Annotated in this window: 104 protein-coding genes, 1 other RNA gene and 2 pseudogenes (2 of these 107 cut by a window edge); 58 read left to right on the forward strand and 49 right to left on the reverse strand. The window is 72.6% G+C overall.

Going from position 1 to position 112049, the window contains the following annotated elements; all coding sequences use genetic code 11:
* The 3 genes from BR98_RS29930 to BR98_RS29940 form a co-directional block, all read right to left on the reverse strand.
* On the reverse strand, positions 1-280 hold the 5' portion of the coding sequence (locus BR98_RS29930; protein WP_035849596.1) for a serine/threonine-protein kinase. It extends 1352 nt beyond the left edge of the window; 280 of the gene's 1632 nt are visible here — the first part of the coding sequence; its start codon is at positions 278-280; the stop codon falls past the left edge of the window.
* 73 nt (positions 281-353) lie between these two features.
* Positions 354-1586 carry a kynureninase gene (kynU, locus tag BR98_RS29935; RefSeq protein WP_035849598.1) on the reverse strand — a complete coding sequence of 411 codons (1233 nt, stop codon included), beginning with the start codon at positions 1584-1586 and terminating at the stop codon, positions 354-356.
* Positions 1583-2413, reverse strand: a complete 831-nt coding sequence (locus tag BR98_RS29940) for a tryptophan 2,3-dioxygenase (RefSeq protein WP_035849600.1) — start codon at positions 2411-2413, stop codon at positions 1583-1585. The genes kynU and BR98_RS29940 overlap by 4 nt, the downstream gene beginning before the upstream one ends.
* Before the next feature lie 151 nt (positions 2414-2564).
* Between BR98_RS29940 and BR98_RS29945 the strand changes: the two genes are divergently transcribed.
* Positions 2565-3002: an Lrp/AsnC family transcriptional regulator gene (locus tag BR98_RS29945; protein ID WP_198042306.1), complete on the forward strand. Its 438-nt coding sequence runs from the start codon at positions 2565-2567 to the stop codon at positions 3000-3002.
* A 16-nt stretch (positions 3003-3018) separates the two neighbouring features.
* Here the strand turns inward: BR98_RS29945 and BR98_RS29950 are convergent, their stop codons facing one another.
* Positions 3019-3657 carry a MarC family protein gene (locus BR98_RS29950; protein ID WP_035849605.1) on the reverse strand — a complete coding sequence of 213 codons (639 nt, stop codon included), beginning with the start codon at positions 3655-3657 and terminating at the stop codon, positions 3019-3021.
* 31 nt (positions 3658-3688) lie between these two features.
* Positions 3689-3967 (reverse strand): barstar family protein, encoded by a 279-nt coding sequence (locus BR98_RS41650; RefSeq protein ID WP_035849608.1) that lies wholly within the window; start codon positions 3965-3967, stop codon positions 3689-3691.
* Positions 3968-4084: 117 nt separating this feature from the next.
* On the opposite strand from BR98_RS41650, the gene BR98_RS29960 reads away from it, so the two are divergent.
* The 4 genes from BR98_RS29960 to BR98_RS29975 all read left to right on the forward strand — a co-directional run bounded on the left by BR98_RS29960 (position 4085) and on the right by BR98_RS29975 (position 7198).
* Positions 4085-4717 carry a DoxX family protein gene (locus BR98_RS29960; protein ID WP_083977144.1) on the forward strand — a complete coding sequence of 211 codons (633 nt, stop codon included), beginning with the start codon at positions 4085-4087 and terminating at the stop codon, positions 4715-4717.
* Positions 4718-4942: 225 nt separating this feature from the next.
* Positions 4943-5854 carry an undecaprenyl-diphosphate phosphatase gene (locus tag BR98_RS29965; protein WP_035849610.1) on the forward strand — a complete coding sequence of 304 codons (912 nt, stop codon included), beginning with the start codon at positions 4943-4945 and terminating at the stop codon, positions 5852-5854.
* 89 nt (positions 5855-5943) lie between these two features.
* Positions 5944-6528, forward strand: coding sequence for a hypothetical protein (locus tag BR98_RS42150; RefSeq protein ID WP_051970415.1), 585 nt, complete (start codon positions 5944-5946; stop codon positions 6526-6528).
* A 91-nt stretch (positions 6529-6619) separates the two neighbouring features.
* Positions 6620-7198 carry a Uma2 family endonuclease gene (locus BR98_RS29975; protein ID WP_035854358.1) on the forward strand — a complete coding sequence of 193 codons (579 nt, stop codon included), beginning with the start codon at positions 6620-6622 and terminating at the stop codon, positions 7196-7198.
* Here BR98_RS29975 and BR98_RS29980 read toward each other — a convergent pair.
* Genes BR98_RS29980 through BR98_RS30000 form a run of 5 tightly spaced genes read right to left on the reverse strand, consistent with a single transcriptional unit; the run spans position 7192 to position 12098 of the window.
* Complete coding sequence (locus BR98_RS29980; RefSeq protein WP_035849612.1) at positions 7192-8325, reverse strand: threonine aldolase family protein; 1134 nt, start codon at positions 8323-8325, stop codon at positions 7192-7194. The two genes, BR98_RS29975 and BR98_RS29980, sit on opposite strands and share 7 nt — an antisense overlap.
* A gap of 18 nt (positions 8326-8343) precedes the next feature.
* Entirely contained in the window at positions 8344-9012 is a 669-nt protein-coding gene (locus BR98_RS29985) for a response regulator (protein ID WP_035849614.1), read from the reverse strand.
* Positions 9009-10295, reverse strand: coding sequence for a sensor histidine kinase (locus tag BR98_RS29990; RefSeq protein ID WP_035849616.1), 1287 nt, complete (start codon positions 10293-10295; stop codon positions 9009-9011). Before BR98_RS29990 ends, BR98_RS29985 begins: the two co-directional genes overlap by 4 nt.
* Positions 10296-10332: 37 nt before the next feature.
* On the reverse strand, positions 10333-11157 hold the full coding sequence (locus BR98_RS29995; protein WP_035849619.1) for an ABC transporter permease subunit: 825 nt from the start codon (positions 11155-11157) through the stop codon (positions 10333-10335).
* On the reverse strand, positions 11154-12098 hold the full coding sequence (locus BR98_RS30000; RefSeq protein WP_035849623.1) for an ATP-binding cassette domain-containing protein: 945 nt from the start codon (positions 12096-12098) through the stop codon (positions 11154-11156). The genes BR98_RS29995 and BR98_RS30000 overlap by 4 nt, the downstream gene beginning before the upstream one ends.
* Positions 12099-12551: 453 nt before the next feature.
* Here BR98_RS30000 and BR98_RS30005 point away from each other — a divergent pair, with 453 nt between their 5' ends.
* Entirely contained in the window at positions 12552-14378 is a 1827-nt protein-coding gene (locus BR98_RS30005; protein ID WP_035849626.1) for a glycosyl hydrolase family 18 protein, read from the forward strand.
* Between the two features lie 96 nt (positions 14379-14474).
* On the opposite strand, the gene BR98_RS30010 is transcribed toward BR98_RS30005, so the two are convergent.
* Positions 14475-15263 carry a VOC family protein gene (locus tag BR98_RS30010; protein ID WP_035849629.1) on the reverse strand — a complete coding sequence of 263 codons (789 nt, stop codon included), beginning with the start codon at positions 15261-15263 and terminating at the stop codon, positions 14475-14477.
* 134 nt (positions 15264-15397) lie between these two features.
* Positions 15398-15940 carry a MarR family winged helix-turn-helix transcriptional regulator gene (locus BR98_RS30015; RefSeq protein WP_035849632.1) on the reverse strand — a complete coding sequence of 181 codons (543 nt, stop codon included), beginning with the start codon at positions 15938-15940 and terminating at the stop codon, positions 15398-15400.
* 138 nt (positions 15941-16078) lie between these two features.
* On the opposite strand from BR98_RS30015, the gene BR98_RS30020 reads away from it, so the two are divergent.
* From BR98_RS30020 to BR98_RS30035, 4 genes are all read left to right on the forward strand, one after another.
* Positions 16079-17362, forward strand: a complete 1284-nt coding sequence (locus BR98_RS30020) for an MFS transporter (protein WP_035849635.1) — start codon at positions 16079-16081, stop codon at positions 17360-17362.
* A 68-nt stretch (positions 17363-17430) separates the two neighbouring features.
* On the forward strand, positions 17431-19002 hold the full coding sequence (locus BR98_RS30025; protein ID WP_083977146.1) for a dolichyl-phosphate-mannose--protein mannosyltransferase: 1572 nt from the start codon (positions 17431-17433) through the stop codon (positions 19000-19002).
* A 50-nt stretch (positions 19003-19052) separates the two neighbouring features.
* Positions 19053-19772 carry an ABC transporter permease gene (locus BR98_RS30030; protein WP_051971220.1) on the forward strand — a complete coding sequence of 240 codons (720 nt, stop codon included), beginning with the start codon at positions 19053-19055 and terminating at the stop codon, positions 19770-19772.
* A gap of 195 nt (positions 19773-19967) precedes the next feature.
* Complete coding sequence (locus BR98_RS30035; protein WP_035849638.1) at positions 19968-20549, forward strand: TMEM165/GDT1 family protein; 582 nt, start codon at positions 19968-19970, stop codon at positions 20547-20549.
* Between the two features lie 13 nt (positions 20550-20562).
* Here BR98_RS30035 and BR98_RS30040 read toward each other — a convergent pair whose 3' ends face one another.
* The gene (locus BR98_RS30040) at positions 20563-21465 is read right to left on the reverse strand and encodes a peptidoglycan-binding domain-containing protein (RefSeq protein WP_035849642.1); all 903 of its coding nucleotides are present in this window, start codon (positions 21463-21465) and stop codon (positions 20563-20565) included.
* A 175-nt stretch (positions 21466-21640) separates the two neighbouring features.
* Between BR98_RS30040 and BR98_RS30045 the strand changes: the two genes are divergently transcribed.
* Positions 21641-23695 (forward strand): MFS transporter, encoded by a 2055-nt coding sequence (locus tag BR98_RS30045; protein ID WP_051970417.1) that lies wholly within the window; start codon positions 21641-21643, stop codon positions 23693-23695.
* On the opposite strand, the gene BR98_RS30050 is transcribed toward BR98_RS30045, so the two are convergent.
* From BR98_RS30050 to BR98_RS30065, 4 genes are all read right to left on the reverse strand, one after another.
* A complete protein-coding gene (locus BR98_RS30050) occupies positions 23692-25218 on the reverse strand; it encodes a DUF2207 family protein (protein WP_035849645.1) in 1527 nt (508 codons plus the stop codon). The genes BR98_RS30045 and BR98_RS30050 overlap by 4 nt on opposite strands.
* Positions 25218-25778 (reverse strand): LemA family protein, encoded by a 561-nt coding sequence (locus tag BR98_RS30055; RefSeq protein WP_035849648.1) that lies wholly within the window; start codon positions 25776-25778, stop codon positions 25218-25220. Before BR98_RS30055 ends, BR98_RS30050 begins: the two co-directional genes overlap by 1 nt.
* Positions 25779-25853: 75 nt before the next feature.
* Positions 25854-26465: an HAD family hydrolase gene (locus BR98_RS30060; RefSeq protein WP_035849652.1), complete on the reverse strand. Its 612-nt coding sequence runs from the start codon at positions 26463-26465 to the stop codon at positions 25854-25856.
* 173 nt (positions 26466-26638) lie between these two features.
* A complete protein-coding gene (locus BR98_RS30065; RefSeq protein WP_035849655.1) occupies positions 26639-26887 on the reverse strand; it encodes an SCO4226 family nickel-binding protein in 249 nt (82 codons plus the stop codon).
* Positions 26888-26997: 110 nt separating this feature from the next.
* On the opposite strand from BR98_RS30065, the gene BR98_RS30070 reads away from it, so the two are divergent.
* Positions 26998-27447, forward strand: a complete 450-nt coding sequence (locus BR98_RS30070) for a MarR family winged helix-turn-helix transcriptional regulator (protein ID WP_035849658.1) — start codon at positions 26998-27000, stop codon at positions 27445-27447.
* On the opposite strand, the gene BR98_RS30075 is transcribed toward BR98_RS30070, so the two are convergent.
* The 5 genes from BR98_RS30075 to BR98_RS30095 are packed head-to-tail and all read right to left on the reverse strand — an operon-like array spanning position 27422 to position 32736.
* The gene (locus tag BR98_RS30075; RefSeq protein ID WP_035849661.1) at positions 27422-28210 is read right to left on the reverse strand and encodes an ECF transporter S component; all 789 of its coding nucleotides are present in this window, start codon (positions 28208-28210) and stop codon (positions 27422-27424) included. The two genes, BR98_RS30070 and BR98_RS30075, sit on opposite strands and share 26 nt — an antisense overlap.
* Positions 28207-29826 (reverse strand): ABC transporter ATP-binding protein, encoded by a 1620-nt coding sequence (locus BR98_RS30080; RefSeq protein ID WP_035849664.1) that lies wholly within the window; start codon positions 29824-29826, stop codon positions 28207-28209. Before BR98_RS30080 ends, BR98_RS30075 begins: the two co-directional genes overlap by 4 nt.
* Positions 29823-30914 (reverse strand): CbiQ family ECF transporter T component, encoded by a 1092-nt coding sequence (locus tag BR98_RS30085; protein ID WP_035849667.1) that lies wholly within the window; start codon positions 30912-30914, stop codon positions 29823-29825. Before BR98_RS30085 ends, BR98_RS30080 begins: the two co-directional genes overlap by 4 nt.
* Positions 30911-31528: an SCO2322 family protein gene (locus BR98_RS41660; protein ID WP_035849671.1), complete on the reverse strand. Its 618-nt coding sequence runs from the start codon at positions 31526-31528 to the stop codon at positions 30911-30913. Before BR98_RS41660 ends, BR98_RS30085 begins: the two co-directional genes overlap by 4 nt.
* The gene (locus BR98_RS30095) at positions 31525-32736 is read right to left on the reverse strand and encodes a prenyltransferase/squalene oxidase repeat-containing protein (RefSeq protein ID WP_035849674.1); all 1212 of its coding nucleotides are present in this window, start codon (positions 32734-32736) and stop codon (positions 31525-31527) included. The genes BR98_RS41660 and BR98_RS30095 overlap by 4 nt, the downstream gene beginning before the upstream one ends.
* 185 nt (positions 32737-32921) lie before the next feature.
* Here BR98_RS30095 and BR98_RS30100 point away from each other — a divergent pair, with 185 nt between their 5' ends.
* The 5 genes from BR98_RS30100 (at position 32922) to BR98_RS30120 (ending at position 37808) form a co-directional block, all read left to right on the forward strand.
* The gene (locus tag BR98_RS30100; protein ID WP_035849676.1) at positions 32922-33608 is read left to right on the forward strand and encodes a Crp/Fnr family transcriptional regulator; all 687 of its coding nucleotides are present in this window, start codon (positions 32922-32924) and stop codon (positions 33606-33608) included.
* A gap of 118 nt (positions 33609-33726) precedes the next feature.
* The gene (locus tag BR98_RS30105) at positions 33727-34488 is read left to right on the forward strand and encodes a hypothetical protein (protein ID WP_051970419.1); all 762 of its coding nucleotides are present in this window, start codon (positions 33727-33729) and stop codon (positions 34486-34488) included.
* A 103-nt stretch (positions 34489-34591) separates the two neighbouring features.
* Complete coding sequence (locus tag BR98_RS30110; RefSeq protein ID WP_083977150.1) at positions 34592-35920, forward strand: glycosyltransferase family 4 protein; 1329 nt, start codon at positions 34592-34594, stop codon at positions 35918-35920.
* Positions 35921-35985: 65 nt separating this feature from the next.
* Positions 35986-36720, forward strand: a complete 735-nt coding sequence (locus BR98_RS30115; protein ID WP_035849680.1) for a class I SAM-dependent methyltransferase — start codon at positions 35986-35988, stop codon at positions 36718-36720.
* Positions 36717-37808, forward strand: a complete 1092-nt coding sequence (locus BR98_RS30120; RefSeq protein ID WP_035849682.1) for a prenyltransferase/squalene oxidase repeat-containing protein — start codon at positions 36717-36719, stop codon at positions 37806-37808. The genes BR98_RS30115 and BR98_RS30120 overlap by 4 nt, the downstream gene beginning before the upstream one ends.
* A gap of 61 nt (positions 37809-37869) precedes the next feature.
* Here BR98_RS30120 and BR98_RS42685 read toward each other — a convergent pair whose 3' ends face one another.
* Entirely contained in the window at positions 37870-38247 is a 378-nt protein-coding gene (locus BR98_RS42685; protein WP_051970421.1) for a hypothetical protein, read from the reverse strand.
* Between BR98_RS42685 and BR98_RS39730 the strand changes: the two genes are divergently transcribed.
* Positions 38224-38397: a hypothetical protein gene (locus BR98_RS39730; RefSeq protein WP_157537983.1), complete on the forward strand. Its 174-nt coding sequence runs from the start codon at positions 38224-38226 to the stop codon at positions 38395-38397. The two genes, BR98_RS42685 and BR98_RS39730, sit on opposite strands and share 24 nt — an antisense overlap.
* A gap of 654 nt (positions 38398-39051) precedes the next feature.
* On the opposite strand, the gene BR98_RS30135 is transcribed toward BR98_RS39730, so the two are convergent.
* The 6 genes from BR98_RS30135 to lanL form a co-directional block, all read right to left on the reverse strand.
* Positions 39052-39975 carry an N-acetylmuramoyl-L-alanine amidase gene (locus tag BR98_RS30135; RefSeq protein ID WP_051970423.1) on the reverse strand — a complete coding sequence of 308 codons (924 nt, stop codon included), beginning with the start codon at positions 39973-39975 and terminating at the stop codon, positions 39052-39054.
* Between the two features lie 7 nt (positions 39976-39982).
* Positions 39983-41314: a hypothetical protein gene (locus tag BR98_RS30140; protein ID WP_035849683.1), complete on the reverse strand. Its 1332-nt coding sequence runs from the start codon at positions 41312-41314 to the stop codon at positions 39983-39985.
* A 200-nt stretch (positions 41315-41514) separates the two neighbouring features.
* Complete coding sequence (locus tag BR98_RS30145) at positions 41515-42162, reverse strand: class I SAM-dependent methyltransferase (protein ID WP_035849685.1); 648 nt, start codon at positions 42160-42162, stop codon at positions 41515-41517.
* 156 nt (positions 42163-42318) lie between these two features.
* The gene (locus tag BR98_RS39735; protein ID WP_157537984.1) at positions 42319-42471 is read right to left on the reverse strand and encodes a hypothetical protein; all 153 of its coding nucleotides are present in this window, start codon (positions 42469-42471) and stop codon (positions 42319-42321) included.
* Between the two features lie 155 nt (positions 42472-42626).
* A complete protein-coding gene (locus BR98_RS36740) occupies positions 42627-44708 on the reverse strand; it encodes an alpha/beta hydrolase family protein (RefSeq protein ID WP_051970425.1) in 2082 nt (693 codons plus the stop codon).
* Positions 44705-47338 (reverse strand): class IV lanthionine synthetase LanL, encoded by a 2634-nt coding sequence (gene lanL, locus BR98_RS30155; RefSeq protein ID WP_035849687.1) that lies wholly within the window; start codon positions 47336-47338, stop codon positions 44705-44707. Before lanL ends, BR98_RS36740 begins: the two co-directional genes overlap by 4 nt.
* 264 nt (positions 47339-47602) lie before the next feature.
* Here lanL and BR98_RS30160 point away from each other — a divergent pair, with 264 nt between their 5' ends.
* From BR98_RS30160 to BR98_RS30170, 3 genes are read left to right on the forward strand one after another with little or no spacing between them, the layout of a single operon-like run.
* A complete protein-coding gene (locus BR98_RS30160) occupies positions 47603-48445 on the forward strand; it encodes a Nif3-like dinuclear metal center hexameric protein (RefSeq protein WP_035849689.1) in 843 nt (280 codons plus the stop codon).
* 49 nt (positions 48446-48494) lie between these two features.
* Complete coding sequence (locus tag BR98_RS30165) at positions 48495-49238, forward strand: zinc ribbon domain-containing protein (protein ID WP_035849691.1); 744 nt, start codon at positions 48495-48497, stop codon at positions 49236-49238.
* A 4-nt stretch (positions 49239-49242) separates the two neighbouring features.
* On the forward strand, positions 49243-50400 hold the full coding sequence (locus tag BR98_RS30170) for a bifunctional RNase H/acid phosphatase (RefSeq protein WP_035849693.1): 1158 nt from the start codon (positions 49243-49245) through the stop codon (positions 50398-50400).
* 65 nt (positions 50401-50465) lie between these two features.
* Here the strand turns inward: BR98_RS30170 and yaaA are convergent, their stop codons facing one another.
* Positions 50466-51257: a peroxide stress protein YaaA gene (yaaA, locus tag BR98_RS30175; RefSeq protein ID WP_035849695.1), complete on the reverse strand. Its 792-nt coding sequence runs from the start codon at positions 51255-51257 to the stop codon at positions 50466-50468.
* Between the two features lie 90 nt (positions 51258-51347).
* On the opposite strand from yaaA, the gene BR98_RS30180 reads away from it, so the two are divergent.
* The 5 genes from BR98_RS30180 to BR98_RS40575 all read left to right on the forward strand — a co-directional run bounded on the left by BR98_RS30180 (position 51348) and on the right by BR98_RS40575 (position 55110).
* Entirely contained in the window at positions 51348-51779 is a 432-nt protein-coding gene (locus tag BR98_RS30180) for an SRPBCC family protein (RefSeq protein WP_035849697.1), read from the forward strand.
* Positions 51780-51808: 29 nt separating this feature from the next.
* The gene (locus tag BR98_RS30185; RefSeq protein ID WP_035849699.1) at positions 51809-53263 is read left to right on the forward strand and encodes an RNB domain-containing ribonuclease; all 1455 of its coding nucleotides are present in this window, start codon (positions 51809-51811) and stop codon (positions 53261-53263) included.
* Between the two features lie 25 nt (positions 53264-53288).
* Positions 53289-53682: RNase P RNA component class A (rnpB, locus tag BR98_RS36965), an RNA gene on the forward strand.
* Positions 53683-54127: 445 nt separating this feature from the next.
* Positions 54128-54676, forward strand: a complete 549-nt coding sequence (locus tag BR98_RS40570; RefSeq protein WP_035849701.1) for a hypothetical protein — start codon at positions 54128-54130, stop codon at positions 54674-54676.
* A complete protein-coding gene (locus BR98_RS40575) occupies positions 54673-55110 on the forward strand; it encodes a PIN domain-containing protein (protein ID WP_035849703.1) in 438 nt (145 codons plus the stop codon). Before BR98_RS40570 ends, BR98_RS40575 begins: the two co-directional genes overlap by 4 nt.
* Before the next feature lie 107 nt (positions 55111-55217).
* Here the strand turns inward: BR98_RS40575 and BR98_RS30200 are convergent, their stop codons facing one another.
* Both BR98_RS30200 and BR98_RS30205 read right to left on the reverse strand, forming a co-directional pair.
* Positions 55218-56900, reverse strand: a complete 1683-nt coding sequence (locus BR98_RS30200; RefSeq protein WP_035849705.1) for a hypothetical protein — start codon at positions 56898-56900, stop codon at positions 55218-55220.
* A 100-nt stretch (positions 56901-57000) separates the two neighbouring features.
* Positions 57001-59166, reverse strand: coding sequence for a WD40 repeat domain-containing protein (locus BR98_RS30205; RefSeq protein WP_157537986.1), 2166 nt, complete (start codon positions 59164-59166; stop codon positions 57001-57003).
* 492 nt (positions 59167-59658) lie between these two features.
* Between BR98_RS30205 and BR98_RS39745 the strand changes: the two genes are divergently transcribed.
* The 5 genes from BR98_RS39745 (at position 59659) to BR98_RS30225 (ending at position 62722) form a co-directional block, all read left to right on the forward strand.
* Complete coding sequence (locus BR98_RS39745; RefSeq protein ID WP_157537987.1) at positions 59659-59808, forward strand: hypothetical protein; 150 nt, start codon at positions 59659-59661, stop codon at positions 59806-59808.
* 40 nt (positions 59809-59848) lie between these two features.
* Positions 59849-60532: an AzlC family ABC transporter permease gene (locus BR98_RS30215; RefSeq protein WP_035849712.1), complete on the forward strand. Its 684-nt coding sequence runs from the start codon at positions 59849-59851 to the stop codon at positions 60530-60532.
* Entirely contained in the window at positions 60529-60852 is a 324-nt protein-coding gene (locus tag BR98_RS30220; RefSeq protein ID WP_035849714.1) for an AzlD domain-containing protein, read from the forward strand. The genes BR98_RS30215 and BR98_RS30220 overlap by 4 nt, the downstream gene beginning before the upstream one ends.
* Before the next feature lie 76 nt (positions 60853-60928).
* The gene (locus BR98_RS39750; RefSeq protein ID WP_157537988.1) at positions 60929-61096 is read left to right on the forward strand and encodes a hypothetical protein; all 168 of its coding nucleotides are present in this window, start codon (positions 60929-60931) and stop codon (positions 61094-61096) included.
* 165 nt (positions 61097-61261) lie between these two features.
* Positions 61262-62722: a DUF2079 domain-containing protein gene (locus tag BR98_RS30225; RefSeq protein WP_198042307.1), complete on the forward strand. Its 1461-nt coding sequence runs from the start codon at positions 61262-61264 to the stop codon at positions 62720-62722.
* 9 nt (positions 62723-62731) lie between these two features.
* Here the strand turns inward: BR98_RS30225 and BR98_RS30230 are convergent, their stop codons facing one another.
* Both BR98_RS30230 and BR98_RS30235 read right to left on the reverse strand, forming a co-directional pair.
* Positions 62732-63736 (reverse strand): lytic transglycosylase domain-containing protein, encoded by a 1005-nt coding sequence (locus BR98_RS30230; RefSeq protein WP_083977152.1) that lies wholly within the window; start codon positions 63734-63736, stop codon positions 62732-62734.
* Positions 63737-63850: 114 nt separating this feature from the next.
* Positions 63851-64249, reverse strand: a complete 399-nt coding sequence (locus BR98_RS30235) for an ACT domain-containing protein (protein ID WP_035849718.1) — start codon at positions 64247-64249, stop codon at positions 63851-63853.
* 192 nt (positions 64250-64441) lie between these two features.
* On the opposite strand from BR98_RS30235, the gene BR98_RS38510 reads away from it, so the two are divergent.
* The gene (locus BR98_RS38510) at positions 64442-65098 is read left to right on the forward strand and encodes a PadR family transcriptional regulator (RefSeq protein ID WP_157537989.1); all 657 of its coding nucleotides are present in this window, start codon (positions 64442-64444) and stop codon (positions 65096-65098) included.
* Between the two features lie 10 nt (positions 65099-65108).
* Here BR98_RS38510 and BR98_RS30245 read toward each other — a convergent pair whose 3' ends face one another.
* Positions 65109-65330: a hypothetical protein gene (locus BR98_RS30245; RefSeq protein WP_035849721.1), complete on the reverse strand. Its 222-nt coding sequence runs from the start codon at positions 65328-65330 to the stop codon at positions 65109-65111.
* Between the two features lie 328 nt (positions 65331-65658).
* Here BR98_RS30245 and BR98_RS30250 point away from each other — a divergent pair, with 328 nt between their 5' ends.
* A complete protein-coding gene (locus BR98_RS30250; protein ID WP_035849729.1) occupies positions 65659-66363 on the forward strand; it encodes a bifunctional DNA primase/polymerase in 705 nt (234 codons plus the stop codon).
* Between the two features lie 16 nt (positions 66364-66379).
* Here BR98_RS30250 and map read toward each other — a convergent pair whose 3' ends face one another.
* Positions 66380-67228, reverse strand: coding sequence for a type I methionyl aminopeptidase (gene map / locus BR98_RS30255; protein ID WP_035849731.1), 849 nt, complete (start codon positions 67226-67228; stop codon positions 66380-66382).
* Between the two features lie 94 nt (positions 67229-67322).
* Between map and BR98_RS30260 the strand changes: the two genes are divergently transcribed.
* Positions 67323-67550 (forward strand): hypothetical protein, encoded by a 228-nt coding sequence (locus BR98_RS30260; protein WP_035854378.1) that lies wholly within the window; start codon positions 67323-67325, stop codon positions 67548-67550.
* 7 nt (positions 67551-67557) lie between these two features.
* Here BR98_RS30260 and BR98_RS30265 read toward each other — a convergent pair whose 3' ends face one another.
* Both BR98_RS30265 and BR98_RS30270 read right to left on the reverse strand, forming a co-directional pair.
* Positions 67558-68841 carry an MFS transporter gene (locus BR98_RS30265; protein ID WP_035849733.1) on the reverse strand — a complete coding sequence of 428 codons (1284 nt, stop codon included), beginning with the start codon at positions 68839-68841 and terminating at the stop codon, positions 67558-67560.
* Positions 68842-68889: 48 nt separating this feature from the next.
* A complete protein-coding gene (locus BR98_RS30270) occupies positions 68890-69468 on the reverse strand; it encodes a hypothetical protein (protein WP_035849735.1) in 579 nt (192 codons plus the stop codon).
* Between the two features lie 68 nt (positions 69469-69536).
* Between BR98_RS30270 and npdG the strand changes: the two genes are divergently transcribed.
* Together npdG and BR98_RS30280 are read left to right on the forward strand one after the other, a co-directional pair.
* The gene (npdG, locus tag BR98_RS30275) at positions 69537-70226 is read left to right on the forward strand and encodes an NADPH-dependent F420 reductase (protein ID WP_035849737.1); all 690 of its coding nucleotides are present in this window, start codon (positions 69537-69539) and stop codon (positions 70224-70226) included.
* A gap of 114 nt (positions 70227-70340) precedes the next feature.
* Positions 70341-70523: a hypothetical protein gene (locus BR98_RS30280; protein ID WP_035849746.1), complete on the forward strand. Its 183-nt coding sequence runs from the start codon at positions 70341-70343 to the stop codon at positions 70521-70523.
* Between the two features lie 17 nt (positions 70524-70540).
* On the opposite strand, the gene BR98_RS30285 is transcribed toward BR98_RS30280, so the two are convergent.
* Positions 70541-71350 carry a site-2 protease family protein gene (locus tag BR98_RS30285; protein WP_035849748.1) on the reverse strand — a complete coding sequence of 270 codons (810 nt, stop codon included), beginning with the start codon at positions 71348-71350 and terminating at the stop codon, positions 70541-70543.
* 83 nt (positions 71351-71433) lie between these two features.
* Between BR98_RS30285 and BR98_RS30290 the strand changes: the two genes are divergently transcribed.
* Positions 71434-74850, forward strand: a complete 3417-nt coding sequence (locus BR98_RS30290; RefSeq protein ID WP_035849752.1) for an AfsR/SARP family transcriptional regulator — start codon at positions 71434-71436, stop codon at positions 74848-74850.
* Positions 74851-74857: 7 nt separating this feature from the next.
* Here the strand turns inward: BR98_RS30290 and BR98_RS30295 are convergent, their stop codons facing one another.
* The 3 genes from BR98_RS30295 to panB form a co-directional block, all read right to left on the reverse strand.
* The gene (locus tag BR98_RS30295) at positions 74858-75694 is read right to left on the reverse strand and encodes an ABC transporter permease (protein ID WP_083977154.1); all 837 of its coding nucleotides are present in this window, start codon (positions 75692-75694) and stop codon (positions 74858-74860) included.
* The gene (locus BR98_RS30300; RefSeq protein WP_035849754.1) at positions 75691-76698 is read right to left on the reverse strand and encodes a daunorubicin resistance protein DrrA family ABC transporter ATP-binding protein; all 1008 of its coding nucleotides are present in this window, start codon (positions 76696-76698) and stop codon (positions 75691-75693) included. The genes BR98_RS30295 and BR98_RS30300 overlap by 4 nt, the downstream gene beginning before the upstream one ends.
* A gap of 138 nt (positions 76699-76836) precedes the next feature.
* Positions 76837-77715: a 3-methyl-2-oxobutanoate hydroxymethyltransferase gene (panB, locus tag BR98_RS30305; RefSeq protein WP_035849757.1), complete on the reverse strand. Its 879-nt coding sequence runs from the start codon at positions 77713-77715 to the stop codon at positions 76837-76839.
* Between the two features lie 243 nt (positions 77716-77958).
* On the opposite strand from panB, the gene BR98_RS30310 reads away from it, so the two are divergent.
* The 3 genes from BR98_RS30310 to BR98_RS30320 all read left to right on the forward strand — a co-directional run bounded on the left by BR98_RS30310 (position 77959) and on the right by BR98_RS30320 (position 81579).
* Positions 77959-79572: an MFS transporter gene (locus tag BR98_RS30310; protein ID WP_035849760.1), complete on the forward strand. Its 1614-nt coding sequence runs from the start codon at positions 77959-77961 to the stop codon at positions 79570-79572.
* A 23-nt stretch (positions 79573-79595) separates the two neighbouring features.
* Complete coding sequence (locus BR98_RS30315) at positions 79596-80321, forward strand: TetR/AcrR family transcriptional regulator (RefSeq protein ID WP_063774860.1); 726 nt, start codon at positions 79596-79598, stop codon at positions 80319-80321.
* 130 nt (positions 80322-80451) lie between these two features.
* Positions 80452-81579, forward strand: a complete 1128-nt coding sequence (locus BR98_RS30320) for an endonuclease/exonuclease/phosphatase family protein (RefSeq protein WP_083977156.1) — start codon at positions 80452-80454, stop codon at positions 81577-81579.
* Positions 81580-81629: 50 nt separating this feature from the next.
* Here the strand turns inward: BR98_RS30320 and BR98_RS30325 are convergent, their stop codons facing one another.
* Positions 81630-83360, reverse strand: a complete 1731-nt coding sequence (locus tag BR98_RS30325) for an NAD+ synthase (protein WP_035849763.1) — start codon at positions 83358-83360, stop codon at positions 81630-81632.
* 141 nt (positions 83361-83501) lie between these two features.
* On the opposite strand from BR98_RS30325, the gene glnA reads away from it, so the two are divergent.
* The 5 genes from glnA to BR98_RS41675 all read left to right on the forward strand — a co-directional run bounded on the left by glnA (position 83502) and on the right by BR98_RS41675 (position 86600).
* The gene (gene glnA, locus BR98_RS30330; protein WP_035849767.1) at positions 83502-84863 is read left to right on the forward strand and encodes a type I glutamate--ammonia ligase; all 1362 of its coding nucleotides are present in this window, start codon (positions 83502-83504) and stop codon (positions 84861-84863) included.
* 175 nt (positions 84864-85038) lie between these two features.
* The gene (locus tag BR98_RS30335) at positions 85039-85377 is read left to right on the forward strand and encodes a helix-turn-helix domain-containing protein (protein WP_035849771.1); all 339 of its coding nucleotides are present in this window, start codon (positions 85039-85041) and stop codon (positions 85375-85377) included.
* A gap of 190 nt (positions 85378-85567) precedes the next feature.
* Positions 85568-85894 (forward strand): hypothetical protein, encoded by a 327-nt coding sequence (locus tag BR98_RS30340; protein WP_051970437.1) that lies wholly within the window; start codon positions 85568-85570, stop codon positions 85892-85894.
* Between the two features lie 9 nt (positions 85895-85903).
* Positions 85904-86239 (forward strand): hypothetical protein, encoded by a 336-nt coding sequence (locus tag BR98_RS41670; RefSeq protein ID WP_232247675.1) that lies wholly within the window; start codon positions 85904-85906, stop codon positions 86237-86239.
* Positions 86232-86600, forward strand: coding sequence for an HAD family hydrolase (locus BR98_RS41675; protein WP_232247677.1), 369 nt, complete (start codon positions 86232-86234; stop codon positions 86598-86600). Before BR98_RS41670 ends, BR98_RS41675 begins: the two co-directional genes overlap by 8 nt.
* A 466-nt stretch (positions 86601-87066) precedes the next feature.
* Here the strand turns inward: BR98_RS41675 and BR98_RS40580 are convergent, their stop codons facing one another.
* Positions 87067-87465, reverse strand: coding sequence for a hypothetical protein (locus tag BR98_RS40580; protein WP_051970439.1), 399 nt, complete (start codon positions 87463-87465; stop codon positions 87067-87069).
* Positions 87466-87509: 44 nt separating this feature from the next.
* Positions 87510-87797, reverse strand: a pseudogene (locus tag BR98_RS41680) (UTRA domain-containing protein); the annotation flags it as partial.
* Positions 87798-87952: 155 nt separating this feature from the next.
* On the opposite strand from BR98_RS41680, the gene BR98_RS30355 reads away from it, so the two are divergent.
* The 6 genes from BR98_RS30355 (at position 87953) to BR98_RS30375 (ending at position 92680) form a co-directional block, all read left to right on the forward strand.
* Complete coding sequence (locus BR98_RS30355) at positions 87953-88312, forward strand: NUDIX hydrolase (RefSeq protein WP_324606717.1); 360 nt, start codon at positions 87953-87955, stop codon at positions 88310-88312.
* Positions 88313-88706: 394 nt separating this feature from the next.
* Positions 88707-89294, forward strand: coding sequence for an EGFR-like transmembrane domain-containing protein (locus BR98_RS36750; RefSeq protein ID WP_157537990.1), 588 nt, complete (start codon positions 88707-88709; stop codon positions 89292-89294).
* Positions 89295-89308: 14 nt separating this feature from the next.
* On the forward strand, positions 89309-90508 hold the full coding sequence (gene wecB, locus BR98_RS30365; RefSeq protein WP_083977159.1) for a non-hydrolyzing UDP-N-acetylglucosamine 2-epimerase: 1200 nt from the start codon (positions 89309-89311) through the stop codon (positions 90506-90508).
* A 54-nt stretch (positions 90509-90562) separates the two neighbouring features.
* The gene (locus BR98_RS39755; RefSeq protein WP_157537991.1) at positions 90563-90724 is read left to right on the forward strand and encodes an LPXTG cell wall anchor domain-containing protein; all 162 of its coding nucleotides are present in this window, start codon (positions 90563-90565) and stop codon (positions 90722-90724) included.
* 85 nt (positions 90725-90809) lie between these two features.
* Positions 90810-91322, forward strand: a complete 513-nt coding sequence (locus BR98_RS30370; protein WP_035849777.1) for an exosortase/archaeosortase family protein — start codon at positions 90810-90812, stop codon at positions 91320-91322.
* On the forward strand, positions 91319-92680 hold the full coding sequence (locus BR98_RS30375; RefSeq protein WP_232247683.1) for a glycosyltransferase family 2 protein: 1362 nt from the start codon (positions 91319-91321) through the stop codon (positions 92678-92680). The genes BR98_RS30370 and BR98_RS30375 overlap by 4 nt, the downstream gene beginning before the upstream one ends.
* 7 nt (positions 92681-92687) lie before the next feature.
* Here BR98_RS30375 and BR98_RS36755 read toward each other — a convergent pair whose 3' ends face one another.
* Positions 92688-93506, reverse strand: a complete 819-nt coding sequence (locus BR98_RS36755; protein ID WP_157537992.1) for a LamG domain-containing protein — start codon at positions 93504-93506, stop codon at positions 92688-92690.
* Between the two features lie 195 nt (positions 93507-93701).
* On the opposite strand from BR98_RS36755, the gene BR98_RS30385 reads away from it, so the two are divergent.
* On the forward strand, positions 93702-96746 hold the full coding sequence (locus BR98_RS30385) for a bifunctional [glutamine synthetase] adenylyltransferase/[glutamine synthetase]-adenylyl-L-tyrosine phosphorylase (RefSeq protein WP_051970448.1): 3045 nt from the start codon (positions 93702-93704) through the stop codon (positions 96744-96746).
* A 231-nt stretch (positions 96747-96977) separates the two neighbouring features.
* On the opposite strand, the pseudogene BR98_RS30390 reads toward BR98_RS30385, so the two are convergent.
* Positions 96978-97820: pseudogene (locus tag BR98_RS30390) on the reverse strand (phosphatase PAP2 family protein); the annotation flags it as partial.
* 363 nt (positions 97821-98183) lie between these two features.
* Here BR98_RS30390 and pulA point away from each other — a divergent pair.
* From pulA to BR98_RS30405, 3 genes are all read left to right on the forward strand, one after another.
* Positions 98184-103679: a pullulanase-type alpha-1,6-glucosidase gene (gene pulA, locus BR98_RS30395; protein WP_051970453.1), complete on the forward strand. Its 5496-nt coding sequence runs from the start codon at positions 98184-98186 to the stop codon at positions 103677-103679.
* A 168-nt stretch (positions 103680-103847) separates the two neighbouring features.
* Positions 103848-105221 carry a helix-turn-helix domain-containing protein gene (locus tag BR98_RS30400; protein WP_035849783.1) on the forward strand — a complete coding sequence of 458 codons (1374 nt, stop codon included), beginning with the start codon at positions 103848-103850 and terminating at the stop codon, positions 105219-105221.
* Positions 105222-105448: 227 nt separating this feature from the next.
* Positions 105449-106570 carry a tetratricopeptide repeat protein gene (locus BR98_RS30405; protein WP_051970454.1) on the forward strand — a complete coding sequence of 374 codons (1122 nt, stop codon included), beginning with the start codon at positions 105449-105451 and terminating at the stop codon, positions 106568-106570.
* A 35-nt stretch (positions 106571-106605) separates the two neighbouring features.
* Here BR98_RS30405 and BR98_RS30410 read toward each other — a convergent pair whose 3' ends face one another.
* Entirely contained in the window at positions 106606-107547 is a 942-nt protein-coding gene (locus BR98_RS30410; protein WP_035849786.1) for a LysR family transcriptional regulator, read from the reverse strand.
* Between the two features lie 238 nt (positions 107548-107785).
* On the opposite strand from BR98_RS30410, the gene BR98_RS30415 reads away from it, so the two are divergent.
* Positions 107786-109498, forward strand: a complete 1713-nt coding sequence (locus BR98_RS30415) for a carbohydrate-binding module family 20 domain-containing protein (RefSeq protein ID WP_035849789.1) — start codon at positions 107786-107788, stop codon at positions 109496-109498.
* Positions 109499-109576: 78 nt separating this feature from the next.
* On the opposite strand, the gene BR98_RS30420 is transcribed toward BR98_RS30415, so the two are convergent.
* On the reverse strand, positions 109577-110317 hold the full coding sequence (locus tag BR98_RS30420) for an SDR family oxidoreductase (protein WP_035849792.1): 741 nt from the start codon (positions 110315-110317) through the stop codon (positions 109577-109579).
* A gap of 211 nt (positions 110318-110528) precedes the next feature.
* Between BR98_RS30420 and BR98_RS30425 the strand changes: the two genes are divergently transcribed.
* Both BR98_RS30425 and BR98_RS30430 read left to right on the forward strand, forming a co-directional pair.
* Positions 110529-111794, forward strand: coding sequence for an ROK family transcriptional regulator (locus BR98_RS30425; protein WP_051970457.1), 1266 nt, complete (start codon positions 110529-110531; stop codon positions 111792-111794).
* On the forward strand, positions 111791-112049 hold the beginning of the coding sequence (locus BR98_RS30430) for an enolase C-terminal domain-like protein (RefSeq protein ID WP_035849797.1). Its footprint extends 788 nt past the window's final position; 259 of the gene's 1047 nt are visible here — the first part of the coding sequence; the start codon lies at positions 111791-111793; the stop codon falls past the right edge of the window. The genes BR98_RS30425 and BR98_RS30430 overlap by 4 nt, the downstream gene beginning before the upstream one ends.

The raw sequence follows: 112049 nt of genomic DNA on the forward strand, positions 1-112049 counted from the left end.
CCGCGACATCGCGGTCCACCGTCTCGTCGTGCGCCCGCCAGACGGTGCCCATGCCGCCGAAGCCGAGCCGCTCCAGCAGCCGGTAGCGGCCGCCGATCAGCCGCCCGGCACCGGGCTGCACCGACTCCGGCTGCACCGGCTCCGGCCGCACCGGCACCGGCCGCACCGGGTCGGCCTGCGCGGTCTCCGGCTGCGGCGCGGGCGGTTCGCTGCCGGTCGGCTCCGGTGCCTTCAGCGGCCAGCTCGTCGGCTCGGTAGCCGACCCCCCGTTGGTCGTCATGGCTGCATCATGGCAGGCCCGGCCGCAGGTCGGGAGCTCGCTCCCCAGGTGGTTACCTGACGGTGACGAGCGGTCAGGTAACCGCGCCCCGTCGCCCGAACCGCTCCGCCCGCCACTCGCCGCTCGCCAGCACCTCGCGCAGTGCCTGCGCCGCGTCCCAGGCGTCCGTGTACGAGCTGTACAGCGGGGTGAACCCGAAGCGCATCAGGTCGGGAGCGCGGAAGTCGCCGATCACGCCGCGCTCGATCAGCGCCTGCACCACCGCGAAGCCGTCCGGGAACCGGATCGCCACCTGGCTGCCGCGCCGCTCGGGCTGAACCGGCGTCACCACCTCCAGATCCGCGCACTGGTCCATGAAGAGCCCGGTCAGCGCCAGGCTCTTGGCCCGCACCTGGTTCAGGTCCACCTGCTCCCAGATCTCCAGGCTGGCCCGCAGCCCGGCCAGCGCCAGCAGTGAGGGGAAGCTGGTGAGGAACCGTCCGATCCCGTCGGCCGGCCGGTACTCGGGGGTGAAGGCGAACGGCTCGGCGTGCCCGAACCAGCCGGTCAGCGGCTGCTCGGCCACCGCGTGGTGGCGCGGCGCGGCGTACAGGAAGCCGGGCGCGCACGGTCCGGCGTTGAGGTACTTGTAGGTGCAGCCGACCGCGAAGTCGACGTCGCAGGCGGTCAGGTCGATCGGCAGGGCGCCCGCCGAGTGGCACAGGTCCCAGATCATCAGGGCGCCCGCGCGGTGCACCCGTTCGGTGATCTCGGCCATGTCCAGCAGCACGCCGGTGCGGTAGTCGACCTGGGAGAGCACCACGGCGGCCACGCTGTCGTCCAGGTGCGCGTCCAGGTCGTCCAGCGAGTCCAGCAGCACGCTGCGCCCGCCCTCGAACAGCCCGGTGACGCCCTCGGCGATGTACAGGTCGGTGGGGAAGGTGTCCCGCTCGCCGAGCACCGTGCGCCGTCCCGGGCGCAACCGCAGCGCGGCGGTCAGCAGCTTGAACAGGTTGACCGAGACCGAGTCGCAGACCAGCACCTCGCCCGCACCGGCGCCGACCAGCGGCGCGATCCGGTCACCGAGCACGAACGGCAGCTCGGTCCAACCGGCCGCGTTCCAACTGGTGATCAGGCCCTGTCCCCACTCCTCCTCGACGGTGCGGCGGACGATCTCCGGAGTCCGGACCGGCAGCACCCCGAGCGAGTTGCCGTCCAGGTAGATGCCGTTCGCGGGAAGGGTGAACTCCTTGCGCAGCGCGGCCAGCGGGTCGACGGCGTCCAGCGCGGCGCACTCCGCACGGCTGGCCGGGACGGATACGGTCACAGTTCTCCTCGCACGGTCCACAGTTCCGGGAAGACGTCCTGCTCGGCGGCGGCCTTGAGCCAGCTGAGCCCGCTGGATCCGCCGGTGCCGGGCTTGGCGCCCATCGTCCGCTTGACCGAAGCGTAGTGGCGCTGCCGCCAGCGGGTGACGCGTTCGGCCGTGTCCAACAGGGTCTCGGCCAGTGCGGCCAGCTCGGCCTGGGCCGGGTCGGTGTAGACGGTCAGCCAGGCGGCCGCCACCGCCTCGTCCGGGCGGTACCGCCCGCTGCTCGGCTCGACCTCGGCCAGCAGCCCGCGGCGGGCCAGCAGGGCCAGCACGTCGTCGTAGATGCTCGGCCCGCGCAGCACGGCGGCCAGCTCCTGGTGCACGGCGGGGGAGCCCTGGTACATGGCCAGCAGCCGCTCCGACTTGTTGCCGAGCAGGAACTCCAGGTGCAGGTAGGCCGAGGACTGGAAGCCGGAGGCCTCGCCGAGCACCGGGCGGAAGGCGCTGAACTCCACCGGCGTCATGGTGGCCAGCAGGTCCCAGGAGTTGTTCAGCACGTCCTGCACGTGGTTGCCGCGGCGCAGCGCGACGCGCGCAGCGGTCGTGTCGTCCTCGCGCAGCGCCCGCTGGGCGAGGGTCCACTCGTGCCGCAGCAGGTCGAAGAGCAGCTCCATCACCTGGGTGGTGATGATGAAGGAGAGCTCGGCGTCGACCTTGCTGCGCGGCTGCTGCAGGGTGTGCAGCACGTCGAGCCGGGCGTAGCGCTCGTACGGTGTGGCGCCGGTGCCCTCCGCCTCGGGTTCGAAGGCCAGGTTCGGCGTGTGGACGGTGGGCGTGCCCATGGTGACGTTCCCCCTATCGGCTTGGATGCGCACTATTGTCCGGCGGAGCGCCGAGGTCTTGAATGGGCGTCGGGCACCGGATCCGGGATCTCGGATTCCGTTCGCGAGGTCTTTGCCCCGCCGCCCCTTTCGACCGACAACCGGAGCCGTGATGGACGCCCTCGACCGCCGACTGCTCGCCGAGCTCCAGGCCGACGCGCGGCTCTCCTACAACGAGCTGTCCCGCCGGGTCAGCCTCTCCGCCCCGGCGGTCGCCGAACGGGTGCGCCGGCTGGAGGCGGACGGGGTGATCGGCGGCTACCACGCGCATGTCGACCTGACCCGGTCCGGACTGCCGGTCACCGCGCTGGTGCAGGTGCAGTGCTACGGCCCGCGCTGCGTGCTGCGCGATCCGGCGGTGGCCGAATGGCCGGAGGTGCTGCAGCTGCACCGGGTCACCGGCGGGGCCTGCTGCGTGCTGCTGGTGGCGGTACCGGCGATGGCCGAGTTCGAGGCGCTGATCGACCGGCTCGCCGCGTACGGGCAGCCGAGCAGCTCGATGATCCTCTCCAGCCCCGTGCCCTGGCGCCCGGTCACCCCGCCCTCCTAGGCCCCGGAAGCAGCTCCTAATGGCCTCCGGAGCTGGTCAGGTGCACCCCGAGGCCCACCAGGCCGTTCAGGAAGAGCTCCACGCCGACCGCCGCGAGCAGCAGGCCGAGCAGCCGGGAGAGCACCTCCAGCGAGGTCTGCTGGGTGCGCCGCAGCAGCGGGGCCAGCAGCAGCACGCAGGCCGCGTTGATCGCCACCACCGCCAGGTACGCGCCGGACACCGTGAACCGCCAGCCCCAGGTGTCCTTGGTGAGCGACTCGACCAGCACCGCGGTCATCGCCAGCGGGCTCGCCACATAGGGCAGCATCAGCTCGCGCAGGCCTTCGGCCAGCGGGTTGCGCAGCTCGTCGGAGTAGTCCTCGGTCGGCCCCACATGCATGCCCAGCACCAGCCCGACCGCGTACAGGAAGAAGATCACCCCGCCGGCCAGCTGCAGCGACTCGTCGCTGACGTGGAAGAACGACGTGAGGGTGTCCGCCAGGAAGGCCATCAGCACGCCGACCACCGCGGCCAGCAGCGAGCTGAGCGCCACCAGCCGGTTCATCTGCTGCCTGCTGCGGCTGCGGCTCAGGTGCGCATAGGACAGCAGCACCTTGGGCGGGCCGACCACGGCGAAGAAGGTGACGAAGGTGCTGTTCAGGTTGAGCTCCGACATCCCCACAGCATGATCGAGCCGGGCCGGGGGGTCAGGAGAGGCGCACCGTGACGCCCGCCTCGCGCAGCAGGTCCACCACCGACCGCGCATAGCCCGGCGGCAGCGCCGACGAGCCGTCCGCGACCGCGAAGTCGTGCCAGACCAGGGTGAACGGCGGGGTGGGCCCGAAACCGCCGCGCAGGCAGTCGGCGAGCGCGTCCAGGTTGCTGCCGTAGTAGCCGCCGGGGCCGTTCACGGCCGCGCCGAGGGCGGCGTACAGGTTCGTGCGGTCCCGCGCGGTGCTGCCGTCCAGCTCGAACTGCTCGCTCATGGCTCCCATCCTCGCCGCTGCGCCGCCCGACCCGCATCCCCCGGATGGCCGCGCCGGGTCGAGGAGCGACCGGCGGTCGGCTGGGATTGGGACGGGGACTGGAGAGATGAGGACACGATGGGCTGCGTCACCCGCACACATGCCAGCCGCGCACATGCCAGCCGTGCACATGGCAGCCGCACACACGCCCGCGCACATGCCTGCCGCGCGGATCAGGGCGGCCGGAAGGACCTGGGCCTGCTCGCGCTGCGCCTCGCCGTCGGCGGCGTGCTCTTCTCGCACGGTACGCAGAAGCTCTTCGGCTGGTTCGGCGGCGGTGGACTGGAGGGCACGGCGGAGGCGATGGAGTCGATGGGCTTCAAGCCGGGCGGGCAGAGCGCGCTGGCGGCCGGACTCGGCGAGGCGGGCGGCGGCGCGCTGCTGGCGGCCGGGCTGGCCACCCCGGTGGCCGGGCCGATCGTGGCGGGCACCATGGCCGGGGCGATCTCGGTGCACTTCCCGCACGGCTTCTTCGCCACCAAGGGCGGCTTCGAGTACCCGGCACTGCTCGGCGTCTGCGGGCTGGCCCTGGGCATCGCGGGCCCCGGCCGCTACTCGCTGGACCACCTGAGCGGTCACACCTTCAACCGCCCCTGGCTCGGCGCGCTCGCCTTCGCGGCCGCGGCGGCGGGGGCCTACGCGGTGGTCGGCAAGCGCGAGCGCGGGGTCCGCGAGGCGGCGGACGCGGCGATGGAGAGCGAACCGGAGTGAGCGGTCCTGGTGCGGGCTCCTGAGTGCGGGCTGCTGAGTCGACGGTCCTGAGCGACCAGTCCGAAATGATCATTGGATGACGAGCAGGTGAACTCGAGCCCCTGCCCGCTGGGCGTCTACAGATCTGTAGTACGTTCTCGCGGGGAGGGGCCCGAGGCTGTGTCGGCACACCTCGGTACGCTGTCGCCCTCCGACGACCCGTACCGCGACGCTTGAGGGTGTGCGATGTCCCTGACCTACCCGGAGTCCATCGGCGTGGGCCTGCTGCAAGGAGTCACCGAGCTCTTCCCGGTCTCCAGCCTGGGGCACAGCATCCTGATCCCGGCGCTGATCGGCGGCAACATCCAGAAGGACCTGGACATGACCGCCGACAAGTCGCCCTACCTCGCCGTGCTGGTCGGCCTGCACCTGGCCACCGCGCTCGCCCTGGTGGTCTTCTTCCGCAAGGACTGGGTCCGGGTGGTCGGCGGACTGGTCAGCTCGATACGCCAGCGCCGAATAGAGACCAGCGAGCAGAAGCTGGCCTGGCTGCTGATCGTCGGCACCATCCCGGTCGGCGTCGCGGGCCTGGTCGCCGAACACGCGCTGCGCGCCGCCCTCGGCAAGCCGGTCCCCGCAGCGGTCTTCCTGGCGCTCAACGGCTTCGTCCTGCTCGGCGCCGAGCGGCTCAAGCGCGGTGGCGGCGGCCGCCGCCGGGCCGGGGCCCAGGTCGAGCACACCCCGGGCGTCGACGCCGACATCGAGTCGGACCGGCGGATCGCCAAGCTGAGCTACCGTCAGGGCACCTGGATCGGTGCCGCCCAGATCCTCGCGCTGCTGCCCGGCATCAGCCGCTCCGGCGTCACCATGAGCACCGGCATCCTGCGCGGCCTCAACCACGAGGACGCGGCCCGGTTCTCCTTCCTCCTTGCCACCCCGGTCATCCTGGCCGCCTCGGTGCTCAAGCTCCCGGAGCTGCTCAAGCCGGAGAACGCCGGCGTCCGCGGCCCGCTGGTGGCCGGCTCGATCGCGGCCTTCGTCGCGGGCTACGTGTCGGTGAAGTTCCTGACCAAGTACTTCGAGAGCCGCAGCCTGACGCCGTTCGCGATCTACTGCATGCTCGCCGGCATCGGCAGCGCGGTCTACCTGAGCATCTGACGCCGGGTCACCCGGTTGCCTCCCCCGGCTGGCGGGCCGCCCCGACCGCGTCGAGGGTGGGCGGGGTAGCCCCGACGGAAGAGGCCCCCATGGACCGCCAGCTCCAGCCCCGCGCCACCAGCACCCCCCGCGACCGCCGCCGAGCCCCGCTCGCCCTCGCGATCGGGGTGGCGCTGGCCGCAGGCGCCACGCTGGCCGGCTGCTCCTCGACCACCAGCAGCAAGGCCTCCTCGGTCGCGAGCGCCGCCCAGTCGGTGCTCCAGTCGGCCGCCTCCGGAGCCGCCTCCGGCGCGGCCTCCGCCCTGCAGTCGGCGACGGGCGCGCTGGGCTCCGACGCCTCCTCGGCCGTCGCCTCCGCCCGGTCCGCCGCCTCCTCCGCCCTGGCCAGCGCCACCGGCGGCCTGGACGCCACCGCCGACATCACCCTCGGCAAGGTCAGCACCACCTCCGACGGCAAGGCCCAGGTCCCGGTCACCATCACCAACCACCAGTCCCAGGCCGAGCGCTACACCGTCCAGGTCGACTTCAAGGACGGGAGCGGCAACCTGCTGGACACCGTGGTGCTCAACGTCGACAGCGTGCCGGCGGGCCAGACCGGCTCGACCACCGCCGTGAGCCACCGAACGCTCTCGGGGACGGTGGCGGCCTCGGTGGCTCGGGCCCTGCGCTACTGAGAGGGCGGGGCTCACTCGGAAGGGTGGTCCGTGGGGAAAGTCCGCCCGATACGCTGGCTGTGTCGGCCAGGATCGCCCCATGGGAGGAACCATGACTGCCGTACCCGACTGGATGATCCCGCCGGTAGAAGGCTTCACCGCCGAGGATCTCGATCGCCTGCCCGACCTCCCGCCGCACACGGAGTTGCTCGACGGGAGCTTGGTGCTGGTGAGCCCGCAGAAGTACTACCACATGATCGCTATTGATCTGCTGAAGGATGGCCTGCGGGCTGCGGCGCCGCCGGACTTCCGTGTGGCACGCGAGATGACAGTGACACTGGGCAAGTTCGACCGCCCGGAGCCGGACATCATGGTGGTCCGGGCGTCAGCGGTGGCTGCACGAGGGCAGAACTCGACCTTCCTGCCCGAAGACGTGCTTCTCGCCATTGAGGTGGTCTCACCGGAGTCCGTCCGGCGAGACCGCGACATCAAGCCCGAGAAGTACGCCCGAGCGGGCATCCCGCACTTCTGGCGGGTTGAGGAAGACCAGCGAGGCCGACCTGTCGTCTACGTCTTCGAGCTGGAGCCGGCTAGCCAGACCTACATCGGGGTTGACGTCTGCCACAACCGACTCAAGGTCACCGAGCCCTACTCCATCGACATCGACCTCACCGCCATCGACACCTACTGAGCGGCCAGCCCCAGCACCCGCCGTCCCGCCTCCGCCACATCGCTCGCCGTCCACTCAAGTCCGCTCGCCCGGACCGAGATCTCGGTCATCGCCAGGCCCGGAGCGACATCCGTCCAGCCGGAGGCGAACCAGGTGTGCTCGGTCTGCGCGAGTTCGAGGTTGGCGGCGGTGAGGGCTTCGGCGGGGTGGGGGAGGTAGAGCTGGAACTCGTGGGTGTGCGGGGGGTCGGGGTTGATCCGGGCGCCGGGGAGGGTGCTGAGGGCCTCGGCGACCAGCTTGGCGTGGGTGACGTAGTCGGGGATCCGGGGGAGCAACTGGTCCAGGCCGGCCAGGGCGCCCAGGGCGGCGGGCCAGTTCTGCCAGAGGGTGCCGCCGTGCCGGTGGCGCCAGGTGCGGGCGTAGGCGGTGAGCTTGGCATCGCCGGCGAGGACGGCGCCGTGGCTGCTGCCGAGGGTCTTGTAGAGCGACAGGTAGACGCTGTCGGCGAGGGCCGCGATCTCGTCAAGCGGCTTGCCGAAGTGCGGGGTCGTGTCCCACAGCCGGGCTCCGTCGAAGTGCACCCGGGCGCCGGCGGCGCGGGCTGCGGCGGTGAGCTCGACCAGCTCGTCCCAGCTGGGCAGTAGGAAGCCCGGGTCACGCAGCGGCAGTTCGATCGTCATGGTGCCGAACGGCTGTCCCAGGTCGGCGAGTTCGGTGGCGGTGAAGTGGCCCGGCTGGTCGGTCGGCCAGAGTCCGCGCAGGCCGCTGAGTTGGCTGTAGGCGTGTCGCTCCCAGCGTTCGAGGTGGCTCATCGGGTGCAGCGCGACGGCGTCGTGGCCGGTCAGCTCGGCGCCGTGGCGCAGCGCGATCTGCTGGGCCATGGTGCCGCTCGGGACGTAGACCGCGTCCTCCTTGCCGAGCAGGGCGGCGACGCGTTCCTCCAACCGGGCCACCGCGCCGCCCTCGGCGTAGAAGTCGGGCAGCTCGTCCGCGGCGTCCAGCTCGGCCAGGGCGGTCAGGCGCTCACGGATGGTGAGCGGGCGCTCGCCGCTGAGGATGCGGCGGCTGTTGCGCAGCGCGAGGCGGCGGCGGACGGCCGGGTCGAGGGTGGGGCCGGCGGTGGGGTCGACGGCTGGGGAGTCGGTCATCCCGCGATTCTGCGGTGGTCAGGTGGGCCGGACCAAACGGTTTTCGTAGGCGAAGACCACCGCCTGGACCCGGTCGCGCAGCCCCAGTTTGAGCAGGATCCGACTGACATGGGTCTTCACGGTGGCCTCGGCGAGGTAGAGCTCGGCTGCCACCTCGGCGTTGGACAGCCCGCGGGCGACCTGGACCAGCACGCTGCGCTCACGCGCGGTCAGCGCCTCGATCGCGGCTTCCGCGCGGTCCGGCGAGCCGCCGTCGGCGGGCAGCTGGGAGGCGAACTGGTCCAGCAGGCGGCGGGTGATCCGGGGCGCCACCACGGCGTCCCCGGCGGCCACGCTGCGGATCGCGCTGAGCAGTTCGGCGGGCTGGGCGTTCTTCAGCAGGAAGCCGGAGGCGCCGGCCCGCAGCCCGGCGAAGGCGTACTCGTCGAGGTCGAATGTGGTCATGATGAGCACCTTGGTGTCGGGGGACTCCTCGACGATCCGCCGGGTGGCCTCGATGCCGTCCATGCCGGGCATCCGGACGTCCATCAGCACCACGTCGGGCTGTTGTTCGGCGGCCAGCCGGACCGCCTCGGCGCCGTCCTCGGCCTCACCGGTGACCGTCAGGTCGGGCTGCGAGTCGAGCACCAGGGTGAAGGCGACCCGGAGCAGCGGCTGGTCGTCCACCAGCAGGACGCGGATGGTCATGGTGCGGGCTCCTGCTCGGGGTGGGGGAGGCTGTCGATGCCGACGTCCAGGGTGGCCGACACCCGCCAGCCGCCGCCGGTCAGCGGTCCGGCGGTCAGGCTGCCACCGTAGGCGGCGGCCCGCTCGCGCATTCCGGCCAGCCCGTGGCCGGCGCCGTTCACCGGCTCGGCGGGCGGGCGCAGCGCGCGGCCGTCGTCGCGGACCTCGACGCGGACCGTCCCGGGCGTGCACTCGACGGTGACCTCGGCCCGGGCACCCGGCGCGGTGTGCTTGAGGGTGTTGGTCAGCGACTCCTGCACCAGCCGGTAGACGGTCAGCTGCGCGCCGGGCGAGATGCCGGCGAAGTCGCCGCTCAGCCGCAGCTCGGTGGGCAGCCCGGCGGCCCGGACCTGGGCGGCCAGGGCGGCGAGCTGCCCGAGGCCCGGCTGCGGGTGGCGCAGCGCGTCCGGCTCGTCGGCGCGCAGCACGCCCAGGAAGCGCCGCATGTCGGTGAGCGCCTGCCGGCCGGTCTCGGCGGACTGGCGCATCGCGGCGGTGGCCTTCGCGGGGGCGTGCTCGTTGGCGTAGACCGCGCCGTCGGCGAGCGCCACCATCACCGAGAGGTTGTGGGTGACGATGTCGTGCATCTCGCGGGCGATCCGGCTGCGCTCCTCGGCGACCGCCAGCGCGGACTGCTGGTCGCGCTGGCGCTCCAGCTCGCGGGCCCGCTCGTGCAGGGCCAGCAGCTTGGCCCGCCGGGCCCGCACGTTCAGGCCGAGCACGAGGGCGGCGGTGGTGCCGCCGGAGAGGAAGAACACCACCCGAAGGAAGGCCTCGAACGGGTTGGGCACCGGGAACTCGGGCCGCCAGCCTTCGGCGGCCAGCAGCACACCCAGCTCGCAGACCGCGTAGGCGGGCAGGGTCCAGCGCATCGGGCACTTCACGGCGACCGTGTAGAGCGCGATCAGAACGGCGATGTCGGCGGGCATCCCCGGGTCGTGCATCCACAGGCTGACCAGCCACTGCGCGAAGGCGACGCTCGCTATCACCGAGAAGACGCCGAGTGGGTACCGCCGCCGGAAGGTGAGCGGCAGGATCAGCGCGACCTCCAGCGCGATGGTCAGCGGGTGCGCCCCGAGACCGTGCACCGCGGTGGTCAGGGTGAGCAGCACCAGCACCCCGCCGAAGTCCACGGCGGTGGGGTGGCGCTCGCTCGGCCGCCAGGCGCGCAGCGCGGCCAGCCCTCGGGCGGCGCCGGGGAAGCGCCGCCCGAGGGCTGCCGGGAGCAGCTCGGCCGAAGTCATCGCGCCATTGTGCAACGAAGCCGGCCGGCCGCGGTCATCACGCGTCTCGCCGCTTGAGCACCACGGCGGCGCCGATCAGCGCGGCCGCGACGTAGCCGCAGATCACGGCGAAGCCGGTCCAGGGCGCGAGGGTGCCCGGGTCGGCGTGCAGGGTGGCCACCGCCTGGCCGGCGGCGCCGGGCAGGTACGGGCTGATGTGGCTGTTCCAGTTGGCCGGCAGGGCCTCCATCAGGGCGGGCAGCACCAGCAGGGTGCCGAAGACGGCGGCGATGCCGCCGGCGGTGTTGCGGATCATCGCGCCGATGCCGATCGCGAGCAGGCCGACCGCGGTCAGGTAGAGCCCGACCCCGATCACGGTGCGGGTGACGCCGGCGGCGGACAGCGTGGTCTGCACGTTGTTGCTGGACAGCACCGCCTGGCCGCCGAAGAAGGCGACGAAGGCCGTCACGGTGGTCACCACCAGGGTCACCGCGCCGAACACCGCCGCCTTGGCCCACAGGACCGGGAGGCGGCGCGGGACGGCGGAGAGCGAGGCGCGGATCATGCCCGTGCTGTACTCGCCGCTGACCACCAGGACCCCGAGTACGCCGACGGCCAGCTGCGCCGCCAGGTAGCCGCGCAGGCTGCGGTCCGCCGCGTCGATGGTGAAGGCCCGGTCGTGTGCCTCCGGGTGGTTCAGGTGGTCGATCGCGCCGTAGCAGGCGAGCAGACCGAAGCCGACCATGAACACCACGGCGGCCAGCAGGGTGAAGTAACTCGACCGCAGCGTCCGGAACTTGATCCACTCGGAGTGGACGACCCGGGGCAGCGTGACGCCGCCGCCGGACTTGGACGGGGCGGGGATGGCGGTGACGGTGGTCATGCGACGGGCTCCTTGACCAGCTCGGCCGGCGCGATGGCCGCCTCGTACTCGACGGCGTCCCGGGTCAGCTCCATGAACGCCTCCTCCAGCGATGCCTGACGGGGCGTCAGCTCGAAGAGCACCACCCCGTGCGCGGCGGCCAGTCGGCCGACCTGCTCGCTGTCGGCGCCCGCCACGACGAGCCGCTGCGGGTCCTCGTCCGCGTCGACGGTCACCTGCGGCAGCGCGGTGAGCAGTTCGGTCAGCTGCGCGGCGTCGGGGGTGCGGACCAGCACCCCGCCCTGCGAGGCACTGGCGGTGAACTCGGCCACCGAGGTGTCCGCGATCAGCCGGCCGCGACCGATCACGATCAGGTGCTCGGCGGTCAGCGCCATCTCGCTCATCAGGTGTGAGGAGACCAGCACCGTACGGCCTTCGGCGGCCAGCGACTTGAGCAGGTTGCGGATCCACAGGATGCCCTCGGGGTCGAGCCCGTTGACCGGCTCGTCCAGGATCAGCGTGGCCGGGTCGCCGAGCAGCGCCGAGGCGATGCCCAGGCGCTGGCCCATGCCGAGTGAGAAGCCGCCGGCCCGCTTGCGGGCCACCTCGCGCAGGCCGACCAGGTCGATCACCTCGTCGACCCGGGCCCGCGGGATGCCGTGGGTGGCGGCCAGCGCCAGCAGGTGGTTGAAGGCGGAGCGGCCGGTGTGGATGGCGCGCGCCTCCAGCATCGCGCCCACCTCGCGCAGCGGCGCGGCGTGGTCGGCGTACCGACGGCCGTTCACGGTGGCGTGGCCGGCGCTGGGCGCGTCCAGGCCCAGCAGCATCCGCATGGTGGTGGACTTGCCGGCGCCGTTGGGGCCGAGGAATCCGGTCACGATGCCGGGGCGGACGCTGAAACTCAGCTCCTGGACGGCGGTCTTGGGGCCGTAGCGCTTGGTGAGGCCGACGGCTTCGATCATCTGTGGTCCTCGGGCGAGGGGGTGGACGGGCGGGACAGGTCCACGCTAGTCAGCAGGTCAGCCGGGTTCGAGCGGCGTGAGGAGGAGCCGGAAGGGGCGACTGTGCACCGCGAGATGCAGCCGGGGTACGTCTTAAGACGGACCTTGATTCGAGTGCGGAGGTTTAGCCGCAGGCCAGCAGCCGAGTGGCGACGACCCGAACCTTAACGCCGGCTCAAGGCTGCCGGGCGGCCCTTGACGGCCCACCTGGTCTAGTCCATTTTAATCCGCAGGTGCAGGGAGCCCCTGAGCCGGCGTCAGAGGTCTCGACCACTGACGCCGGTCCTGGGGCGCTCGGCGCCGATCGCACGCTGCACGATTCCCCACTGTCATGCCCATGGCCGCGCGAGTCCCACCTCGCCGGTCGCATCCCAACCGGGCATGCCGGCCCCCACAACCAGGAGTCACGCAACCATGCTTTCTCGTACTGTCGCGCGGGAGACCGCGAACACCGCGGGGCCGGCCGGCAAGCGCCGCCGCCCCAAGAGCGTCGCGGCCCTGGCCGTCGGCACCAGCGCCGCACTGCTGCTCGGCGCCTCGCTCGCCCTGACCTCCGGCGGCACCGCCAGCGCGGCCGCCACCAACACCACCGGCGCTGCCGCCACCAGCGGCGGCATCAAGGTGGCCTACTTCGACCAGTGGTCGGTCTACGGCAACGCCTACTACCCCAAGACGGTCCAGGACACCGGCATCGCCGGGAAGTTGGACTACATGATCTACGACTTCGCCAATATCGACCCGACCACCTTCAAGTGTTTCGAGGCGACCAAGGCGGCGTCCCAGGACGACAACAACCCCAACGCCGGTGACGGCGCCGCCGACGCGTTCGCCGACTACCAGAAGTCCTACGGCGCGGACACCAGCGTGGACGGCGTGGCCGACACCTGGAACCAGCCGATCACCGGCAACTTCAACCAGCTGAAGAAGCTGAAGGCGAAGAACCCCAACCTCAAGATCCTGATGTCGATCGGTGGTTGGACCTACTCCAAGTTCTTCTCCGACGCGGCCGCGACCGACAGCTCGCGCAAGAACCTGGTCTCCTCCTGCATCGACATGTTCATCAAGGGCAACCTCCCGGTGGACGCCGGCTTCGGCGGTCCCGGCTCGGCGGCCGGCATCTTCGACGGCTTCGACCTGGACTGGGAGTACCCGGGCGGCGGCGGCCACACCGGCAACCACTCATCCGCGGCCGACAAGCAGAACTTCACCGCGCTGCTCGCGGAGTTCCGCTCCGAGCTGGACGCCCAGGGCAAGGCCGACAACAAGACCTACGCGCTGAGCGCGGCGGTCGGAGCCGGCCAGGACAAGATCCAGAACTACGAGACCGACAAGATCGGCCAGTACCTGACGTTCCTGGACGTCATGACCTACGACATGCACGGCGCCTGGGACGCGACCGGCCCGACCAACCACCAGGCCGCGCTCTACTCGGACCCGAACGACCCGATGACCCCGGTCAAGCCGGGCAGCTCCAAGTACTCGATCGACGAGGCCGTCAAGGCCTGGACGGTCGGTGACAAGGAGTACGGGATCCCGGGTGGCTTCCCGGCCAAGAAGATCAACATGGGTGTGCCGTTCTACTACCGCGGCTGGACCGGTGTGCCGGCCGGCGCCGACCACGGCCTGTTCCAGAGCGCGACCGGCCCCGCCACCGGTGCGGCCATGTCGGGCAACGTGAACGGCATCCGGATGTACAAGGAGCTCAACGGCTTCGTGGACAACCCGGCGCAGACCTACTGGGACGACACCGCGAAGGCCGCCTACTTCTACGACGGCACCACCTTCTGGAGCGGTGAGAACGCCAAGTCGATCCAGGCCAAGGCCGACTACCTGCACTGCAACGGCCTCGGCGGCTCGTTCGCCTTCTCGCTCTACGACCTGGGCACCCAGACCGGCCTGTTCGACACCATGGTGACCGCGACCAACGGCTCGGCCGCCAACTGCCCGGCCCCGCCGACCTCCTCCTCGCCCACCACCCCGGTCCCGACCACCCCCGTGCCGACGACTCCGGCGCCGACCACCCCCGTGCCGACCACGCCGGTCCCGACCACCCCGGTCCCGACCACCCCGGCCCCCGGCAGCTGCACCGCGCCGAGCTGGTCCGCCAGTGCGGTGTACGCCACCGCCGGCACCAAGGTCTCCTGGAAGGGCCACTACTACACCAACAAGTGGTGGACCACGAACGAGGACCCGAGCCTGAGCGGCCAGTGGGGCGTCTGGGCTGACAACGGCCCCTGCTGACCCACCCCCCCCCGAGCAGCACCCCGCCCTCGAAGAACACCGTGGCCCCGGAGCGATCGCGCTCCGGGGCCACGGCCCATCCCGACCGACCTGCCGTCAGGAACCCTCGGGCATCTCCGGCTTGATCACCCAGAAGACCCCGCCCTGCGGGTCGCTGAGTGCGCCCATCCGCCCGACCGGGGTGTCCATCGCCGGGACGATCAGCGAGCCGCCGGCCCGCACGGCCGCGTCCACCGTGCTGTCCACGTCGTCCACCGCGAAGTAGGTGGCCCAGTGCGGCGGGGTGCCGGCCGGGTGGTTCTCCAGGCTCTGCGCGCCGCCGACCACCTTGCCCTCGACGTTCAGGCCGAGGTAGCCCTCCATGCCCTCCATCGGCACCAGGTCGATGCCCAGCGCCGGGCCGTAGAAGGCGGTGGCGGCCTTGGTGTCACTGGTGTTGAGCTCGTTCCAGATCACCGCACCGGGCTCGTTGACGATCTGCGCGCCGAAGAAGTCCACCGGCTGCCAGACGCCGAAGACCGCGCCGGTCGGGTCCTTGGCCACCAGCATCCTGCCGACCGTACCGACGTCCATCACCGGGAAGAGCAGATCACCGCCGTTGGCGGTGATCTTGGCGGCGGTGGCGTCCGCGTCGTTGCTGGCCAGGTAGGTGGTCCAGACGGTGGGCGGCGGCGGGTTGTCGCCCATCGCCATCGCCGGGCCGATGCCGGCCACCGGCTTGTCGTTCAGCATGAGCACCGCGTAGCCGCCGAACTCCTCGGGGCCCTTCTCGCCCTGCCAGCCGAACAGGTCGCGGTAGAAGTCGATGGCCGCCTGCAGGTCAGGGGCCATCAGGTCGACCCAGCACGGCGTGCCGGGCGTGTACGGGTTGCTGACCACGGGCATGGGTGTCGCCTCCAGGGCGGAAGTGGTCCGGACTGACTTCTGTCGCCCCCCAAGGAGCCACCCTGCCGCCGTCCGGCCCCCTGCGCCACTCAACACTCGGGGCCGCCCAAGACTCGCCACTCACGATCGGGAAGTCAGGGCGTCCCGTCCTCGATCCGGCGCAGCATCCGCACCAGCAGCTCGGAGAGCACCGCGCGCTCCTCGGGTGCCACGTCCTGCAGCAGTTCCTCCTCGAAGACCGCCGCCATCCGCATCGACTCCAGCCACTTGTCCCGGCCGTTCCCGGTGAGCTCGATGATCACCCGGACCCGGTTGGCCTCGTCGCGCTCCCGGGTGACCAGGTCCTCGGCCACCATTCGGTCGATCCGGTGGGTCATCGCGGCGGGGGTGAGGCCGAGCCGCTTGGCCAGTTCGCCGGGGCCGAGCCGGTACGGGCTGCCGGAGACGACCAGCGCCTTGAGCACCTCCCACTCGGCGCTGGTGATCCCCAGCACAGTCAGCTGCCGGCCGTAGGCCACCGACATCCGCCGGGCGACCCGGGAGAGGGAGGACACGATGGTCTCCACCTGGGGGTCCACGGTGGGGAATTCCCGCTGGTAGACGGCCACCTGCTCGGTGATGTCCAGCTCGGTGGCGGCCCCTGAAGCGGGCTGGCCAGCGGGCTTGCGTGCGCTCATGGGGCCAGTCTCCCACGCTCGGCTGCCCTGCTTAAGCCTTTGACGGAATACTGTTTCGCTCAGTAGAGTTTAGCTCTGAAATCTTGCGCTCTGAAGTACTGACGTACGGCAGGCCGAGCACGACGAAGGGGTGTCTCCATGAAGCAGCAGAAGTACGGCGCGGGCGGCACCCTGCGCCGGGTCCAGCTCGGCAACGCGCTCAGCGCCTTCGGCAGCGGGTTCACGATGCCGTACATGTTCATCTACGTGGACCAGGTGCGCGGGCTCGGCTCGCTCGCCGCCGGGCTGGTCTTCACCGTGTTCGCGCTGGCCGCACTGGTGGTGCTGCCGTTCGCCGGTCGCGGCATCGACCGGTACGGGCCGCGCCCGGTGCTGCTGGCCGGCTGCGCGCTGGCCGCCGTCGGCGCCTTCTCCTTCGGGCAGGCGAGCGGGACGGCCGGGCTGCTGGTCGCGTCCTTCCTGTTCGGCGGCGGGGTCACCACCTGCCAGCCGGCGCTGGCCACCATGATCGTCCGCTGCTCCACCGCCAAGACCCGCTCGCACGCCTTCGCGCTGCAGTTCACCCTGGTCAACCTGGGCATGGGGATCGGCGCGCTGGTCGGCGGCCAGATCGTGGACGTGGCCGACCCGGCCAGCCTGACCCGGCTGTTCACCATCGAGGCGGCGACCTTCCTGGGCCTGGCGCTGGTCACCGGCACTGCGCGGATCCCGCGTCCGGCGCCGGTCCTGGTGATCGACGGCAACGCGCCCACCGGGCCGCGCGCACTGCTCGCCGACAAGGCGATGCTGCGCCTGTGCCTGCTGGCCGGCCTGATCTTCTTCACCTGCTACGGCCAGTTCGAGTCCGGCGTCGCGGCCTTCGCCACCGACACGGTGAAGACCGCGCCGGCCACCCTGGGCCTGGCGATCGGTGCCAACGCGGTGACCATCGTGCTGCTGCAGATGTTCATGGTCAGGATCACCGCCAAGCGCCGCCGCACCACCGCGATGGCCGCCACCGGCGTGGTCTGGCTCGGCGCCTGGGGCATGGCCCTGCTGGCCGGGCTGATCCGCGGCGAGGCGGCGGCCGCCACCGTCGCGATCGTCTCGATCTACGTGCTCTTCGGCGTCGGCGAGTCGATGCTCGCCCCGACCCTGGGCCCGATCGTCGCCGACCTCGCCCCGACCCGGCTGCTCGGCACCTACAACTCCGCCTTCGCACTGGTCAAGCAGACCGCCATCGCGGTCGGCCCGGCCGTCGGCGTGCTGCTGGTCGGCTCCGGCACCTGGCCGCTCTACCTGGCCGCGATGACCGGCTGCACGCTGCTGATCATCACCCTGGCGTTGCGCCTGCGCCGGTACCTGACCCCGGCTCAGGACAACGTCGCCGAGCGTCCGACCCCGGTCCCCGTGCCGGTCCGCGAGCTCCAGACGGCGGCATGAGAGGGTGACAGGGCAGACCGCCCGTACCCAGCGTCGGCGGTGATCGACGAGTCGACAACGGTGGGGTCATGGCAGAGACGGCAGTGATCGAACGGCCGGCGGGTGGGGCGCATGCCCAGTCGGCGGCCGTTCGGTCGTCCGTACTGCTGGAACTGGACCGCCGGGTGCCCTGGCTGTTGCGCAACGGCGGGTGGCTGGGGCCGATCGCGGTGGCGCTCTTCGCCGGCGTGCTGCGGTTCTGGAACCTCGGCTACCCGAATGCCTTCGTCTTCGACGAGACGTACTACCCCAAGGACGCCTGGTCGCTGCTCCACCAGGGCTACGAGGGCACCTGGCCGACCAACGCCAACGAGCAGATCCTGGCCGTCCCGCAGGTCATCCCGCTCGGCGACTCGCCGGCCTTCATCGCCCATCCGCCGCTCGGCAAGTGGGTGATCGCTTTCGGCGAGTTCGTCTTCGGCCTGCACCCCTTCGGCTGGCGGGTGATGCTCGCGCTGCTCGGCACCCTCTCGGTGCTGATGCTGGCCCGGATCGGGACCCGGCTGTTCGGCTCGGCCTTGGTCGGCTGCACCGCCGCGCTGCTGATGTCGGTGGACGGCCTGCAGTTCGTGATGAGCCGCACCGGGCTGCTCGACGGTGTGCTGATGTTCTTCGTCCTCGGTGCCTTCGGCTGCCTGCTGATCGACCGCGACCACACCCGGGCCCGGCTCGCACCGGACGGCGTGGACGGGGACACCGTCCGGCTCGGCCTGCGCCCCTGGCGGCTGGCCGCCGGACTGCTGCTCGGCGCGGCCTGCTCGGTGAAGTGGACCGGCGCGCCGATCCTGGTCGCCTTCGGCCTGCTCACCGTGCTCTGGGACCAGGCCGGGCGGCGCGCCGCCGGCGCCCGCCACCCGCTGCGCAGCATGCTGCGGCGGGACGCGCTGCCCGCCTTCGGCTCGATGGTCGGCGTCGCGGCGCTCACCTACCTCGCCTCCTGGACCGGCTGGTTCGCCACCTCCGGCGGCTACGACCGGCAGTGGGCCGACCACCGCTCCGGCTTTGGCCCGGCCGCCTTCCGCAGCTGGTGGCACTACCAGTCCGAGATGTGGCACTTCAACACCACGCTCACCACCCCGCACACCTACCAGTCCAACCCGTGGAGCTGGCTGGTCCAGGGCCGCCCGGTCAGCATGTACTGGCAGCCCGTCGGCACCGGCCAGCAGGGCTGCACCGCCCCCGGCGGCTGCACCACCCAGATCCTGGCGCTCGGCACCCCGCTGCTCTGGTGGACGGCCTGCTTCGCGCTGCTCTACGTGCTCTGGGCCTGGTTCTTCCGCCGCGACTGGCGCTCCGGCGCGGTGCTCTGCGCGGTGGCCGCGATCTACCTGCCCTGGTTCGCCTACCAGCACCGCACCATCTTCTCCTTCTACATGGTGGTGCTGGTGCCGTTCCTCTGCCTGGCGGTGGCGCAGCTGCTGGGCGCACTGCTCGGCCCGCCCGGCTGCCCGCCCCGGCGACGGCTGTACGGCGGGCTGGCGGCCGGCGGGATCGTGCTGGCGATCATGGGCTGCTTCCTCTACTTCCTGCCGCTCTACACCGCCCAGGTGATCCCGATGACCGACTGGCAGGACCGCATGTGGTTCACCAGTTGGATCTGAGCGCGAGCTCCACCCAACTGCTGCCGGTCACCCCGCTGCTCGGGGTGGCGATGGCGGTGCTGCTGGCCGCTGCCGTCGCGGTGGCCGGCTGGGGCAGACTCGGGCACGGACGGGACGTGCTGCGGGCCGGGGTGCGGGCGGTGGCGCAGCTGGCGGCCGTCTCCTTCGTGATCACCTGGGTGGTGCACTCGCTCTGGCTCACCGCGCTGTTCGTGCTGCTGATGTTCTCGGTCGCGGTGCGCACGGCCGGGCGGCGGATGACCGAGGAGCCCGGCTGGTCGTGGGCCTGGGCGGCCGCGCCGATCGGAGCCGGCGTGCTTCCCGTGCTCGTCCTGCTGCTCGGCGCCCGACTGCTGCCCTGGCAGGGCCTGTCGATCGTGCCGGTGGCGGGCATCCTGATCGGCGGCGCACTGACCGCCACCTCGCTCGCCGGTCGGCGCGCGCTGGACGAGCTGACCCAGCGGCACGGCGAGGTGGAGGCGGCCCTGGCGCTGGGCTTCGAGGACCGGGACGCCCGGTTGGAGATCTGCCGCCCGGCGGCCGCCACCTCGCTGGTGCCGGCCCTGGACCAGACCCGCACGGTGGGGCTGGTGACGCTGCCCGGCGCCTTCGTCGGGATGCTGCTCGGCGGGGCCTCACCGGTGGCGGCGGGCGCCGTGCAGCTCTTCGTCCTGGTCGCGCTGCTCGCGGTGGAGGCGGTGGCGATCGTGGTGGTGCTGGAACTGGTCGGGCGGGGGTTGGTACGTCGTCCGGTACAGTGGAGGAGTTGAAGGGGAGTAGCCCTCCACCGGACCGTCGACATACTGGCTCGCTCGTGCAGGAGCCCGGCGCCCGGGACACCTTGTGTGTTGGCGAGACCTTCGGCCGCAGTGCTGTGAACTGAGACCAGCGCTGTCGGGCCGGGGTCTCTTTTTTTATCGGAGCCGGGCCGCCCGGCAGCCCGACCCGAGGGACCCTTGACCACGATGAGCCTGACCGTGTTCGCCGTCAGCTTCGGCATCATCTTCCTGGCCGAGCTGCCGGACAAGACCGCGCTGGCCGCGCTGATGCTCGGCACCCGCTACCGCGCCGCCTACGTGTTCGCCGGCGTGGCCGCCGCGATGGCCGTCCAGGTCGGCCTGGCGCTGGTCGCCGGCAGCCTGCTCGCCCTGCTGCCGCACCGCTGGGTGGAGGGCGTCACCGGCCTGCTCTTCCTGGCCGGCGCCCTGATGCTGCTGCTGCACAAGCACGACGAGGAGGCGCACGCGGCCAAGCCGCCGTCCTCCAACGGCTTCTGGAAGGTGGCCGGGGCCAGCTTCCTGGTGGTCGCCGTCGCGGAGTTCGGCGACCTGACCCAGATCATGACCGCCAACCTGGCCGCGAAGTACACCGACCCGCTGGCCGTGGGCCTGGGTGCCTGGCTCGCCCTGTGCGCGGTGGGCGGACTGGCGATCGTCGGCGGACAGAAGCTGCTGAAGCACGTGCCGATGAAGGTGATCATCCGGGTGGCGGCGGCAGCGATGCTGGTGCTGTCGGCGGTGAGCCTGGTCGGGGCGGTGACGGGCTAGGGCCGGACAGGCCCTAGCAGCTCTTGCCGGAGGTGAGGGCGGTGCGGGTGGCGGGGGTGTAGACGCCCCAGGGCTCCTGCCAGAGGGCGTTCCAGTTCTGGAAGTTCCCCACCGCCTGGCGGGTCGCCTTGTCGTACGTCCCTGAGGTGAAGTTGCTGTCGAAGCAGCCGACGGCGAAGAGCTGCTCCTGGAGGTTCGCCACGTCCGGCCCGGTGTCCTTGTACTGCAGGGTCCGAGGGGTCGCGCTGGGGGACGGGCTCGGGCTCGGCGGCGCGCTGGTCGGCGGTGCCTGCGTGGTCGGCGCCGGCGGGGTGGGGCTGGCGGACGGCGGCGGGGGAGCGGCGGCCGTGGTCGGCGACGGCTTCGGCTTCGGCGCCGCCGTGGTCGGTCTCGCCGAGGTGGCCGGTGCGCTGCTGGCCGGCCGGGCGCTGGCCGGCGAGGCGGAGGCCGCGGCACTGCTCGGCTGGCTGCTCGGGGTGGGCTCGGGCGCACCCGTCGGCAGCACCGGCAACGCCTGCCGGTTGCTGTCCGCGCCGGGCGAGACCGCGAAGGCCAGGCTCACCCCGAGCAGCACCACGCCGGCGCCCGCTGCGGCGATCAGGCCCTGGCGCCGGTGCTTGGTCTTGCGCGCGGCCGCTCGGCCGGTGGGCGCGGGGTCGGTGCTGATCGGGAAGAGGCCCAGCTCGCGCGGTGGGGCCGAGGGCGGGGCGGGCGGCAGCAGCGCGGTGGTCCGAGCGGCCGGTGGGGCGGCGGGCATCGGCGGCAGCACCGTGGTGCCGAACGGGTCCTGCTCGACCCCCGTCGCGGGCGCCGCGACGTACGGGCGGACCAGCGGCGGGCCCTCGACGTGCGGGAGGACGGCCGTCTCGGTCACATCGGGATCCGGGCCGTGGCCTGGCTGGTCGAATCCCGGCATGGACCGGTCCTCCTGCACATGTGGGGGCGGTGAACGCGCCCGATTATGCAGCAGAGAGATTCCGCCCAACAGTGCCGCCTGGCTTACGAATGGCCCAACCGCCCATCACATAATCGGACAAATCTGACACGATGAGGGACGAGACCCGGACGGCGCATCAGATGGAGGCCCCGCCATGGCGGAACCGGCGACCGAAACCGCACCGTTGGTCCCGCAGCAGCAGCCGGTCCACAACCTCTGGGTGCCGATCAGCGCGCTGCTGCTGGCGCTGCTGCTCGCCGCGCTCGACCAGACCATCGTCTCCACCGCACTGCCCACCATCGTCAGCGACCTCGGCGGCCTGGAGCACCTGTCCTGGGTGGTGACGGCCTATCTGCTCGCCTCCACCGCCGCCACCCCGCTCTGGGGCAAGCTCGGCGACATGTACGGCCGGAAGCGGTTCTTCCAGGCCTCCATCGTGATCTTCCTGATCGGCTCGGCGCTCTGCGGCATCGCGCAGAACATGGGCGAGCTGATCGCCTTCCGCGCGCTGCAGGGCCTGGGCGGCGGCGGCCTGATCGTGCTCACCCAGGCGATCGTCGGCGACCTGGTGCCACCGCGCGACCGGGGCAAGTACCAGGGCCTGTTCGGCGCCGTCTTCGGCGCCACCAGCGTGCTCGGCCCGCTGCTCGGCGGCTTCTTCGTCGACCAACTGTCCTGGCGCTGGGTGTTCTACATCAACCTGCCGATCGGCGCGGTGGCCCTGGTCGCGATCGCGCTGGTGCTGCACAGCGTCGAGGTGAAGAAGAAGCACCGGATCGACTACCCGGGCATCGTGCTGATCGCCTCGGTGGCCACCTGCTTCGTGCTGATGACCTCGCTCGGCGGCGTGACCTACGACTGGGGCTCCTGGCAGATCATCGGCCTGGGTGTGCTCGGCGTGCTGCTGCTGGTCCTGTTCGTACTGGTCGAGCGCCGGGCCGAGGAGGCCGTGCTGCCGCCACGGCTGTTCGCCTCACGCACCTTCAGCCTGGTCGCGGTGATCTCCTTCGTGGTCGGCTTCGCGATGTTCGGCGCGCTCACCTACCTGCCGACCTTCCTGCAGGTGGTGCAGGGCGTCTCGCCCACCATGTCCGGGGTGCACATGCTGCCGATGGTGCTGGGCATGCTGGTCACCTCGATCGGCTCGGGCCAGATCGTCGCCCGCACCGGCCGCTACCGGGTCTTCCCGATCGCCGGCACGGCCGTGGTGACGGTGGGTCTGCTGCTGCTCTCCCGGCTCACCGAGACCACCTCCACCACCGTGATGAGCCTGTACTTCCTGGTCTTCGGCCTGGGGCTGGGCCTGGTGCTGCAGGTGCTGGTGCTGATCGTGCAGAACTCGGTCGGCTACCAGGACCTCGGGGTGGCCACCGCCGCCGCCACCTTCTTCCGTTCGATCGGCGCCTCCTTCGGCGTCTCGATCTTCGGCACCATCTTCACCACCGGGCTCAACCACCGCCTCACCGACGCGCTGCGCGGAGTCCAGCTGCCGGCCGGCTTCAGCCCCGGCACCATCACCGCCGACCCGCGCGTCATCCACACCCTGCCGTCGGCCGTCGCGAACAGCGTGCTGCACGCGTACGCGACCTCGATCTCACGCGTCTTCCTGTACGCCGCGCCGATCGCCCTGGCGGCCTTCGTGCTCTCCCTCTTCATCAAGGAACAGCCGCTGCGGGCCTCGGTGACCGCGCCGGACCTCGGCGAGTCGATCGGCATGAACCCGGTGGAGCGCAGCTCGGTGGACGAGATCGGCCGGGCGCTGGCGGTGCTGAGCAGCCGGGAGGCGCGACGCGACCTGTACCGGCGGATCACCGCCGAGGCCGGCCTGGACCTGCAGCCGGCCTCCAGCTGGCTGCTGCTGCAGATGCACCGTCAGGGCGCGGTGGAACCGGCCGAACTGGCGGAGCGCAAGATCGTGCCGCCCGGCGTGATCGAGGCGGCGGCCCGCGAGGTGGAGGGCCGGGGGTTGGCGTTTCGCAACGGGCTGCCGATGCGGCTGACCGAGGCGGGCGAGCGGGTCGCCGTCCAGTTGGTCGAGGCCCGGCGCACCCAGCTGTCCCAACTGCTCGGCGACTGGGACGAGAAGCAGTTCGCCGACCTGGCCGACCTGCTCACCCGGCTCAGCAACAACCTGTGCGGCGACCCGCACGAGCGCCCCGACCCCACCCCCGCCGCGCACGTGCCGCACAACGAGGGGCGGTCCTTCTAGGACCCGTGGTTGGCGGGTTCGATGGAGCGGACGGTGCGGGTGGCCCGGCAGACCGACAGCCGTACCCTGCTGCCCGGCAGGTAGCCGGCCGTGCCGCGCGGCAGCGCCCAGGCCACGGTCCGATCACCACGGCCCTCGTCCAGTGCGAGGAAGCGGGGGGCCTTCTTGCCCAGCTTGGACTCCAGCCGCAGCACCTCGCCGATCACGGTGACCGGGCGGCGCCGGTCGAGCAGGAAGAGCGCGAGGTAGCCGAGGGTGGCGGCGCCGAAGACGGCGATCGCGACGCCCTCGCCGAGCAGCGGGCTGCCGGAGGCCAGCGGGTGGGCGAAACCGCCGTGGATGCTCCGGGCGTACAGGGCGACGAAGCCCAGCAGGCTGAGGAAGAAGGTCAGCCGGGTGAACCGCCCGGCCACCGCGAGCGCGAGCAGCAGCAGCGCGAGCCAGCCGCCGGCCAGCACCACACCCGGCCGGCGCCAGGCGTAGCCGGGGTCGTCGAGGCCGGTCGCGGCCCAGTCCGCCGAGCGCAGTGCGACGAATGCCAGCAGGCCCACCGCGATGACCGCGGTCGCGGCCGCCGTCCGCAACAGTCGCCGCCCGGTGGCACCGTAACCGGGCCACAGCAGCGGATAGCGGACTCGGACCTGGCGCCAGCGGCCACCGAAGTCCGACCAGACCCGGCGGCGGTCACCGTCGTCGAAGCCGAGCAGCCGACTGGTCCGGCTGGACACGCCGAGCGCCGTCCCGTAGGCCAGGTAGCGGTCCCACAGGGCGACCGAGGCGGGCGGCAGTTGGGCGAACTCCTCGTGGGCGCGCAGCCAGGAGTGCAGGCCCGCCCAGTGCCCGGCCCGGACCAGCCCCGCCTCGGTGGAGCGTTCCACCAGGCCGAAGCGGACCAGCAGCGCGCACAGGGCCACCACCGGCGCCCCGCCGACGAAGACCGCCGCCCGCACCCCGTGCCCGCCGACCACCACGGCCAGGCCGAACAGCGCGCCCGGCAGCAGGCTGGTCAGCAGCATCGTGTTGACCAGCGGTGTGCGCAGCCGCGGTCGGGAGAGCCCGCGCAGCCGGGCCTCGGCCACGATCTCCCGGCGCAGCGCGGAGTTCCAGGTGTTCGCGCTCTTCTCACCGCGGAACGCCATCGCGCCGATCGGCGCGCCGGCGCTGCCGGCCCGTTCCGCGACCCGCGCCAGCACCCGCTGCTCGTACGGTGTCAGCTGGGGGAGTTGACGGTTCGTCAGGTGAATGGTGCTCTGGGCGGGATCGTTGCCGGGCTGGCGCAGTTCGAGCGCCCCGCGCGCGGCGAGGTCGAGCAGGGTGGCCGCGGCGGCGTGCCGCACCGACCGCCAGCCGCTGCCGATCAGACTGACCACGGCCGGCGACTCGGGCTGCGGGCCGAGCTCCTGGGAGGCGGGCTGCGGACGTACGGTGCCGTTGCGGGTGAGCAGTAGCGCGGCGCCGAGGCCCAGCAGCCAGAGCACCGTGAACGCCGCGCCCGCCCAGTTGAGTTGGGCGACGAAGGACATCAGAACTCGACCCGCACCGGTTCCTGCGCGGCGGCCTCGGCCTCGAAGTACTCCTTGGGCGCGTGCGCGCCGAACCCGGCCACCAGATTGGCGGGGAAGGTCTCCAGCGCGGTGTTGTAGCTCTGCACGGCGCTGTTGAAGAACTGCCGGGCGTAGGCGATCTTGTCCTCGGCGGTGGCCAGTTCCGACTGCAGCTTCGCGAACCGCCCGTCCGCCTTCAGCGCCGGGTAGGCCTCACCGAGCGCCAGCAGCTGGGCCAGGCTGCTGCTGAGGAGTTGCTCCGCGGCCGCCCGGTCGGTAGCGCCTAGCCCCTCCACCGCGGCGCTCGACCGCGCGGCGGCGACCGCCTCGAAGGTGGACCGCTCGTGCTCCGCGTACCCCCGGGTGGTCTCCACCAGGTTGGGGATCAGGTCGAGCCGCCGCTTGAGCTGCACGTCGATCTGCGCCCACGAGGCCTGGGTCTGGTTGCGCAGCCGCACCAGCCGGTTGTGGATCCGGGCCACCCAGCCGACCAGGGCGAGCACCAGGACCGCTATGACCGCACCAACGATGACACCCATGGTGCCGACACCCCCGAGATACCTTCAGCTGACTGTTCGACGTGATCCTAGGGGCATCGTCAAACGGGAATCCGCTCAGGTCAGCAGCGTGCTCAGCTCGGCCGGCCCCCGGTAGTGCAGACCGCTCATGCCCAGGTCGCGGGCGGCCTCGACGTTCGACAGGCGGTCGTCCACGAAGAGACAGCGCTCGGCGGGGACGCCGGCGCGGTCGGCGGCGATCCGGTAGATCAGCGGGTCGGGTTTGGCGGCGCCGACGGCGGAGCTGTTGACCACCTCGTCGGCCAGGTCCGCGAGGCCGATGCGGGCGAGGTCCTGGTCCAGCCAGGGCGTGGCGTTGGTGACCAACAGCAGGCGGTAGCGGGTCCGGGCCCGGCGCAGCAGGTCCACCACCGTCCGGTCGGCGTGCGACGGTGCCTCGATGAAGGCGCCCGCGAGCGCCATGGCCTGACTGGGCGTCAGTTCCTTCGGCAGCTCGTTGACCATGGCGGCCGTCCACTCCTCCTTGGTCAACTGCCCGAGCACCAGCGCCCGCCCGTGTGGCGGCGCGAAGGCGGCTGCCATGGTGCGCCCGGCCGGCAGGCCCAGGGCGGCCTCCCGGCGGGCCAGTTCGGAGTGGTCGAAGAAGCGGATCACGTCGTCCAGGTCGCACAGGACGGCGTCGAAGGCGGTGGTCTTCTCAGTGGGCACCCCTGTTGCATACCACGCCGTGGCACAGCTCATCGCCGGCGAGGGGCGGGAACAGGGCGCACCCACCCGGAGCGACGGCAGGTGCTCGCCGTCGCCCGGGCGCACGACGTCCCGCCCGCCCAGGTCCGGCTGGCGGGCGCTGAGCCAGCGCCGGGTCAGCGCTCAGTCGGCGGTCAGACCGAGAGCGGCACCGGGTGGATCTCGTCGGCGCGGTGGCCGGCGCGCTCGTGGATGCGTTGCACGGCTTCCATCGAGGGGGCTTCGGAGAGGCAGTAGACGACGCCCGAGTCCGGGTCGGCCCAGGCCTGCTTGAAGTGGACGTTCTCCTCCTTCTCGATGGCCAGGTCGGCCCGGTGGGCGGCGGCGAGCTGCTCGGCCGTGATGCCGGTCATGCCGTGGTGGACGTCCATGAAGGTGGCCATGGCAGTGGCACCTCCGTCGTTTCGCCGGTCCGGATACGGTGCCGGACCGTGGTACCTCCAGCCTGCGCCCAATGGGCCGGGAGCGGCCACTGGATCAGTATCCTGAGCCCATGACTCAGATCCCGGGGGCGGAGCACCTGTGCACGCGGATCCGCCGGGCCGAGCAGGCGCTGATGGCCCATCACGAGGCAGTCCTGCGCGGCTACGGACTCACCATGACGCAGTACACGGTGCTGCTCACCCTGTCCCGCGAGGCCGGGCTCTCCGGCGCCCAGCTGGCCCGGTCCTGCGGGGTCAGCCAGCAGAGCATGGCCACGGTGCTCGGCACCCTGCAGAACAAGGACCTGATCCGCCGCGAGACCTCGCCCGCACATGCGAAGGTGCTGGTCACGGACCTGACGGAGGCCGGTCGCGCAGTGCTGAAGCGGGCCTACCAGGACGTGTTCACGCTGGAGAGCGAGCTCACCGAGTCGTTCCGACCGACCGAGTACACGATCCTGTGCGAGCTGCTGGACCGGGCCACCTCGGCCCTGGTCAGCCAGACCCGGTCGGTGCGGTGAAGGCCGCGCGGCGGGTGGCGCGCCGCAGGGTGCGCAGCACCGGGGCGCCGACGGTGAGGCAGAGCACGGCGGTCAGCGCCGCGCGGGGCAGGTCCCAGCCGAGCGAGGTGGTCAGGCAGTAGCCCGCGAACCGGGGGAGGTTGGCGGTCAGCGGGTCGCCGGGAACGAAGGCGACCGAGCTGCCCAGGCCGCCGATGTAGGGCCAGCCCTGCAGATTCATGATCGTCCCGTAGAGCACGGCGGAGCCGGCGCCGTAGCCGGCCAGCAGCACCAGTTCGCGGCGGCCGCGCAGCGTGCCGGGGGCCGGGAGCAGGCCGGCCCCCAGGCAGACCCACCCCATCGCGAGCATCTGGAACGGCAGCCAGGGCCCGACACCGCCGGTGAGCAGCGCGGAGGCCAGCATGGTGACCGCGCCGAGCACGAACCCGTTGGCGGCGCCGAGCACCCGCCCCGCCAGCACGATCAGGAAGAACATCGGCTCCAGACCCGCCGTCCCGGCGCCCAGCGGACGCAGCGCCGCGCCGGCGGCGGCGAGCACGCCGAGCAGGGCGACGGTCTTCGGGTCCAGCCCGGATTCGGCGATCTGGGCGACCAGCACGGCCAGCAGCAGTGGCAGCAGCAGGGTGAACAGCCAGGGCGCGTCGCCGGCGTGGCCGACCAGCGCGGAGTGCGGGGAGGCGAGCAGCGGCCAGCCGAAGGCGGCCAGGCCGAAGAGCGTGGTGAGCGCCAGGACGGCGGTCGAACGCGGGCCGAGTCGGGTCACTGCGCGGCCACCGTCCCGAGCGCGTCACTGACTTGACGGACCGTCAGCCATGGTTCGGGGGCCAGTACCTTGGCCACCTGTGGCGCGTAGACCGGAGAGGCCAGCACCACCTCGGCCGAGGGGCCGTCCGCGACGATCTCGCCGTCGGCCAACACCACCGTGCGGTGCGCGAGTTCGGCGGCCAGCTCGACGTCGTGGGTGGCCAGCAGGATCGCGTGGCCGGCGGCGGCCAGCGCGTCGAGGATCTCCACCAGGCGGGCCTTGGCCAGGTAGTCCAGGCCACGGGTGGGCTCGTCCAGCAGGAGCAGCGCCGGGCGGGCGGTCAGCACCACCGCCAGTGCCAGGGTGAGGCGTTGGCCCTCGGAGAGGTCACGCGGGTGGGTCTGCTCGGCCGGCCCGGGCAGCAGCCGGTCCAGCAGCGCCCGGCAGCTGCCCGGCGCGGCCCCGGCGTCCTGGTCTGCGGCGGCGCATTCGGCGGCGACGGTCTCGGCGTAGAGCAGGTCGCGCGGGTCCTGCGGGACCAGGCCGACCCGGCGCACCAAGTCGCGCGGACGGGCCCGGTGCGGGGTGAGCCCGCCGGCCCGGACGCTCCCCGACGTCGGGGCGTGCAGGCCGGCCAGGGCGCCGAGCAGGGTGGACTTGCCGGCGCCGTTGCGGCCCATCAGTGCGGTGATCTCGCCGGGGTGCAGGGTCAGCGAGACGTTGCGAAGGGCGGGGACCGGGCCGCGCCGGACGGTGAGTCCGGTGGTCTCGGCGACCGGGTCACCGGTGGGCCGTGCCGGGGCGACCGGCGGACCGGCCTCGGCCAGCCGGGCCCGCAGCGGGGCGGCCAGGCGCCGGGCGTCGCGGACCGAGAGCGGCAGCGGCGACCAGCCCGCGAGCCGGCCCAGGCCCACCACCGGCGGGACCACCGGGGACTGCGAGAGCACCGCGGCCGGCTCGCCGAGGACCGGGGGTCGGCCGTCGCCGGGCAGCAGCAGCACCTGGTCGGCGTACTGGACCACCCGCTCCAGCCGGTGTTCGGCCATCAGCACGGTGGTGCCGAGGTCGTGCACCAGGCGCTGCACCACCGCGAGCACCTCCTCGGCCGCGCCCGGGTCCAGCGCGGAGGTGGGCTCGTCCAGCACCAGGACCTTCGGGTGCACGGTGAGCACCGACCCGATCGCCACCCGTTGCCGCTGCCCGCCGGAGAGGGCGGCGAGCGGGCGGCTGCGCAGCTCGGCCAGGCCCAGCAGGTCGAGCGTCTCCTCCACCCGGCGCCGCATCACGGCCGGGGCCAGGCCCAGGGACTCCATGCCGTAGGCGAGTTCCTCCTCCACCGTGTCGGTGACGAAGTGCCCGCCCGGGTCCTGGCCGACGCTGCCGACCAGGTCGGCCAGATCGCGCGGCCGGTGCTCGCGGGTGTCGCGGCCGGCCACCGTGACCCGGCCGTGCAGGGTGCCGCCGGTGAAGTGCGGGACCAGGCCGCTGACCGCGCCGAGCAGGGTGGACTTGCCGGAGCCGGACGGGCCGACCAGCAGGCAGAGTTCACCCTCGGGGACGGTCAGGTCCAGGCCGCTCAGGGCGGGTTCGGCGGCGTCCGGGTAGTGCACCGAGACCTGGTCGAAGGTGATCACGGGCGGTCGGCCTTCCCAAGCAGAACGGGCGGTGGAGGTGCGGCCACTGCGGGCAGCAGGCCGAGCAGGACGGCGAGGGCGGCTAGCAGGGGGAGCCCCGGTGCGGTCGGCGGGACCACCGAGGGCGCGAAGGCGGCGGGGAAGCGGCCGGCCAGCAGGATCACGCCCGCACCGGCCGCCAGGCCCGAGCCCGCGACCAGCCACTCCGGCCAGGCCCAGGGGTCCGGGCGGTAGCGGGTGCGGACGGTGCGCCGACTGCCCAGCGCCAGCCCGCCCGCGCTCGCCGCGAGGCCGGCGGCCAGCACGGGGACCGCCCACGGCGCGCCGTCGGCGGTGAGCAGCCCGTAGGCCGCCGCGCACAGGCCGAGCAGGCCCGCCAGGGTGAGCGCGGTGGTGGCCCGGGCCACAGCACGGGGAACCGGCGCGGTGCGGCCGAAGCCACGGGTCTCCATCGCGGCGGCCAGCGAGATCGAGCGTTCCAGCGCGCTCTCCAGCACCGGCAGGCCGACGCTGAGCACCGAGCGCAGCCCCCGGTCCGGGCGCCCGCGCAACCGGCGGGCGGCGCGCAGCCGTTGGACGTCCGCGATCAGGTTCGGCGCGAAGGAGGTGGCGACCACCACCGCCACGCCGACCTCGTAGAGCGCGCCGGGCAGCAGCTTGAGCAGCCGGGCGGGGGAGGCCAGGGCGTTCGCGGCGCCCACGCAGATCAGCAGGGTGGCCAGTCGCAGTCCGTCGTAGAGCGTGAAGAGCAGCGCCTCCAGCGTCACCCGGCCGCCGATCCTGACCCCCTGGGCCCAACCGGGCAGCGGAAGTTGAGGGAGCGTCAGGACGGTGTGGGTGCCGGCGACCGGGGAGCCGAGCAGCAGCGTGAAGAGCAGTCGCAGGGCCAGTACGGCCAATCCGAGCCGCAGGAAGCCCGCATAGGAGCGGGACCAGGGCGCGTCGGTGCGGCGGGCGGTGACCACGTAGCCGGCGACCGCGACGATCAGCAGGAGCAGCAGCGGGTTGCTGGTGCGGGAGGCGGCCGCGGCCAGCCCGAGGGCCCACAGCCACCAGGCGGCGGGGTGCAGCTGGCGGGGGCCGGTCACGCCGACCGCCGACGGGCTCGGTACCCGGCGCCGAGGGCCAGCGCGCCGATCAGCGCGAGGGCCGCGGGCAGCGGGAGCATCGGGGTGCCGCGCGGCCGCGCCGGGGCGGCGCCGCTCAGCACCTCGCCGCAGCCGGCGGCCGGGTAGCCGGCGATGGCGCAGAGCATGCCGTTGCTGTCGTAGCGCAGCGGCGGGGCCGCGGCGGCCAGCACCTCGGCCGAGCTGGCCCCGCTGCGGACCTGGGCGCAGGCGGTGCGAGCGATGGGCGGTATCGCAGTTGACGGCGCGTCAGCCCGGGTGCCGAAGTCCAGCAGCACCCCGACCCGTTTGAACCCGTCCCGTGCCGGGGTGTTGGCGCACAGGACGGCGAACTCCCCACCGCCGTCCGGCCGGGCGGCGTCCCGCCCGCCGTCGGGGCTGAGTGCGAACCGCCAGCCGTCCACCGAGCCGTCGGGCGGCAGATAGGTCGCCGGCCCCTGCTGCTGGTAGGCCCAGCCGGCCCCGGTCCAGCGCCAGAACGACCAGTACCGGTAGGCCGCCGCCTGCGCGGGCGCCGCGGCAGCCAGCACGGCCGCCGCCAGCAGCACCGGTATCAGCAGGCGGGTGCGGGTCACAGGCCGCGCTTGCGGTTCACGCTGAGGGCCAGCCCGCCGCCGGCGCCGATCAGCAGGCCCACACCGATCATCCACAGCTTCGAGAAGCCGCCGCTCGCCTTCTTGGTCTCGGCGGCCTTCGGGGCGGGGCCGGCCTCGGTGAGCTGCTTGACCAGGTCGGTGCCGGCGAAGGAGTGCGGGTCGCGGCCGGCGGCCTGGGCGGCCAGGATCAGCGTCGCGGTGGCGGCGGCGTCCGGGCCGGCCGGGCCCTTCGCCCAGGAGCCGCCGTTGGCCGACAGCCAGTCCACCGCGCCGGCGGCCTGCGTCGGGTGTCCGGCCCGGACCAGGCTCAGCACCGCCCAGGAGGTGGCGGCGAAGTCGGGCGTCGGGGTGGCGCCGGGCATGGCCAGCATCAGGTGCTGCCCGTTGGCCGTCAACTGCCCGGCCAGGTACGCCGAGGCGCCCTCGGCGGGGGAGACCGAGCCGCCGCACTCCAGCGCCTTCGGAGCGGTCCCGTCCGGGCTGCTGGCCGGCACCGGCAGCGCGCCGCCGGCCAGCGCCAGCGTGGCCTGCGCGGTGGCCAGCGCGTTGGCGCTCAGCGGGCTGCCCGCCGTCGCCTGGTAGGCCAGCGCGCCCCGCTGGTCGGCCGCCGTCTCGCAGCCCAACTGCAGTGCGGCGAGCGCCTGCTGCCCGGTCCGGCCGGACTTCGCCACGGTGCCCGGGTCCAGCTTGGCGGCCCGCAGCGCGCTGACCGCAAGGCCGGTGGAGTCGGCGTCACCGGGGTTGCCGGGGTTGTACGCCCAGCTGCCGTCACTGTTCTGGTTCGCCTTGAGCCAGTCCACGCCCTTGTCCACGGCCGCCTGGTGTCCGCCGAGCGCGACCAGTGCCTGCACGGCCAGCGAGGTCGCGTTGCTGTCCTCGGTGGCGGCCGTGCAGGCGGCGCCGGTGTCGGCCCGGAACGAGGGCCAGCCGCCGTCCGCGCACTGCTGCCCGGTCAGCCAGTCCACCGCCGCCGCGGCCGGCGTCACCTTGGCGCTGCTCAGCGCGGTGAGCGCCAGCGACTGCCGCCAGACGCCGTCGTAGGTCGGGTCGCCCTTGCCGTAGAGCGCGGCCGGCGGCGCCACGGGGGACGCCGTCGCGGAGGCGTCGGCCAGCGCGGGGCCGGCGGCGAGGCCGCCCAGCAGCAGGGCGGCGAGAACGGCGGCGCCGGTACGGGCGGGCGTCAGCATGGCGGTACGCGGACCTTTCGGTGGACAACCGGACAACGGGCGATCGACTCTAACCGCCGGGTACGGCCGTGATCGAACCGATGCCCGCACCGAACTGTCCGGGGCCGGTCACCCGATCTACACTCTCCCTCGCAACCGCACTGTGACCCCTGCGAACTGACGGACCGCCAGTGAGGAGCCGGTCGATGGCGCTGTTCGGGGAGCGTCAGACCTTCCTGGGACGGCTCACTCCCGCCGACCGGACGGCGCTCGGCGCGCTCGGTGCGACCAGGCGGTTCGACCCCGGCGCCGTACTGCTGCGCGAGGGCGAGACCGGCAGCCACCTGGTGCTGCTGCTCAGCGGCTGGTGCACGGTCTGGCTGGCCACCGAGCGGGGCGGCAAGGTGATCCTGGGGCTGCGCAGCACCGGCGAGCTGGTCGGCGAGATGGCGGCGCTGGACCCGCACCCGCGCAGCGCCTCGGTGAACGCGCTCGGCCCGGTGGACGGCCTGCTGGTCCCCGGCGAACGGTTCCGCCAGTTCATCGCCGCCCGCCCGTACGCCACCGCGCTGGTGCTGGCCCAGCTCGCGGACCGGCTGCGCGGCGCCGACCACGAGCGGCGGGCGCTGGCCTCGCTGACCGTGCTGCGCCGACTGTCCGCGCGGCTGGTGGAGCTGGCCGACCGCACCGGCCGCCCGCCCGAGCCCGGCGCCGGTCCGGTGGAGATCCGCCTGCCGCTGCCGCAGAGCGAGCTGGCGGCAGCGGTCGGCGCCACCCGCGAGGCGGTGGCCAAGGCACTGCGGCTGCTGCGCGAGCAGGGGCTGGTCCGCACCGGGCCGGGCACGCTGGTGGTGCTGGAACTGGAGCCGCTGCGGCTGCTGGCGCAGGGCTGAGCGGGTCGGCCGAGCGGGTCGATTGAGCGCGGCGGGGTGAGTAAACGGTTACAGCGCGAGTGTCGCGCGGTTGTCACGCTGGTTGCCGGCCCGGTAATCGACTCAGGCAGGGGACGGCATGGCTGACCAGGCGAGGTTCGGCTTCGTGATCAACCTGGAGGTGCAGGACTCCGGGCGGCCGACCGACCAGCTCCCCCCGGCGGTCCGCGCGCAGCTGTACCGGGTCTGCGGTGAGGCACTCAACCGGGCCGGCATCGCCGAGTCCCAGGTGCACCGCGAGGACCGCGGCGACGGCATCCTCTTCGTCCTGGCCCCCACCGTGGCGCTGCGGCAGCTCCTCGACGACTGGCCGGCCTACCTCTACCAGAACCTGCGCGCCGCCAACCGCAACGCCCGCGAGGTACTGCGGCTGCGCGTGGGCCTGCACGCCGGACCGGTCACCGTCGACGCCTGCGGTCGCACCGGCCGGGCCGTCGACCTGGCCTGCCGGATCGGCAACGGCGAGGAGGCCAGGCGCCTGCTGCGGGCCTCCCCGGCGGCGCCGTTGCTGGTGGCGGTGAGCGGGGCGCTCTTCGCCGAATGGACGGCCGAGGGCGGCGACCGGACCGCGGCCCGACACTTCCAGGCGCGCCGGACACGACTACCCGAGGGGGACCGGACGGTCTGGTTCCACCTCCCGGGGGTCCCCGTGCCGACGCTGTTTTCGGCTCCTACGGGGGTGGAGCCGGAGGCAGCCTCGGCACGGGGGCGGGGGACGGCGCCGGACCGGGAGCCGGGCCCTGACCCGACTCCCGGCCGGCAGCCGGACGACCCTGCGCAAGACCCCACCGACCGGTCGGCGCACGGGCCGTGGGCCGCGGAGGAAACCGGCGTGGCGTGAATCACCTTCCCCGGCTCCGAATGGAAAGCTACGGGCCGGTATCTTCGAGGTCTCTCAGTGTTCACACGCTCGGCCCGGTGGGCGTGGGCAGAAGGGGCCGACCATGACGGGGCAGCCACCCTCCACAGCCGACCGGCGTCCGCTGCGGATCGCGCTGCTCTCCTACCGGGGCGACCCGTTCTGCGGCGGCCAGGGCGTCTACGTCCGGCACCTCTCGCGCGAGCTGGCCCGGCTCGGCCACCAGGTCGACGTGATCGGCGCACAGCCCTTCCCGGCGCTGGACGAGGTCGACGGACCCGGCTCGGTGCGCCTGGTGGAGCTGCCCAGCCTGGACCTCTACCGGTCCGACGACCCGTTCCGCACCCCGGCCCTGACGGAGTACCGCGGCCCGGTGGACCTGCTGGAGGTCGCCACCATGTGGACCGGCGGCTTCCCCGAGCCGCTCACCTTCTCGCTGCGGGCCCGCCAGTACCTGGCCCGGCACAAGGGCCGCTACGACGTGGTGCACGACAACCAGACCCTCGGCTACGGCCTGCTCGGCCTGGAGCGGCACGGCTTCCCGCTGGTCACCACGGTGCACCACCCGGTCACCGAGGACCGCCGGCTGGAGCTGGCGGCGGCCACCACCCGGCTGAAGCGGCTCTCGCTGCGCCGCTGGTACGCCTTCACCCGGATGCAGCGCCGGGTCGCGGCCCGCCTCGAGCACATCATCACCGTCTCCGGCAGCTCCAAGACCGGGATCGTCGAGCAGCTTGGCTCCGCCCCGGGCAACGTCTCGGTGGTGCCGATCGGCGCCGACACCCGGCTCTGGTCGCCCTCGGCCGAGGTGCCGGTGGTGCCCGGACGGATCGTCACCACCTCCAGTGCGGACGTGCCGCTCAAGGGCCTGGTCTACCTGATCGAGGCACTGGCCAAGGTCCGTACCGAGCGCGAGGCGCACCTCGTGGTGGTCTGCAAGAAGCAGGGCGAGGGACCGGTCGCGGACGCTGTGAAGCGGTTCGGCCTGGAGCCGTACGTCGAGTTCCGCACCGGCCTGACGGACCAGCAGATGGTCGACCTGTTCCGCTCCGCCGAGGTGGCCTGCGTGCCCTCTCTGTACGAGGGCTTCTCGCTGCCGGCCGCCGAGGCGATGGCCACCGGCACCCCGCTGGTCGCCACCACCGGTGGTGCGATCCCCGAGGTCGCGGGCCCGGACGGCGAGACCTGCCTGGCAGTGCCGCCGGGCGACGCGGGCGCGCTGGCGGGCGCGCTCGGCCGACTCCTCGACGACCCCGAACTGCGCGCCAGGCTCGGCGCCGCCGGCCGCGAGCGGGTGCTGGCCCACTTCACCTGGGAACGGGCCGCCGAGCAGACCGCGGACCGCTACCGGGCGGCGATCGCCACCGGAGCCGGGCGGCGGGCCCGCTCCGGGCCCGGCTGGCGCTACGTCTGAGCCCGACCCTCCGAGTCGCTTCCTTCCCAACCCTCTGCCTGACCACTTCGCATGGGAGCCCCGCAGTGTTGACCGTCGACTTCTCCCGCTTCCCGCTCGCCCCCGGCGACCGGGTGCTCGATCTGGGGTGCGGCGGGGGCCGGCACGCGTTCGAGTGCTACCGCCGTGGCGCCAACGTGGTGGCCCTGGACCAGAACGCCGAGGAGATCGCCGAGGTCAAGAAGTGGTTCGACGCGATGGCCGCGGCCGGTGAGGCACCCGAGGGAGCCTCGGCGGTGGCGATGGAGGGCAACGCGCTGGCCCTGCCGTTCGAGGACGAGTCCTTCGACAAGATCATCATCTCCGAGGTGATGGAGCACATCCCGGACGACAAGGGCGTGCTCAACGAGATGTTCCGGGTGCTCAAGCCCGGCGGCCTGCTCGCCGTCACGGTGCCGCGCTGGCTGCCGGAGAAGATCTGCTGGACGCTCTCCGACGAGTACCACGCCAACGAGGGCGGCCACATCCGGATCTACCGCGGCGACGAGCTGCTCGACAAGCTGCGCGAGGCCGGCCTCGACCCGTACGGCACCCACCACGCGCACGCGCTGCACTCGCCGTACTGGTGGATCAAGTGCGCGGTCGGCGTCAACAACGACAAGGCGCTGCCGGTCAAGGCCTACCACCAGCTGCTGGTCTGGGACATCGTCGGCACCCCGGTGATCAGCAAGCTCACCAGGGCCGCCGAGGCCGCGCTCAACCCGCTGATCGGCAAGAGCTTCGTCGCCTACGCCAGCAAGCCCAACCGGGCGGGCGCATGACCATTCCCGAGGGGGTGGCGGCTCCCCGGACCGCGCCGCAGACCCTGCTGCTGCCGGGCGTCCTGGACGCCGAGCAGGCCGTCGCCACGGTGCGCAGCATCCTGGCCGAACAGCGCCCCGACGGCGCGATCCCGTGGTTCACCGGCGGCCACCTCGACCCGTGGGACCACACCGAGGCCGCGATGGCGCTGGACGCGGCCGGCGAACACGCCGCCGCCGACCGCGCCTACCAGTGGCTGACGGACCATCAGAACCCGGACGGCTCCTGGTTCGCCGGCTACTACGGCGAGGGCGCGCCCGGGGTCAGCAACCGGGCCATCGAGACCAACTTCTGCGCCTACGTGGCCGTTGGCGTCTGGCACCACCATCTCGCCACCGGCGACGAGGAGTTCCTCGAGCGGATGTGGCCCGTGGTGCGCCGCGCGCTGGACTTCACCGTCGGCCTGCAACTGCCCGGCGGCCCGATCGCCTGGCGGCTGGACGAGGACGGGCAGGCTGTCGACGAGGCGCTGCTCACCGGCTCGGCCAGCATCCTGCACGCCCTGCGGTGCGGGCTCGCCATCGCCGACTACCGCGAAGAACCCCAGCCCGACTGGGAGTTGGCCACCGGCCGACTGCAGCACGCGGTGGCCGCACACCCCGAGCGGTTCCTCGACAAGGGCCGCTACTCGATGGACTGGTACTACCCCGTGCTCGGCAGCGCGCTGCGCGGCCCGGCCGCACTGGCCCGGATCGAAGCCGACTGGGCGCGGTTCGTGGTCCCCGGCCTCGGCGTGCGCTGCGTCAGCGACCGCCCCTGGGTGACCGGCGGCGAGAGCGCCGAACTCGCGCTCGCCCTCTGGGCGGTGGGCGAGTCCGACCGCGCCGTGGAGATCCTGCGCTGGATCCAGCACCTGCGCCACCAGGACGGCTCCTACTGGACCGGCTACGTCTTCGAGGACGACGCCATCTGGCCCGAGGAGCAGACCACCTGGACCGCCGGCGCACTGCTCCTCGCCGTGGCGGCCCTCGGCGGCGACCCGGCCACCGTAGCCGTCTTCGGCGCGGCGGACCTGCCCGACGGCCTGGCGGCAGAAGCCTGCTGCTGAGCCCTGCTGCTGAGGAAGGGGGCCGGCGGAGAATTCCGCCGGCCCCCTTCGCGTGCCGTGATCAGCCGCGCTGGATGCCCGAGGAGTCGGTCAGCAGGCCCTGGGTGCCGTCCTGGAGCTGGGCGACCAGGGCGGCGCCGCGCTGGTCGACGGCGAGGTACCAGGTGCCGGGCAGCAGGTCGCCCACCGGCGGGCCGGCGGAGCCGTCCTTGGGGGCCAGGCGGCGCGGCTCGGGCACGGCGAACCAGAACGGCGCGAACTCCGCGGCGGGCGCGGGGGCCGGGGCGGGGGTGGCAGCGGTGGTGGGGGGCAGCACCGCGGTCTGCTCGGCGGCGGACACCGGCGGCACCGCGGCCTGGGTGGGCGTCGGCGCCGGGGCCTGCGCGGCGGCCGGCTGCGGCGCGCCGAAGGCGTCGTGCGGCTGCGGCTGCGCGCCCATACCCGGGAGCGGCTGCCCGAACGGCGAGTCCTGACCGGGCTGACCGAGGCCCGGCTGACCCACGCCCGGCTGACCCATTCCCGGCTGGCCGCCGAGCCCAGGCTGACCGCCCAGGCCCACCTGACCGGCCCCGGCGCCGGGAAGCCGTAGCCACCCTGCTGCTGCGGCTGCCCGCCGAAGCTCTGGCCGGGCACCTGCTGCTGGCCCGGGTAGCCGTAGCCGGGCTGCTGGAAGCCCTGGAAGCCGGGCTGCTGGTAGCCCTGCGGCTGGGCGGGCTTGTCCGTCAGCAGCGGGCCCTGCAGCGCCGGAACCAGGGGTCCGGCCACCGCCGCGCCGGCGAGCACCAGCACCGCGATCAGGCCCAGGTAAGCGCCCCAGGAGTGGTCCGAGCCCGCACCGAGCGACCAGAGCGCGGTCCACAGCGCCACCACCGCGAAGGAGCTGCCCCACTGGTCGAGCCGCAGCCCCAGGATCTGCCGGGTCTTGGCCGCCTCACCCTGGAAGCGCTGCAGCAGGATCAGCGCGGCGGCCGCGATGCCCAGCAGGTACACCGAGGGCAGCACCGGGAACAGGTTGGTGTTCCAGGCGCTCGAGGAGACGGTCTCGCTCGGGCAGCCGGGCAGGCCGCAGGAGACCGTGGAGGAGAAGTACGGCAGGAACGACGAGATGAGCAGGAGCACGGCCGCACCTGCGATGGCGGCATCTCCCCTGGTGAGAGCGCGCAGATTCACTGATCGGTTCCCCTCGCTGGTGTGTCGTGACGGCGTGACGGGCAGTGATTCTACTTACCCACTCGACAAGGGGTCAGCCAGTGGTCGTCAAGAAGGCCGTGAAGGCGTCCGCGATGCCCTGGGCGGCCCGCTGGCGCCACTGCGGATCGGTCATCCGCTGGGCGTCGCCGGCGTTGCGCATGTTGCCGCATTCGATGAAGACCTTGGGGATGCCGGAGAGGTTCAGACCGCCCAGGTCGTCGCGGGTGTCCAGGCCCTGGTCGCCGATGTAGTCGGCGTACGGCTCGCCGGTGACGGTGTGGAAGCTGTCGCGGACCAGCAGGCCGAGGCGGTGCGAGGGGGCGGTGATCGCCGTGGTGTCGGCCTTTCCGGCCACCACCTTGGCCGGCATGATCACGTGGAAGCCGCTGCCCGAGGCGGGGCCGCCGTCGCCGTGCACCGAGATCGCCGCGTCGGCGTGGGCGGCGTTGCCGAAGGCGGCCCGGTCGGTGATGCAGGGACCCCACGGGTGGTCGCCGTCCTGGGTGAGCAGCACCGTGGCGCCGAGCGCCTTGAGCAGGTCGCGGATCCGGTGCGAGACGTCCAGGCTGTAGTCGGCCTCGGTGTAGCCGGCGTCGGTCGCGGTGCCGGTGGTGTCGCACTCCTTGCGGCCGTTGCCGATGTCGACCTGGCGGTTGATCTCGGTGGTGTGGGCGACGTTGCCGGGGTTGTGGCCGGGGTCCAGCACGATGGTGCGACCGGCCAGCGGCTTGCCGGTGGGGCTCGCCGGTGCGGGGCTGTCGGATGCGGCGGGCGCCGTGGCCGGGGCGGGTGCGCCGGCGGTGGTGGCCGGCGCGGGTGACCAGGTGCTCGGCATCTGCGGGGTCGGCAGGCCCGGGGCGGACGAGGGCGGCGAGGCCAGGCCGGCTGCCGTCGGGCCGCCGGCGCCGCAGCCGGTCAGGGTGAGCGCGCCGAGCGAGACGCCGAGCAGGGTGATCAGGGGGGCGGTGCGGTTCACGGTGCGGTCAGATCCTGTCCCAGGTGCGGCCGGTCAGCCCGTAGCTGCTCGCCAGGGCGTTCCACTTCGCGACGAAGTCCTTCTTGGCCTGCGTGGCCTGCGGGTTGAGGCCGTCGGCCTTCTGCTTGTCGGCGGTGGACGGGGCGGTCTTGTTGGCCCCGCAGCCCTGGCTGCCGACCGCGCGGGCCCAAGCAGCGTACGCCCGGTCGATGTCGCTGGACGTCTGCCAGGCCGACTTCAGGCTCTGCGCCGCGTCGGCGCCGCCCGGCAGGTCGGCCAGGTTGAGCTTGGCCAGGTCGGCGAGCAGCTGGTCGCGCTGGGTGGCGCCGGAGTCGAAGGTCTGCGCCGCGCTGTCGATGTCGGCCTTGCTGGGGCAGCTCTCCACCTTGGCGACCGCGCTGCCGATCGGCGCCTTCGCGCCCTCGCCGCGGGTGAGCAGGTCGTCCAGAGCCTTGGCCTCGCCCTGCGCGCCCGGTCCGGCACTGGCGCTGGCGGAGGGGGAGGGCGGGACGCTCTGACCCTGCGCCGCACCTGACGGGGCGTCGGAGGCCGCGCCGCTGGGGGCGGTGGTCGGGCTCGAGGACGGGACCGGCGGGGCGGCCTTGTTGGTGGGGGCGCTGGAGCCGGAGTTCTGCGAGGCGAGCACGGCGCCGCCGCCGATCGCGAGCACCAGCACCAGGCCGGCGCCGATCAGCAGGGGGGTGCGGCGGTTGGGGCGGTCCGCCTCCCCCTCGTCCTCGTAGCGGCCGGGGAGGTCGAGGCCGCCAGTGGCGTACGCCGGCTGCGGCGGGAAGGCCGGGGCGGGGGGCTGCGGGTAGCCGTAGCCGGGCTGGGCGGGCGGCGCCATGGGGACGGGCGGCGGGCCGAAGCGCCCGGGCTGCTGGCCCGCGGCGTGGCCGGGGAAGCCGCTGGGGGGCTGCGGGTAGCCGTAGCCGCCCGGCGCGACGGGCGGTGCAACGGGCGGTGCGACGGGCGGTGCGCTGGGCGGCGGCGCGGCCGGCGGCAGGTACGGGCGGGCGACGAGCGGCGGACCCTGGTCGCCGACACCACCCGTCGCGGCGGGCGGGGCCATGGGGGCGGGCGCACCGGCCGGGTACGGCGGCGCGGTGGCACCGGGGGCCGGGGCACCGGCGACCGGCGGGCGCGGCGGCGCGCCGGGAGCGGAAGCGGCGGGCGGGTACGGAGCTGCGGGCGGGTACGGAGCGGCCGGGGCCCCGGGCGCGGGCACGGCGGGAGGCTGGGGGGCACCGCCCGGCACCGCGCGCCGGACCCAGCCGCCCGCGCCGTCACGCGCGGTGGGGTCCCAGACCGCCGGTGTCATGTCGCCCTGGTCCGTCATAAGTGGCCCCCGCCTTCAGGTCTGGCCTGTGCGCTCGGTGGTCGGTCGTGGTGGGTGGTGCGACTCGGGTCGCCCACGGCTGACGTCCGTACCGCGGGTGCCCGTCGTCACCGTACCGGCCGATCATTACGCGAGGTGTGCTGGCTCCCGAAAAAGGGTGCGAGAGGACCACTTCGGCGCACCCGTTCTTCACCGTCCGGTCAGGCCGCGGACCGCCGCAGCACCCGCAGCGAGCCGGTCACCGAGAGCTCCTCGAAGCCGTCGGCCAGCGCCCGCAGGTACACCCGGTACGGCGCCTGCCCGCCGTCCGCCGGATCGGGGAAGACGTCGTGCACCACCAGCAGCCCGTCCTCGGCCAGGTGCGGCACCCAGCCGTCGTAGTCGCCGCCGGCGTGCTCGTCGGTGTGCCCGCCGTCGATGAAGACCAGCGCGAGGCGCCCGCCCCAGACCGCGGCGATCTGCGGGGAGCGGCCGACCAGCGCGATCACGTGCTGCTCCAGGCCGGCCGCGTGCAGGGTGCGGCGAAAGCGCGGCAGCGTGTCCATCAGGCCGACCTCGGCGTCGACCAGGGTGGGGTCGTGGTACTCCCAGCCGGGCTGCTGCTCCTCGGAGCCGCGGTGGTGGTCGACGGTCAGCGCGACGGTGCCGGTGCGCCGGGCGGCGTCGGCGAGCAGGATCGCCGAGCGGCCGCAGTAGGTGCCGATCTCCAGGACCGGCAGCCCGGTCCGCCCGGCGGCCTCGACGGCGGCGGCGTACAGCGCCAGGCCCTCGTCCTCGGGCATGAAGCCGTCCGCGGCGGTGAAGGCCGCGAGCACCTCTGGCGCGGGGGTCGTCGCGGGGGTCGTCATCGTGCAGCTCCGTCCAGCTTCCGGGGGTTCCCGGGCCGACCCTTCCGGCCCGTGCCCGGGACCCTACTCGATCGCCCGGCCAGGGGTTACCGTCGAGTAGCCCACGGGTGCGGCGAAGGCCCGGCGCGCTGAGCGCGCCGGGCCCTCACGGTGGGCTCAGTTGGCGGCCGCGTCCAGCCGGTGGCGGCCGTGCGGGTCGGCCTCCGGGCTGTCGTCGGGGGCGGTCAGGCCGCGGTGGCGGCCGTGGGTGTCCTCCGGGGTGGCCTCGTCGGCGCCGTGGTCGCTGGTGTCGGTGAGGTTTTCGGACATCTCTCGTCTTCTCCGTGCGTGGGTGCAGGTCTGTGGTGCCGCACGGCACCGCCCGCCGTGACCGGTCCGGGCACAGGGCTGCCGAAACGATCAGCCCCGTTGGTCCGTCACCCTACTGGCGGACCACGACAACAACCTATCCAGCTGTCGGTGTGTCACACCTGCCGATCGACAGAGGGCCCCAACGGCCGCCCGGTCCGCAGGAAGCCGGCCAGCAGCTCGTGCAGCACCGCCGAACCCTCCTCGGCGAGCACCTCGTGCCCGGCGCCGGCCGCCTCCAGGTAGTGGAAGTCGCTCCCCTCCCGTCGCCCGAGCCGCAGCAACTCCTGCCGCAGCGCCCGCGACTGACCGACCGGGACGGCGTCGTCGCGGTCGCCGTGCACGACCAGCAGCGGCCCGGTGAGCCGGCCCGCCAGCCGCAGCAGATCGCGCGGACCGAACTCGTCCTCGATCGGCTCGGCGCCGCCCAGGCGGCTGATCAGCGCCCGGACCGGCGCGGTCGCCTCGGCCAGCAGCCGGGCGCCGGACAGGAACGGGGCCACCACCGCGCAGCGTGCCACCCGGTCGGCGGGCGCCAGCGCGGCGGCCAGCAGGGCGAGGAAGGCGCCGTAGCTGACCCCGAAGAGCGCGGGCGGTTCGAGTCCGAGCGCGGCCCGCTGCCCGGCCAGGCCCTCCAGCAGACCGAGCACGTCGGCCAGGTCGGGACCGCCCCAGGCGCCGCGGATCGCCATCGCGTGCGCGGTGCCGTAGCCGGTGCTGCCGCGCTGGTTGGGCGCGAGCACGGCCAGGCCCTCGGCGGCCATCCGCTGCAGCGCCGGGTCGAACTCCAGCCGCCAGGCGTCGGCCGGGCCGCCGTGCAGCGCGAGCACCAGCTGGGGGCTGCTCAGCCAGGCCTCGCCGCCGTAGACCACGGCCTCGATCGGACCGGCGGGGCCGGCCAGCTCCAGGCAGTGCGCGCGCTGCCAGCGGCTGCCGTCGGGCGGCGCGGCACTGCCGTCCAGCCGCCAGCCCGCCGCCGGCACCCCGGCTCCGCCGGGCGCCCCCGGCACTGCGCTGCCCCGGGGTGCCCCTGGCACTGCGCCGCCCCTGACCGCTGCCGGCACTGTGCTAGCCCTGATCGCCCTTGGCAATACCGGCCCGGGCGGCGCCGCCGGGTTGGGCACCATCCGCGCCCCGGTCAGCGGTGCCAGCGGCAGCGGCAGCGGCCCGCCCGCAGCCGCCACCCCGGCGCCGCCGAGCAACTGGTCCACCATCAGCGTGGCCAGCCCCGCCGGACGGTCCGGCGCGGAGTACGGCATCCGCAGCCCGGCCGCCGACCAGTGGCCGACCGCCCCGAGCCGGCCCGGCGGCACCGCCAGCGGCTCCAGCCGTCCGGTCGAGGGCCGCCACAGCGCCAACGCCGAGCCGGCGCCGTGGTCGATCTGCACCGCCACCCGGACCTCCTCGGCCGCTCCGGCGGCGGGCTCGAGCGCCACCGGGCGCAGGAAGAGCCCGGGCACGTGCAGGCAGTCGGGGAACCGGACGGGCTCCGCGCTGCCCAGCACGCCCCAGCCGAGCCGGTCCTCGCCGGGGGCGTTACTGCGCAGCAGCAGGAAACGGGTGTCGGGGTCGAAGAGCACCAGACGGTCGTTGCTGCCCGCGGCGATCTCCAGCAGCGGGGTGACGGTGCCGAGCCGCAGGTCCAGCACCACGCTCTTGACCACGCCGGACTGCAGCCGGTCCAGTACGAGCAGCCGGCCGGTGCGGTCCAGCCACACCCCGCCGCCGTGCAGACCGGGGAACTCGGCGACCGGGCGCGGCGGGCGGCCGTCGGCGTAGACCAGCCAGGCGCGGGTGGCGGGCGTGCTGTCGGTGCCCAGGGCCACGGCGACCGGGCCGTCCGGGGCGCCGTGGACCGGCACCGGCAGCAGCCGCAGGCCCGGCATCCGCAGGGTCGCCAACGGCTGCTCCCGCTCGGCTCCGAGCAGCACCAGGTCGTGCCGTTCGCCCTCGTGCCGGACGGCCAGCACCCGGCCGTCCGGCAGCGCGACCAGCTGCGTGCGCAGGTTCTCGGAGCGCCGGTCGGCGAGCGGGAGCGGGGTGGGCCGCGCCGCCGCGCCCTCGGTCAGCCGCCAGCTCTCGGCGTACCAGCCACCGTCCGGTCCGGCCGCCAGGCAGGCGGCGTGCGAGCCGTCGGCCGCGAAGCCGAAGCTCAGCCGCCGCAGCGCGGGGGCGACCACCCGCAGCGCGGTGCTCATGCGCCGGCCACCGGGTCGACCCAGAGCCGGGGCCCGCCGTGCAGCAGCCGCAGCAGGAAGGCGAGCCCGCCGGCCGTCGTGGTGCCGTACCCCGCCGCACAGTCCGTGCCGCCTTCCTCCGGCAGCACCAGCAGCCCGTCCCGCAGCACCGCCCGGGCGGCCAGCAGGTCCGCCAACTCCTCGGCGCCGCGCCGGAACCGGGCCTCGCCGGTGGCTTCCGCGAGGTCCAGCAGGTACTCCCCGTCGCCGGCCGGGCCGTGGCAGCCGCCGGGGCCGCCGGGCCGGTGCCGGTCCAGCACCGCCTGCCCGGCCGCCACCGCCAACTCGCCGTGCGCCGGTTCGCCGGTGGTGCGCCAGAGCCGGACCAGGAAGCCGCCCACCCCCGAGGAGGCGCCGCACCAGTGCGCGCCGGGCACCGAGTCCGGGTCGTCCGCGCTGCGCGGCCACCAGGCGCCCGCGCCGTGCCGCCGTACGGTCGCGGCAAGGGTGGCGGCGGCCTGCCGGGCACCGGCCAGGGCCTCGGCGTCGCCGGTGGCCCGGTGGACGGCGAGCAGGAAGGCGCCGATGCCGGCCACACCGTGCCGGTAGTCGAGGTGGGTGCGGCCGGCCAGGCCGGAGTCGAAGGTCTCGGGCACCGGCCAGACCGTGCCGTACGGACCCTGCTCGGCCGCCGCCAGCAGGGGCCGGGCCACCCGCAGCGCGGCTTCGGGCTCGCCGAGCCGCAGACGTAGGAAGCCGGCGCCGGCCGCACCGTGGCAGACGTCCGGGCTGGGCCAGCGCGGCGGGATCGGCCGCGCCAGGCGACGGGCCCGAGCGGCCAGCGCCTCGTCCCCGAGCGCCTCGGCGGCGTCCAGCAGTGCCCAGGCCACCCCGGAGCGGCCGCAGTGCAGGCCGGGCGGCACCACCGGCTCGGACGCGCACCTGCGCTCGACCCAGGAAGCTGCCTGACGGACCGTCAACTCCAGCTCGGGCAGCGTCCCCAGGGCTCGGGCGAGGACCGCGAGCGGCCCTGCCGCGCCGTGCTGCCCGGTGCACGGGTCGGTGTGCTGCCCGCCCGGCGCGGCCGGCCAGAGCCGGTCGGGGCGTCGGGGTGTGGCGGTGACGGCCAGATGGCGCAGCCCGTCCTGCAGCACCCGCGCGAGCGGCTGTGGCCGCACCCCGCCGGCCGTCGGCTGGTCGGACGCCTCGGACGCCTCGGACGCCTCGGACTCATCGGGTTCCTCGGATCCCGAGGGGTCTGCTGCGGTCAGCGCCGCCCGCACCCGCTCCAGCGGCCACCGCTGCCCGGCGGCCGCCGCCCGCAGCCCCAGCACCAGGGGCGCCAGTCGCGCCGCCGTCCCGCCTTCCCGCGCCGCCAGGGCCAGCCAGCGGCCCAGGCGTTCGGGCAGCGGACGGGCCAGCGGCAGGCCCTCGGGCAGCACCGGATCGTGCCCCGTGGCCAGTAGGAAGAAGAGCCCGCCCAGCGCGAACAGGTCCGCCGCCGGATCGGCCGCCGGGCAGGCGTTCGACTGCTCCGGCGCCCGATACCCGTCGGCGCCCGCCGGACCCGCCACCACCCCCGTGGCGCAGGCGAGTTCGAGATCCGCCAGGCGCAGCGAGCCGTCCGGCAGGACCAGCACCTTGCTCGGCGAGAGGTCCCGCAGGACCAGTCCGGCGGCGTGCACGGCACCGAGCAGCTCGACCAGCGCCAGCGCCATCGGCCGCGCCGCCTCCCAGGGCACGTCCGGCGCGCCGTCCCGGCTCAGTCGGGCCGCCACCCAACTGTCCAGTGTCTGGCCCGGGATGTGCTCCTGCACCAGCAGCAGCGAGTCCCCCTGGGTGATCAGCGCCAGCGGCCGGGCGGTGAGCCCGAGCGGCGCCAACTCGGCGAGCAGCCGCGCCTCGTGGTGCAGCGCGGGGTGCGGGTCGGCGCCCGCCCGGTCCATCTCGAACTGCGTCGTGGCCTGCTTGACCAGCACGGTCCGGCCGTCGGTGGTGTCCGTGCCGAGGAAGACCCCGCCGTCGGCCGAGTGCCGCACCGCCGCCGTCAGCGCGTACCGCCCGCCGAGCAGCACCTCGCCGCCACGGGCTGAGCCTGCCCCGGCCGACCCCCTCCCTTCCACGGGGTCGACCACCCACGGCGGGCACTGGTAGTGCACCCGGCTGCCCGGCGCGAACGCCCGCTCGGCGAGCAGCGCCGGTCCGGGCAGGCCCTCGGTGGCCCGGTGCAGCTCGGGCAGCAGCCGCCGGAACTGGGCCTCGTCCAGTGGCTCGACGGTGATGAACTTCCCTGCCGAACCTCGTTCGCCGTCCCCGGAGTTGATCTCGTGCAGGCGGGCCCGGTCGGCGGCGAACCGGAAGCCGCACGGATCCTCGGCAAGCACCTCCGCCACCGACGCGAGCACCTCGGCGGCGACCGTGTCGGCCGCGCTGACATGGATCCTCCAGCCCGGTGCGGGCGGCGCGGGGGAGTCACCCGGCGGGCGGACGGTGCACCAGAAGCCGTCGAAGGCGGCCGTCCAGTCGCCCCGGACGCCCCCCGCCGCCGGCTCGGCGCCGGTGAGGCCGGCCCGTGCCACCTCCACCAGCGTGTCGTCCGCCGGAGCCCCGGTCCGCCACGTGTCCTGCCGTGGCGGTGCGCCCGTCCGCATTCGCTCCACTCTCCTCCTGGTGCTGCGCGCAGCACCGTGGATGGGCAACTCTCCCTCGTGACAGCGAAGTTACTTTCGGTGCGCGAACCACTCAACGCCCGCCGGGTCGCTTCACTCATAAGGGTGATCCGGATTCGTTTCGCCCACCGACCCCTGGTGCGCTCTGGCATGTCCGCCCAGAGCGCCTGCGCACGCGGGTTGACCCGGACCGGCCCCGGCACCCGTACGGCCCGTCCGTACCGCTGCGCGCGGTAGTCTCAACGGGTGCCGAAACTGTCCGAGGTCATCAACGCGCTCGACGAGCTCTACCCACCCCAGTGGGCGGAGTCCTGGGATGCCGTCGGCCTGGTCTGCGGCGATCCGGACGACCAGGTCCGCCGAGTGCTGTTCGCCGTCGACCCCGTCCAGGCGGTGGTCGAGGAAGCCGTGGCCTGGGGCGCCGACCTGGTGGTCACCCACCACCCGCTCTATCTGCGCGGCACCACCAGCGTGGCCGCCACCTCCTTCAAGGGCCGGGTGGTGCACACCCTGATCCGGGCCGGCATCGCCCTGCACGTCGCGCACACCAACGCCGACCACGCCGACCCGGGCGTGTCCGACGCGCTCGCCGAGGCGATCGGTCTGAAGACCACCGGCCCGCTGGTGGCCGACCCGACCGACCCGGCCGGCCGCCGCGGCAGCGGACGGATCGGCGAGCTGCCCGAACCGCTGCCGCTGGCCGCCTTCGCCGCCCAGGTGGCGGCCGGGCTGCCGGCGACCGCCACCGGCGTGCGGGTGGCCGGCGACCAGGACCGGACGATCCGTCGGGTCGCGGTCTGCGGCGGGTCGGGGGACAGCTTCCTCGCCGAGGCCCGGGCAGCCGGTGTGGACGCCTATGTCACCGCCGACCTGCGCCACCACCCGGCCTCCGAGGCCGCCGAGGCCGCCTCGGACCTCGCACTGGTGGACGCGGCGCACTGGGCCACCGAGTGGCCCTGGCTGAACCTCGCCGCCCGCGACCTCGGCGCCGCCGCCACCCGGCACGGCTGGCAGCTGGAGACCCGGGTCTCCACCCTGGTCACCGACCCGTGGACGGCCCACGCACCGATGCCGTACGTCGCGCAGTAGGCGCACCCCAAACAATCCGCTCGACCCCGTCACCTCAGGAGCCCTTCGCGTGAACTCCGCGCCCGCCGACCAGATCCGCCTCCTCGACCTGCAGGCCATCGACTCCAAGCTCGACCAGCTGGCCCACCGGCGCCGCACCCTGCCCGAGCACGCGGAGATCGACAAGGCCACCGCCGACCACACCGCCCTCAAGGACCTGGTGGTCGCCGCCGAGGCGCAGCAGGGCGACACCGCCCGTGAGCTGACCAAGGCCGAGCAGGACGTCGAGCAGGTCCGCTCCCGGGCCGCCCGCAACCAGCAGCGGATGGACTCCGGCGCGGTCACCTCCGCCAAGGACCTGGAGAACCTGCAGCACGAGGTCGGCTCGCTGGCCAAGCGCCAGGGCGACCTGGAGGACGTGGTGCTGGAGGTGATGGAGCGTCTGGAGTCGGCGCAGACCCGGGTCACCGAGCTGACCGCCCGGCTCGAGCACGCCGACGTGGTGCTCAAGGAGGCCACCGAGCGCCGGGCGGCCGCCTTCGGCGAGATCGACGCCGAGTCCGCCAAGGTGGCCCGCGACCGCGAGGCCGTGGCCGCGGTGATCCCCGCCGACCTGCTGAAGCTCTACACCCGGCTGCGCGAGCAGCAGGGCGGCGTCGGTGCGGCCCGGCTCTTCCAGCGCCGCTGCGAGGGCTGCCGGGTGGAGTTCGCCGTCTCCGACCTGAACGCGATCAAGGCCGAGCCCAAGGACGCCGTGCTGCGCTGCGAGAACTGCGGCCGGATCCTGGTCCGCACCGCCGAGTCGGGCATCTGACCCGATGGCGGCGCGCAGGTTCATCGTCGAGGCCGACGGCGGGTCCCGGGGCAACCCGGGCCCGGCCGGCTACGGCGCGGTGGTCCGCGACGGCGACACCGGGCAGATCATCGCCGAGGCCGCCGAGTACATCGGCCGGGCCACCAACAACGTGGCCGAGTACAAGGGCCTGATCGCCGGCCTGCGCGCCGCCCACGAGATCGACCCGGCCGCAGTCGTGGACGTCCGGATGGACTCCAAGCTGGTGGTCGAGCAGATGTCCGGGCGCTGGAAGATCAAGCACCCCGACATGCAGCCGCTGGCCGCCGAGGCCCGCACCGTCTTCCCGCCCGCACAGGTCGGCTACTCCTGGATCCCGCGCGAGCGCAACAAGGACGCCGACCGGCTGGCCAACGAGGCGATGGACGCGGGCAAGGCCGGCAAGCAGTGGGAGCCCGGGACCCGGCCCGCCGCGCCGGTGGCCGCCGTCGCCCCGGTGCTGGACGAGCCACTGCCCGAGCCCGCCGCGCCCAAGGCCGGCTGGGGTACGGCCGAACTCGGCACCGCCACCACCCTGGTGCTGCTGCGCCACGGCGAGACCGCGCTCACCCCGCAGAAGCGGTTCTCCGGCAGCACCGGCAGCGACCCCGAGCTCTCCGAGAAGGGCCGCTGGCAGGCCGAGCGGGCCGCCGAGGCGCTGGCCGCGCGCGGCACCGTGCAGGCCGTGGTCTGCTCGCCGATGCTGCGCACCCGGCAGACCGCCGAGGCCGTGGCGCTGCGCCTGGGCCTGGAGCTGCGGGTCGAGGAGGGGCTGCGCGAGCTGGACTTCGGCGCCTGGGAGGGCCTGACCTTCGCCGAGGTGCAGGAGCGCCACCCGGACGACCTCAACGCCTGGCTCGCCTCCAGCAAGGCCAAGCCGACCGGCAGCAGCGAGAGCTTCGCCTCGCTCGCCCAGCGGGTCGGGGTGGCCCGGGACAAGGTGCTGGCCCGCTACGCCGGCAAGACCGTCCTGGTGGTCTCGCACGTCAGCCCGATCAAGACGCTGGTCCGGCTGGCGCTGGGTGCGCCGCCCGACTCGGTCTACCGGATGGAGCTGTCCGCCGCCTCGATCTGCGCCGTCCAGTACTACAGCGACGGCAACGCCTCGCTGCGGCTGCTCAACGACACCAGCCACCTGCGCTGACGCGTCGTCAGCGCGGGCCGGCCAGTGGATCCCCGCGCAGTGGATCCCGCTCAGCGGATCCCGGCTCAGTGGATCTCGGTGACCACCACGTCCAGCTGCCAGGGCTTGCGTGCCGTGCCCTGGGCGGCGACCTCCACCGTGTAGCCCAACCCGCCGAGCACGTCCAGCAGTTCGCCGGGCGTGCTCGGCTCGGCGCCGGAGTTGAGCAGGTCGCGGACCAGCCGTCCCTTGGTGGCCTTGTTGAAGTGGCTGACCACCGACCGCTTGCCGTCCTTCTCCTGCAGCACCCGCACCGTCGCGGTGCGCCCGATCAGCTCGCCGGCCGGCTTCCACGAGGCCGCGTAGGCCGAGCTGCGCAGGTCGAGCACCAGCCCGTCCGCCTCGGCCGGCAGCACCTCGGCCGTCTCCCGCCGCCAGTACGCCCCGAGCGCGCCCAGCGGCGGCAGCTTCACGCCGCCCGAGCAGCGGTAGGCGGGGATCCGGTCGGACAGCCGCACCGCGCCCCAGAGCCCGGAGAAGACCAGCACCGAGCGCTCGGCCCGGGCGTACGCCGCCTGGTCCAGCTTGGCCAGGCCGAGCGCGTCGTACAGCACCCCGGTGTACAGCTCCCCGGCCGGTAGCGTGCCCGCCGTACGCAGTCCGGCGTTGCGGGAGATCTCCCCGCGCAGCCCCTTGCTCAGCCCGAGCACCTCCGCCGCCGTGTCCTCGTCCCCCCGGCACAGCTCCACCAGCGCGTCCAGCACCCGCCCCCGCGCCGCAGTCAGCCCCGGCAGCGAGAGCGCGCCCAGCTCCACCGGCGCCCCCTCGGGCGCGTCGGCCTTGCCCTCGGACGGCGGCAGCAGCACCAGGAACGGCATGCGGGGCTCCCTTCAACAGCTTAAACAATGTGTGTAATCTACCCGGCCGCCCGTCCGCCTCCCTACCATGGGCGGCAAGGGGGTAGGTCGATGTTCCACAGAGAACAGGTCGAGATCAACGCCGGACCCGAAGCGGTCTGGGCGGTACTCGCCGACGTCCAGGGCTGGCGCAAGTGGACGGCCTCGATCGAGCTGATCCGGCGCCGCGAGCAGGGCAAGCCCTTCGGGCTGGGGTCCGAGGCCTGGGTGAAGCAGCCACGGCTGCCCGGCGCGGTGTGGCGGGTGACCTCCTTCGAACCCGAGAGCTCCTTCGTCTGGGAGAGCCGCGCGCCGGGCGTGCACACGATCGCCGCCCACCACCTGCACGCCGGCCCGCAGGGCACCAAGGTGACCCTGGAACTGCGCCAGGGCGGACCGCTGGCTCCCTTCACCGGGCTGCTGCTCGGCCGGCTGACCCGCCGTTACCTGGCCATGGAGGCGGCCGGACTGAAGACCTTCTGCGAGGGCGTGGCCGCCACCTGACCGGCACTGTCCTCCCCTAGGCTGCGGTCATGCCCCGCCGCCTGCTGCGCGTCCGAGCCGCCGACCCCACCCGGATCAACGCCGAGCTGGACGAACTGCGCACCCGCCTGCAGATCGCTGCCGACTGGCCGGCCGCCGTGCTCGCCGAGGCCGAGCAGGCCGCGGCCAACCCCCGGCTGCCCGAGTACGACGCCACCGAGTTGCCGCTGTTCACCCTCGACCCGCCCGGCTCGCTCGACCTGGACCAGGCCATGCACCTGGCCCGGCGCCCCGGCGGCGGCTACCGGGTGCACTACGCGATCGCCGACGTCGCCGCCTTCGTCCGCCCCGGCGGCGCGATCGACACCGAGGCCCGCAGGCGGGTGCAGACCCTCTACTTCCCCGACCAGCGGATCCCGCTGCACCCCGCGGTGCTCTCCGAGGGCGCCGCCAGCCTGCTGCCCGGCCAACTGCGTCCGGCGCTGCTCTGGCAGATCGACCTCGACCCGGACGGCGCGGCGGTGCTTGCCGACGTACGCCGGGCCCAGGTCCGCTCCCGCCGCCGGCTGGACTACGCGGGCGTCCAGCAGGCGGTGGACGGCGGCCGCCCGGACGACCAGCTGACCCTGCTCGCCGAGATCGGCCTGGCCCGGGAACTGCAGGAGCAGGCCCGCGGCGGGATCAGCCTGCCGGTCCCCGAGCAGGAGATCGAGGCCACCAGCCACGGCTACCGCCCCACCTACCGGGCCCCGCGCCCCGCCGACGGCTGGAACGCCCAGATCTCGCTGCTCACCGGCATGGCCGCCGCCGAGCTGATGCTGGACGCCGGCGTCGGGCTGCTGCGCACCCTGCCTGCCGCGCCCGAGTCCGCGTACGCCCGGCTGCGCCGCTGCGCGCACGCGCTGTACGTCCCCTGGCCGGCCGAACTGCCGTACGGCGCGCTGATCCGCTCGCTCAACCCGCACCTGCCGCACCACGCCGCCTTCCTCAACGAGTGCACCGGCCTGCTGCGCGGCGCCGGCTACCACGCCTTCGACGCCGGCCGCGAGTTGCCGCCGCCCACCGACCCGGGCCACGCCGCCCTCGCCGCGCCGTACGCGCACTGCACCGCCCCGCTGCGCCGGCTCGCCGACCGCTACGCGCAGGAGATCTGCGTCGCGGTGGCGGCGGGGGAGGAGATCCCGGACTGGGTGTGCGCGGGGCTGGACTCGGTGCCCGCGCTGATGGCCACCGGCGACCGGCGGGCGCACGAGGTGGAGCGGGCCTGCGTGGAACTGGTGGAGGCCGAGCTGCTGCGCGGGCGGGAGGGCGAGGACTTCGACGCCATAGTGATCGACACCGACGAGAAGCGGCCGGCCCGCGGCACCGTGCAACTCGCCGAACCCGCGGTACGGGCCCGCTGCGAGGCCGCCGAGGGCCACCGACTGCCGCTGGGCGAGCGGATCCGGGTGCGGCTGACCCTGGCGGACCCGGTCACCCGTACCGTGCGATTCGCCCCGGCCTGACCGGCTAGGATGACCGCACGGCGGAAGAGTCGGCCGGGCGGTCGCGACGGGTCCTCACGGGCCCGCCGAGGAACGTCCGGGCTCCACAGAGCAGGGTGGTGGGTAACGCCCACCCGGGGTGACCCGCGGGACAGTGCCACAGAAAACAGACCGCCTACCTCGGTAGGTAAGGGTGAAACGGTGGTGTAAGAGACCACCAGCGACCGAGGTGACTCGGCTGGCTAGGTAAACCCCACTCGGAGCAAGGTCAAGATCGGGACCCTCGGGTCCCGTGCGCGGGTGTTCGAGGGCTGCTCGCCCGAGCTCGCGGGTAGACCGCACGAGGCTGTCGGCAACGGCAGCCCTAGATGGATGACCGCCTCCCCGGGCCGCGCAAGCACCCCGGGAGACAGAACCCGGCGTACAGGCCGGCTCCATCCGCCGTACCAGGGGCTTTGCCCCCGGAAGGGCCTCTGACCTGCGTCGGAGGCCCTTTCCGATCTTTCAAGGGCTTGCCGTGTTACGCGGCGAAAAGTCCCTCGAAAGTCCCTCGGACAGCGCCGAAAGTCCCTGAAAAGTCCCACGGATTGATCTTGGTCTATGTCCTCGGGCCGGCCTGCAGCCATCACCGGAGTCGGTCGCTTGAGAGACGAAGGGCCGGGGCAGCTTGAGGCTGCCCCGGCTGCGAGAACGGCTTGCGCGGTCGAGGCCGAGCGGGGAGTCTCGCGCCGCCGCCTATAGGAATGCCGGGCAGGCCACGGCGCCCCCGCCGGGATGCTGCCTGTATGGCCCAGAAGGTTCGTCCTGCCGGGCAGGGCGTTTTTATAGCCGAAGTGACGCTGACCCCCGTACCGTGAGGACCAGGAAAAGGGGAGAGGTGAAGCGATGACCATCGAGTCGCCGGAGCGGCTTGACCTCCACCGGACGGGTCAGGAGGCGAAGGCGCTGACCCTGGTGGCAGCGGAGGAGGCCGTCCGCTTCGCCGAGAACGTAGTGGTGCGCCTCTGGGACGCCCTATCGGATGCCGACCGTGAGCGCGCCCGCCCGGTTCGCGACGCCGTCAAGGTGATCCTTATCGTTCACGTCTCCCAGGATCCGGAGCACGAGCATTGGGTGCAAGAGAGCGTGCGCGGGCTGCTGGAGCCGCGGATCTCGCACCAGGCTGACCGGTGGTGGGAGCAGGTCCTGGACGGCACCGTTCTCGCGCACGCCAAGATCGAGGCTTCCGTCGAGGGCGAGACCGCTGCCGAGGCCGCGAAGCGTCGCATCCTGGAGAGCACCGAGAAGGCTCGAGCCGGTGGTGTCAGTGCGACTGCGGTTCTGCGGGAGATGCGGAGCCGAGACCGTCAGCTGGGCAAGCGGTACGCTCCGGTCAAGGACACCAAGGCCAGCCGGGAGCGTCAAGAGGAGTTCCGCAAGGCGGTCGGTCTGTGACTGAGCGCCCTTTTCTACTGGACGCATCCGCCGTGCTCGCCTGGGCGTACGACGAGGTCGGGGGTAAGGACATTGGTGATCTTCTCTCCCGGTCGGTGATCACCGATGTGAACCTGGCCGAGGTGATCAGTACTGCCATGCGTCTGGAAATCGGCAATCCTCAACAACTGGCGGAGGATCTGGTGGCCGCCGGCCTGGAGGTAATCCCGGCGCAGTTCGCGCCGCTCCGGCTGGCGGAGTTGGTGAGACTGCCCAGGATCCAGTTCGCCGGTGACAACAGCGAGCCTCAGAAGGCGGAACTTTCGCTCGGCGACGCCATCTGTATCGCCACGGGTGAACAGCTCGGTGAGGTGGTCGTCATCACCGGCGAACGTGGCTGGAAGGAGTTTCATGACCGCGGGGATGTGCGGGTCGTCATCCAGCTCTTCCGCTGATCACCCACCACAGTTGCCCCGGGATGCCCGACTCTGGCGAGGGGCATGCCACGCCCGGCGGCCCAATACGCCCCTGGGCTACGGGGCGGCAGCATGCTTGGGGAGCCTTACCGGACGTGTCCCTCACCGGCCTGGCTGCCCCGGTTCTTCTCCTCTTCCAGTGCTTTCCTCACTTCGTCCACGTAGGAATGGACCCAAGGGACGTACTCCGAGTCGACGGCGTTGCACAGTCCGGTGAGGAGCTGGACGGCCTCGCGCCGGTACCCGTCCATTCGGCCCAGCTGCCTGGCCGCGCTCACGCGGTCGTGGCTGTTGAGGGCGCGGTCCTTGGCCAGGCGGATCAGGAGCGCGGCGCCGGCCTCCCGGTGCCCGTCCACACGCGTCAACTCCTCTGCCGCAGTTACGCGATCGTGTGCGCTGAGCGTGGCGTCGTCGGCGAATGCCGTCAGCAGTTCGGCTCCGGCCTCCCGGTATCCGTCGACACGCGTCAACTCTCGGGCCGCGCATCGCCGGAGATGGCCGTCGGCAGTGGCGTCGTGGGCGACGCCGGTCAGGAGCGAGGCACCGGCCTCGCGGTAGCCGTCCGCTGCGGCCAGAGCCCCGGCCGCCCTGGTCCGCTCCCACACTGTGAGGCTGGTGTCGTGGGTGAGGCCCGTCAGGAGAGTCGCGCCGAGCGCCTGGCAGCCGTCCACCCCGATCAGTTTGCGAGCTGCGCCCAGGCGCTGCGTGCTGCTCAAGGTGGTGTCGCGGACGAGGCGGGACACGAGGGCAGCACCGGTTTCCCGGTGATCGGCCAGTTCGAGCAGTCCCTCGGCCGCCCGCAGGTGCCACGAGTTGTCGTGCAGGGTGGGGTCGGTGGCGAGGCGAGTGAGAAGCGCGGCACCGACGTCGTGGAAGTCGTCCATTCGGGCAAGGGCCCTGGCCGCGTCCACCCGACTGCCGTCCTCATGGAAGGTGTGATGCTGCTCCTTGAGGCGCCGCAGCTTCGACCACCATCGCTTCGACGGCTTCGCTGTGGGGGTCTCGGCGAGGCGGACCAGACGCGCAGTGCCGGCCTCCCGGTGCCCGTCCAGTGCCGCCAAGACGGTGGCCGCCCACACACGCCCGGTCCGGTCGACGGCGTCGTCGTCGGTGAGTCGGGTCAGAAGGGTGGCGCCGGTTTCCCGGTGTGCGCCCAGGCCGGCCAGGGCTTTGGCCGCGCCGATGCGGTCGTGGCTGTCGAGGGCGGTGTTCTTGGCGAAACGGGCCAGCAGCGCGGCGCCGCTCTCGCGGTGCTCCGCCACCCCGGCCAGGGCCTCGGCCGCGGCCACGCGATAGCGGTCGTCGAGCGAGGTTTCCTCGGTGAAACGGGCCAGCAGCGCGGCGCCGGCCTCCCGATGCCCGTCCACGGCGGTCAGCGCCTCGGCTGCCCTCACACGGGCATACCCGTTGCCGTCCCGCTGTGTGGTCGCAAGCCGCTTCGGCAACCGGCTTCGCCGCGGTGTCGGCCACTCGCCCGTGGTGTCGTCGGCGAAGTGGGTCAGGCGCGCGGCACCGTCCTCGCGGTGCCCCGCGACCCGGGCCAGAGCCTTGGCCGCGCTCACGCGCTGATAGTTGTAGAGCGAGGTGTCGTCGGCGAGGCGCGTCAGGAGCGCGGCACCGGCCTCCCGGTGCCCGTCCGAGAAAGCCAGGGTCTCGGCCGCGCGCACGCGCTCGGTGCCGTCAAGGGTGCGGTCGTCGGCGAGCCGGGCCAGGTCGGCGGTGTCGGGCGATTGATCTCCACCGCCCGAGTCCGCCATCAGGTCATCCATGATCCTCCAGAGGTCAGAACGTGTGCTCATCCAGGAGACGTTGTAGCGGACGCTGCGCCGTGGGCGGCAGGCCCGAAAGACCGATACGCGAACCGAGCGATCAGCGGGGGGCCAGGACGGCGATGTCCGAGCCGAAACCGACCACCAACCTCCCGTCCGGCGCTACCGCCAGTCTCCGGATACCGGCTGGAAAGGCGTACTGGCCGATCTGCTGCCCTGCGGTTGCGTCCCACACCCGCACGGTTCTGTCGTCGCCTCCGGTGGCGACGACAAGGCGGCCGTCCAGCATCCCCGCCGCAGCTGCCCACACGTCGCTGGTGTGTCCCGTCAAGGGCGACCCCATTGGTTCACCCGTGGCCGTGTCCCACAGGTGGACCGTATTCGTCCCGGAACTGGTCAGGATGACGTTGCGGCCTTCGACCGTTGCCAGGGCGAGGGCGCGGGCGCGGTCCTCCTTCGGCTGCACTCCGATCCATTGGCTCGTGGACAGGTCCCACACACGTCCTTCCCGGGTCACGGCAACGAAGCGGCCCTCCAGTACCGCAAAGAAATGGATGTTCACGAGGGTGTACTCCCTCGTCGACCGTCCGTGCAGCTCTTCCCGGTCGGCCAGGTCCCAGATCCGCACCGCCCGGTCCACGTCGCGCGTGAGGAGAGTGGGTCGCCCCTCCACCATCCCCACCGTCAGCAGGTCCACGTTGCCCGTGTAGTCGGCCAGAGGGGCACCGAGCTGTCCCCCGTCGTCGAGGGATCGGATCCGCACTTTCTTGTCCGAGTCGCCGGTGACGATGACGCAACGGCCGTCCACGACGGCTGCGGTGAACACTCGCACGTACCCTGCGTGACCAGTCAGCCGGCTGCCCGTCTCCATGTCACCGTCGAGGTCCCAGATCCGAACTGATCTGTCGTCGCCCCCGGTGACGGCGAGGTGACGTGCCTTCACCACTGGCATCGCCGTTCCCCGCACGGCGCCCAGGTGGCCGATCAGCGGCGGGTACAGAGGCTTGAGGGTGGACAGATCCCACACCTTGACCGGCCCATGACCGCCGACGAGGGCGGCGGGGCGGCCGTGGAGCACCCCCACGGCCGCCGTTTCCACGAATCTGGCCGGAACGGGCTCTCCGGCCTGCTCGCCCGTGGTCACGTTCCAGACGCGCACCTCGTAGGCGTTGGCGCTGACAGCTATCGGGCACTCCAGGGCCGGATCGGTGACCAGGAACTGCGCCTGGGCATTGAGGCTCAGGCTGACGCAGTGCCCTGCCTCCCCGTCGCCGCTGGTTGCCAACGTCCGGTCGGACTCCTGGTCTGCGAACACGGGAAGCCACTCGGAAGGGTCGCCCACGGGACCGACCTCCCGCCCCGTGATCAGGTCCCACCACCGGAGGCTTTCCTCCCCCGTGATGGGGTCTGCCGCCCCGAGTTCCTTGCAGTGGCTGGTGACAGCCACGGGACGGCCGCCGAGCACCGTCGTCGCCAGAGCGGACACGAAGCCGGTGCGAATGGTCACGGGCTCACCGTGCTGGGTGAGGGCGGCAAGATCCCACACCAGCAGCACGTCGTCGGTGCCGGCGCCGACCGCGACCGGGCGGCCCTCGGCCAGTCCGGTGGCGAGCGATTTCACCCAGGAGTCGTTGTCGGCGTGGAACGCGCCGAGCGGTTCTCCCTCGGCCAGGTCCCACACTCGGACGGCGCCCTCGGTGCCGCTGGTCACAGCAACGGGACAGCCGTCCAGCACCGCCGTCGTCAGCGCACGCACCGCGCCGGTGTGCTCGGTCACGACCTGGCCGAGTTTCCTGCCCGTTGCCAGATCCCACCAGTGCAGTGTGCCGTCCTCGCAGCCGGCGACGGCGAGCCCGCGGCCCTCCACGGCCGCCGTCGACACCACAGCCACCTCGGCCGGCACAGGCAGCGCATACCGCAGCCGGGAGTCCAGGCCGTTGCCGGTCGCCCACTGCACGACCCAGGGATCATCCGCTTCCTGACGGACGGCCACCTCGGCGATGCTTCTCGCCAGCTCGCGGTTTCCGTACCGGGCGGCGTCCAGCGCGAGTACCTGCCGCCGCACCCCTGCACTGGCCCCACGATGCACATGCCCTGACGTCCGGTACACGGCAGCCGCCGTCACCTCCTCCTGCCCGGCGGCACCGTCCAACGCCGCCAGAACCTGCTCCGGGTCGCCAGTCACCAGCCACCCCGGATCGGACAACCGCCCACCCACCACCGCAACCTCACGGGCCGGACGACCGCTTTGAAAATCACCAGACATGACCGGCACCGTAACCTCCCCACCCGCCACGCCGCTGGCACCAAAGCAAACTTCAGTAGCAACATACGTATTTCCCCGCGCGTGCTGCCATCACTCACCACGAGAGGAGGAAGAGGACGCGATCTGGGGCGTGCCGGGGGTCCGGGTGCGGCGCATCGACCGCCAGGGGCTTCACCTCGGGCTGGTCCACACTACGGCCCACCTGGCACAGCCGACTTACGAGCGCGGAGCCGGCCGTCCACTCAGCCAGGAGGTGGTCTCCGCCTTGAACGCTGGGCTGTCCCTCCCCGAGGTCGCCGACGTGGCGGCCCAGATCGGCTATCCGGTTATGGACGGCCCTACTGCGTGACCAACAGAGGCGGATTCCGGCGTCGTATCCAGTCGCGAGAGGATCGGCACGACAGGGGAAGCCGAGGAGTCCGGATGGCTGGTCAGACGGCAAGGATCGAACCGCTGTACCGCACTCACCGCTGACCCGCGGAGCCGTGGCACATGGACCGTGATCATTTCGCCCTGCTGGAAGCAGCACGCCGCGCCCTGCCGGACGGGTTCACCGACCGCCGGTTCGGTGAGCGGATCCGGATCCCGAAGCCGTTCGACTTCGACCTGGACACCGAGGGGCTGATTCCGTACCAGGTCTGACCCGGGTCGGACGTCACGCGTTCGGTATGGTCCAGACATCATGCGTTCGATATGGAGAACACTCGATCGCGGTCTGCTGCGCGACATCGCCCTGGTCGGCCTGGCCGTCGGGGTGATCGGCGTGTCCTACGGTGCGATCGCCGTGGCCGCCGGTTTCCCGCTCTGGCTGCCCGTCCTGATGAGCACCCTGGTCCTGGCCGGGGCCTCCGAGTTCCTCTTCATCGGGATCGTCGCGGCCGGCGGCAGCCCGATCGCGGCCGTCGCCGCCGGACTGCTGGTCAACGCCCGGCACCTGCCGTTCGGCCTGTCCCTGCCGGACGTCCTCGGCGGCGGCTGGCGGCGGCTGCTCGGCAGCCATGTGATGAACGACGAGAGCGTGGTCTTCGCGCTCGCCCAGCCCGACCTGGCGCGCAAACGGGCCGCGTACTGGGCCTGCGGGGGCGCGGTGCTGGTCTGCTGGCCGACCGGCGCGCTGCTCGGTGCACTGGCCGGCTCCGCGGTGCACGGCACCTCCGCTCTCGGCCTGGACGCGATGTTCCCCGCGGTGCTGCTCGCCCTGGTGCTGCCGGCCCTGCGGGACGGCGCCAAGCGGCGCTCGGCGCTCACCGGCGCGGTACTCGCCCTGGCCGCGGCCCCGTTCCTGCCGGCCGGACTGCCGGTGCTGCTCGCGCTGGCCGGCCTGGCGGTCCCGGGGCCGCGTGCCCGTACGGAGGTCGCCGGGTGAACCACCACACCACCCTGGTCGTCGCCGCCCTCGCGCTGGCCGCCGGCACCTTCGCCTTCCGCCTCGCCGGCCCGCTGCTGCGCAGCCGGGTCACCTTCCCGGCGCGTGTGGAGAAGCTGCTGGAGACCGCCTCGGTGGTCCTGCTGGTCGCCCTGGTCGCCACCACCACGCTCTACGAGGGCCACGGCTGGGCCGGATACGCCCGCCCGGCCGGCGTCCTGGTCGGCGGGGTGCTGGCCTGGCGCAAGCTGCCCTTCCTGGTGGTGGTCCTGGCGGCGGCGGGCACCACCGCGGTGCTGCGCCTGGCGGGCGTCGGCTGAGCACCGGGTCGCCCCGGTACCCCCGAACGGGGGACACCGCGCGCGAGGCGTGAGGTGACGGGGTGTCATGGGAGGTATGGCACACCGACAGCACTGGATGATCCGCTTCACGGACGAGTTGATGACCCTCACCAGCGACCTGACGCAGGAGCAGGCCGCCGACTTCGTGCGGCGGGTGTATCTGGCCGGGCACGAGGCAGGGGTGGCCGAGGCGGCGGAGGAGAGCCGGCGGGAGGGGGAGTAGCGGGGCGGGGCCCGAGTGGCCGGGAGGCTGGGAAAGTGGCCGGGAGGCTGTGCGAGTAGCGGGCGCCGGGGGCCCGGGCCCCTGTGGCGCCGGACCGCTCGCGCGATAACCTGCACCATTCGCACACCAGTGGCCCCCAGCTGAGGCAACCCGATGGAAGGCACCATGGCCGAGACCCGCGAGACCGCGATCCCGACCCAGCGGGTCCCCACCTGGGGCCGCGCCACGCGGGTCGCCCGGGCAGCGCGCGCCTCCCGGCTCGGCGGCGCCCTGCCGCACCTGCTGCTGGCCGTCGCCTTCCTCGCCGCCTACAGCCTGCTCGCCCTGGTGCGCTACTACCGGTTCGGCTCGCCCTCCTGGGACCTGGGCATATTCACCGAGGCGGTCAAGGGCTACGCGCACTTCGGCGCGCCGGTCCTGTCGATCAAGGGTCCGGGCTTCAACGCGCTGGGCGACCACTGGTCGCCGATCCTGGCACTGCTCGCGCCCGCGTTCTGGCTGGTGCCTTCGGCGGCCACGCTGCTGGTCGCGCAGGCCGCACTGTTCGCCTGGTCGGTCGGCGTGGTCTCGGACACCGCCGCGCGACTGCTGGAGAGCCGCAACCGCGGCCTGCTGATCGGCACCGCCTACGGGCTCTCCTGGGGTCTGCAGCGCGCGATCGACGCCGAGTTCCACGAGATCGCCTTCGCCGTCCCGCTGCTGGCCATGGTGGGCCGTCAGCTCCTGCTCCGGCGCTGGGAACGGGCCGCCTGGTGGGCGATGCCGCTGGTGCTGGTCAAGGAGGACCTCGGGCTGACCGTGGCGATGGTCGGCGTGCTGCTGATGCTCACCGCGCGGCGCTGGTCCACCGGCGCGGTCATGGTGCTGTTCGGGCTGGGCTTCACCGCGCTGACCATCGGCGCGCTGATCCCGCACTTCAACCCGCACCACCAGTTCGACTACTGGTCCAAGCTGCCGGGCGGCAGCCACCCGCACCTGTGGCAGGTGCTGAGCGGCCCGTTCACCCGGCTGACGGTCTGGAAGACGGTCGGCTGGCTGTTCGGCATCGTCGGGTTCCTGGCGCTGCGCTCACCGCTGGTGCTGCTCGCGCTGCCCACCCTGGCCTGGCGGTTCGGCTCCTCCAACTCGATGTTCTGGGGGCCCGACTGGCACTACAACGCGACCCTGATGCCGATCGTCTTCCTGGCCCTGGTGGACGCCGTGGCCCGGTTGCGCCGCTCGGAGCGCTCGCTGTTCAAGGGCTTCGCCGACTCGATGGTGCCGGCCGCCCCGGCGATCGCGGCGGCCTGCCTGGTCAGCCTGCCGGTCGGACTGGGCGGGCTGGGCGACCCGGCGGCCTGGTCCGGCGGCCGGCACGCGGCGGCGCTGCGCGCCGCGATCGACGCGATCCCGCCGGGCGTCCGGGTGGAGGCCTCGATGGCGCCGCTGGCCCGGCTGGCCGCCCGCGACGACGCCTACTGGCTGGGCGGCAGCAAGCCCACCCCGCCGGACTACCTCTGCGTGGACCTGGCCGGCTGGGAGGGCGGGCCCACCGACCTGCCCGGCTATGGCGCTGCCCTGCACCCGGGGACCAGCTACTACGTGATCTTCAAGCAGGACCAGGTCGTCGTGTTGAGGAAGCAGTGACCCGCTGACTCAGGACGACAGGCACGGGCAGCTGGTCATCAGCGCCTTGACGTTGGCCACGTAGCCCGGGTTCGGGATCACCGAGGTGCCGGTGGTGACGCCGGTCGACGGGTCGGTGGTGCTGGTGTAGTGCACGTTGCCGGCGCCCGCGTTGTAGGCGGCGATCACCAGGTCGAGCAGCGGGTTCTTGCCGGTGACCGGGTCCGGGGACAGGTCGTACTTGCCGCCGAAGTCCGAGTCGCCGTAGTACGCGACCAGTTCGTCCAGCAGCTCGGCGCCGAGGTCGGTGTTGCCGGCCAGTGTCTGGACGTCGTTCTTGGTGGCGAACTTGCCGTTCATCCAGGTCGCGGTGGCCGGCATGATCTGCATGGTGCCGATGCCGCCGTCGCAGGCCAGGATCGCGGACTTCCAGCCGCTCTCCTGCCAGGCGACCGCCTTCAGCAGGGCGACCGGCAGCGGCGGCAGCTTGTCGGTCCCGCCGTTGCCCAGCGTCAGGGTGCGGGTCTTGCCCGCGGCGGCGGTGAGCGCGGCGGCGACGTCGGCGGGGGCGGCGTTGCTGCCGGTGAAGCTGGGCGCACAGGTGCTCTGCGCGGCCGGGGTGTGCGCGGGGACCGGCGGCGGCGGGGCGACCGGGCCCGGTTTGGCGGTGGGCGCCGGCGCGGCGCTCACCGCGGCCTGCGGCTTGGCGGTGGACGGCGTGGCCGAGGCGGACGCGCTGGCGGAGGGGTGTCCGGAGGCGCTGCGGGAGGCACTGGGCGACGGGCTGTGCGAGGCGCTGCCCGAGGCGGACGGCGAGGCACTGGCCGAGGCGGAGGGCGAGGCCGACGGGGTGGGCGAAGCGGAGGCCGACAGGTCGGTCGCCGCCGCCGGGGCCGCACTCGGCGCGTCCGCCACCGTCACGGTCTGGTGCTCGCCTCCGGTCCCGGAGCCGGACAGGGCGTAGGCACCGCCCACGCCGACCACCGCCACCGATATCAGGCCGGCCGCAGCCTTCTGGCGCCTGCTGATCCGCATGATTCCCCCCGGGTCCGCAACAAAGAGCTAGGCGACGGTCTTGGCCGGCCAGTCAAATCGGCCAGTCAAAGAGGCGACAGCCTACCGACCGCCCGTCACGCACCCGTCGCCGGGCTACCCGTAGGAGGCCGCCAACTCCTGCAGCGCGGCCAGCGCACGCTCCGCGTCGGCGGCCCCGACGAAGAGGTGGTCGTGGTGGAAGCCGGCCACCACGTTGCAGCTGATCCCGTGCTCGGCCAGCCGCCCGGCGACGGCCGCCGTGAGCCCCACCGCCTCCAGCGCCGAGTGCACCCGCAGCGTGATCCAGGCCGCCACGTACCCGTACGTCAGCCCCAGCGCGTCCGCCTCGGCCTGCTCCACCACCACCGTCACGCCCTCGGGCTCGGCCACCGTCACCACCGGCCGCAGCCCGGCGGGCGCCCGCCCCGGGAAGGTGCAGTAGACGAAGCGGCCCTCGTTGAGCACGGGCTCCATGGTCGCGAGCAACGTCCGTAGATCCTTTTCACCGGCCATGCCCGCCACCGTAGCCGCCGGGACGCGTCAGATCGGGGTGCCACTCGTAAGCCGTTGACGACCGACACTCACCGATATATCGTTGAGGCATCGAGACAGTACGAAAGACGATCGCGATCCTGTTCTGAAGGGTCGTTGGAGCTCTCGTGCAGTCTGAAATCAGTAAGCTCGAAGGGGGTGCGCATCATGCGCATGGAGAACTCATCGCGCCGCGGACACCGTCGCCGTGGCCCTCGTTCCGGCGAGCTGCCGGGCGAGTTCGAACAGCGGCGCGGGGCCTACGGCCCGCCGGTACCGCCCGGCGGTCCGTTCGGTGGTGGCCCCTTCGGGGGCGGCCCGTTCGGCGGGTTCGGGGGACCGTTCCGGGGTGGCCCGGGCGGGCGTGGTCGTGGGCGGCACGGCGGGCGAGCCCGTCGTGGCGACGTCCGGGCCTCGCTGCTCGCGCTGCTGAAGGAGCGCCCGATGCACGGCTACGAGATGATCACCGAGATCGGCGAGCGGACCTCGGGCCACTGGCGGCCCAGTCCGGGATCGGTCTACCCGACCCTCCAGCTGCTGGAGGAGGAGGGTCTGATCGAGGCTCAGGAGACCGGCGGCAAGCGCCTGTTCACGCTGACCGAGACCGGTCGCACGGAGGCCGAGTCCGCCTCCGCCGAGCCCTGGCTGGAGGCCGGGCGCGGAGTGGACTGGGAGGCCGTGCAGGAGGTGGGCCAGACCATGGCCTCACTGGACCAGGCGATCCGCCAGGTGATGACCACCGGCACCGAGGAGCAGCGCAGCAAGGGCCTGGCGGTCCTGGTCGAGGCCCGCAAGAAGCTCTACCTGATCCTGGCCGACGCCGAGGGGTAGGGCACAAGAGTCAGTCGGAGTCCGGCGCCCGGTACTCGTAGCGCCAGCGCGAGCGCCCCTTGGCGTCGTACTCCTTGGCCCGGACGTACACCAGCGTCCGGGCCGGCTCGTCCCCGTGGGCGGGGACCGGGACCCGGTAGACCTTGGGCACGTTGTTGAACGGAGTCAGCGCGATCGGCAGCACCCGTCCGTCCAACGGTCCGCCGACGAACTCGGTGTCCGAGCTGCGCATCGATCCACACTCCTCTTCTCAACGGGCCAAGCTTCGCACCAGCGGCGGAGGGTTCCCAAACACCCCCCGGTCGGCGTCGCCCGAATGCTCCCTTATCCTGCTCTGTACGCCCCCGGGCCTCAGGGCCGGTCTCTGGGATCTGCCCCGGGTCAGCGGCCCCCTGCGAGCGCGCCGCGGACCGAGGCGTCGGCCGCCCCGGTGACCCCGGTGCCGGCTGCCCGGTGAACCACCGGGCGCTCCCGGGAAGCCGCGGGCAGTGCCTGGCGTTGCGTCGGTAGTTGCGTCGAACGCTGTGTCACACCAGTCACAGCCGTGCGGAAGGGGCCCGATGGAAGCCAGCAGCAGGTGGTCGGCATGGTGGCGGCGCGATCGTCAGCGCACCGGGGCCGACGCAGGCGGCGCTGACTCCCCGGCGGCCCGACTCGACCTGCTGCTCGCCGCGGTCCGGGTCGGCTTCCCGGTGGCGCCGGCCGCGCACCCGGCCGGCTACCGCTGCTCCTGCGACCGGGTCGGCTGCCCGGCCCCGGCCCAGCACCCGGTCTCCTTCGCCTGGCAGTCGCAGGCCACCACCGATACCGAGCAGCTCACCCGCTGGCTCTCCCGCGACCCGCAGACCAACTTCATCACCGCGACCGGCCGGGCCCACGACGTCCTCGACGTCCCGGCCGAGGCCGGTCGCCTCGCATTGGCCCGGCTCACCGAGCTGGGCGTGGAGGGTCCGGTGGCGGCCGTCGGCGAGGAGCGCTACCTCTTCTTCACCGCCACCCGCGGCACCCCGGAGGACGAGGACGAGTGGTGGTCGAGCGCCCTCGACACCCACCCGGACACCGTCTCCGAGCACCCGGGCCTGCGCTGGCACTGCCGCGGGTCCTACACCCTGCTGCCGCCGGCCGCGCTGCCCGACGGCTCGGAGGTCCGCTGGCTGCGCGGGCCCGAGCAGCCACTGCCGGACCCGCTGCGGGTGCTGGACGTGCTCACCGACGCCTGCACCGAGGTGGGCGCGGTCGCCGAGGAGCAGTGGCTGATCGGGTAGCGCCCGGCCGGGCCGATCACGGCAGGGTGAGGATCTCCGCGCCGTCGGCCGTCACCAGCAGGGTGTGCTCGAACTGCGCGGTGCGCTTGCGGTCCTTGGTGACCACGGTCCAGCCGTCCGGCCAGATCTCGTAGTCGTAGGTGCCGAGGGTGAGCATCGGCTCGATGGTGAAGGTCATCCCGGGCTTGATCACCTCGGTGGCCCGCTCGCTGTCGTAGTGCGGGATGATCAGGCCGGAGTGGAACGAGGTGTTGATCCCGTGCCCGGTGAAGTCGCGCACCACGCCGTAGCCGAAGCGCTTGGCGTAGGACTCGATCACCCGGCCGATCACGTTGACCTGCCGGCCCGGCTTGACCGCCTTGATCGCCCGGTCGAGTGACTCCCGGGTGCGCTCGACGAGCAGCCGCGACTCCTCGTCCACATCCCCGCACAGGTAGGTGGCGTTCAGGTCGCCGTGCACCCCGTGGATGTACGCGGTGGCGTCGATGTTGACGATGTCGCCGTCCTGCAGCACGGTCGAGTCCGGGATGCCGTGGCAGATCACCTCGTTGATCGAGGTGCAGATCGACTTGGGGAAGCCCCGGTAGCCGAGGTCCGACGGGTAGGCGCCGTGGTCGCACATGTACTCGTGGGCCGCCGCGTCCAGTTGATCGGTCGTCACCCCCGGCGAGATCAGCTTGGCCGCCGCCTCCATCGCCTGCGCGGCGATCCGGCCGGCGATCCGCATCTTCTCGACGGTCTCCGTGTCCTGCACCTCGGGGCCGGTGTACGGGGTCGGCGCGGGCTTGCCGACGTACTCCGGTCGGGCGATGTGCGCCGGGACCTTGCGGGTGGGGGACTGGGTGCCGGGAACCAGGTGAGCCATGGTCGCGAGTCTATCTCCCGGGTCCCCGACACCCCCGGCAGTGTGTGCGAAGGTGCCGCCGGGAATGATCCTGGTGGAGACGAAGGAGAGAACCATGCCGCTGTTCCGTCACGAGCCCACCGGCAAGCCCGGCGAGTGGTACTTCTGCCTGAAGCACCACAAGGTCGAGGAGGGCCCGGAGTGCGCGGCCAAGGACCGGCTCGGCCCGTACGCCAGCCGCCAGGAGGCCGAGAACGCCCTGCAGATCGCCGCCGAGCGCAACCGCGAGTGGCGCACCGACCCGGCCTGGAACGACGACGACCCGGGCCAGGACCGCAGCTGACGGCTGCTCAGGCCACCAGCTCGGCCGCCTCCCGCTGCGCGCGCACCGCCGCCACGTGCGGGTCGGTCCGCGCGTCGTAGGCGAGCAGCCTCGGCAGCACCGCCGCCAGCGCGCCCACGCTCAGCACGCAGGCCACCCCGCCCAGCCAGACCGAGCCGCGCACCCCGACCACCGCCGCCGTGCCACCGGCCCGCAGCTGCCCGAGCTGCGGGCCGATCGAGAAGCTGAGCAGTTCCACCCCGGCCAGCCGGCCGCGCAGCTCGTCCGGGATCGACTGGTTCCAGATCGCCGAGCGGGCCGTCCCGCTGATCATGTCGGCGCCGCCGGCCACCGCCAGCGCGGCCAGCACCAGCCAGATGTTGTCCACCAGCCCCGCCGCCGTCATCGCCGCGCCCCAGCCGAGCGCCGCCAGCACCAGCATCCGCCCGTGCCGGTGGACGGCCGAGGTCCAGCCGCTGGTCACCGAGAGCGCGAGTTCGCCCACCGCCGGGGCCGCGTAGAGGAGGCCGAGCGCCCAGGGGGCGTGCAGCCGGTCGGCGAGGAACGGGAAGACCGCGATCGGGAAGGCGAAGAGCATCGCGGCGATGTCCACCACGTAGCTGCCGAGCAGCTCGGGCCGGCTCCAGGCGTACCGGATCCCGGCCAGCACCGCCGCCAGCGAGGGCTTCTCGGCCCCGGTCGGCGGCGGCACCGCGCGGATCCGCACCAGCAGCAGCGCCGAGCACGCGAAGCTGGCCGCATCCACCGCGAAGGCCGTCGGGACCCCGGCACCGGCGGTGACCACCCCGGCCAGTGCGGGGCCGAGCAGGGCGCCGACGCTGTAGTACAGCTGCTGCAGCGCGAACGCGGCGGTCAGCTGCTCATGCCGTACCAGTCGCGGCAGCAGCGCGTCGAGGGCCGGGCGGCGCAGTCCATCCAGCGCTGCGGTCAGCGCGGCGACCAGGTAGATCGGCCAGATCAGTGGGTGCGGCAGCAGCGAGTTGGCCAGCAGTAGCGCGGTCAGCAGGCCGAGCCCGGTCTCCGCGCCCAGCACCAGCTTGCGGCGGTCCAGCGCGTCCGCCAGCGCGCCGCCCCAGAGCCCGAAGACGACCAGCGGCAGCAGCTCGACCGCGCCGGTCAGACCGACCGCCAGGTAGGAGCCGGTCAGCTGCTTGATCTGCAGCGGGACCGCGACATAGGTGAAGAAGCTGCCCAGACCCGAGACGGCGCCCGAGCCCCAGAGCAGCCGGAAGTCACGGGAGGAGCGCCAGGGGGCGAGGTCCGGTCGCAGACCGCGCAGCTTCGCTTTCACAGGCGGCCATGCTGCGCGCCCAGCGCGCCGGCGGCAACCGAATATCGGTCACCAGCGCTGGGCCGGCTCCCCGCCGAGCTGCCGGGCCAGGCGGGCCAGCAGCGTCCTCGGGCGCTCCCCGGCCGCCGCCCCGACCAGGTGCTGCACCAGGTCGAAGGCCGGCTCCTCGGCGCTCTCCACGGTCAGCTGCTGGTGTGCGAGGCCGGCCAGCTCGCCGTCCTCCGGGGCCAGCGCGAGCACCGTCGCCCCACCTCGCCGGGCGTCCTGCACCCGCTCCAGCAGGTCGGCCTCGGCCGCCTCGGGGGTGACCACCAGGACGGTCTCGCCGCGCCGGGCGGCCGCGAGCCGGTCCAGGCCGTGGCGCAGGTGTCCGGGGGCGTCCGGCCACGGGAGTTGATGGCGGATCAACGACGGCGCCAGCTGCGGCACTTGGGACCAGGCAGCCTCGTCGTCCAGATGGGCGGCCAGGTGCCAGGGCTCGTACCCGGCCGAGCCGACCAGCAGCAGGCCGCGCGCCGAGCGCCTGGTGACCGCCGAACGCAGCGCACCGGCGAAGCCGCGGGTCGCCTCCAGCAGCGGCGAGCCGGCCAGCGCCTCGCGCAGCGCCGTCACGTTCCTCGCGTCCATTCCGCCACTCCCATCGCCGCCGTCCGCCCAGGATGGAGGCCGAGCCGGGGCTTTGGCAGGATCTCGGTATGACTTCCCTCGATTCAGCGACCAGCCCCACCCCCGGACCCGACGTCACCGAGCTGGTGGTCGGGGTCCTCGGCGGCACCGGCGACCAGGGCCGCGGCCTGGCCTACCGGCTGGCCAAGGCCGGCCAGCAAGTGATCATCGGCTCGCGCAACGCCGAGCGGGCCGAGGCCGCCGCCGCCGAGCTCGGCCTCGGGGTGCGCGGTGCGGACAACGCCACCACCGCGCGGGAGAGCGACCTGGTGATCGTCGCGGTGCCGTGGGACGGGCACGGCGAGACGCTGGCGAGCCTGCGGGCCGAGCTGGCCGGCAAGATCGTGGTGGACTGCGTCAACCCGCTGGGCTTCGACAAGCAGGGCGCCTACGCGCTCAAGCCGGAGGAGGGCAGCGCCGCCCAGCAGGCCGCCGCCCTGCTGCCCGAGTCCCGGGTCACCGCCGCCTTCCACCACCTGTCGGCGGTGCTGCTGCAGGACCACGCGATCGAGACCATCGACACCGACGTGCTGGTGCTGGGTGACGAGCGGGCCGCCACCGACCTGGTGCAGGCGCTGGCCGAGCGGATCCCCGGGATGCGCGGCGTCTTCGCCGGCCGGCTGCGCAACGCCCACCAGGTCGAGTCGCTGGTGGCCAACCTGATCTCGGTCAACCGCCGGTACAAGGCCCACGCGGGCCTGCGCATCACCGATGTGTGACCTCCGGTGACAGTCCGGTGAAGACACGGAAGGCCCGGATGCACCCCGTTGCGGGGGGATCCGGGCCTTCCGTGACAATGGGAGCGACAATCCCGACCTCTGGAGCCGGCTGATATGCCCCGCTACGCCCTGTACGCCTCGATCATCTTCGTCCTCGCGGTGGCCGCCGCCGTGGTCTCCTTCGTGCAGGGCAACTGGCTCGGCGTGGTGTGGGTGCTGCTGGCCGGGGTCTCCAGCAACATCGCCTGGTACTACCTGCGCAAGGAGAAGCTGGACCGGGCGAACGAGCCCGCCTGAGGTCGGCTCGTCCGGAATCAGTGCTGCCAGAAGTGGAACAGGTACTGCCCGAAGTACTGGTAGAACCCGCCCACCCCGAAGAGTTCCATGATCTTGAACACCTGGTCGAAGAACCAGACGTTCACCTGCGACTGCCAGAGGATCACGAAGACCGCCAGCATCCCGTACGGCGCGAACGGCTGCACCGCCCGGCGCGTCTGCGGCGACAGCCAGGGCTCGATGATCCCGTAGCCGTCCAGGCCCGGCACCGGCAGCAGGTTCAGCAGCGAGGCGCTCACCTGGAGCAGGCCGAGGAAGGCCAGCGCGGCCGGCAGGACGTGCACCGTGGTGCTGCCGACCTGGGTGGTCCCCGGCGCGTCGTCCAGCCAGCCCTGGCCGACCGGGACCAGCAGCACGATCGCGAAGGCCAGGTTGACCAGCGGCCCGGCCGCCGAGATCAGGCTGTGCTTGAGCCGCCCCTGGATCCGGTGCCGCTCGATGAAGACCGCGCCGCCGGGCAGGCCGATGCCGCCCAGTAGCACGAAGACCACCGGCAGCACGAAGCTGGTCAGTCCGTTGGCGTACTTGAACGGATTGAGCGTCAGATAGCCCTTGGCGCCGATCGTGATGTCCCCGCCGTGCAGCGCGGTGCGCGCGTGCGCGTACTCGTGCAGGCAGAGCGAGACCATCCAGCCCGCCACCACGAAGAGGAAGACCCCGAAGCCGGCTGAGCCGTATCCGGACCAGGTCGCCCAGCCCGAGGTGCCCAGTATGGCCAGCAGCACCCAGAACACCGGGCTGATCCGCCGCTCCTCGCGGTCGGACCTGCGGATGTCGGCAAAGCTCATTCCCACTCCTTGATGGATTTCCGCTGTCCCTCAAGGGAGGGTAGACGGTCATCGGCCGGCGCGGCTGGCCGCAGAATGGTGCGGTGCACTACGGCATCCTCGGCACCACGACCGCGACCCACGACGACGGCACCCCGGTTCCGCTCGGCGGCGCCCGGCTGCGCGCGCTGCTCGCCGCCCTGGTGCTGCGCCAGGGCGCGCCGGTACCGGCCGAGGCGCTGGTGGCCGAAGTCTGGGAGGCCGAGCCGCCGCAGGACTCCGCCGCCGCCCTGCAGACCCTGGTCGGCCGGCTGCGGCGCACCATCGGCCGCGACGCGGTCGGCTCGGGGCCCGGCGGCTACTGGCTGACCGAGGGCGCCAGCGATCTGACCCGCTTTCAGGAACTCACCGCGAGCGGCCGCAAGGCGCTGGCCGCGGGCGATCCGCAGGCGGCGGCCGACCAGTTGGGCGCGGCGCTGGCACTGTGGCGCGGCCCGGCGCTGGCCGACCTGCCCGACCGGGCGGGCAGCGCGGTGCGGCTGGAGGCGCAGCGGGCCGAGGCCCGGCGGGCCCGGATCACCGCCGAGCTGGCGCTGGGCCGGGCCGCCGAGCTGGTCGCCGAGCTGGCCGGGCTCTGCGCCGACCACCCGCTGGACGAGCCGCTGCACCTGCTCTGGATCCGCGCACTGCAGCGCAGCGGGCGCAGCGCCGAGGCGCTGGAGCGATACGAGCAGCTGCGCCGCGCGCTGGCCGAGCAGCTGGGCGCCGACCCGGGCGCCGAGCTGCGCGCCGCGCACCAGGAGCTGCTCAGCCAGCAGCTCCCCGGCCAGGAGCACGACGGCCAGGCGCAGGTGGGCTACCAGCAGGTGGGCCACCAGTCGCAGCTGCCGGTCCGCGAGCCCCAGGCGGCCCCGAGGCGCACCGATGAGCAGCGCTCCACCGATGGCCTGCGCCCCACCGGCAACCTGCGCGCCCGCCTGACCAGCTTCGTCGGCCGCGAGCAGGACCTCAGCGCACTCGGCGAGCTGATCGGCGCCTCCCGCCTGATCACCCTGATCGGCCCCGGCGGCTCCGGCAAGACCCGCCTCTCGGTGGAGGCCGGCCGGCTCGCCCAGCGGGATCCGGCCGGGCAGGCGCACTGGCCGGACGGTGTCTGGCAGATCGAGCTGGCCCCGTTGGAGGACCCGGCCGCGGTACCCGACGCGGTGCTCTCCGCGCTGGGCCTGCGCTCCACCCAGCTGCACCAGAAGATGCCCGACGGCCCGGTGGACCCGGTGCGCCGGATCGTCGAGCACTGCGGCCGGGCCCGGATGCTGCTGCTGCTCGACAACTGCGAGCACCTCATCCAGGCCGCCGCCGAGCTGGCCGACCAGCTGCTCGCCGAGTGCCCGGGGCTGTCCATCCTGGCCACCAGCCGCGAGCCGCTGGGTGTGCCCGGCGAGGCCCTGCTGCCGGTGGAGCCGCTGCCGGACCCGATAGCGCTGCGGCTGCTCGGCGAGCGTGGCGCCGCTGCCCGGCCCGGCTTCGACCCGGCCGACGACCCGGCCGCCTGCGCCGAGATCTGCCGCCGACTGGACGGCCTGCCGCTGGCGATCGAACTGGCCGCCGCCCGGCTGCGCAGCATGACGCCCCGTCAGCTGGCCGATCGGCTGGACGGCCGGTTCGCCCTGCTGACCGGCGGCAGCCGGGTGCTGCTGCCCCGTCAGCAGACGCTGCGCGCGGTGGTCGACTGGAGCTGGGAGCTGCTGGACGAACGCGAGCGCGCGGTGCTGCGCCGACTCTCGGTGTTCGCCGGCGGCTGCACCCTGGAGGACGCCGAACAGGTCTGCGCCGACGGTACGTCGGTGCGCGCCGGCGAGGTCGCCGAGCTGCTCTTCTCGCTGGTCGACAAGTCGCTGGTGGTGGCCGGCCTCAACCCGCAGGGGCCGCCGCGGTACTGGATGCTGGAGACGATCCACGAGTACGCCGTCGAGCGGCTGGCCGAGGCCGCGGAGCCGCAGACCGCCGACCGGCACCTGGCGGCCTTCCGCGAGCTGGTCCGTGAGGCCGAGCTCAACCTGCACGGGAACCAACAGGTGCGGCTGCTCGGCGTATTGGAGCGCGAGCAGGACAACGTCCGGGCCGCGCTGCGCCATGCGGTGGCCACCGGCGCCGAGCAGGACGCGCTGGTGCTGCTGCTCGGCATGACCTGGTTCTGGATGCTGCGGGACTACCGGGCGGAGGCCCGGACCTGGGTGGACCAGGTCTGCGCCATGCACGAGGACCCGTTCGCAGAAGGCGCGCCGGCCCCCGAGCCGATCGACCGCCTGCCGCTGGAGTACTCGTTGCCGTGGTCGGACGCGGTGCTTCAGGAAGCCCGCCGGCAGGCCCGGATCTTCCAGCTGGTCTCCCGCTTCGAGGGGGACATGGAGGTGATCGGCGACCCCGAGCTGGTGGAGCGCGCGCCGCGGATCATCGCCGCCTACCACGGCGGGCTGCCGCAGACCTACAGCTACCCGCCGATGCTGCGGATCTTCGCCTGCTTCCTGGCGGGGCAGGCCGAGCAGATGCGGGAAATGCTGGACGACGCGGTGGCGGGCTGCCGCCGGTACGGCCGCGACAGCGAGCTGGCCTGGGCGCTGCAACTGCGCGCCAAGATGTCCAACGACCAGGTCGGCGGCCTGGAGCAGGCCCGCAAGGACGGCGACGAGGCGATGGAGACCTACGCCCGGCTCGGCGACACCTGGGGGATGTCGGAGGCCCTGGCCGCCCAGGCCGAGACGGCCGGCTTCTCCGGCGACTCCGCCGCCGCGGCCGCCGCCTACCGCCGGTCGATCGAGCTGGCCGGCGAGCTGGGCGCGTCGCAGGACGTGCCGCAGCTCACCGTGCGGCTGGGCGAGGCGATGCTGGACCAGGACCCGGAGGAGGCCGAGCGGCTGATCCGGCAGGGCCTGGCCGCCGCCGTCCGGGGCGGCCAGCGGGCCGACGGCACCCTGGTCTACGGGCACAGCCTGCTCGCCGCGCTGCACTCCCACCGCGGCGACTACCCGGCCGCGCTGGCCGAGCTGGCCGCGCTGAAGAAGGACCAGAACCAACTGGGCCGCGGCGCGCCCGGGCTGACCAGCGCGCTGGTGGCCTGTGGCGAGAGTCTGGTGCTGGCCCGCAGCGGGGAGGTGGACCAAGGCGTCGAGCGGCTGCGCCATGGGCTGCGCCGGCTGGCCGAGGTCCCCGAGACGGCCGCCGTCTTCACCCAGCACGTCACGCTGCTGCTGATCCCGCTGATCGCCGGGGTGCTGCTGATCCGCGCCGAGCGGGACGGTGATCGGGTGCCGGCCCGCCGGGCCGCTCTGCTGGTGGGTGCGCACGGCGGCCGGCTGGGCGTCCAGGGCAGCTTCCTGGAACGGCTGGAGGCGGCCACCCGGGAGGCGGCGCTGAACCGGCTGCTGGGCGAGGCCGAGGTCGAGCGGCTCAAGGCCGAGGGCCGCGGCCTCTCCTGGGAGGAGACCACGGCCCTGCTGGACGTGCTGGTGGAAGAGCTCTGAGGCGGCGTCAGGTCCGCTTGCGGAACCGGGCGACGGCGAGCGGGGCGGTGATCGCGGTGATCCCCACCGACCAGATCAGCACCAGGGTGACCGAGTGGGCCAGCGGTCCGCCGTTGATCAGGTTGCGGCAGGCGTCGGCCAGGTTGGAGAGCGGGTTGTACTTGGTGAAGGCCTGCAGCCAGCCGGGCATGGTGCTCGGCGGTGCGAAGATCGAGCTGCCGAACTGCAGCGGCATCAGCACCAGCATGCCGATCCCCTGGACGGCCTGGGCACTGCGCAGCACCAGTCCGAGCAGCATCGAGATCCAGACCAGCGACATCCCGAAGAGCAGCGAGAGGCCGACCGCGCCGAGTACCCCGAGCACCCCGGTCTTCAACTGCAGTCCGAGTATCAGCGCGAAGCTGATCAGCACCGCGTAGGAGACCAGTCCACGGCAGGCCTCGGCCAGCATCTTGCCGATCAGCACCGAGGAGCGCCCGATCGGCAGGGTCCGGAAACGGTCCATCACCCCGGTCTGGAAGTCGGTGTTGAGCCCGGTGCCGACCGCCATCGCCAGGTTCATCCCGGTGGTGCCGAGCAGACCCGGGATCAGCCACTGCTTGTACTGCCCCTGACTGGAGATGGCGCCGCCGAAGACGTAGACGAAGAGCACGGTGAAGATGATCGGCATCAGCACCGCGTCGAACATCGACTCCGGGTCGGCCTTGATCCGCATCAGGTTGCGCCGGGTCAGTGCGCCGATATGGCGCAGGTGGCCGCGCAGCCCGATCCGGCCGTCCGCGTCCGGGTAGGCGGCGGCCGTGGTGGTGGGGGCGGTGACGGGGGCGGTGGTGGCGGTGGTCATCGCTGGGCCTCCTGGCCGGCCGGGGTGTCGGTGGGCTGCTTGCCGGCCGGGGTGTCGGTGGGCTGCTTGCCGGTGATCGCCAGGAAGACCTCGTCCAGGCTGGGCACCTTGGTGTCGATGGCGGCGATGCCGAAGCCGCGGGTGCCGAGCACCCCGATCACGGCGGTCAGCTGCTCCTCGCGGCTGATCGGTACCGCGAGCCGGCCGGTCTCCACCGAGTGGGTCGCGCCGCTGATCCCGCTCTCGGCCAGGCAGCGGGCCATCTCGGACAGTTCGGCCGGGTGGGTCGGGCGGATCTGCAGGGTGCGGCCGCCGACCTGGGCCTTCAGCCCGTCCACCGTGCCGTTGGCGATCACCTGGCCGCGGTCGATCACGGTCAGGTCGGTGGCCAACTGCTCGGCCTCCTCCATGTACTGGGTGGTGAGCAGCACGGTGGCGCCTTCGGCGACCATCCGCTGCACCTCGTCCCAGACCTCGTTGCGGGTGCGCGGGTCCAGGCCGGTGGTGGGCTCGTCCAGGTAGAGCACCCGGGGGCGGCCGATCATGCTCGCGGCCAGGTCGAGGCGTCGGCGCATCCCGCCGGAGTAGGTCTTGGCCGGGCGGCCGGCGGCCTCGGTGAGCGAGAAGCGCTCCAGCAGCTCGGTGGCGCGGGCCTTGGCCTCCTTGCCGGACAGGTCGAGCAGTCGGCCGATCAGGTAGAGGTTCTCGGCGCCGGAGAGCAGTTCGTCCACCGAGGCGTACTGGCCGGTGAGGCCGATCGTGCGGCGCAGCTGCTTGGGCTGGCGCAGTACGTCGTAGCCGCCGACCACGGCGGTGCCGGCGTCGGGCTTGATCAGCGTGGAGAGCACTCGGATCAGCGTGGTCTTTCCGGCCCCGTTCGGGCCGAGCACGCCGAGCACGGTGCCCTGGCGGACCGTCAGGTCCACCCCGTCCAGGGCCTTGGTGTCACCGAAGTGCTTGACGATGCCCCGGGCTTCGACAGCATGGGCGGTCTTCGTTGTCATGCCTCAAGGCTGTCCGCCGCCGCTGTCACGCCGCTGTCACGCAACCGGCAGCGGGCCGGCGTCACCGTCGGCCCGCTGCCGGTCTGCTGTCAGCTCGCTGTCGCGACTACCTGGAGCCGCGCCTACTTGAAGCCGCGCCTACTTGAAGGTGTGCTCGGCCGCCGGGAAGCTGCCGCCGCGCACCTCGGCGGCGTACTCGCGCGCCGCGTCCCCGAGCACCGCCCGCAGGTTGGCGTACTGCTTGACGAACTTCGGCACCCGGCCGGCGGTCATCCCGGCCATGTCCGTCCAGACCAGCACCTGCGCGTCGCAGCCGGCGCCGGCGCCGATGCCGACCGTCGGGATCGACAGCGACTCGGTGACGTGCCCGGCCAGCTCGGCCGGCACCGCCTCCAGCACCACGGCGAAGGCGCCGGCCTGCTGCACCGCCTTGGCGTCGCGCTGCAGCTTGTGCGCGGCCTCGTCGCCCCGGCCCTGCACCGGGTAGCCGCCGAGCGCGTGCACCGACTGCGGGGTCAGGCCGATGTGCGCCATCACCGGCACCCCGGCCTCGGTGAGCAGCTCGATGGTGCGGGCGCTGCGCTCGCCGCCCTCCAGCTTGACCGCGCCGACCCCGGCCTCCTTCATCAGCCGGACGGCGTTGCGCAGGGCCTGCGCCGGGGACTCCTGGTACGAGCCGAACGGCATGTCGCCGATCACCAGGGCCCGCTCGGTGCCGCGCACCACGGCGGCGGAGAGCATCACCATCTCGTCCATGGTGACCGGGACGGTGGTGGTGTAGCCGAGGTGGCAGTTGCCGGCCGAGTCGCCGACCAGCAGGACCGGGATGCCGGCCTCGTCGAAGACGCCGGCCGTCAGGGCGTCGTAGGCGGTGAGCATCGCCCACCGCTCCCCGCGCTGCTTGGCGGCGGCCAGGTCGCGGACGGTGACGCGGCGGTTGGTGACCCCGCCGTAGAGGGTGTGCCCCTCGGACGCCTTGGCGGGCGTCTGGGCAGGCGAAGGCTGAGAAGCGTTCATGGAACAGGCTCCTGATGGGTTGTGGTCTCGTGGCGCCGTGTGGCGTCCCCGGATCTGCGTCCATGCTTGCACGGCCCGCCGCCGGCGCAAAAGAGCCGGGTAACTTTGCCGATGTTTTGCGATACGGGTCCGTCTCGTATCGAAAACCGGAGTAGAGTCACCGTGGGGGATTTCGAGACGCCAGCGTCTCGAAGCCGTTCCCGCCAGCTTGCCGTACCTCCACCGCACGGACGGGACAGACGCATGACCACCGCGACACCGGGCACCGCACCACGGGTGCCGGAAGCCATCCACCGCCGGCGCTGGGCGATCCTGGGCACGCTGATCCTGGCGCTGCTCGTCGTCGTCCTCGACAACTCGATCCTCAACGTCGCGATGAAGACCATCGCGACCCCGGCTCCCGTCGGCCTCGGCGCCACCCAGAGCGACCTCGAGTGGGCGATCAACTCCTACACGCTGGTCTTCGCCGGCCTGCTCTTCACCTCGGGCCTGCTCGGCGACCGGTTCGGCCGCAAGAAGGCGCTGCTCGGCGGCATGGTGGTGTTCGGACTGGGCTCGCTGCTCTCCGCGCTGTCCACCGGACCCGGCCAGCTGATCACCTTCCGGGCCGTGATGGGCCTGGGCGGTGCCTTCGTGATGCCGGCCACGCTGGCCATCATCATGAACGTCTTCGAGCGCAAGGAGCAGCCCAAGGCGATCGGCGTCTGGGCCGGCGCGGTGGGCCTGGCGATCGCGATCGGCCCGATCACCGGCGGTCTGCTGATCGAGCACTTCTGGTGGGGCTCGGTCTTCCTGGTCAACGTGCCGATCGTGGCCGTGGCGCTGGTGGCGATGTTCCTGCTGGTCCCGGACTCCAAGGACCCCAACCCCGGCAAGCTCGACCCGGTCGGCGTGCTGCTGTCGATCATCGGTCTGGTGGCGCTGATCTACGGCATCATCAAGGGCGGCGAGCTGGCCGACTTCACGCAGGCCGCGGCCTGGGTGCCGGTGCTGATCGGCCTGGTCGCGCTGACCGCCTTCGTGTTCTACGAGAAGCGGATCAGCCACCCGGCGCTGGACGTCAGCTGGTTCCGCAACCGGGTCTTCTCCGCGTCGGTGGCCGTGATCGGCGTGGTCTTCTTCGCGCTGATGGGCGTCTCCTTCTTCGGCGTCTTCTACACCCAGAGCGTGCGCGGCTACAGCGCGCTGGCCGCCGGTGCGCTGATGCTGCCGCTGGCCTGCGCCCAGCTGCTGTTCGCCCCCCGGGCCCGGCTGGTGGTCGACAAGATCGGCGTGCGGGCCACCTGTGCGGGCGGCATGGCGCTGATCGCGATCGCCTTCCTGGGCTACCTGCTGCTCGACCGGACCACCCCGATCTGGGTGCTCGAGGTGATCGGCTTCGTGATGGGCGCCGGCATGGCGCACGTGATGCCGCCGGTGACCGTGTCGATCATGGGCTCGCTGCCGCGCGAGAAGGCCGGCGCCGGCTCGGCGATCAACAACACCTTCCGCCAGGTCGGCGGCTCGCTGGGCGTCGCGGTGCTCGGTGCGGTGCTCTCCACCGTCTACCGCAACGGCATCTCCGACAAGCTCGCCGAGCTGCCCGCCGGGCTGCGGGACAAGGCGGGGGAGTCGCTGGAGGCCACCCTCGGGATCGCCGGGCAGTCCGGGCCGAAGGGCCAGGCGCTGGTCCAGCCCGCCTACGACTCCTTCATCCACGCCATGCACGTGGTGGCCGGCCTGTCCGCCGGGGTGACCGTGGTCGGCGCCCTGCTGGCCTGGTTCTTCCTGCCCGGCGTGGTGGCCGCCCCGGGCGCCGCCCCGGCGGACGCCGCCAAGGCCGCAGCGGTCGAACCGGTCCCCTCGACCAAGGCCTGAGCGGGGCGAAGGAGAATAGCCTCATGGACACGGATCGCCAGTTCTCGTCGATTGTCGCCGCCGGGGCGCCGCAGTGTGCGGCGCCCCGGCGGGGGCGTCCCCGTTCCGAGGCAGCGGAGCTGGCGATCTGTCAGGCCGTGGAGCGGCTGATGACCGAGGGCGGCAGCCTGGCGGACCTGACCATCGAGGGCATCGCCCAGGCCGCCGGGGTCGGCAAGGCCACCATCTACCGGCGCTGGCCCAACAAGGAGGCGCTGCTGGTCGACGTGATCGCCCGGCTGGAGGAGCCGGTCCCCGAGCTGCCCGGCACCAGCGTGCGGGACGACGTGGTGGAGATCATCGAGTACATGCGCCGCCGCGGCCTGGCCAAGCGCTCGCGCTGGGTGCTGCGGGTGGCGTTGCAGCAGATGCACCAGCTGCCCGGACTCAAAGAGGTGTACTACGAACGGGTGATCAACGAGCGCCGCCGGATGCTGCGCGAGGTGGTCGAGCGCGGCATGGCCAACGGCGAGTTCCGCGCCGACCTGGACTCCGCGCTGCTCGCCGAGATGCTGGTCGGCCCGATGCTGCTGCGCGCGGTGATATACGACGACTCGCCGCTGGACGACCCCGAGCTGCCGGCCCTGATCGTGGACACCCTGCTGGAGGGACTGCGTGGCCCGGCCGCCAGCGGTGCTCCGGCCGCCGGCGGTGCTCCGGCCCCCGGCGGTGCTCCGGCCCACGGCGCCGCGCCCGCGCAAAAGCGCTGATGGCGGAACCTCTGAGGTGCTCGAGCGCGTCTGTCCCGGCATAGGCTGAGCCGAAGATCCGACATTTCCGGACAGGACTTCGGCCCAGGCAGGCAGGACGGACATCGACGAGCCCCAGGGGGTCCCCCGCATGACGCAGGCCGACGAGGCGTGGGCACCGACGGACGGCGAGCTGCCGCCCCCCGCTGACCCAGGCACCCGCCGGCGGCGCTGGTCCTGGGGTGGCCGGTCCGGGGGGCCCTCGTCCGGCGGCTCATCGTCCGATGGTTCCTCGTCCGGTGATCGCTCGTCCGGCGGTCGCTGGTCCTGGGGCAAGGACGCGCGGGGCAGCTCCACCTGGCGGCGCGGCTGGGTACTCGCCGGGCTCGCCGCACTGATCGCGCTGCTGCTCGGCTTCCACCGCCAAGTCCCCAACTCCGTCGGCAACTTCGGCAGTCTGCTGGAAACCTTCCTGCCCTGGCTCGGGCTGGCCCTACCGGTCCTGCTGGTCCCCGCCCTGCTACGCCGCTCGGCCACCGCACTGATCGCGCTGCTGCTGCCGGTGGTGGTCTGGACGGTGCTCTTCGGCGGCCTGCTGGGCGACAAGAGCGGCGGCACGGGCGACTTCACCGCACTCACCCACAACGTCTCCGCCGACAACCCCGACCCCGCAGGCACGGTGCGCCAGCTCAACGCCTCCGGCGCGCAGCTCGTCGCGCTGGAGGAGCTGACCGGTGCCGCGCTGCCCGCCTACACCTCCGGCCTGGCCGCGAAGTACCCGTACCACGTGGTGGAGGGCACCGTCGGTCTCTGGTCCAGCTACCCGCTCAGCGACACCCGGGTGGTGGACATCAGGATCGGCTGGACCCGGGCCTTCCGTACCCAGGTGGCCACTCCCCAGGGCCCGCTCGCGGTCTACGTGGCGCACCTGCCGTCGGTGCGGGTGAAGTTCGACGCCGGCTTCACGGCCGGGCAGCGCGACGTCAGCGCCCAGGCGTTGGGCGACGCGATCGAGGCCGAGCCGCTGCAGAAGGTGCTGCTGCTCGGCGACCTCAACGGCACCATGAACGACCGGGCGCTGGCGCCGGTGACCTCGCAGCTGCGCTCGGCCCAGGGCTCGGCCGGCTCCGGATTCGGCTTCAGCTGGCCGTCCGGCTTCCCGATGGCGCGGATCGACCAGATCATGAGCCGCGGCATGAAGCCCACCGGCTCCTGGGTGCTGCCGGCCGACGGCAGCGACCACCGCGCGATCGCCGCCGCCTACCGGTACAACAGGTAGCGCTACAACAGGTAGCGTCAGGAACTCAGGAACGTCAGGAACAGGCGGCCTCAGCCGCGCCGCCAGGCGTTGGTGATCGGCAGCCGGCGGTCCCGCCCGAACCCCTTGGGGGAGATCTTCGGGCCCGGCGGGTACTGCCGCCGCTTGTACTCGGCGGTGTCCACCAGCCGCACCACCCGGTCCACCACAGCCGCCTCGAAGCCCTTGGCCACGATCGCGTCCCGGCCCAGGTCGCCCTCGATGTAGAGGTCGAGCACGGTGTCCAGCAGGTCGTAGTCGGGCAGCGAGTCGGTGTCCACCTGGTCCGGGCGCAGCTCGGCGCTGGGCGGCTTGAGGATGGTGTTCTCGGGGATCGGCGGGGTCTCGCCGCGCTGCTCGGCCAGCTCGTTGCGCCACTTGGCCAGCCGGAAGATCAGCGACTTGTACACGTCCTTGATCGGCCCGAACGCGCCGACCGAGTCGCCGTACAGGGTCGAGTAGCCGACCGCCAGCTCGCTCTTGTTGCCGGGGGCCAGCACGATGTGGCCCTCCTGGTTGGAGATCGCCATCAGCAGCGTGCCGCGCAGCCGCGACTGCAGGTTCTCCTCGGCCAGGCCGGTCAGCCCGAGCGAGTCCATGTAGGCGTCGAACATCGGGGCGATCGACACGGTACGGAAGTTGAGCCCGGTCCGGTGGGCCAGCTCGGCGGCGTCGTCCCTGGAGTGCTGCGAGGAGTAGCGGCTCGGCATCGAGACGCAGTGCACGTTCTCGGCACCCACCGCGTCCACCGCGATGGCCGCCACCAGCGCCGAGTCGATGCCGCCGGACAGGCCGATCAGCACCGACTTGAAGCCGTTCTTGCGCACGTACGCCCGGGTGCCGGTGACCAGCGCCGCGTACACCTCGGCCTCGTCGTCCAGCCGGGGCGCGATCTCGGCGGTCAGCGGCGCGGCGGGCGCGGCGGCCGGCTCGCCGCCGAGCTCGGTGCGGACCAGCCGCAGGCCGTCGGCGAGCACGGCGCCGTCCGGCAGCTCGGAGCTCGCCGCAGGCAGCTCGAGGTCGAGCACCAGCAGGCTCTCCTCGAACTGCGGCCCGCGCGCCAGCACCTGTCCGGCCGCGTCCACTACCAGCGAGTCGCCGTCGAAGACCAGCTCGTCCTGGCCGCCGACCATGTTCAGGTAGGCCAGCGTGCAGCCCGCCTCGGCGGCCCGGCGGCGGACCAGCTCCAGCCGCTGGTCGTCCTTGTTCCGCTCGTACGGCGAGCCGTTGACCACCAGCAGCAGCCCGGCGCCGGCCTGCCCGGCGGCGGCCACCCGGCCGCCCTCCTGCCAGATGTCCTCGCAGATGGCCAGCGCCACGTCGACGCCGTCGAGGCGCAGCACCGGCAGCTGGTCGCCCGGCACGAAGTACCGGAACTCGTCGAAGACCCCGTAGTTGGGCAGGAAGTGCTTGGCGAACCGCCCCGTCACCTCACCCCGGTACAGCACCGCCGCGCAGTTCTGTGGCGCGCTGGTCTGCGGCTTGCGCCCCAGGTAGCCGAGCACCACCGGCACCTCGCCCAGCCCCTCGGCGGCCAGCCGCTGCGCCACCTCCACCAGCGCGGCCCGCGAGGCCTCGACGAACGAGGTCCGCAGCGCCAGGTCCTCCACCGGGTACCCGGTCAGCGCCATCTCGGGGAACGCGACCAACCGCGCCCCGGCGTCGACCGCCCGCTTGGACCAACGCACCACCTCGTCACCGTTGCGCGCGATATCGCCGACCCGGGGGTCGGTCTGGGCCAGGGCAAGACGCAGATTCGGCATGCGGTCAGTGTAATCGTCGTTCTGACGCTATGGGGGGCGGGGTGGATGATGGGGACCAGTCGCGCGAGATTGTGACGATCATGCTCGCGGGCGCCCCGTTTGCGTAACACGAACGTAAAGAGCAGAGGTGAGACTGTCCCCATGGGCAAGCAGCAGGAGTTCGTGCTTCGTACGCTCGAGGAGCGTGACATCCGGTTCGTCCGGCTGTGGTTCACCGATGTGCTGGGGTTCCTCAAGTCGGTGGCAGTAGCCCCGGCCGAGCTGGAACAGGCCTTCGAGGAGGGCATCGGCTTCGACGGATCGGCGATCGAGGGATTCGCCCGGGTCTACGAGTCCGACATGATCGCCAAGCCGGACCCGACCACCTTCCAGATACTGCCCTGGCGCTCGGAGACCCCCGGCACCGCCCGGATGTTCTGCGACATCCTGATGCCCGACGGATCCCCGTCCTTCGCCGACCCGCGCTTCGTGCTCAAGCGCACCCTGGAGAAGGCCTCCTCCCAGGGCTTCACCTTCTACACCCACCCCGAGATCGAGTTCTTCCTGCTGAAGAACCTCCCGGGCGACGGCTCCATCCCCGAGCCGGCCGACCAGTCGGGCTACTTCGACCACACCCCGCGCGGCGTCGGCCACGACTTCCGCCGCCAGGCCATCACCATCCTGGAGTCGATGGGCATCTCGGTGGAGTTCTCCCACCACGAGGGCGCCCCCGGCCAGCAGGAGATCGACCTGCGCTACGCCGACGCGCTCTCCACCGCCGACAACATCATGACTTTCCGGCTGGTCACCAAGGAGGTCGCGCTGGAGCAGGGCGTGCACGCCAGCTTCATGCCCAAGCCCTTCTCTCAGCACCCCGGCTCCGGCATGCACACCCACGTCTCCCTCTTCGAGGGCGACCGCAACGCCTTCCACGAGTCCGGCGCCGAGTACCAGCTCTCCAAGGTCGGCCGCTCCTTCATCGCCGGCCTGCTCCGCCACGCCGCCGAGACCGCCGCCGTCACCAACCAGTGGGTCAACTCCTACAAGCGCATCTGGGGCGGCTCCCAGCGCACCGCCGGCGCCGGCGGCGAGGCCCCCTCCTACATCTGCTGGGGCCACAACAACCGCTCCGCCCTGATCCGCGTCCCCATGTACAAGCCCGGCAAGCAGGGCTCCACCCGCATCGAGGTCCGCTCCCTCGACACCGGCTGCAACCCCTACCTCGCCTACGCCGTGACCCTGGCCGCCGGCCTCAAGGGCATCGAAGAGGGCTACGAACTCCCCCCGGGCGCCGACGACGACGTCTGGGCCCTCTCCGACGCCGAACGCCGCGCCATGGGCATCCAGCCCATGCCCCAGAACCTCGGCGAGGCCATCGACCTGATGCAGCGCAGCGAACTGGTCGCCGAGACCCTGGGCGAGCACGTCTTCGACTTCTTCCTCCGCAACAAGCGCCAGGAGTGGGAGGAGTACCGCAGCGAGGTCACCCCGTTCGAGCTGCGGAAGAACCTGCAGGTGCTGTAACGGCAGGTCAGAGCACTCTCCAGGGCGGGTGAACGCCCTGGGCCAGCGGATTCCGTCCGCCGGCCCAGGGGTCGGTTCACCCGCCCTGTGCCGTCTGGGGGCCGTCCAGCTTCGATTTGGCCTGATTGCCGAAAGTGATCGGTGTCGAGGCAGGTCACACGGCTGAGGAGGAAGAGTGAGCACCACCGAGCGCACAACTCTGGCCGAACTGAAGTCGAGCGAGAGGTTTCAGCGGCCTGCCGTACGCAAGGCATTCGAGGATGCCCGGCTCCGCTTCGAGCTGGCTGAGACGGTCCGCACTCGCCGAGAGCACCTGGGGCTGACTCAGAAGGAACTGGGTCGGCTTGCCGGCATGACGCAATCAAGCGTCGCTCGCTTCGAGGCAGGGGGTGCGGAGCCGACCCTCCCGACGCTTGAGAAGCTTGCAGTGGCCTTGGGACTGCATCTCACGGTCAAGATGGAGCCCGATCCTGCAGCGGGAGCCGACCAGCAGCCGATGCCCTGCCCGGCTTGACCTGATTTGGCTGTCCGCGCCGCGTGCTGTATGCGGCTTGGGTTAGAACTGCGAATCACGATCTCCCGCTGTTGCTGGACACCGCCGGGCCGATGGCCGTCCTAGTCCTGGTCGACGGCCTTCGCGATGAGTCGGCACTCCGAGAGCGCGCGGAACATCGCATGGACACTCCGACGGCATCGCCCACTCGGTGGAGGTGCTCGCCGAGCTGGGGCTTGTCCAGGCGGCGTCGGTTCAGGTGTGGGTGCACCGCAGGGCCAGCCTGTTCAAGCTCTACATCCTGAACCGCGAGGAAGCCTTCTTCGGCTTCTACCCGCTTCGCGAGCGGACGGTGCCGATGGACGCTGACTCGCTCACCTTCTTCGACGTCACCGGCAAGGACGCCACCCCTGTTCCACCACTCGGCCGGCCCCGACGACGCGTCGCTCGGCTCGCAGTACGTGCAGCAGGCGCAGGCGTGGTTCGGCAGCGTGTGGACGACGATCTCCTACGAGCGCGGCGCATGACCGCCAGTTAGCGGGAGTTGATGGACGTGCTTCGCCCGGTGAAGCACGTCCTGCTCGACTTCGACGGGCCGGTCTGCTCGGTGTTCGCCGGCCTGCCGGCGCCCGAGGCCGCGGCGCGGCTGCCGGCGAGCCTCGCCGACGCTGGGCTGATCCAGTTGCCTGACGGGCCAGTTGAAGGGGACCCGCTCGCGCTGCTTCGGCAGATCAACGAGGAGCACCGGGAGGCGGTGGGGCTAGCCGATCGCACCCTCGCGGCCGTTGAGGCCGAGGCGGTTCGGATGGCTGTGCCGACCCCTGGCGGAGAATCGGTTCTCCGTGCCTGTGCGGAGTCGGGACGCTGTCTGGATCGTGAGTAACAACGCGGGCGACGCGATCCGGGACTGCCTCGACGCCCAGGGCCTCGCCGACCAAGTGTCCGGAGTCTTCGGCCGCGTCCCGGGCGATCCGGGATCCATGAAGCCGAACCCGCGGCTTCTCCTCGACGCGATGGAGGCGGCAGCTGCCGCGCCGGCCGAGTGCGTCTTCATCGGCGACGCGGTTCGTGACGTGGAAGCCAGCCAGGCGGCTGCCATTCCCACGATTGGGTATGCCAACAAGCCTGGAAAGGCCGCCAAGCTGGCTGCCGCCGGCGCGGTTGCCGTGGTGGATGCCCTGGACCAGGTCGTGCTTGCTCTGCTGCTGCTCCCAGGCTGGGCGCATTCCCCGAAGCCTCTATAGCTGCCGTCGGCCTCACACCGATGTGATGGTCAGTCGGTCGGGTGGAGTTGCTTCATGTCGTTGAGCCGGGGCCGCCCTGGATCTCTCCGGTTGCCGTGCCCTGGTTACCCCGGCTGCCGGGGTAACCAGGGCATGTGCATGTCCCAGCACCCTTGCTGCCATGTACGGGATCAGCAAACTTCGCTGACGTCCGATCAGCTTGAGATCAGGGTGCTGCCGCCCGGACGCCGGTTCGCCGTGCAGGTGCGGCTCTGGGGCAACGGCGAGGACGTCTGGAGCCAGCCGTCCGATACGCAGTCGATGTGCTGCCTGCCGATGGCCGCAGTCCCTTGCGGATGGGATTTCGAAGGACGACCCGTTCCAGCTTGCGGCGGGCTCGACCTGACCAGGACCAGTTGAACGCTGAGCCACACTAGTTTGACGTGCTGCCTGGTTCGGTTGTCCAACGGGCTGTCATCTCCGTGGGTCAGCTGGTCCGATCCTCCGGTGCTTCCAGGTCGACGAACGTGCAGTCGCGGAGAACGCGAACCAACTGCGCGGCAAGTACCCATCGGCTCCTGGGGTCGCCGGGCGTCGTGATGATGTCCGTGACAGGGCGTGGGCCGAGTGGGCCGGGCTGGTAGAGCGCGCCGTACACGCCGAGGGTTCGGACGTTCTTGGCTCGCACTGCCACGTAGCCGCCTTGAAGGTGGGGGCACAGCCGGGTGGATGCGTGGGCGCAGGTGAGGCATACCGGGGGGTGGGTGGCGGTCATGCCTTCGGGCCAGCCTGGCCAGTCGGCGCGGTCGTCCTTGAGGAGCCAGAGGGCGCCGTCCTCGGTGCGGTTGGCCGGCGTGCCGCAGATCTGGCAGAGCAGGTGTCGCATGGCGCGGCGTTGGCGGCCGGGGTGGACGCGGCCGAACTGGGGGCGGCCGTGTCCGTCGCCTCCCTGATCAGGTGGATCACCGGTGCCCCGGGACTCAGTGCCAGGGCCACCGCCTCAGTCTTTGTAGCGAGCCGGGCCCGTACGGTCTCCGTGAACTCGGCCAGGATGTGTCCGTGCTCCTCGAGTCGGGCATAGATCCCGCCGCCTCCAGGGTTCTCGGCAGACAGCTCCGGGATCTCCTGGGCCAAGTCCCACGGCAGGTAGGAGGTTGCCTCTTCGGCGGGGGTTCCGTCGCGGAAGTAGCGCCGCTTCCTGGCCAGCGACTTCGCGCCAGGAGCCTGCGTGGTGGCTGCTTCATTCGTCATGATTCGGCACCGACTCCTATAGTCCTCGTGATGACTAGCAGTCGCCCTGAAGCCCCGTCAACGCCGCTCCACTCCGTATCGGTGGCCGCGCCGTCGTCCGTGAGGACGGTCGGGTCCTGGTCATCCAGCGGGCCGACAACGGTACCTGGGAGCCGCCTGGCGGGGTGCTGGAGCTGGGGGAGACGCTCGAGGACGGCGTGCGGCGGGAGGTCTTCGAGGAGACCGGGGTCAAGGTTCGCCCGGAGCGGCTCACCGGTGTGTACAAGAACATGGGCCGTGGTGTGGTTGCGCTCGTCTTCCGGTGCCGCGTCGAAAGCGGTGAGGCGCGGGTGACGGACGAGGCCAGGGCTGTGTGCTGGTTCACCGCCGAGGAGGTCGCGGCGGAGCTGGGTGAGGTCTACGCCGTGCGCTTGCTGGACGCGCTGGAGGCTGCAGACGGTCCGCGTGTCCGGGCGCACGACGGGCGACGCCTCATCGGGTAGTCAGTCGGGACGGCGGGTCGACGAGCGCGTCCACCAGGCCGCGCACGTTGAACAGGAGTGCGGCTCCGTAGCCGGTGGGGAGCAGGCTGGTGAGAGCCATGATTCCCAGTTCGACAGCATGTTCGGCGGTCTGAGAATCAGCCAAGATCATGATCGGCGGGGATGGTAGGGGGAGAGCTGCTGTCACCCTGCTTTCGTGGATCACCCGGGTGACGGGGCGTCAGGGGCTCCGGATCCCGCATCGGGGTGATAGATCGAGCCAATGGAGTGGACTTCGGTGTCGGGTCATCATCCAGGCCCGACTTTGCGTGAATCCTCCCCTCGGTGCCGTCGGCACTGTCCGGCGCGGGTGGGTCCGAGCCGGTAGGTCTCCGTCCGAGAGGTTGATCGCTGAATGTCCAGATCACTGACCGTCATGGCCTCGTCCCGCAGCCGCAAAGTCCTCGCGGCGAGTGCGGCGGCCGTGCTGCTCGCGTTGGCCGGGGCGGCGCCCGCGTCGGCGGCGACGCGGGTGAGCAACAACGGTGAGATCAAGATCCACATGTCGGGCCAGAGCGTCGACGACCAGTCGAACGAGCCGAAGGTCTGCGTCTTCTACATCGACGCCTTCAACTTCGACCCGAACCAGGCGCTGACCTGGGAGGTCGACGCGGGCACCTTCGGCTCGCACGGGGCGCCGCTGGCCACCGGGAGTGCGACCTTCACGGCCACCGGTACGAGCGGGCAGGACATCTCCGGCGACCTCAACGGGGACGGCGGGCTGACCGGCAACGGCGGCGGACCGCAGAACGACATGTTCGTGGCGATCGAGAACGACAACACCGGACCGGACTCCGACAGCAAGAAGCACAAGGAGTTCAAGATCGACTGCGGCCAGCCGGTGCCGGTCGCATCCCCGCAGGTGGTGGGTGGTCTCGCCGCCGTGGCTGCCCCCGCGCTCGGCTTCTTCCTGTGGCGTCGGCGCCGCAGCCAGAGCATCTGACCGAGGACCAGATCATGCGCTGTGATGGTGCGGTGGCCGTCGTCCTGGGGACGCGGCCGGAGATCCTGAAGCTGGCCAGGGTGGTGCGCGGGCTGGGCGATCGCGCTCGGGTCGTCTACACCGGCCAGCACTACGACGAGGCGCTGTCGGACGGCGTCTTCCGCGGCCTGCGGCTGCCGGCTCCGGACGTCCGGCTCACCGACATCGGTGGGGCCCCGCGGGGGCAGCAGATCGGGTCGATGATCTCAGCACTGTCGGAGCTGTTCAGCGCCGATCCGCCGGCGGCGGTGGTCGTGCAGGGCGACACGAACACCACGTCGGCGGGTGCGCAGGCGGCGCAGTACCACGGTGTGCCGGTGGTGCACGTGGAAGCCGGCCTGCGGTCTCGCGACCGGGCGATGCCGGAGGAGATCAACCGTCAGGTGGTCGGCGTGCTGGCCGACGCGCACTGCGCGCCGACCGTGGCGGCGGCAGCCAACCTACGGGCCGAGGGCGTTCCGGACCACCGCGTCCACCTCACCGGGAACACGATCGTCGAGGCGGTGGCCGACTCGCTGCCCGGCGAGCAGGAGTCCCGGGCGATGCTCCGCGGTTTCGGCGTGCTCGAGGACCAGTACGTGCTGGCGACGATCCACCGGCCGGAGAACACCGATGACCCGGTTCGGCTCCGGCTCATCCTGACCGAGCTGGGACAGCTCGGCCTGCCGGTGCTCTTCCCGCTTCACCCGCGCACCAAGGCCGCGATCGTCCGGCACGGTCTGACCGAGCCGCTCGCCCGGCTGCGGGCGGTCGGGGCGCTGGACCACGCGTCCTTCCTCGGCCTGGCCCGGCACGCCCGTCTGCTCGTCTCCGACTCCGGTGGCGTGCAGGAGGAGTGCACCGTGCTCAAGAAGCCGCTGATCGTGGTGCGCAACAGCACCGAGCGGCCGGAGGCCGTCGAGGCGGGGTTCGCCACCCTGCTGCGTCCGGGGCCGGAGATCAGCCGACTGGCCCGTCGGCTGATTGCGGACGGCTCGCTGGCCGGTCGGCTGGCGGTCCGACCGTCCCCGTACGGCGACGGGCTGGCCAGCGAGCGCATCGTCGAGCTGGCCCTGGCGCTCGCCGACCGGCGGGTCCCGGACGGCTCCGCCGGCCCGTCACAGGCTTCGCCCGTGGTCCCGGCACCCTGCGCGGCGCAGGCGGCCGACGCCTTCGCAGCAGCGGACCCCCGGTAAGAACCGCCACTCAGAACCCCCGTAAACAACCCTCGTCACCAGTGGAGGAAGCCCGTGTACCGTCCATGCGTCCCCGGCACTGCCGCCGTGGCCTGCGGCTCGCTCGCCGCGACCGGAAGTAGCCACACCGTCCTGCTGACGGCGGTGGCCGCGACCCTGGTGGTCTCCGGCGCTCTGCTGACGCGTTTCGTGCGCCAGCGCAGCGAGAATGGCTGAGCTCAGCAGCCCGGCCGTACCGACCAGTCGTGGGGCCGGATCGCGCGCTGGCGCGGTCCGGTCCCTACGGCTTGCGCTGGCCGGGTTGCTGATCGTCTCCGCACTGCTGCTGCTGGTGTTCAACAACCGGTTCCGGTCCCTGGAGGCGATCGTGGCCGGGCCGCTGATCGGGCTCGGCACGGGTAGCAAGGTCGAGGTCGAGCCCTCGGTCGCGCTGATCTTCTTCGACGTGCACACCTGGCGGATGGAGGGGCTGCGGATCACGGCCGAGTGCACGGCGGCGGTGGTCATCGCGCCGTTCCTGCTGATGGCCGGGGGGATCATCACCTTCGGCAAGTTCCGGATCAGCCGGGTGCTGGCCGGGGTCGCGGTGGCGGCCGCCATCCTGTTCGGGGTCAACCAGCTGCGCCTGGTCGTCATCGCCTTCGCGACCCACGAGTGGGGCCTGCTGCGCGGTTACGGGTGGTCACATCTGCTGGTCGGCTCGCTCATTACCAGTTTCGGAGCGATCGTGGCGATCGCTGTGTTCTTCGTGATCGTCTCCCGGCCCGGTCGTCGCGGACGGATCGAGCCGGCGGTGGAAGGCGGGTCGGCGTGAATCACTCGGCAGGCACCGTGGTCAGCTTCGCGATGGCGTTGTCCCTGATCATGGGCAGTGCGTTCGTCGCCTATCTCGCGGCCCTGGTGACACCCTTCCTGCGCAGTCGCCCGCAACCCCCGGGCGACGCCTCGGGGTTCGACTGGCACATCTTCGTGCCGTGCCGGGACGAGGAGGCCGTGATCGGCACCACGCTGGCCCGGCTGCGGGCGGAGTTCCCCGGGATGCACCTGTGGGTGATCGACGACGGGTCGATCGACTTCACGGGGGACGTCATCCGCTCGTACCAGGCCGATGATCCGCACGTGCACCTGGTGCGCCGGGTGGCGCCGAACGCCCGCACCGGCAAGGGCGACGCGCTCAACGCGGCGTACCAGGCGCTGTGCGAGTGGCTGCCGGCCCCGCTGGCGCCCGAGCGGGTCGTCATCGGGGTGTTCGACGCCGACGGATCGCCGGCCTCGGGCTGCCTCGAAGTCATCTCGGGCGCCCAGCTCTTCGGTGACCCGGAGGTGGCGGCGGTGCAGATCGAGGTCCGGATGAGCAACCGGGAGGAGCGTCAGCCGCTCGGCGACGGCCCCCGGCTGCGCAACCTGCTCGGCCGGACCCTGGTGCGGATGCAGGACCTGGAGTTCCGCACGGCGATCCCCGCGATGCAGCTCAGCCGCCGGACCACCCGCACGGTGGCGATGGGCGGCAACGGCCAGTTCGCCCGGCTGTCCGCGCTGCGCACCATCGCCGAGGGAGCCCCCGGGCCGTGGCGCGGTTCGCTGCTCGAGGACTACGAGCTGGGCCTGCACCTGAAGCTCGCCGGGTGGCACACCGCGTTCACCCGGGACACCTGGGTGGACCAGGAAGGCCTGTGGAACGTCAAGCAGCTGGTGGCCCAGCGCACCCGCTGGAGCCAGGGCGCCATGCAGTGCGTGCGCTACCTGCCGCAGATCTGGAACTCGCCGAAGCTGACCACACTGGGCGTGCTGGAGGTCTCGTACTGCCTCTTCCAGCCGTGGCTCCAGCTGTTCGGCAGCGTGGTCTACCCGACCTTGGTCCTGCTGCTGGCCCTGCGCTACGCCATCCATCCGGAGATCGCCGGCCAGTTCCTGTCGAACGGCGGATGGGGCCTGCTGGTCGCCTATCTCGGCTTCGGCCTGGTCCAGTTCACCCTCTGGGGCCCGCTCTACTGGCGCAAGTGCGAACGGGCGGCCGGTTTCTGGCGGTGCCTGGGCTGGGGCATGGCCTACTCGCTCTACATCTGGCTCTACTGCGTGTGCACCTGGCGGGCGCTGGCCCGGCTGGCGAAGGGCAGGAACAGCTGGGTCAAGACCCGGCGCAACGCGGAACTGCGCCCAGTGGGAAGTTGACGACGTGTCACGAGTCGGGCAGGCCGGCCGGCGCCGGACGGTAGATGGTCAGCGAGTCCACCGAGAAGGAGATCGGCGTCGTCGTGGTGGGGGCCGGGTGGTAGGCGCCGTTGTTGATGGACAGGCTGAGCACGGGGTAGGCGGCGAAGTCCTGGCCCACGCCGCTGTGGTCGGACCAGGCGACGGCGAGGTGGTCGAGGCTGGGCCCGACGTACCAGGTGGTGTTGTCGGCGCCCAGCCGGGCGCCGACGTACAGCCAGGTGTCGGCGGCCACCGCCGGCGCCGTGTAGCGGCCGGTACCGCTGTGCACCTGGTTGACGAACTCCAGGGTGCCGGGGTGGTCGGCCTGCCACTCGAAGACGTCGACCTCGTTGCGACCGTCCCGCCAGCTCCACAGCGCGGGCCAGGCACCGGAGCCGGCGGCGGGCAGCCGGATGTGAGCCATGATCAGGTCGCCGGTGCGCATCTCGGTGCCGTCCCCACCGGTGTCGCAGGAGTCGCCGGTGGTCAGCAGGCCGGTGTTCCAGGCGCCGTCCGGGCCCGGGGTGGCGGTGATGGTCAGCCGGCCGCCGTTGGTGCTGAAGGCTGACTCGGTGAGCCGGTCGAGCTTGAAGTCGTGCTGGTTGTCCGCACAGTTCTGGTAGGCGCCGGTCTGCCAGCCCCAGGTGTGGCCCGGGCCCAGGTCCAGGCTGCGGAAGGTGTCGCTGAAGGCGACGCGTGCTCCGGCGAAGGGCGCCCGGGCGAAGGGTGTGGCGTCGGCCGTGACCGACGGTATCGCCGGCACGACGGCGAGGATCAGGCCGAACAGCGGATTGAGCAGGCGCATGATCATCCCTCAGGTGCGGTGGCGGACCGGGACGGCCCACGTCCACGATCCACCGGGGGCGTGGCGGCGCGCAGCGTGCTGTGGGCCGTCCGGGTACCTCTGATCGGAAGTCTCCCGGGAACGGTCAGGACCAGGCCCGTAGGCTGGTCGAAGCGCTCCGGTTCGAGCGCATCGCACGCCGTACCGGAGGGGCCGATGGCTGAGCAGACGCCGAGTCCGCAGCGGGGCAGCCGGATCAGCAGGCCCGAGAACCGGCTGGTCCGGCGGGGCTTCACGGATCCCGAGGCAGCCGTCCGCCGGCTGAGCGCGCCGGCGCTGACCGGGCTGGCCGACGATCCGCTGCTGCTGGACGGCCTCGGCGCCACCGCCGACCCGGATCTGGCGCTGCTCGGGCTGGCCCGGCTGCTGGAGGCGCTCAGCGAGGGGGAGCGGCACGCCCTGCGCGACACCCTGACCACCTCCAAGCCGCTGCGGGACCGCCTGCTCGGCGTGCTCGGCGCCTCCGCCGCGCTCGGCGACCACCTGGCCACCCACCCGCGCGACTGGCACGCGCTGGTCACCTTCGAGGTGCGCGACATGCACCCGGGTACGGCCGACTTCCGCCGCGAGCTGGAGCAGCGGGTCCGGGCCGGTAACGCCGCGCCCGCCGACGCGCTGCGCGCCGCCTACCGCCGCTGCCTGCTCACCATCGCCGCCCGCGACCTGTCGGCCACCACCGACCTGGTGCAGAGCGCCGCCGAGCTGGCCGACCTGGCCGGCGCCACCCTGCGCACCGCGCTGGAGATCGCCGCCGAGCAGGAGCCGGAGGCCGCCGACGCCTGCCGGCTCGCGGTGATCGGGATGGGCAAGTGCGGCGGCCGGGAGCTCAACTACGTCTCCGACGTGGACGTGATCTTCGTCGCCGAGCCGCGCGAGGGCGTCGAGGAGCAGCGCGCGCTGCGGGCCGCCACCCGGCTGGCCGCGGCGATGATGCGGCTCTGCTCGGACACCACCCGCGAGGGCACCATCTGGCCGGTGGACGCCAACCTGCGCCCCGAGGGCCGCAACGGGCCGCTGGTGCGCACCCTGGCCAGCCACCTCGCGTACTACCAGCGGTGGGCCAAGACCTGGGAGTTCCAGGCGCTGCTGAAGGCCCGTCCGGTGGCCGGTGACGCCGAGCTCGGCCAGGCGTACATCGCGGCGCTGTCGCCGATGGTCTGGCAGGCGGCGGAACGGGAGAACTTCGTCGCGGACGTGCAGCAGATGCGCCGCCGGGTGATCGAGGCGATCCCGGCCGGCGAGATCGACCGCCAGCTCAAACTCGGGCCGGGCGGTCTGCGGGACGTCGAGTTCTCGGTGCAGCTGCTCCAGCTGGTGCACGGGCGCACCGATCCGGCGCTGCGCAGCGGCAACACCCTGACCGCGCTCAGCGCCCTGTCGGCGGGCGGTTACGTCGGGCGGGCCGACGCCGCCTCGCTGGACGCCGCCTACCGCTTCCTGCGCACCCTGGAGCACCGGATCCAGTTGCACCGGCTGCGCCGCACCCACCTGATGCCCACCGACCCGGCGGACCTGCGCCGACTGGCCCGCTCACTGGCCCCGATGATCAACGACGACACCCGGGCCGATCCGGTGGCCGCGCTGGAGCGGGAGTGGAAGCGGCACGCGCTGGAGGTCCGGCGGCTGCACGAGAAGCTCTTCTACCGCCCGCTGCTGGACGCGGTGGCCGGACTCTCGGCCGGCGAGGCACTCACCCCCGGCACGCCGGCGATGAGCACCGAGGCCGCCGAGGCCCGGCTGCAGGCGCTCGGCTTCGCCGACCCGCCGGCCGCGCTGCGCCATCTGATCGCGCTGGCCAGCGGCGTCAGCCGGAAGGCGGCGATCCAGCGCACCCTGCTGCCGGTGCTGCTGGCCTGGTTCGCCGACTCCGCCGACCCGGACGCCGGCCTGCTGGGATTCCGCCAGGTCTCCGACGCGCTCGGCCGCACCCCCTGGTACCTGCGGCTGCTGCGCGACGAGAGCGCGGCCGCCGAGGGCCTGGCCCGGATCCTCTCGGCCGGGCGGCTGGCCCCCGACCTGCTGCTGCGGGCACCGGAGGCGGTGGCCATGCTGGGCGACCCGCAGGGCCTGGAGCCGCGCGGCCGGACCGCCCTGGAGCAGGAGATCCGCTCCGCCGTCGGCCGGGCGCCGAGCGCGGCGGCGGGCGTGGCGGCGGCCCGCTCGGTCCGTCGGCGCGAACTGTTCCGCACCGCCGCCGCCGACCTGCTGGGCCGCTTCGGCGAGGAGCCGGGGGAGGCCCTGGAGGCGACGGCCGGTGCGCTCACCGACCTGAACGCGGCCACCCTGGCCGGTGCGCTGGCGGCCTGCACGGCCGGCTGGGAGCAGGCCCACGGCGAGCCCTTCCCGGCCCGGCTGGCGGTGATCGCGATGGGCCGGTTCGGCGGCCACGAACTGGGCTACGGCTCGGACGCGGACGTGCTCTTCGTCCACGAACCGGAGCCGGGCACCGAGCACGACGCGACCGCCGCCGCCCGCTCGGTCTGCAACGAGCTGCGCACCCTGCTGGCCGCCCCGTCCACCGAGCCGCCTCTGCTGGTCGACGCCGACCTGCGTCCGGAGGGCCGGCAGGGCCCGCTGGTGCGCACCCTGGGCTCGTACCAGGCCTACTACGCCCGCTGGTCGCACGTCTGGGAGAGCCAGGCGCTGCTGCGAGCCGCGCCGGTGGCGGGGGACGTGGAGCTGGGCGAACGGTTCCGGGCGCTGATCGACCCGCTGCGCTACCCGGTGGGCGGTGTGCCGGAGCGGGACCTGTTGGAGATCCGCCGGATCAAGGCCCGGATCGAGAGCGAGCGGCTGCCGCGCGGGGCCGACCCGACCACCCACACCAAGATCGGCCGTGGCGGCCTGGCGGACGTCGAGTGGACGGTGCAGTTGCTCCAGCTCCAGCACGGGCACCAGGTGGACGGGCTGCGCACCACCCGCACCCGGCAGGCGCTGCTCGCGGCGGCCGAGGCGGGCCTGCTGGCGGGCGAGGACGCGGCGGTGCTGGACGCCGCCTGGGTGCTGGCCTCCCGGGTGCGCAGTGCGGTGATGCTGGTGCGCGGCCGTCCGGGCGACAGCTTCCCCGGCGAACCGCGCGAGTTCGCCGGAGTGGCCCGCTACCTCGGGTACGGGGCGGGCCACAGCGGCGAGCTGGTGGACGACTACCGGCGCACGACGCGGCGGGCGCGGGCGGTGGTGGAGCGGCTGTTCTACGGGTGAGGCAGCCGGGGTGGGACCGGGGCGGCCGGGGCTGAGCCGGCCGGACGGTCAGCGCCGGTAGCCCGCGCCCACCGGGGTGGGCCGCTGCTCGGGCAGATTGGCGCCGGCCTGCCAGGAGGCCGGGATCTGCGGGAACTGGTAGGCCCAGCGGTGGTAGATCAGCCGGGTGACCAGGAAGCCGACGGCAAGGCAGGCCAGTCCGCCGACCGCGTCCATCCAGTAGTGGTTGGCGGTCGAGACGATCACCATCAGGGTGGCGGCCGGGTAGAGCAGGCCCAGGGCGCGCACCCACCGGCGCTCGGCCAGGAAGAAGATCGTCAGCCCGCACCAGGTCGACCAGCCGATGTGCATCGAGGGCATCGCGGCGAACTGGTTGGAGACGCTGGCTCCCGCCCCCGAGGCCAGCGAGCCCCAGGTGTGGTGCACCAGCACGGTGTCCACGAAGCCGTACCCGGCCAGCCGGGGCGGCGACAGCGGGAAGAAGTAGAACCCGACCAGGGCGATGCCGGTGGTCACGAAGAGCACCGTCCGGCTGGCCGCGTAGCGGCCCGGATGGCTGCGGTAGAGCCAGACCAGCACCGCGATGGTGATGATGAAGTGCAGTGTGGCGTAGTAGTAGTTCATCCCGACGATGAGCCAGCCGACCGAGTTGACGCCGTGGTTGATCGAGCGCTCGACCGCGATGCCGAGGTTCTGCTCCAGGTGCCAGATCCAGTTCGCGTGCTTCTGCGCGATCGCGGCCTGCTCCGGAACCGCGTTGCGGACCAGCGAGTACAGCCAGTAGCTGAGGCCGATCAGCGCGAGTTCGAACCAGAGCCGCGGGCGGGCGGGGCCGCGCCGCTGGGCCATGATGCGCCGCCGCAGCGAGCCGGTGGCGCTCAGTGCCGTACTACCGCCGGCTCCGTCCGCCCGCTGTGCGGCCGTCTGGCCCGGGGCTCGGACGGAACCGCCGGTGCGGAGCTGGGCGGCGTTCTCGCGGCCCGGCGTCTCGATCTCGGTCGGTTCCCCCATGGACGAGAAGTCTGCCAGACGTTCTGTGGCCGTCCGATCATCCTCTGGTCGTGGATTCTTCATCGGCTGTCCTCCCACGGTGCTAGCCGGCTGCCCCCGACCTTGGCGGGGGAGGCGGCAGGGAACGCCCGGTGGGGGCGTGTCGGAGGGACACACATGCGTTCCATTGTTACGCGTTCGCAATAGGCGGGGCTAGGCGGGGTACCCACCGCGCAGGGGGTGTTGGGGGAACCGGGCAGTAACCGGCAGCGCCGATGAATACCTTTTCTGCATCTTGCTGAAACATATTTCAGCACGCTAGCGTCCTCGCCACCCGACGACGACGAGCCCGGCAAGGGAGCCGCTGTGCCCGCTGTTCCGCTCCGCCCTGCCCGCAGGAGCACCACTCGAACGAACGGCAGACGAGACAGACGTGGCCGGCCGGGGGTGCTGCTCGCGGCCGCGCTGACCGCGGCGACCCTCGGAACCGCCACCCCGCTGGCGAGCGCCGCCGCCCCGGCGCCACCCTCGGACCGGAGCCTGGCCACACTGGCCGACCGGCACGACCTGACCCGCGAGCAGTACTACTTCGTGCTGCCCGACCGGTTCGCCAACGGCGACACCGGCAACGACAGCGGTGGCATCACCGGGACCCGGATGGACAACGGGTTCGACCCGAGCGACAAGGGCTTCTATCACGGCGGTGACCTCAAGGGCCTGATCGACCGGCTGGACTACATCCAGAACCTCGGCACCACCGCGATCTGGATGGCGCCGATCTTCAAGAACAGGCCGGTCCAGGGCACCGGAGACAACGCGAGCGCCGGCTACCACGGCTACTGGATCACCGACTTCACCCAGGTCGATCCGCACTTCGGCACCAACGACCAGCTCAAGGAGCTGATCAAGAAGGCGCACAGCCGCGGCATCAAGGTCTTCTTCGACGTCATCACCAACCACACCGCCGACGTCGTCGACTACGCGCAGGGCAGCCACGCCTACCGCTCGATCGGCGCCTACCCGACCCTGGACCGCAGCGGCGCCCCGGTCGACGAGACGGCGGCGGCCGATGCCGACGCGGCCGGGGGAACCGCGAGCTTCCCCGACCTGACCGCCAACTCCTTCCCCTACACCCCCGTGGTCACCCAGCCCGCCGCCAAGAAGCCGGACTGGCTCAACGACCCGACGCTCTACCACAACCGCGGCGACTCCACCTTCGTCGGCGAGTCCGCCACCGAGGGCGACTTCTCCGGCCTGGACGACCTGGACACCCAGAACCCCAAGGTGGTCAAGGGATTCGAGCAGGTCTACCAGACCTGGGTGCGCGACACCGGCGTGGACGGGTTCCGGATCGACACCGTCAAGCACGTCAACATGGCCTTCTGGCAGCAGTGGGCGCCCGCGCTCAAGAGCTACGCCGCCAAGCAGGGCAACAACAAGTTCTTCATGTTCGGCGAGGTCTACTCCGCCGACCCGTCGATCACCTCGCCCTATGTCACCAAGGGCAAGCTGCAGGCCACCCTGGACTTCCCGTTCCAGGACGCGGCCCGCCGGTTCGCCTCGCAGGGCGGCTCGGCGCAGAGCCTGGCCGACCTCTACGCCCAGGACTACCGCTACACCAGCGCCGACAGCAACGCCTACGAACTGCCGACCTTCACCGGCAACCACGACATGGGCCGGATCGGCTCCTTCCTGCGCGCCGACAACCCCGGCGCCGACGACGCCACCCTGCTCGCCAAGGACCAGCTGGCCGACCAGCTGCAGTTCCTCACCCGCGGACAGCCGGTGGTCTACTACGGCGACGAGCAGGGCTTCACCGGCGCGGGCGGCGACAAGGACGCCCGGCAGGACATGTTCGCCACCAGGACACCGTCCTACGCGAGCGACCCGGTGATCGGCGGCCAGTCCGGCGCCGCCGACCGGTACGGGCAGAGCGGACCGCTCTACCAGGGCATAGCGGACCTGGCCAAGCTGCGGGCGGCCAACCCGGCGCTGGCCGACGGCGCGCAGATCCAGCGGTACGCGGCCAGCGGCCCGGGCGTCTACGCCTTCTCCCGGATCGACGCCGCACAGCAGGTCGAGTACCTGGTCGCGGTGAACAACGCCACCACCCCGCAGACCGTCGCCCTGGACACCTTCTCGGCCGGCATGACCTTCCAGCAGCTCTACCCGACGGCCGGCCGGCAGCTCGGCAGCGGCGCCGACCGCAAGCTCACCGTCACGGTGCCGCCGCTCTCCTCGGTGGTGTACCGGGCCGCCGCCAAGCTCGCACCGTCGACCGCCGCGCCGGCCATCACGCTGAACACCCCCGCCGACGGCTCGACCGGCAAGGTCACCCTCGGCGCGCAGGTGGACGGCGGCGGCTTCCACCGGGTCGGCTACGCCGCGCAGATCGGCAACGGGCCGTGGCAGCTGCTGGGCACCTCGGACACCGGTGTCGACAAGGTGACCCAGGACCTGGGCGGTGTGGCCCCCGGCACGGTGGTCCACTACAAGGCCGTGGTCCAGGACAACGCCGGCCACCTGCGCTCGGCCACCGGCAGCTTCACCACCGGCACCCCGACCCCGCAGACCCCGCCGAGCGCGAGCAGCCGTCCGTACGCGGTGGTGCACTACCAGCGCAAGGACGGGAACTACGACGGCTGGAACCTCTACGCCTGGGGCGACCTGGCCGACGGCGAGGGCACCAGCTGGCCGGCCGGGCACCCGTTCGTCGGGCGGGACGCCTACGGGGCCTTCGCCTACGTCAAGCTCAACAGCGGCGCCTCGGACGTCGGGTTCATCGTGGAGAACAACGGCACCAAGGACGTGTCGACGGATCGTCATATCGACGTGGGCTCGACCGGCGAGGTCTGGGTCAAGCAGGACGACCCGACCGTCTACACCGCCGACCCCGGGCCGACCTCCACTCCGTCGGCCAACACCGCGGTGATCCACTACCACCGCGCGGACGGCAACTACGACGGCTGGGGCCTGCACGACTGGACCGGCGCCGCCACGCCCACCGACTGGGGCAACCCGCTGCAGCCGGTGCGCAAGGACGCCTTCGGCGACGTCTTCGAGGTGCCGCTGAGCGCCGGGGCGAGCAGCCTCAGCTACATCCTGCACAACGGCAACACCAAGGACCTGCCCGACGACCAGTCGCTCGACCTCGTCACCTACGGGCACGAGGTCTGGGTGCTCGGCGGCCAACCCGGCTACCTGCTGCCCGAGGTGGCGACCACCAGCTCGCAGCTGGACCTGTCCGGCGCCAAGGCGCAGTGGATCGACGCCAACACCGTGGTGGTGCCGGCCAACTACGGCGCCGGCGACAGCGCGCTGCAGGGCGGCACCAGCGCCCAGCTGATCTACGACCCGGCCGGCAGCCTCCGCATCGACAAGGGCGTGCTGAACAAGCCGGGCTACTGGCTGCGGCTCAACCCGGTGGCCGGCGGGCTGACCGACGCGCAGAAGAAGAAGTACCCGAACCTGGCCGGCTACCGCGCCTTCACCGTGGACTCCCGGGACACCGCCCGGGTGCCCCAGGCGCTGCGCGCGCAGCTGGTCTTCACCGAGCACCTGCCCAGCGGCGCCGCACTGGCCGCCACCGGGGTGCAGATCCCCGGCGTCCTGGACGCGCGGTACGCGGGCCAGGCCGCCCAGGCCCAGCTGGGCCCGGTCTACCGGCAGTCCGGCCCCTGGTGGTGGCCGTTCAACCGTGAGGTGACGCTCTCGCTCTGGGCGCCCACCGCGCAGCAGGTCACGGTCCAGCTCTACGACAGCGCCACCGGCGGGACGCCGCGTGCCGTCCCGCTCAAGCGTGACGAGGCCAGTGGCGTCTGGTCGCTGACGGACAGCCGGGCCGCGCTGGCCGGCAAGTACTACGTCTACCAGGTCAAGGTCTGGGCGCCGAGCGTCCAGCAGCTGGTCACCAACACCGTCACCGACCCGTACTCGGTCGCGCTCTCGCCCGACTCCAAGCGCAGCCTGGTGGCGGACCTGACGGACCGTACGACCAAGCCGGCCGGCTGGGACGACAGTCGCAGCCCGCAGGCGGTCGCGGCGAGCCGCCAGCAGATCCAGGAGCTGCAGGTACGCGACTTCTCGGCGGCGGACAGCACCGTGCCGGCCGCCGAGCGCGGCAGCTACCTGGCCTTCACCGAGTCGCAGTCGGCCGGCATGCAGCACCTGCGCGAGCTCGCCAAGGCCGGCATCACCGCCATCCACCTGCTGCCGACCTTCGACATCGCCTCGATCCCGCCGACCGCCGACCAGAAGCTGCCCGCCTGCGACCTCGCCGCGCTGCCCAAGGACAGCGACAAGCAGCAGGAGTGCGTCGCGGCGGTGGCCGCCCAGGACGCCTACAACTGGGGCTACGACCCGCTGCACTACACCGTGCCGCAGGGCTCGTACGCCACCGATCCCACCGGCACGGCGCGCACCGTGCAGTTCCGGCAGATGGTGCAGGCCATCCACGCCGCCGGCCTGCGGGTGGTCCTCGACGTGGTCTACAACCACACCGCGGCCGCCGGGCAGGACGAGCACTCGGTGCTCGACCAGGTGGTCCCCGGTTACTACCAGCGGCTCAGCGACAGCGGCGCGGTGACCACCGACAGCTGCTGCGCCGACACCGCGCCCGAGCACGCGATGATGAACAAGCTGATCGTCGACTCGGTGCGGACCTGGGCCGAGCAGTACAAGGTGGACGGCTTCCGGTTCGACCTGATGGGCCTGGACCCGAAGTCCACCATGCTCGATGTGCAGTCCGAACTGAAGAAGTTGACGATCCGGCAGAACGGTGTCGACGGCTCGTCGATCTTCCTCTACGGCGAGGGCTGGAACTTCGGCGTGGTGGCGAACAACGCACGGTTCGAGCAGGCCACCCAGCTGAACATGGCGGGCACCGGGATCGCCACCTTCAACGACCGGGTCCGCGACGCCGGGCGCGGCGGCAACTTCATGCTCTCCTCGGCGCCGCAGCAGGGCTTCGCCTCGGGGCTCTACACCGACCCCAACGGCTCCTCGGCCAACGGCAGTTCGGATCAGCAGAAGGCCGCACTGCTGCACCAGATGGACCAGATCAAGGTGGGCCTGACCGGCAACCTGGCCGACTACTCCTTCACCGACAGCTCCGGAAAGTCCGTCACCGGCGCGGGAGTCGACTACAACGGCTCGCCCACCGGCTACGCGGCCAACCCCGGCGAGGCCGTGGAGTACCTGGACGCGCACGACAACACCGACCTGTTCGACGCGCTCGCCTACAAGCTGCCGACCTCGACCTCGGCGGCGGACCGGGCCCGGATGCAGGCCCTCGGGCTCTCGCTGACCGCGCTCACCCAGGGGCCGGGCTTCGCGGTGGCCGGCAGCGACCTGCTCCGCTCCAAGTCGCTGGACAGCAACTCCTTCAACTCCGGTGACTGGTTCAACGCGATCCACTGGCCCGTTCCCGATTCAAGGACCTGCGCGGACGGCAACGGCAACGGCTGGGGCCACGGCCTCCCGCCGGCGGCCGACAACCAGTCGATGTGGCCGGTCGCCAAGGCGCTGCTGGCCGACCCGCGGCTGACCGTGGGCTGCGACCGGATCAGTGCGACCTCCCAGCAGTACCAGGAGTTCCTGCGGATCAAGCAGGGATCGCCGCTGTTCGGGCTGAGCAGCGCGGCCGAGGTGCAGCGCCGGCTGAGCTTCCCGCTCTCCGGCACCGCCGGCGAGACCCCCGGGGTGATCACCATGCACCTGGACGGCACCGGGCTGCCCGGCGCCGAGCGCGGGATCACCGTGGTCTTCAACGCCACCCCGAGTCCGCAGAGCCAGGCGCTGCCCGCGCTGGCGGGAACCAGCCAGCAGCTGCACCCGGTTCAGGCCAATGGGGCCGACCCGGTTGTCAAGCAGGCGACGTTCCAGTCGGACTCCGGCCGATTCACCGTTCCGGCCCGTACGGTGGCGGTGTTCGTACAGCACTGAACCCCTGACGGGTCGGGTCGGGTCCGGGAGCTGCACGGCTCCCGGGCCCGACTTTTCGTCATTTGCTTGCGCCCGGCTCTTGGAGAGGCGTTGTCAATCCTGTAAACAATGGAGTCAAGTCAGCCACGGTGCCGGGCAGCGCCAGGACGATCGAACGCAAGGACGGGCATGGAATCCGGGCAGGACGCCACCACGGAGATCGGCCGACGCCTGCGCGACCTGCGCCGCGAGCGCGGGCTCAAGCAGAGCGACCTGGCCGGTGAAGGCATGTCGGTCAGCTACCTCTCGTTGCTGGAATCGGGCAAGCGCCCGGTCACCCCCACCATCCTGCGCCGACTGGCCGGCGAACTCGGCTGCACCGTCGAGTACTTGCGCACCGGGCAGCAGAGCGACCAGGAGCGCGAACGCCAACGCGAGCTGCTGCTGCGGCTGACCCTGGCCGAACTGGCGCTGCGCGGCGGCGAGTACCCGGCCGCGCTGGAGGGCTGCGAGGCCGTACTGGCCGAGCAGCCGCCGGCCGAGAGCGCCACCCGGCGGCGGGCCAGGACCGCCCGGGCCGACGCCCTGGAACGGCTCGGCCGCCCCGCCGAGGCGCTCGGCGAACTGCGCGAGCTCTACCGCGACGCGACCATCGGCCCCGGCTCCGCCGAGTGGCTGCGGCTGGCCGTCGCGCTCTGCCGCTGCCACCTGCTCGCGGGGGAGCCGGCCAGCGCCGTCGAGATCGGCGAGGCCGCGCTCGCCCAACTGGACGCCGTCATCGCCGAACCGATCGAGGACCACCTCGGGCTCGGCGTCGCACTGATCGAGGCCCACCACCGCAGCGGCGGCCTGGCGGCGGCCAGGGAGCTCGCCGACCGGCTGCTGCCGCTCGCCGACCGGAACGCCTCGCTGACCGCCCGGGCCGCGGCCTTCCGCCAGGCCGGCCGGCGGGCCCAGCAACTCGGCGACACCGCACTGGCGCTGACCCTGAACGAACGCGCGCTGGCACTGCCGGCCGAGGACGAACTGGGCCGCTACCGGGGCCTGCTGAAGGCCGGCTACGGCTCGCTGCTGCTGGACGGACCGGAGCCCGAACCGACCCGGGCGAAGAGCTACCTGGCCCTGGCCGAACAGGAACTGGCCCGCTGCGGGCGCCGGTCGGACCGGGCCGGATGTGAACTCAGCCTGGCCCGGGCCGAACTGATGCTGGGCGAGTACGCGGACGGGGCGGCGCACGCCGAACGCGCGCTGGACCTGGCCGGGGCCGAGCCGACCGGGGTCGGGGTCTGGGCCTGGCTGCAGCTCGGCGAGGCGCGGCGGCTGCAGGGCCGTGCGGCCGAGGCCACCGAGGCGCTGCGCACGGTGGAGCGGCTGCTCGGCTCGGCCGAGCACGGCCTGGCCTCCGGACGCGATCTCGCCGAGGCCTGGCGGGCGCTGGGCGACCTGTGGTTCGGCCAGGGGCAGTCCGACTCCGCGATGCGCGCCTACCGCCAGGGCCTGGCCGCCGCCGGCCTGTCCGGTGCGGCTCCGCTGCGCGCGATGCTCCGCCCGGCGGCGTTCTGAGCGGGAGCGGTTTCTGAGGCGGGAGCGGTTTCTGAGGTGGGAGCAGTTTCTGAGGTGGGGGCGGTGTTCTGAGGCGGGAGCGGCGTTCTGAGGTTGGCGCAGCACGCGCCCCAGCTGTCCCGTCCGGGCACCGGACCCCCATGGTTCTGCCGGACGTTGACGGGTAGCCTGAGTCACACCATGGCTGCCCCCGCCCTGATCGCGGCCGGCACCTGAGGGGGGAATCCGTGACACACCGACTGGACACCGCCTTCGCCGAACTGGCGCTGCGCAACGGCGGTGACGGCGAGGCGCTGGCCATCTTCCAGCGGGTGCTGGCAGCCGCTCCGCCCGCCGACCCGGCCACCGTGCGGCGGGCCCGGTGCGGGCAGGCCTGGGCGCTGGAGAAGCTGGGCCGGCTCGAGGAGGCGATCGGGCAGTACCGCGAGCTGCTGGCCGACCCGCAGACCGAGGTCGGCAGCGCCGAGTGGGCGCTGCTCGCGGTGGCGCTCTGCCGCAGCTACCGGGACGTCGGCGACCAGGCGATGAGCGTGGACTTCGGCGAGCGGGCGCTGCGCGAGCTGGCCCGGAGCGGCGCCGCGCCGATCGACGAACACCTGCAGCTGGGCTCCACCCTGATGGGCTGCTACGTGGTCCGCGGCGACCTGACCTCGGCCAAGCTGCTGGCCGACCAGCTGATGCCGCTGGCCCGGGCCACCGGCTCCCGGGTGGCGCTCGGCGCGGTGGAGTGGAACAGCTCGCTGATCGCCCGAGAGCAGGGCCGCCACGACGAGGCGCTGGAACTGGCCGAGCGGGCGCTGGCGCTGATGGCGGAGGCCGACAACACCCGCCACCAGGGCATGCTGCGCGGCAACCTGGCCCTGGTGCTGGTGGCCCGGGGCGAACTGGCCCCGGCCGTCCCGCTGCTCACCGCCGCCTTCGAGATCCTCCGGGAGAGCGCCCGGCTCTGCGAAGTGATCGATGTGGTGGCCCTGTTGGGCGAGGTGTTGGTCCAGCTGGGCGATCCGGAAGGCGCGCTGGAGTGGGCCGGACGGGCCCGGGGGCTGCTGACCGGGGCCAGCGAGGAGCTGTGGCGGGAGCGCGCGGCGATCGCGCTGGTCTTCGGCCGGGCCTGGCTGCTGCTCGGCGAGGGCGAGCCGGGCGAGGCCGAACTGCGCTGCTGCGCCGACCTGTTGCGGCGGGCGGAGGAGGACCGCTCGGTCGCGGTGCTGTGGCGCCGGCTCGGTGACTCCTGGGCCGAGCGGGAGCAGAACGAGGAGGCGATGACGGCCTATCAGACGGCGCTCACGCTGCTGGGTCTGCCCGCCGCCACCCGGCTGGTCCCCGGCCGGCGCCGAGCCCTCTCCTGACGCAGCGTCAGCATCTGACCCTGCGTCAATCAGGCTCAGGCGACAGCGGACCAGCCGGTGAACCGGCGCAGCTCCTCGGTCAACCGGCTGACCAGCAAGGCGGGCGCCCGGTCCGTCCAGGCGACGGCCAGGTGCGAGGGCGCGGCGTCGCGGACGGGCAGCCAGCGCACCCCCGGGCTGGCCGCCCAGCGGCTCAGCGGCTCGGGTGCGAGCCAGACGCCCCGGCCGCGGGCCACCGCGAGCAGGCAGTCCTCCACCTGGCGGGCGGCCGGCCCCTGGCGGGCCCGGGTGCCGTCCGGGCGCGGCTCGGCCAGCCAGTGCCGGCGGGCCTCCTCGGAGGCGGCGGCGTCCAGCGCCTCGGGCAGCAGGACCGGTTCCTCGGCGAGGTCGGCCAGGCAGACCGAGGCCCGTCCGGCCAGCCGGTGGCCCCGCCGGACGGCGACGGCCCGCCGGTCGGTGCTCACCCGGGTGACCCGCAGCGGCCCGGCCTCGGCCGGCAGCCAGAGGAACCCGGCGTCGGCCTGGCCGGAGCGCAGCAGGGCCAGTTCCTCGGCCGGCGTGGGCACCGTGAGCAGGTCCACGGCCAGGCCCGGGACGGCCTCCTCCAGTGCGGTGGCGGCCTCCAGGGCGAACGGCGCGGTGGTGTAGGGGCAGCCGACCAGGCGCAGCGGACCGCCCGGCTCGGGACCCTCGGCCCGTGACCGCAGTCGTTCGGCCAGGTTGTCCAGCTCGCCGACCACGCTGCGGGCTCCGGCGGCCAGCTCCAGGCCGGCCGAGGTGAGGCTGACCCCGCGCGAGGTGCGGACCAGCAGCTCGGTGCCCAGGGCTCGTTCGAGCTGTTGGATCTGGACCGAGACGGCCTGCTGGGCCAGGTGCAGCCGGGCTGCGGCCCGGGTGATGTTGAGCTCTTGGGCGACCATCAGGAAGGAGCGCAGATGGCGAAGTTCCAGCCCGCCGAACGCACCGCCCGCTGCCATGCCGCCCCCTCCCGACCGGTATCGGACCCGATCAAACACGGGATGTCAAATATCGTCAAGTTTCAGGTAAAAGCACTGGCTGGGGATGGGGTTGACGAATTGTTGTCCGCATGCTCTTGACGGGGCGGTGGGGCGCCCCTAGGTTCGGCGCTGCAAGTTTCCAGAAAGTTTCAGCAAGCTTTCCTTCAGTGTTGTTGGTCAGTACATCGGCTGCCCCACCCAGCCCCCAGGAGACACCGTGGTCCCCTCGCTCCGTCCGGCCGGCGCCCTCGTCGGCGCCGGCGCTCTGCTCTTCTCGCTCGGCACCGCGATCGCGGCCCCCACCGCGTCCGCCACCCCGCCGAGCAGCAAGGACGTCACCGCCACTCTCTTCGAGTGGAGCTTCGCCTCGGTCGCCAAGGAGTGCACCAGCACCCTGGGCCCCAAGGGCTACGGCTTCGTCGAGGTCTCGCCGCCCCAGGAGCACATCCAGGGCGCCCAGTGGTGGACCTCCTACCAGCCGGTCAGCTACAAGATAGCCGGGCGGCTCGGCGACCGGGCCGCCTTCCAGTCGATGGTGAACACCTGCCACGCGGCCGGCGTCAAGGTGATCGCCGACTCGGTGATCAACCACATGAGCGCGGGCTCCGGCACCGGCACCGGCGGCACCGTCTACACCAAGTACAACTACCCCGGCTACTACCAGGACCAGGACTTCCACGGCTGCCGCCAGCCGATCACCAACTACCAGGACCGCACCAACGTGCAGACCTGCGAGCTGGTCAACCTCGCCGACCTGGACACCGGCAGCGCCGCTGTGCAGCAGACCATCGCCAACTACCTGAACGACCTGGCCTCGCTGGGCGTGGACGGCTACCGGATCGACGCCGCCAAGCACATCGCGGCGAGCGACCTGGCCGCGATCAAGGCCAGGATGGCCAACCCCCACGCCTTCTGGGTGCAGGAGGTGATCTACGGCGCCGGCGAGCCGATCCAGCCGAGCGAGTACACCGGCAACGGCGACGTGGACGAGTTCCGGGTCGGCACCGACCTCAAGCGGATCTTCACCAGCGACAAGCTCGCCAACCTCAGCACCTGGGGCGCCTCCTGGGGCTACCTGCCGAGCAACCAGGCCCGCAGCTTCCTCGACAACTGGGACACCGAGCGCAACGGCTCCACCCTCAACTACACCTACGGCAACACCTACACGCTGGCCAACGTCTTCCTGCTGGCCGAGACCTACGGTGCGCCGAACATCTACTCCGGCTACTCCTTCACCAACACCGACGCCGGCCCGCCGAACAACGGCACCGTCAACGCCTGCTACCAGGACGGCTGGAACTGCACCCACGCCTGGCGGCAGGTGGCCAACATGGTGGGCTTCCGCAACGCGGTGGCCGGCACCGGCGTGACCGACTGGTGGTCCAACGGCAACAACGCGATCGCCTTCGGCCGCGGCAACAAGGGCTATGTCGCGCTCAACCACGAGAGCGGCGCGATCACCCAGACCTTCCAGACCGGGCTGCCGGCCGGCACGTACTGCGACGTCGAGCACGGCGACCCGGTGGCCGGCGGCGGCTGCACCGGCCCGACCTACACGGTGGGCGCCAACGGGCAGTTCACCGCGACGGTCGGTGCGGGCGACGCGGTGGCGCTGTACGTCACCAGTGGCGCGAACGTCAGCGGCGCCTCGTTCCACGTCAACGCGACCACCAGCTACGGCCAGAACGTCTACCTGGTCGGCGACAACCCGGCGCTGGGCGGCTGGGACACCGGCAAGGCGCTGCCGCTCTCCTCGGCCGGCTACCCGGTCTGGTCGCTGGACCTGGCGCTGCCGGCCGGTACCGCGTTCCAGTACAAGTACGTCCTCAAGGACGGGAACGGCGCCGTCACCTGGGAGTCGGGAGCCAACCGGACCGCCACCGTGCCGAGCGGCGGCGAGGTTCAGCTGAACGACACCTGGCGGCCCTGACCCCGGCGCACCCCTTCCGGTGCACCCCTTCCGGTGCACCCCTTCCGGTGCACCCCTGATGCCCTGTGTCGGTCGCGGTCAGCCGCGGCCGATATAGGGCATCGCCGTCGCCAGCACCGTGGCGAACTGCACGTTCGCCTCCAGCGGCAGCTCCGCCATGTGCCGCACCGTGCGCGCGACGTCGGCCACGTCCATGGTCGGCTCCGGCGCGATCCGCCCGTCGGCCTGCCGCACACCCACGCTCATCGCGGCCGTCATGTCGGTGGCCGCGTTGCCGATGTCGATCTGCCCGCAGGCGATCCGGTACGGGCGGCCGTCCAGCGAGAGCGACTTGGTCAGCCCGGTCACCGCGTGCTTGGTGGCGGTGTAGGCGATCGACTGCGGACGCGGCACGTGCGCCGAGATCGAGCCGTTGTTGATGATCCGCCCGCCCTGCGGCCGCTGGCCCTTCATCTGGCGGAACGCGGCCTGGGCGCAGAGGAAGGCGCCGGTCAGGTTGAGGTCCACCACGGCCCGCCAGTCGGCGTACGACAGCTCCTCGACCGGGACCGGCGCGCCGAAGGTGCCGGCGTTGTTGAAGAGCAGGTCCACCCGGCCGAAGCGCTCGGCCACCTCGCCGAAGAGCGCGTCCACCGCGGCCGGGTCGGTGACGTCGGTGGGGATCACGGCCGCGCCGCCACCGCTCAGCGCCGCCGTCTCGTGCAGCGGCTCGGCGCGGCGCCCGGCCAGCGCGAGCTGCCAGCCGGCCTTCGCGAGCTCCAGGGCGACCGCCCGGCCCACCCCGGTGCCGGCCCCGGTGACGACGGCGATCTGCGGCATGCGGTGCTCCCGGTGGTAGCTGTGCTGGTTCCCGTACGGCTGGTCTCCCGATGATCGCCGAGCCGGCGCCGGGGTGTCACTGGTAGGAGTGCACCGAAGAGCGTCCCGGCCCGACCCGGGGGCTTGTCAGGAGTGCCCGAGGTGACTAAGTTTCTGAAAATAACTACATAGGTCCGAGCGATAGAGTGCCGGAGAGGAGGCGACCACAATCGTGAACATCCGCAAGCAGCAGCCCCAGGGTCTGATCACCATCGGCCAGCGCGCCGAGTACATGCGGCAGGGCAACGCCTCCGCGGTGCTGCGCGCCGTCCTCGCGTACGGTCCGGTCTCCCGGGCCGAGATCGCCCGGCACACCGGCCTCTCCGCACCCAGCGTCACCAAGCTGACCAGCTCGCTGATCGAGGCCGGACTGCTCGGCGAGCTGGCCCCGGTGGAGCCCACCCAGGGCCGCCCCCGGGTCCCGCTGCGGGTCGACCCCGAGCGCACCGTCGCGCTCGGCGTCCACATCGGACTGCTCCGCACCACCTTCGGCCTGGTCGCCCTGGACGGCCGGATCCTCGCCGAGCGCGAGATCGCCCACCCCCGGGCCGCCGCCGAGCTGACGCCCCGCCGGATCGCCGCGCAGGCGGCCGAGGGCGTCCGGGCCTTCCTGGACGAGCGGCTCGGCGACCGCCGGCTGGTCGGCACCGGAGTGAGCATCGGCGGCTGGGTGGACGGCGCGCGCGGCCTGGTGGTCGCGCACGGCCCGCTCGGCTGGCAGAACGTGCCGCTGCTGGAGGAACTGGCCGGCAAGCTGCCCGGGCCGCTGGTGCTGGAGCAGACGGTGCGGGCCATCGCCCGGGCCGAGCTCTGGTTCGGCGCCGGCCGCGAGGTGGACGACTTCGCCCTGGTCTTCATCGGCAACGTGCTCGGCGCGGCCATCGTGGTGGACCGCACGGTGCACCGCGGCCCGGGCGCGGCGGCCGGCGCGATCGAGCACCTGCTCGCCACCGACGACCCGTCAGTTCGCTGCCCGCAGTGCGGGAGCGGCTGCCTGAGCGCCTCCGCCGGAGACCTCGCGCTGATCGCCGAGGCCCGCGCGGCCGGCCTGCTCGAGCCCACCCCGCGCGGCGACACCGGCCCCTCGCTGGACCTGGAGCGGCTGGTCGCGGCGGCCCGCCCGGCCGGCTCGGGCAGCGGCGACGAGGGTGCGCAGGCGCTGCTGCGCCGCCGGGCCCGCCGGGCCGGCCGGGCCATCGCCACCATGGTCGACCTGCTCAACCCGAGCCGGGTGGTGCTGGCCGGCGGCATCCTGGTCGCCGAGGAGTACCTGGACGACCTGCGCGCGGAGGTCGCCCTGCGCAGCCACCGCGGCGCCGCGGTGGCCGAGGACATCGTGCCCGCCGTGTTCGGCGCCCGGACCCTGGTGCGGTCCTCGGCGGTGCCGGTACTGGAGCGGGTCATCACCGAACCCTTCACCTCCCTGGGGCTGCTTTGACAACTGTCGCGCTCACTGCCGTCCAGCACGCGGAGCTCTACCACTGCGCGGTCAGCGGCCGCACCGACTGGCTGCTGCTGCGGCTCACCGACGAGGACGGGGTGACCGGCTGGGGCGAGTGCTCGGACGCCGGGCCGCTACCGGCGGTGGCCCGGGTGCTGGCGGGCGGCGAGGCCGACCCGTTCACCCACCGCACGGTGCTCGGCGCGATCCGCCAGGCCCAGGCCGACCAGTGCGCCCGGCGGGCCGGGGTGC

It is taken from the genome of Kitasatospora azatica KCTC 9699 (assembly GCF_000744785.1).
Taxonomy (GTDB): Bacteria; Actinomycetota; Actinomycetes; order Streptomycetales; family Streptomycetaceae; genus Kitasatospora; species Kitasatospora azatica.

What these genes read in the sequence shown, in the direction of transcription:
- BR98_RS30250 (WP_035849729.1), top strand. Translation starts at nt 65,659, where the DNA reads ATGGAAGCCAGCAGCAGGTGGTCGGCATGGTGGCGGCGCGATCGTCAG.
- BR98_RS36755 (WP_157537992.1), bottom strand. Translation starts at nt 93,506, where the DNA reads ATGCGCCTGCTCAATCCGCTGTTCGGCCTGATCCTCGCCGTCGTGCCG.
- BR98_RS30300 (WP_035849754.1), bottom strand. Translation starts at nt 76,698, where the DNA reads ATGACAACGAAGACCGCCCATGCTGTCGAAGCCCGGGGCATCGTCAAG.
- BR98_RS30215 (WP_035849712.1), top strand. Translation starts at nt 59,849, where the DNA reads ATGCGTTCGATATGGAGAACACTCGATCGCGGTCTGCTGCGCGACATC.
- BR98_RS30420 (WP_035849792.1), bottom strand. Translation starts at nt 110,317, where the DNA reads ATGCCGCAGATCGCCGTCGTCACCGGGGCCGGCACCGGGGTGGGCCGG.
- BR98_RS29945 (WP_198042306.1), top strand. Translation starts at nt 2,565, where the DNA reads ATGGACGCCCTCGACCGCCGACTGCTCGCCGAGCTCCAGGCCGACGCG.
- panB (WP_035849757.1), bottom strand. Translation starts at nt 77,715, where the DNA reads ATGAACGCTTCTCAGCCTTCGCCTGCCCAGACGCCCGCCAAGGCGTCC.
- BR98_RS30200 (WP_035849705.1), bottom strand. Translation starts at nt 56,900, where the DNA reads ATGGATGACCTGATGGCGGACTCGGGCGGTGGAGATCAATCGCCCGAC.
- BR98_RS39735 (WP_157537984.1), bottom strand. Translation starts at nt 42,471, where the DNA reads ATGTCCGAAAACCTCACCGACACCAGCGACCACGGCGCCGACGAGGCC.
- BR98_RS30100 (WP_035849676.1), top strand. Translation starts at nt 32,922, where the DNA reads ATGGCGCTGTTCGGGGAGCGTCAGACCTTCCTGGGACGGCTCACTCCC.
- glnA (WP_035849767.1), top strand. Translation starts at nt 83,502, where the DNA reads ATGGGCAAGCAGCAGGAGTTCGTGCTTCGTACGCTCGAGGAGCGTGAC.
- BR98_RS30180 (WP_035849697.1), top strand. Translation starts at nt 51,348, where the DNA reads ATGTTCCACAGAGAACAGGTCGAGATCAACGCCGGACCCGAAGCGGTC.
- BR98_RS30325 (WP_035849763.1), bottom strand. Translation starts at nt 83,360, where the DNA reads ATGCCGAATCTGCGTCTTGCCCTGGCCCAGACCGACCCCCGGGTCGGC.
- BR98_RS42150 (WP_051970415.1), top strand. Translation starts at nt 5,944, where the DNA reads ATGGACCGCCAGCTCCAGCCCCGCGCCACCAGCACCCCCCGCGACCGC.
- BR98_RS29940 (WP_035849600.1), bottom strand. Translation starts at nt 2,413, where the DNA reads ATGGGCACGCCCACCGTCCACACGCCGAACCTGGCCTTCGAACCCGAG.
- BR98_RS29975 (WP_035854358.1), top strand. Translation starts at nt 6,620, where the DNA reads ATGACTGCCGTACCCGACTGGATGATCCCGCCGGTAGAAGGCTTCACC.
- BR98_RS30410 (WP_035849786.1), bottom strand. Translation starts at nt 107,547, where the DNA reads ATGGCAGCGGGCGGTGCGTTCGGCGGGCTGGAACTTCGCCATCTGCGC.
- BR98_RS39750 (WP_157537988.1), top strand. Translation starts at nt 60,929, where the DNA reads ATGGCACACCGACAGCACTGGATGATCCGCTTCACGGACGAGTTGATG.
- BR98_RS30295 (WP_083977154.1), bottom strand. Translation starts at nt 75,694, where the DNA reads ATGACCACCGCCACCACCGCCCCCGTCACCGCCCCCACCACCACGGCC.
- npdG (WP_035849737.1), top strand. Translation starts at nt 69,537, where the DNA reads ATGACTTCCCTCGATTCAGCGACCAGCCCCACCCCCGGACCCGACGTC.
- BR98_RS30145 (WP_035849685.1), bottom strand. Translation starts at nt 42,162, where the DNA reads ATGACGACCCCCGCGACGACCCCCGCGCCAGAGGTGCTCGCGGCCTTC.
- BR98_RS30245 (WP_035849721.1), bottom strand. Translation starts at nt 65,330, where the DNA reads ATGCGCAGCTCGGACACCGAGTTCGTCGGCGGACCGTTGGACGGACGG.
- BR98_RS30140 (WP_035849683.1), bottom strand. Translation starts at nt 41,314, where the DNA reads ATGACGGACCAGGGCGACATGACACCGGCGGTCTGGGACCCCACCGCG.
- BR98_RS36750 (WP_157537990.1), top strand. Translation starts at nt 88,707, where the DNA reads ATGTCCAGATCACTGACCGTCATGGCCTCGTCCCGCAGCCGCAAAGTC.
- BR98_RS29965 (WP_035849610.1), top strand. Translation starts at nt 4,943, where the DNA reads ATGTCCCTGACCTACCCGGAGTCCATCGGCGTGGGCCTGCTGCAAGGA.
- BR98_RS30035 (WP_035849638.1), top strand. Translation starts at nt 19,968, where the DNA reads ATGAGCCTGACCGTGTTCGCCGTCAGCTTCGGCATCATCTTCCTGGCC.
- BR98_RS30005 (WP_035849626.1), top strand. Translation starts at nt 12,552, where the DNA reads ATGCTTTCTCGTACTGTCGCGCGGGAGACCGCGAACACCGCGGGGCCG.
- BR98_RS30015 (WP_035849632.1), bottom strand. Translation starts at nt 15,940, where the DNA reads ATGAGCGCACGCAAGCCCGCTGGCCAGCCCGCTTCAGGGGCCGCCACC.
- BR98_RS30400 (WP_035849783.1), top strand. Translation starts at nt 103,848, where the DNA reads ATGGAATCCGGGCAGGACGCCACCACGGAGATCGGCCGACGCCTGCGC.
- BR98_RS40570 (WP_035849701.1), top strand. Translation starts at nt 54,128, where the DNA reads ATGACCATCGAGTCGCCGGAGCGGCTTGACCTCCACCGGACGGGTCAG.
- BR98_RS30315 (WP_063774860.1), top strand. Translation starts at nt 79,596, where the DNA reads ATGGACACGGATCGCCAGTTCTCGTCGATTGTCGCCGCCGGGGCGCCG.
- BR98_RS30065 (WP_035849655.1), bottom strand. Translation starts at nt 26,887, where the DNA reads ATGGCCACCTTCATGGACGTCCACCACGGCATGACCGGCATCACGGCC.
- BR98_RS41650 (WP_035849608.1), bottom strand. Translation starts at nt 3,967, where the DNA reads ATGAGCGAGCAGTTCGAGCTGGACGGCAGCACCGCGCGGGACCGCACG.
- BR98_RS30040 (WP_035849642.1), bottom strand. Translation starts at nt 21,465, where the DNA reads ATGCCGGGATTCGACCAGCCAGGCCACGGCCCGGATCCCGATGTGACC.
- BR98_RS30320 (WP_083977156.1), top strand. Translation starts at nt 80,452, where the DNA reads ATGACGCAGGCCGACGAGGCGTGGGCACCGACGGACGGCGAGCTGCCG.
- BR98_RS29985 (WP_035849614.1), bottom strand. Translation starts at nt 9,012, where the DNA reads ATGACCATCCGCGTCCTGCTGGTGGACGACCAGCCGCTGCTCCGGGTC.
- BR98_RS40580 (WP_051970439.1), bottom strand. Translation starts at nt 87,465, where the DNA reads ATGCGACACCTGCTCTGCCAGATCTGCGGCACGCCGGCCAACCGCACC.
- BR98_RS30235 (WP_035849718.1), bottom strand. Translation starts at nt 64,249, where the DNA reads ATGGCCGGTGAAAAGGATCTACGGACGTTGCTCGCGACCATGGAGCCC.
- BR98_RS29960 (WP_083977144.1), top strand. Translation starts at nt 4,085, where the DNA reads ATGGGCTGCGTCACCCGCACACATGCCAGCCGCGCACATGCCAGCCGT.
- BR98_RS36740 (WP_051970425.1), bottom strand. Translation starts at nt 44,708, where the DNA reads ATGAGCACCGCGCTGCGGGTGGTCGCCCCCGCGCTGCGGCGGCTGAGC.
- BR98_RS30050 (WP_035849645.1), bottom strand. Translation starts at nt 25,218, where the DNA reads ATGTCCTTCGTCGCCCAACTCAACTGGGCGGGCGCGGCGTTCACGGTG.
- yaaA (WP_035849695.1), bottom strand. Translation starts at nt 51,257, where the DNA reads ATGCCGTTCCTGGTGCTGCTGCCGCCGTCCGAGGGCAAGGCCGACGCG.
- BR98_RS29950 (WP_035849605.1), bottom strand. Translation starts at nt 3,657, where the DNA reads ATGTCGGAGCTCAACCTGAACAGCACCTTCGTCACCTTCTTCGCCGTG.
- BR98_RS30280 (WP_035849746.1), top strand. Translation starts at nt 70,341, where the DNA reads ATGCCCCGCTACGCCCTGTACGCCTCGATCATCTTCGTCCTCGCGGTG.
- BR98_RS30185 (WP_035849699.1), top strand. Translation starts at nt 51,809, where the DNA reads ATGCCCCGCCGCCTGCTGCGCGTCCGAGCCGCCGACCCCACCCGGATC.
- BR98_RS30260 (WP_035854378.1), top strand. Translation starts at nt 67,323, where the DNA reads ATGCCGCTGTTCCGTCACGAGCCCACCGGCAAGCCCGGCGAGTGGTAC.
- BR98_RS30030 (WP_051971220.1), top strand. Translation starts at nt 19,053, where the DNA reads ATGGCGGTGCTGCTGGCCGCTGCCGTCGCGGTGGCCGGCTGGGGCAGA.
- BR98_RS30000 (WP_035849623.1), bottom strand. Translation starts at nt 12,098, where the DNA reads ATGATCGAAGCCGTCGGCCTCACCAAGCGCTACGGCCCCAAGACCGCC.
- BR98_RS30225 (WP_198042307.1), top strand. Translation starts at nt 61,262, where the DNA reads ATGGCCGAGACCCGCGAGACCGCGATCCCGACCCAGCGGGTCCCCACC.
- BR98_RS30020 (WP_035849635.1), top strand. Translation starts at nt 16,079, where the DNA reads ATGAAGCAGCAGAAGTACGGCGCGGGCGGCACCCTGCGCCGGGTCCAG.
- map (WP_035849731.1), bottom strand. Translation starts at nt 67,228, where the DNA reads ATGGCTCACCTGGTTCCCGGCACCCAGTCCCCCACCCGCAAGGTCCCG.
- BR98_RS30170 (WP_035849693.1), top strand. Translation starts at nt 49,243, where the DNA reads ATGGCGGCGCGCAGGTTCATCGTCGAGGCCGACGGCGGGTCCCGGGGC.
- BR98_RS30385 (WP_051970448.1), top strand. Translation starts at nt 93,702, where the DNA reads ATGGCTGAGCAGACGCCGAGTCCGCAGCGGGGCAGCCGGATCAGCAGG.
- BR98_RS30045 (WP_051970417.1), top strand. Translation starts at nt 21,641, where the DNA reads ATGGCGGAACCGGCGACCGAAACCGCACCGTTGGTCCCGCAGCAGCAG.
- BR98_RS30310 (WP_035849760.1), top strand. Translation starts at nt 77,959, where the DNA reads ATGACCACCGCGACACCGGGCACCGCACCACGGGTGCCGGAAGCCATC.
- BR98_RS30095 (WP_035849674.1), bottom strand. Translation starts at nt 32,736, where the DNA reads ATGCTGACGCCCGCCCGTACCGGCGCCGCCGTTCTCGCCGCCCTGCTG.
- BR98_RS30025 (WP_083977146.1), top strand. Translation starts at nt 17,431, where the DNA reads ATGGCAGAGACGGCAGTGATCGAACGGCCGGCGGGTGGGGCGCATGCC.
- BR98_RS30070 (WP_035849658.1), top strand. Translation starts at nt 26,998, where the DNA reads ATGACTCAGATCCCGGGGGCGGAGCACCTGTGCACGCGGATCCGCCGG.
- BR98_RS30205 (WP_157537986.1), bottom strand. Translation starts at nt 59,166, where the DNA reads ATGTCTGGTGATTTTCAAAGCGGTCGTCCGGCCCGTGAGGTTGCGGTG.
- BR98_RS30110 (WP_083977150.1), top strand. Translation starts at nt 34,592, where the DNA reads ATGACGGGGCAGCCACCCTCCACAGCCGACCGGCGTCCGCTGCGGATC.
- BR98_RS42685 (WP_051970421.1), bottom strand. Translation starts at nt 38,247, where the DNA reads ATGGGCGCGCAGCCGCAGCCGCACGACGCCTTCGGCGCGCCGCAGCCG.
- BR98_RS29980 (WP_035849612.1), bottom strand. Translation starts at nt 8,325, where the DNA reads ATGACCGACTCCCCAGCCGTCGACCCCACCGCCGGCCCCACCCTCGAC.
- BR98_RS30120 (WP_035849682.1), top strand. Translation starts at nt 36,717, where the DNA reads ATGACCATTCCCGAGGGGGTGGCGGCTCCCCGGACCGCGCCGCAGACC.
- BR98_RS30055 (WP_035849648.1), bottom strand. Translation starts at nt 25,778, where the DNA reads ATGGGTGTCATCGTTGGTGCGGTCATAGCGGTCCTGGTGCTCGCCCTG.
- BR98_RS39745 (WP_157537987.1), top strand. Translation starts at nt 59,659, where the DNA reads ATGGACCGTGATCATTTCGCCCTGCTGGAAGCAGCACGCCGCGCCCTG.
- BR98_RS30105 (WP_051970419.1), top strand. Translation starts at nt 33,727, where the DNA reads ATGGCTGACCAGGCGAGGTTCGGCTTCGTGATCAACCTGGAGGTGCAG.
- BR98_RS41670 (WP_232247675.1), top strand. Translation starts at nt 85,904, where the DNA reads ATGGACGTGCTTCGCCCGGTGAAGCACGTCCTGCTCGACTTCGACGGG.
- BR98_RS30285 (WP_035849748.1), bottom strand. Translation starts at nt 71,350, where the DNA reads ATGAGCTTTGCCGACATCCGCAGGTCCGACCGCGAGGAGCGGCGGATC.
- BR98_RS29995 (WP_035849619.1), bottom strand. Translation starts at nt 11,157, where the DNA reads ATGACCACCGTCACCGCCATCCCCGCCCCGTCCAAGTCCGGCGGCGGC.
- BR98_RS38510 (WP_157537989.1), top strand. Translation starts at nt 64,442, where the DNA reads ATGGAGAACTCATCGCGCCGCGGACACCGTCGCCGTGGCCCTCGTTCC.
- lanL (WP_035849687.1), bottom strand. Translation starts at nt 47,338, where the DNA reads ATGCGGACGGGCGCACCGCCACGGCAGGACACGTGGCGGACCGGGGCT.
- BR98_RS30270 (WP_035849735.1), bottom strand. Translation starts at nt 69,468, where the DNA reads ATGGACGCGAGGAACGTGACGGCGCTGCGCGAGGCGCTGGCCGGCTCG.
- BR98_RS29990 (WP_035849616.1), bottom strand. Translation starts at nt 10,295, where the DNA reads ATGACTTCGGCCGAGCTGCTCCCGGCAGCCCTCGGGCGGCGCTTCCCC.
- BR98_RS30010 (WP_035849629.1), bottom strand. Translation starts at nt 15,263, where the DNA reads ATGCCCGTGGTCAGCAACCCGTACACGCCCGGCACGCCGTGCTGGGTC.
- BR98_RS30230 (WP_083977152.1), bottom strand. Translation starts at nt 63,736, where the DNA reads ATGCGGATCAGCAGGCGCCAGAAGGCTGCGGCCGGCCTGATATCGGTG.
- wecB (WP_083977159.1), top strand. Translation starts at nt 89,309, where the DNA reads ATGCGCTGTGATGGTGCGGTGGCCGTCGTCCTGGGGACGCGGCCGGAG.